General features: G+C 71.0%; 86 protein-coding genes, 1 other RNA gene and 4 pseudogenes. 47 read left to right on the top strand and 44 right to left on the bottom strand.

Features of this window, described 5'->3' with window-relative positions; all coding sequences use genetic code 11:
* From AB0G15_RS24565 to AB0G15_RS24555, 3 genes and pseudogenes are all read right to left on the bottom strand, one after another.
* Window positions 1–203 (bottom strand): annotated as a pseudogene (locus AB0G15_RS24565) (hypothetical protein); the annotation flags it as partial.
* A gap of 34 nt (window positions 204–237) precedes the next feature.
* The gene (locus AB0G15_RS24560; RefSeq protein ID WP_362843895.1) at window positions 238–1,128 is read right to left on the bottom strand and encodes a peptidase inhibitor family I36 protein; all 891 of its coding nucleotides are present in this window, start codon (window positions 1,126–1,128) and stop codon (window positions 238–240) included.
* Between the two features lie 553 nt (window positions 1,129–1,681).
* Window positions 1,682–2,596, bottom strand: coding sequence for a LysR family transcriptional regulator (locus AB0G15_RS24555; RefSeq protein WP_362843892.1), 915 nt, complete (start codon window positions 2,594–2,596; stop codon window positions 1,682–1,684).
* 152 nt (window positions 2,597–2,748) lie between these two features.
* Here AB0G15_RS24555 and AB0G15_RS24550 point away from each other — a divergent pair, with 152 nt between their 5' ends.
* Window positions 2,749–3,987 carry an MFS transporter gene (locus AB0G15_RS24550; protein WP_362843889.1) on the top strand — a complete coding sequence of 413 codons (1,239 nt, stop codon included), beginning with the start codon at window positions 2,749–2,751 and terminating at the stop codon, window positions 3,985–3,987.
* 68 nt (window positions 3,988–4,055) lie between these two features.
* A pseudogene (locus AB0G15_RS24545) lies at window positions 4,056–4,202 on the top strand (IS630 family transposase); the annotation flags it as partial.
* A 29-nt stretch (window positions 4,203–4,231) separates the two neighbouring features.
* On the opposite strand, the gene AB0G15_RS24540 reads toward AB0G15_RS24545, so the two are convergent.
* On the bottom strand, window positions 4,232–4,645 hold the full coding sequence (locus AB0G15_RS24540; protein WP_362843886.1) for a nuclear transport factor 2 family protein: 414 nt from the start codon (window positions 4,643–4,645) through the stop codon (window positions 4,232–4,234).
* A 71-nt stretch (window positions 4,646–4,716) separates the two neighbouring features.
* Entirely contained in the window at window positions 4,717–5,157 is a 441-nt protein-coding gene (locus AB0G15_RS24535; protein WP_362843883.1) for a hypothetical protein, read from the bottom strand.
* Window positions 5,158–5,267: 110 nt separating this feature from the next.
* Here AB0G15_RS24535 and AB0G15_RS24530 point away from each other — a divergent pair, with 110 nt between their 5' ends.
* Together AB0G15_RS24530 and AB0G15_RS24525 are read left to right on the top strand one after the other, a co-directional pair.
* Window positions 5,268–5,765: a MarR family transcriptional regulator gene (locus AB0G15_RS24530; RefSeq protein WP_362843881.1), complete on the top strand. Its 498-nt coding sequence runs from the start codon at window positions 5,268–5,270 to the stop codon at window positions 5,763–5,765.
* 415 nt (window positions 5,766–6,180) lie between these two features.
* The gene (locus AB0G15_RS24525) at window positions 6,181–6,660 is read left to right on the top strand and encodes a lamin tail domain-containing protein (protein ID WP_362843879.1); all 480 of its coding nucleotides are present in this window, start codon (window positions 6,181–6,183) and stop codon (window positions 6,658–6,660) included.
* A gap of 192 nt (window positions 6,661–6,852) precedes the next feature.
* On the opposite strand, the gene AB0G15_RS24520 is transcribed toward AB0G15_RS24525, so the two are convergent.
* Window positions 6,853–7,806, bottom strand: coding sequence for a helix-turn-helix domain-containing protein (locus AB0G15_RS24520; protein ID WP_362843876.1), 954 nt, complete (start codon window positions 7,804–7,806; stop codon window positions 6,853–6,855).
* Between the two features lie 173 nt (window positions 7,807–7,979).
* On the opposite strand from AB0G15_RS24520, the gene AB0G15_RS24515 reads away from it, so the two are divergent.
* The 8 genes from AB0G15_RS24515 (at window position 7,980) to AB0G15_RS24480 (ending at window position 16,278) form a co-directional block, all read left to right on the top strand.
* Window positions 7,980–8,207: an alcohol dehydrogenase catalytic domain-containing protein gene (locus AB0G15_RS24515; protein WP_362843873.1), complete on the top strand. Its 228-nt coding sequence runs from the start codon at window positions 7,980–7,982 to the stop codon at window positions 8,205–8,207.
* A 36-nt stretch (window positions 8,208–8,243) separates the two neighbouring features.
* On the top strand, window positions 8,244–8,738 hold the full coding sequence (locus tag AB0G15_RS24510) for a (2Fe-2S)-binding protein (RefSeq protein WP_362843870.1): 495 nt from the start codon (window positions 8,244–8,246) through the stop codon (window positions 8,736–8,738).
* A 4-nt stretch (window positions 8,739–8,742) separates the two neighbouring features.
* Entirely contained in the window at window positions 8,743–9,744 is a 1,002-nt protein-coding gene (locus AB0G15_RS24505; RefSeq protein ID WP_362843867.1) for a xanthine dehydrogenase family protein subunit M, read from the top strand.
* Window positions 9,741–11,963 carry a xanthine dehydrogenase family protein molybdopterin-binding subunit gene (locus AB0G15_RS24500; RefSeq protein WP_362843864.1) on the top strand — a complete coding sequence of 741 codons (2,223 nt, stop codon included), beginning with the start codon at window positions 9,741–9,743 and terminating at the stop codon, window positions 11,961–11,963. The genes AB0G15_RS24505 and AB0G15_RS24500 overlap by 4 nt, the downstream gene beginning before the upstream one ends.
* On the top strand, window positions 11,953–13,059 hold the full coding sequence (locus tag AB0G15_RS24495) for a hypothetical protein (protein ID WP_362843861.1): 1,107 nt from the start codon (window positions 11,953–11,955) through the stop codon (window positions 13,057–13,059). The genes AB0G15_RS24500 and AB0G15_RS24495 overlap by 11 nt, the downstream gene beginning before the upstream one ends.
* Before the next feature lie 318 nt (window positions 13,060–13,377).
* Window positions 13,378–14,388 (top strand): alcohol dehydrogenase catalytic domain-containing protein, encoded by a 1,011-nt coding sequence (locus AB0G15_RS24490; RefSeq protein WP_362843859.1) that lies wholly within the window; start codon window positions 13,378–13,380, stop codon window positions 14,386–14,388.
* A gap of 225 nt (window positions 14,389–14,613) precedes the next feature.
* Window positions 14,614–15,210, top strand: coding sequence for a TetR/AcrR family transcriptional regulator (locus tag AB0G15_RS24485; protein ID WP_362843856.1), 597 nt, complete (start codon window positions 14,614–14,616; stop codon window positions 15,208–15,210).
* 81 nt (window positions 15,211–15,291) lie between these two features.
* The gene (locus AB0G15_RS24480; protein WP_362843853.1) at window positions 15,292–16,278 is read left to right on the top strand and encodes a zinc-dependent alcohol dehydrogenase family protein; all 987 of its coding nucleotides are present in this window, start codon (window positions 15,292–15,294) and stop codon (window positions 16,276–16,278) included.
* A 107-nt stretch (window positions 16,279–16,385) separates the two neighbouring features.
* Here AB0G15_RS24480 and AB0G15_RS24475 read toward each other — a convergent pair.
* The 3 genes and pseudogenes from AB0G15_RS24475 to AB0G15_RS24465 all read right to left on the bottom strand — a co-directional run.
* Window positions 16,386–16,529 (bottom strand): annotated as a pseudogene (locus tag AB0G15_RS24475) (Imm21 family immunity protein); the annotation flags it as partial.
* 23 nt (window positions 16,530–16,552) lie between these two features.
* Window positions 16,553–17,395 (bottom strand): helix-turn-helix domain-containing protein, encoded by an 843-nt coding sequence (locus tag AB0G15_RS24470; protein ID WP_362843851.1) that lies wholly within the window; start codon window positions 17,393–17,395, stop codon window positions 16,553–16,555.
* Window positions 17,396–17,402: 7 nt separating this feature from the next.
* Window positions 17,403–18,392, bottom strand: a complete 990-nt coding sequence (locus AB0G15_RS24465) for an aldo/keto reductase (RefSeq protein ID WP_362843848.1) — start codon at window positions 18,390–18,392, stop codon at window positions 17,403–17,405.
* Between the two features lie 981 nt (window positions 18,393–19,373).
* On the opposite strand from AB0G15_RS24465, the gene AB0G15_RS24460 reads away from it, so the two are divergent.
* From AB0G15_RS24460 to AB0G15_RS24450, 3 genes are all read left to right on the top strand, one after another.
* A complete protein-coding gene (locus AB0G15_RS24460) occupies window positions 19,374–19,748 on the top strand; it encodes a VOC family protein (protein ID WP_362843845.1) in 375 nt (124 codons plus the stop codon).
* Between the two features lie 266 nt (window positions 19,749–20,014).
* On the top strand, window positions 20,015–20,359 hold the full coding sequence (locus tag AB0G15_RS24455; protein WP_362843843.1) for a hypothetical protein: 345 nt from the start codon (window positions 20,015–20,017) through the stop codon (window positions 20,357–20,359).
* 296 nt (window positions 20,360–20,655) lie between these two features.
* Window positions 20,656–21,291, top strand: a complete 636-nt coding sequence (locus AB0G15_RS24450) for a hypothetical protein (RefSeq protein WP_362843840.1) — start codon at window positions 20,656–20,658, stop codon at window positions 21,289–21,291.
* A gap of 140 nt (window positions 21,292–21,431) precedes the next feature.
* Here AB0G15_RS24450 and rnpB read toward each other — a convergent pair.
* The 4 genes from rnpB to AB0G15_RS24430 form a co-directional block, all read right to left on the bottom strand.
* Window positions 21,432–21,827, bottom strand: an RNA gene (gene rnpB / locus AB0G15_RS24445) — RNase P RNA component class A.
* A gap of 275 nt (window positions 21,828–22,102) precedes the next feature.
* Window positions 22,103–23,554: a bifunctional RNase H/acid phosphatase gene (locus tag AB0G15_RS24440; protein ID WP_362843838.1), complete on the bottom strand. Its 1,452-nt coding sequence runs from the start codon at window positions 23,552–23,554 to the stop codon at window positions 22,103–22,105.
* Window positions 23,555–23,559: 5 nt separating this feature from the next.
* Window positions 23,560–24,300, bottom strand: a complete 741-nt coding sequence (locus AB0G15_RS24435; RefSeq protein WP_362843835.1) for a C4-type zinc ribbon domain-containing protein — start codon at window positions 24,298–24,300, stop codon at window positions 23,560–23,562.
* Window positions 24,297–25,133, bottom strand: a complete 837-nt coding sequence (locus tag AB0G15_RS24430; RefSeq protein ID WP_362843832.1) for a Nif3-like dinuclear metal center hexameric protein — start codon at window positions 25,131–25,133, stop codon at window positions 24,297–24,299. The genes AB0G15_RS24435 and AB0G15_RS24430 overlap by 4 nt, the downstream gene beginning before the upstream one ends.
* 128 nt (window positions 25,134–25,261) lie before the next feature.
* On the opposite strand from AB0G15_RS24430, the gene AB0G15_RS24425 reads away from it, so the two are divergent.
* The 4 genes from AB0G15_RS24425 to AB0G15_RS24410 all read left to right on the top strand — a co-directional run bounded on the left by AB0G15_RS24425 (window position 25,262) and on the right by AB0G15_RS24410 (window position 30,136).
* Window positions 25,262–26,701 carry an NAD(P)/FAD-dependent oxidoreductase gene (locus tag AB0G15_RS24425; protein ID WP_362843829.1) on the top strand — a complete coding sequence of 480 codons (1,440 nt, stop codon included), beginning with the start codon at window positions 25,262–25,264 and terminating at the stop codon, window positions 26,699–26,701.
* Window positions 26,702–26,917: 216 nt separating this feature from the next.
* Complete coding sequence (locus AB0G15_RS24420) at window positions 26,918–27,949, top strand: membrane dipeptidase (RefSeq protein ID WP_362681475.1); 1,032 nt, start codon at window positions 26,918–26,920, stop codon at window positions 27,947–27,949.
* A 228-nt stretch (window positions 27,950–28,177) separates the two neighbouring features.
* The gene (gene menC / locus AB0G15_RS24415) at window positions 28,178–29,278 is read left to right on the top strand and encodes an o-succinylbenzoate synthase (protein ID WP_362843826.1); all 1,101 of its coding nucleotides are present in this window, start codon (window positions 28,178–28,180) and stop codon (window positions 29,276–29,278) included.
* 255 nt (window positions 29,279–29,533) lie between these two features.
* A complete protein-coding gene (locus AB0G15_RS24410) occupies window positions 29,534–30,136 on the top strand; it encodes a TetR family transcriptional regulator C-terminal domain-containing protein (protein ID WP_362843823.1) in 603 nt (200 codons plus the stop codon).
* Here AB0G15_RS24410 and AB0G15_RS24405 read toward each other — a convergent pair.
* From AB0G15_RS24405 to AB0G15_RS24395, 3 genes are all read right to left on the bottom strand, one after another.
* Window positions 30,081–31,010: a DMT family transporter gene (locus AB0G15_RS24405; RefSeq protein ID WP_362843820.1), complete on the bottom strand. Its 930-nt coding sequence runs from the start codon at window positions 31,008–31,010 to the stop codon at window positions 30,081–30,083. The two genes, AB0G15_RS24410 and AB0G15_RS24405, sit on opposite strands and share 56 nt — an antisense overlap.
* A gap of 166 nt (window positions 31,011–31,176) precedes the next feature.
* A complete protein-coding gene (locus AB0G15_RS24400; RefSeq protein WP_362843817.1) occupies window positions 31,177–32,448 on the bottom strand; it encodes an MFS transporter in 1,272 nt (423 codons plus the stop codon).
* Between the two features lie 242 nt (window positions 32,449–32,690).
* Entirely contained in the window at window positions 32,691–34,172 is a 1,482-nt protein-coding gene (locus tag AB0G15_RS24395) for a condensation domain-containing protein (protein WP_362843814.1), read from the bottom strand.
* A 620-nt stretch (window positions 34,173–34,792) separates the two neighbouring features.
* On the opposite strand from AB0G15_RS24395, the gene AB0G15_RS24390 reads away from it, so the two are divergent.
* Together AB0G15_RS24390 and AB0G15_RS24385 are read left to right on the top strand one after the other, a co-directional pair.
* Window positions 34,793–35,389, top strand: coding sequence for a copper resistance CopC family protein (locus AB0G15_RS24390; protein WP_362843811.1), 597 nt, complete (start codon window positions 34,793–34,795; stop codon window positions 35,387–35,389).
* The gene (locus AB0G15_RS24385) at window positions 35,386–36,417 is read left to right on the top strand and encodes a CopD family protein (RefSeq protein ID WP_362843808.1); all 1,032 of its coding nucleotides are present in this window, start codon (window positions 35,386–35,388) and stop codon (window positions 36,415–36,417) included. The genes AB0G15_RS24390 and AB0G15_RS24385 overlap by 4 nt, the downstream gene beginning before the upstream one ends.
* On the opposite strand, the gene AB0G15_RS24380 is transcribed toward AB0G15_RS24385, so the two are convergent.
* Entirely contained in the window at window positions 36,375–37,403 is a 1,029-nt protein-coding gene (locus AB0G15_RS24380) for a hypothetical protein (protein ID WP_362843803.1), read from the bottom strand. The two genes, AB0G15_RS24385 and AB0G15_RS24380, sit on opposite strands and share 43 nt — an antisense overlap.
* A gap of 349 nt (window positions 37,404–37,752) precedes the next feature.
* Between AB0G15_RS24380 and AB0G15_RS24375 the strand changes: the two genes are divergently transcribed.
* Both AB0G15_RS24375 and AB0G15_RS24370 read left to right on the top strand, forming a co-directional pair.
* Entirely contained in the window at window positions 37,753–40,506 is a 2,754-nt protein-coding gene (locus AB0G15_RS24375) for an alpha/beta fold hydrolase (RefSeq protein ID WP_362843800.1), read from the top strand.
* Window positions 40,503–41,477 (top strand): ABC transporter permease subunit, encoded by a 975-nt coding sequence (locus tag AB0G15_RS24370; protein WP_362843798.1) that lies wholly within the window; start codon window positions 40,503–40,505, stop codon window positions 41,475–41,477. Before AB0G15_RS24375 ends, AB0G15_RS24370 begins: the two co-directional genes overlap by 4 nt.
* 100 nt (window positions 41,478–41,577) lie before the next feature.
* Here AB0G15_RS24370 and AB0G15_RS24365 read toward each other — a convergent pair whose 3' ends face one another.
* Entirely contained in the window at window positions 41,578–41,745 is a 168-nt protein-coding gene (locus AB0G15_RS24365; RefSeq protein WP_362682527.1) for a hypothetical protein, read from the bottom strand.
* 211 nt (window positions 41,746–41,956) lie between these two features.
* On the opposite strand from AB0G15_RS24365, the gene AB0G15_RS24360 reads away from it, so the two are divergent.
* A complete protein-coding gene (locus tag AB0G15_RS24360; protein ID WP_362843795.1) occupies window positions 41,957–44,071 on the top strand; it encodes an ATPase in 2,115 nt (704 codons plus the stop codon).
* Between the two features lie 2 nt (window positions 44,072–44,073).
* On the opposite strand, the gene AB0G15_RS24355 is transcribed toward AB0G15_RS24360, so the two are convergent.
* Both AB0G15_RS24355 and AB0G15_RS24350 read right to left on the bottom strand, forming a co-directional pair.
* Entirely contained in the window at window positions 44,074–45,069 is a 996-nt protein-coding gene (locus AB0G15_RS24355; RefSeq protein ID WP_362843792.1) for a 4-epi-cubebol synthase, read from the bottom strand.
* 71 nt (window positions 45,070–45,140) lie between these two features.
* The gene (locus AB0G15_RS24350; protein WP_362843789.1) at window positions 45,141–45,533 is read right to left on the bottom strand and encodes an ankyrin repeat domain-containing protein; all 393 of its coding nucleotides are present in this window, start codon (window positions 45,531–45,533) and stop codon (window positions 45,141–45,143) included.
* A 102-nt stretch (window positions 45,534–45,635) separates the two neighbouring features.
* On the opposite strand from AB0G15_RS24350, the gene AB0G15_RS24345 reads away from it, so the two are divergent.
* Window positions 45,636–46,544: a PAC2 family protein gene (locus AB0G15_RS24345; protein WP_362843786.1), complete on the top strand. Its 909-nt coding sequence runs from the start codon at window positions 45,636–45,638 to the stop codon at window positions 46,542–46,544.
* Window positions 46,545–46,625: 81 nt separating this feature from the next.
* Window positions 46,626–47,708, top strand: a complete 1,083-nt coding sequence (locus AB0G15_RS24340) for a Gfo/Idh/MocA family oxidoreductase (RefSeq protein ID WP_362843784.1) — start codon at window positions 46,626–46,628, stop codon at window positions 47,706–47,708.
* A gap of 138 nt (window positions 47,709–47,846) precedes the next feature.
* On the opposite strand, the gene AB0G15_RS24335 is transcribed toward AB0G15_RS24340, so the two are convergent.
* Window positions 47,847–48,644, bottom strand: coding sequence for a tyrosine-protein phosphatase (locus AB0G15_RS24335; RefSeq protein WP_362843781.1), 798 nt, complete (start codon window positions 48,642–48,644; stop codon window positions 47,847–47,849).
* A gap of 160 nt (window positions 48,645–48,804) precedes the next feature.
* On the opposite strand from AB0G15_RS24335, the gene AB0G15_RS24330 reads away from it, so the two are divergent.
* Complete coding sequence (locus AB0G15_RS24330; protein WP_362843778.1) at window positions 48,805–49,677, top strand: hypothetical protein; 873 nt, start codon at window positions 48,805–48,807, stop codon at window positions 49,675–49,677.
* Between the two features lie 43 nt (window positions 49,678–49,720).
* Here AB0G15_RS24330 and AB0G15_RS24325 read toward each other — a convergent pair whose 3' ends face one another.
* Together AB0G15_RS24325 and AB0G15_RS24320 are read right to left on the bottom strand one after the other, a co-directional pair.
* A complete protein-coding gene (locus AB0G15_RS24325) occupies window positions 49,721–52,198 on the bottom strand; it encodes an NB-ARC domain-containing protein (protein WP_362843775.1) in 2,478 nt (825 codons plus the stop codon).
* Window positions 52,199–52,449: 251 nt separating this feature from the next.
* Window positions 52,450–54,549 (bottom strand): M6 family metalloprotease domain-containing protein, encoded by a 2,100-nt coding sequence (locus tag AB0G15_RS24320; protein WP_362843772.1) that lies wholly within the window; start codon window positions 54,547–54,549, stop codon window positions 52,450–52,452.
* A 142-nt stretch (window positions 54,550–54,691) separates the two neighbouring features.
* On the opposite strand from AB0G15_RS24320, the gene AB0G15_RS24315 reads away from it, so the two are divergent.
* Window positions 54,692–55,792 (top strand): hypothetical protein, encoded by a 1,101-nt coding sequence (locus AB0G15_RS24315; RefSeq protein WP_362843770.1) that lies wholly within the window; start codon window positions 54,692–54,694, stop codon window positions 55,790–55,792.
* A gap of 93 nt (window positions 55,793–55,885) precedes the next feature.
* Window positions 55,886–56,452: a nitroreductase/quinone reductase family protein gene (locus AB0G15_RS24310; protein ID WP_362843767.1), complete on the top strand. Its 567-nt coding sequence runs from the start codon at window positions 55,886–55,888 to the stop codon at window positions 56,450–56,452.
* Here AB0G15_RS24310 and AB0G15_RS24305 read toward each other — a convergent pair.
* On the bottom strand, window positions 56,412–56,828 hold the full coding sequence (locus AB0G15_RS24305; RefSeq protein ID WP_362843765.1) for a MarR family transcriptional regulator: 417 nt from the start codon (window positions 56,826–56,828) through the stop codon (window positions 56,412–56,414). The two genes, AB0G15_RS24310 and AB0G15_RS24305, sit on opposite strands and share 41 nt — an antisense overlap.
* A 123-nt stretch (window positions 56,829–56,951) precedes the next feature.
* On the opposite strand from AB0G15_RS24305, the gene AB0G15_RS24300 reads away from it, so the two are divergent.
* Window positions 56,952–58,685 carry an ABC transporter ATP-binding protein gene (locus AB0G15_RS24300; protein ID WP_362843763.1) on the top strand — a complete coding sequence of 578 codons (1,734 nt, stop codon included), beginning with the start codon at window positions 56,952–56,954 and terminating at the stop codon, window positions 58,683–58,685.
* Window positions 58,686–58,743: 58 nt separating this feature from the next.
* On the opposite strand, the gene AB0G15_RS24295 is transcribed toward AB0G15_RS24300, so the two are convergent.
* Both AB0G15_RS24295 and AB0G15_RS24290 read right to left on the bottom strand, forming a co-directional pair.
* Window positions 58,744–59,523, bottom strand: coding sequence for an arylamine N-acetyltransferase (locus AB0G15_RS24295; RefSeq protein WP_362843760.1), 780 nt, complete (start codon window positions 59,521–59,523; stop codon window positions 58,744–58,746).
* A 167-nt stretch (window positions 59,524–59,690) separates the two neighbouring features.
* A complete protein-coding gene (locus AB0G15_RS24290; protein WP_362843758.1) occupies window positions 59,691–60,560 on the bottom strand; it encodes a helix-turn-helix domain-containing protein in 870 nt (289 codons plus the stop codon).
* Between the two features lie 118 nt (window positions 60,561–60,678).
* Here AB0G15_RS24290 and AB0G15_RS24285 point away from each other — a divergent pair, with 118 nt between their 5' ends.
* The gene (locus AB0G15_RS24285) at window positions 60,679–61,092 is read left to right on the top strand and encodes a hypothetical protein (protein ID WP_362843755.1); all 414 of its coding nucleotides are present in this window, start codon (window positions 60,679–60,681) and stop codon (window positions 61,090–61,092) included.
* Between the two features lie 226 nt (window positions 61,093–61,318).
* Here AB0G15_RS24285 and AB0G15_RS24280 read toward each other — a convergent pair whose 3' ends face one another.
* On the bottom strand, window positions 61,319–61,906 hold the full coding sequence (locus tag AB0G15_RS24280; RefSeq protein ID WP_362843753.1) for a TetR/AcrR family transcriptional regulator C-terminal domain-containing protein: 588 nt from the start codon (window positions 61,904–61,906) through the stop codon (window positions 61,319–61,321).
* A 198-nt stretch (window positions 61,907–62,104) separates the two neighbouring features.
* Here AB0G15_RS24280 and AB0G15_RS24275 point away from each other — a divergent pair, with 198 nt between their 5' ends.
* A complete protein-coding gene (locus tag AB0G15_RS24275) occupies window positions 62,105–63,259 on the top strand; it encodes an alkaline phosphatase PhoX (protein ID WP_362843751.1) in 1,155 nt (384 codons plus the stop codon).
* A gap of 73 nt (window positions 63,260–63,332) precedes the next feature.
* Here AB0G15_RS24275 and AB0G15_RS24270 read toward each other — a convergent pair whose 3' ends face one another.
* Complete coding sequence (locus AB0G15_RS24270; RefSeq protein ID WP_362843748.1) at window positions 63,333–64,334, bottom strand: hypothetical protein; 1,002 nt, start codon at window positions 64,332–64,334, stop codon at window positions 63,333–63,335.
* A gap of 418 nt (window positions 64,335–64,752) precedes the next feature.
* On the opposite strand from AB0G15_RS24270, the gene AB0G15_RS24265 reads away from it, so the two are divergent.
* On the top strand, window positions 64,753–65,685 hold the full coding sequence (locus tag AB0G15_RS24265) for an SDR family oxidoreductase (protein WP_362843745.1): 933 nt from the start codon (window positions 64,753–64,755) through the stop codon (window positions 65,683–65,685).
* Window positions 65,686–65,727: 42 nt separating this feature from the next.
* Window positions 65,728–66,561 (top strand): helix-turn-helix transcriptional regulator, encoded by an 834-nt coding sequence (locus AB0G15_RS24260; RefSeq protein WP_362843743.1) that lies wholly within the window; start codon window positions 65,728–65,730, stop codon window positions 66,559–66,561.
* Window positions 66,562–66,616: 55 nt separating this feature from the next.
* Here AB0G15_RS24260 and AB0G15_RS24255 read toward each other — a convergent pair whose 3' ends face one another.
* A complete protein-coding gene (locus AB0G15_RS24255; RefSeq protein WP_362843741.1) occupies window positions 66,617–67,279 on the bottom strand; it encodes a response regulator transcription factor in 663 nt (220 codons plus the stop codon).
* Window positions 67,280–67,391: 112 nt separating this feature from the next.
* The gene (locus AB0G15_RS24250) at window positions 67,392–68,513 is read right to left on the bottom strand and encodes a histidine kinase (protein WP_362843738.1); all 1,122 of its coding nucleotides are present in this window, start codon (window positions 68,511–68,513) and stop codon (window positions 67,392–67,394) included.
* Window positions 68,514–68,761: 248 nt separating this feature from the next.
* On the opposite strand from AB0G15_RS24250, the gene AB0G15_RS24245 reads away from it, so the two are divergent.
* The gene (locus tag AB0G15_RS24245) at window positions 68,762–70,231 is read left to right on the top strand and encodes a glycosyl hydrolase (RefSeq protein WP_362843735.1); all 1,470 of its coding nucleotides are present in this window, start codon (window positions 68,762–68,764) and stop codon (window positions 70,229–70,231) included.
* Between the two features lie 285 nt (window positions 70,232–70,516).
* Here AB0G15_RS24245 and AB0G15_RS24240 read toward each other — a convergent pair whose 3' ends face one another.
* Complete coding sequence (locus AB0G15_RS24240; RefSeq protein ID WP_362843732.1) at window positions 70,517–71,761, bottom strand: mannosyltransferase family protein; 1,245 nt, start codon at window positions 71,759–71,761, stop codon at window positions 70,517–70,519.
* Between the two features lie 443 nt (window positions 71,762–72,204).
* On the opposite strand from AB0G15_RS24240, the gene AB0G15_RS24235 reads away from it, so the two are divergent.
* From AB0G15_RS24235 to AB0G15_RS24210, 6 genes are all read left to right on the top strand, one after another.
* The gene (locus tag AB0G15_RS24235; protein WP_362843729.1) at window positions 72,205–75,312 is read left to right on the top strand and encodes a CARDB domain-containing protein; all 3,108 of its coding nucleotides are present in this window, start codon (window positions 72,205–72,207) and stop codon (window positions 75,310–75,312) included.
* Between the two features lie 53 nt (window positions 75,313–75,365).
* Window positions 75,366–75,518 carry a hypothetical protein gene (locus tag AB0G15_RS24230; protein WP_362843727.1) on the top strand — a complete coding sequence of 51 codons (153 nt, stop codon included), beginning with the start codon at window positions 75,366–75,368 and terminating at the stop codon, window positions 75,516–75,518.
* Window positions 75,519–75,825: 307 nt separating this feature from the next.
* The gene (locus tag AB0G15_RS24225; protein WP_362843724.1) at window positions 75,826–76,383 is read left to right on the top strand and encodes an RICIN domain-containing protein; all 558 of its coding nucleotides are present in this window, start codon (window positions 75,826–75,828) and stop codon (window positions 76,381–76,383) included.
* Between the two features lie 471 nt (window positions 76,384–76,854).
* Entirely contained in the window at window positions 76,855–77,400 is a 546-nt protein-coding gene (locus AB0G15_RS24220; protein ID WP_362843722.1) for a GNAT family N-acetyltransferase, read from the top strand.
* 211 nt (window positions 77,401–77,611) lie between these two features.
* Window positions 77,612–78,094, top strand: coding sequence for an NUDIX hydrolase (locus AB0G15_RS24215; RefSeq protein ID WP_362843720.1), 483 nt, complete (start codon window positions 77,612–77,614; stop codon window positions 78,092–78,094).
* A gap of 81 nt (window positions 78,095–78,175) precedes the next feature.
* Complete coding sequence (locus tag AB0G15_RS24210) at window positions 78,176–78,505, top strand: DUF5709 domain-containing protein (protein ID WP_362843718.1); 330 nt, start codon at window positions 78,176–78,178, stop codon at window positions 78,503–78,505.
* 289 nt (window positions 78,506–78,794) lie between these two features.
* On the opposite strand, the gene AB0G15_RS24205 is transcribed toward AB0G15_RS24210, so the two are convergent.
* Window positions 78,795–79,442: an HAD family hydrolase gene (locus AB0G15_RS24205; RefSeq protein WP_362843715.1), complete on the bottom strand. Its 648-nt coding sequence runs from the start codon at window positions 79,440–79,442 to the stop codon at window positions 78,795–78,797.
* Between the two features lie 243 nt (window positions 79,443–79,685).
* On the opposite strand from AB0G15_RS24205, the gene AB0G15_RS24200 reads away from it, so the two are divergent.
* Window positions 79,686–80,309 (top strand): Uma2 family endonuclease, encoded by a 624-nt coding sequence (locus tag AB0G15_RS24200; protein WP_362843713.1) that lies wholly within the window; start codon window positions 79,686–79,688, stop codon window positions 80,307–80,309.
* A 9-nt stretch (window positions 80,310–80,318) separates the two neighbouring features.
* On the opposite strand, the gene hrpA is transcribed toward AB0G15_RS24200, so the two are convergent.
* The 4 genes and pseudogenes from hrpA to ppgK all read right to left on the bottom strand — a co-directional run bounded on the left by hrpA (window position 80,319) and on the right by ppgK (window position 87,844).
* On the bottom strand, window positions 80,319–84,215 hold the full coding sequence (gene hrpA, locus AB0G15_RS24195) for an ATP-dependent RNA helicase HrpA (protein ID WP_362843711.1): 3,897 nt from the start codon (window positions 84,213–84,215) through the stop codon (window positions 80,319–80,321).
* A 258-nt stretch (window positions 84,216–84,473) separates the two neighbouring features.
* Entirely contained in the window at window positions 84,474–85,913 is a 1,440-nt protein-coding gene (locus AB0G15_RS24190; protein ID WP_362843898.1) for a glycoside hydrolase family 6 protein, read from the bottom strand.
* 228 nt (window positions 85,914–86,141) lie between these two features.
* Window positions 86,142–86,717: pseudogene (locus tag AB0G15_RS24185) on the bottom strand (cellulose binding domain-containing protein); the annotation flags it as partial.
* Window positions 86,718–87,112: 395 nt separating this feature from the next.
* Complete coding sequence (gene ppgK / locus AB0G15_RS24180; protein WP_362843709.1) at window positions 87,113–87,844, bottom strand: polyphosphate--glucose phosphotransferase; 732 nt, start codon at window positions 87,842–87,844, stop codon at window positions 87,113–87,115.
* Between the two features lie 130 nt (window positions 87,845–87,974).
* On the opposite strand from ppgK, the gene AB0G15_RS24175 reads away from it, so the two are divergent.
* Window positions 87,975–88,490, top strand: a complete 516-nt coding sequence (locus AB0G15_RS24175; RefSeq protein ID WP_362843706.1) for a hypothetical protein — start codon at window positions 87,975–87,977, stop codon at window positions 88,488–88,490.
* A 62-nt stretch (window positions 88,491–88,552) separates the two neighbouring features.
* On the opposite strand, the gene AB0G15_RS24170 is transcribed toward AB0G15_RS24175, so the two are convergent.
* The 4 genes from AB0G15_RS24170 to AB0G15_RS24155 all read right to left on the bottom strand — a co-directional run bounded on the left by AB0G15_RS24170 (window position 88,553) and on the right by AB0G15_RS24155 (window position 93,405).
* Window positions 88,553–89,560, bottom strand: a complete 1,008-nt coding sequence (locus AB0G15_RS24170; RefSeq protein WP_362843703.1) for a hypothetical protein — start codon at window positions 89,558–89,560, stop codon at window positions 88,553–88,555.
* 52 nt (window positions 89,561–89,612) lie between these two features.
* Window positions 89,613–90,164, bottom strand: a complete 552-nt coding sequence (locus tag AB0G15_RS24165) for a hypothetical protein (RefSeq protein ID WP_362843700.1) — start codon at window positions 90,162–90,164, stop codon at window positions 89,613–89,615.
* Window positions 90,165–90,701: 537 nt separating this feature from the next.
* A complete protein-coding gene (locus tag AB0G15_RS24160; RefSeq protein ID WP_362843698.1) occupies window positions 90,702–91,682 on the bottom strand; it encodes a LacI family DNA-binding transcriptional regulator in 981 nt (326 codons plus the stop codon).
* An 85-nt stretch (window positions 91,683–91,767) separates the two neighbouring features.
* Window positions 91,768–93,405, bottom strand: coding sequence for an ABC-F family ATP-binding cassette domain-containing protein (locus tag AB0G15_RS24155; protein ID WP_362843695.1), 1,638 nt, complete (start codon window positions 93,403–93,405; stop codon window positions 91,768–91,770).
* Between the two features lie 336 nt (window positions 93,406–93,741).
* Between AB0G15_RS24155 and AB0G15_RS24150 the strand changes: the two genes are divergently transcribed.
* Entirely contained in the window at window positions 93,742–94,476 is a 735-nt protein-coding gene (locus AB0G15_RS24150) for a hypothetical protein (RefSeq protein WP_362843692.1), read from the top strand.
* Between the two features lie 169 nt (window positions 94,477–94,645).
* Entirely contained in the window at window positions 94,646–95,797 is a 1,152-nt protein-coding gene (locus AB0G15_RS24145; protein ID WP_362843689.1) for an acyl-CoA dehydrogenase family protein, read from the top strand.
* Window positions 95,798–95,999: 202 nt separating this feature from the next.
* On the opposite strand, the gene AB0G15_RS24140 is transcribed toward AB0G15_RS24145, so the two are convergent.
* The 4 genes from AB0G15_RS24140 to AB0G15_RS24125 all read right to left on the bottom strand — a co-directional run bounded on the left by AB0G15_RS24140 (window position 96,000) and on the right by AB0G15_RS24125 (window position 101,074).
* Window positions 96,000–97,040, bottom strand: a complete 1,041-nt coding sequence (locus AB0G15_RS24140; protein ID WP_362843686.1) for a family 2 encapsulin nanocompartment cargo protein polyprenyl transferase — start codon at window positions 97,038–97,040, stop codon at window positions 96,000–96,002.
* A gap of 53 nt (window positions 97,041–97,093) precedes the next feature.
* Window positions 97,094–98,479 carry a family 2B encapsulin nanocompartment shell protein gene (locus AB0G15_RS24135; RefSeq protein ID WP_362843683.1) on the bottom strand — a complete coding sequence of 462 codons (1,386 nt, stop codon included), beginning with the start codon at window positions 98,477–98,479 and terminating at the stop codon, window positions 97,094–97,096.
* A 517-nt stretch (window positions 98,480–98,996) separates the two neighbouring features.
* Window positions 98,997–100,196 carry a glycosyltransferase family 4 protein gene (locus AB0G15_RS24130; RefSeq protein ID WP_362843680.1) on the bottom strand — a complete coding sequence of 400 codons (1,200 nt, stop codon included), beginning with the start codon at window positions 100,194–100,196 and terminating at the stop codon, window positions 98,997–98,999.
* Window positions 100,193–101,074 (bottom strand): sulfotransferase, encoded by an 882-nt coding sequence (locus AB0G15_RS24125; protein ID WP_362843677.1) that lies wholly within the window; start codon window positions 101,072–101,074, stop codon window positions 100,193–100,195. The genes AB0G15_RS24130 and AB0G15_RS24125 overlap by 4 nt, the downstream gene beginning before the upstream one ends.
* Before the next feature lie 245 nt (window positions 101,075–101,319).
* On the opposite strand from AB0G15_RS24125, the gene AB0G15_RS24120 reads away from it, so the two are divergent.
* Entirely contained in the window at window positions 101,320–101,718 is a 399-nt protein-coding gene (locus AB0G15_RS24120; RefSeq protein WP_362843674.1) for a hypothetical protein, read from the top strand.
* Window positions 101,719–101,835: 117 nt separating this feature from the next.
* Window positions 101,836–102,699, top strand: a complete 864-nt coding sequence (locus tag AB0G15_RS24115) for an NAD(+)/NADH kinase (RefSeq protein ID WP_362843671.1) — start codon at window positions 101,836–101,838, stop codon at window positions 102,697–102,699.
* The last annotated feature ends 297 nt before the right edge of the window (window positions 102,700–102,996 follow it).

The raw sequence follows: 102,996 nt of genomic DNA, 5'->3' as shown, positions 1-102,996 counted from the left end.
TAGTCGCCGACCGATGCGGTGAAGTCGGAGACCGACCCCTGGTTGTTGCTGTTGAAGTAGTAGCAGAACTCGCCGCTCTCGCACACGCCGTTGCGGCCGGCCGCCGAGGCGGGCGCCGCGGTGGCGAGCACCGTCCCGCCGAGCGCCGTCGCGGCGGCCACCGCGATGAGCCTCGAGATCAGCCGGACAGTTCGTGAAGGCACAGTCATCTTCCTCTTCGTCAAAGGTCGCGGCGCGTTATCGGATGTTGTAGCCCTGGGAGTTCCAGAACGAGGTCGGGTTCGGGTTCTCCAGGTGCGGGTCGCCGACGCTCTTGGCCGCACGCGTGTGCCGTCCGGGGCGCATCTCGATGTGGGTGTGCGCGGATGAACTGCTCGACACCCCGCGCCACGCCTCGTCGGCGATGACCTGGTTGCGGCTGACCTGCTGGCCCACGCGCAGGGAGGACCGCGGAGCGGAGTGCAGGTAGATCACCGTCTTGTTCAGCGAGGCGTTGTAGATGGCGATCGTGGAGAGTCCCGCCCTGCCGTTGTATCCGCGTGCGACGTTGATGACCTGGCCGCCCACCAGGGCGTGAACGTCCGCGCCCACGCCGCGGACGATGTCGATGCCCTCGTGCCGGCCGGCGGTGGAGGTGTAGCCGTCGAAGCCGCAGCTGATCCGGCCGCTGGCCGTGTACAGCGAGAACGACATGTTGCTGCGCGATGACGACGACGGGCTGAACTGGTGCGAGGCGTTCTGGTTCTTGAGGGTGGCCGTGAGGTTGCCCCGGGCGCCCGCCTTGAAGTCCTGGTAGGTGCCGGTGTGGCCGCTGTTGAAGTAGACGCGGACGGTCTTGCCGCTCCGGTTCCAGACGGAGGCGGCGGCGTTCTTGATGCACTTGCCCTTGCCGGCGCCGGGCCCCTTGAAGTCGTAGCAGGAGGGCTGCGTGGTGGCGTAGTCGCCGACCGATGCGGTGAAGTCGGAGACCGACCCCTGGTTGTTGCTGTTGAAGTAGTAGCAGAACTCGCCGCTCTCGCACACGCCGTTGCGACCGGCCGCCGAGGCGGGCGCCGCGGTGGCGAGCACCGTCCCGCCGAGCACCACCGCGGCGGCCGCCGCGCTGAGGATCTTGTCAAGCGTTCTCATGGGGTTCTCCTTGTGTCTGTGCGGCCCGGGTTTCGGATGGTCGGCGACGCCGGTACTCCGCCGGGTGCGGGACGCCGCCGACGGGCACCCGGGTGCCCGGGTCGATATGTGGATGACCTCGAACCGGCCGGCTCCGGGCCCGGTGGGCGACGTCCTGCCCGGCAGGCCGTCACGCCCCGGTCAGGGAGGCGAGCAGGGCGGCGCATGAGGGCGACGTCATCGTTACTCCTGGTTTCGGACGCTGGGGGGTGTTTTCCGCGGCGGAGCCCACAATTTCGGATCGCGCACGCCGTGCACAAGAAGATCGTGTTGTCAGCCTGTCCGAGAGGTTCCCCGTACGGGCGTACGCGCCGCCTGACAGGTGGTCCGGCGGCGGGCGGGACGCATGGCCCGCAACCGCGTAAGGCGGTGTTGGGGCAGGTCGAGGTGGCCGTCCGGCAGCCGGTCGAGCCGAGCGGGTGAGCGGCCCGCGGCCACGATGTGTACCGGCGTCTCCAGCCGGGTCAGGGATCAGGGGCGGGCCGGCGTCACACGCGGGGGCCCGGCGGGCGGGTCAGGCCGCGCGGCCGGTGACCTTCGACTGCGTGTAGGCGGCGAAGCGGCGGGCGGCCGGAGACGACGCCTGCCCCGCGGGCAGGACGAGCGCGATCTCGCGCACCAGGGGTTCCGCCGCCAGGGGCAGGAGCGCCACGGGACCGCCACCCGGCGAGTCCGTTCCCGCGGCGCGCGCGCAACTGGGCGGGACCAGTGCCACGCCGAGGCCGGCACCCACGAGGTTCATGAGGAGGGTCCAGTCGGCCACCTCGCAGGTGATCCGCCGGCTCAGCCCGGCGGCGGCGAACGCCGAGTCGATCCGTGTCCGGGTGGTCCAGGACGGGTCGGTCTCGATGAACGGTTCCCGGCTCAGGCGCTCCAGCGTGACGTCCCTCTCCGAGGTGAGCGGATGGCCCGCGGGGCAGGCCACCACGAGTGTCTCGGTGGCCAGGGGGAGCACCCGCAGGCCCGGTACCTTTCCGGGCAGTGGATCGAGAAGGGAGCAGTCCAGCTCTCCCCCGGCCACCATGCGGGCCATGGTCAATCCTCCGGCCTGCTTGACCGTGATCTCCAGGCCCGGATGGGCGCGGGAGAAGTCGGCGAGCCAGACGGGAAGCGGCAGCAGTCGCATGTCGACCGGGTAGGTGCCGATCCGGAGCGATCCGGTCAGCAGCCCGCGCACGTCGTGTACCGCCTGCTGTGCCGCGGCCGCCGCTTCGAGGGTGTGCCTGGCCGCGGGCAGCAGGGCCAGCCCCTCCGCCGTCAGGCGTACGGGGCGGATGCCGCGCACGAACAGCTGCGCGCCGACCTCACGCTCCAGCGCGCGCACGGAGGACGAGAGACCGGACTGGACGATCAGCTCCCGGGCGGCGGCCCTGGTGAAGTTCAGCTCCTCGGCGAGGGCGACGAAATGCCGCAGGTGACGCAGTTCCATGAGCGTCATTATCTCCGACGGAGATGGTCACGATCTGATTCAGCTGTGCCGGAGTGGAAATGGCCGGAACAGCTTTCGCGGTTGAGCCAAGGGCGCGGCCGTTCACGAAGGCGACCGCCTGGTTCAGTCCACCCGAGCGGAGATCCATGTCCATGACGCCCTCCACGGCCGTCCGAGAACGCCCGCGGGTCGTGGAACGTGCCACGCGAGCCGCGCACGCCCGGGGCTTCTGGTTCGTCGCGGTCGCGTTCACCGTGCTGATGGCCTTCGGCACCCTTCCGACCCCGCTGTGGCCGCTGTTCGCCGAGCGCGACGACTTCGGCTCCACCGTCGTCACCATCGCCTTCGCGGCGATGGTCGTGGGTGCGGCGGCGGGTTTCCTCCTCTTCGGGCATCTGTCGGACCGCCTGGGCCGCCGGCGCGTCGTCGTCCCGGCGCTGCTGACCCTGGTGGCGGCATCGCTGGTCCTGGTGCTGTGGCCCTCGGTCGCGGGCCTGCTCGCCGGCCGGGTCCTGACCGGGCTGGCCGTGGGGCTCATGGCCTCGACCGCGACGGCCTACCTCGGTGATCTCCACCAGCAGGCCTATCCGGAACGGTCCGGGTCGGCGACGCCCGGACTCGTCGCGGCCGTGGCCAACCTGGGGGGACTGGCGCTCGGGCCGCTGGCAGCCGGCGTGCTCGCCCAATGGGCGCCGTCTCCGCTGGTCACCCCGTTCGCGCTGTTCGCCGCGGCGGCGCTGGTGCTCGTGATCCTGGTGCTCCGCAGCCCCGAGACCGTCGACCGCGACGCCGCCTCCGAGGTCCCTGCCCGCTTCGCCCTGCGACCCGGTGGCGGCAGGCGATTCGCGGCGGCCGCGAGCACCGGCTTCTTCTCGTTCGCCGTGATGGGCTTCTTCTCCTCTCTGGGGGCCGTCGTCGTCCACGACGTCCTGGGCATCTCCTCGCCCCTGGTCGCCGGTCTGGCGCCGTTCTCGGTCTTCGCCGCCTCCGCCGTCGCGCAGATCGCCCTCAGGCACCTGTCGCCCGGGCGGATGCTGGTGAGCGGGGTGGTGCTCTTCCCCGCCGGGCTCGCGCTGACGGCGGTAGCGCTCTTCCACCCCACTCTGTGGCTCTACCTCACCGCGGCCGCGATCGCGGGCGCGGGCGCGGGCCTGCTGTTCAAGGCGTCGGTCGGCCAGAGCGCCGGTGCCGCCCGGCCCACGTCCCGCGCGGGCGTGCTGGCCGTGTTCTTCGTCATCGCCTACCTGGGCATGGGCCTGCCCTCGATCGCCTTCAGCGTCGTCTCGAAGCACCTCGGACTGCATCCCACGATGATCGGCTTCGCCGTCGCACTCTCCGCGGGTGCCATCGCCGCGGTCGTCGCCTCCACGAAGTCGCCGCATTCGCAGTAATCGTCTTCAGCTGTTTCCAGACGTTATCCGGGGGGCGGCATCTCGATCGAGCCGCGCAGGCCCCGATTTCCGGGACGGTCCGGACGCGAGCCCCGCACGCCCACCTGCGCCGGCGCGATGTCCACGCCCGCCACCTCGACGTGCCGGTCGCCCAACGCCGCGAACGCGCCCGCATCCGCATCCGCATCGAGAAAGGCCTCCGATGGGGTGGCCGGGCCCGCGACGTCCGCACCCCCGGAAGAGATCAGTTCTCGCGTGTCCAGGCGGGCGTGATCCGCACCTCGCGCAGACGCCAGCCTGCCGGCGTCCGGGCTGCGGTGAAGTGCTGTCGCAGGCCGCCGGTGAAGTGGGGTGCCTGGCCATCGCGGTAGTAGTACACGGTCGAGTTCGCCGAGACGGCCGCGTGGTCGCCGTCGACGTCCACCAGGAGGTCGGTGGTCGTGTGCTGGGTTTCCTGCCCCTCGACCTCGCTCCGGCGCATGAAGTCGACGACCTTGTCGATGCCGTGGAGTTCGCCCCCGCGGGGCGAGTGCACGGCCACATCGTCGGCGAAGACGGTGCCCGCGTCCGCCCACCGCTTCTCGTCGAGCAGGAGCGCGAAGCGGGTGAGCAGGTCGGCGATCTCGATACGGTCGGCGATCAGAGTGTCCGTGGACATGACTTCCTCTTTCGTTCTGCAGGGCGGCGATGTTGCCTTCGTGCCGGGTGGCGGTTTCGAGGAGTGAGGGTTCAGGGGGCGGCCAGCACGGCGTCGGCCCTGCCCAGGACGGTGCCCAGGACGCGGCCTGCGGCGGCCAGGTCCTCGGCCGGCAGGTCGCCCCACAGTCCCTGGGTGATCGGGCCGATCGCGGCGCGGACCTGCGTCCAGCGCCTCCGCCCTTCGTCGGTGACCTGGACACGGCCATCCTCGCCGTCGCGCAGGAGCCCTGCGGCGGTCAGCTCGGCGATGCGTTCGGTCACCGACGCCTGGCTGAACCGTGTGGCGCCGCCGACGCGGTGGATGAGCTCGGCCCGGTCGACGGTCCCGCCGCCGGCCACGGTCAGCGTGAGGGTCACCCACTGGGGCTCGGTGATGCCGGTCCCGGCGAGCTGCCGGTCCAGGATCGCGTTGAGCGCCTTCTCGGTCTGGCCGATGAGCGCGGTACCGAAGGTCTGGGCTGCGGTCGTCACGATGGCCTTCCAATCCGTTTCCGCAATTAACGTTCGCTTCACTAACGTTTTTGCCACGAACGAAGTTACATCGTTAGTCCGGCTAACGCAACCCGGGTAGGCTCGGTTTCATGACCAGCAGAGCCGAAGCCGCGGACATGCCCGACCACGGCGAGATCAGGGCCCCGGACAGACTGCGCCGACGGGCCAGCCGCCTGCTGTCACAGATGTCCGCGCAGTCGGACCGGCTGATAACCGAGGGGCTGGCCCAGGCCGACGCCCGCAAGTGGCACTACGCCGTGCTCGCCTCGTTGCAGGAGTACGGCCCCGGCAGCCAGGCGACGCTGAGCCGACGCACCGGCATCTACTGCAGCGACATGGTCGGCGTCCTCAACGAACTGGCCGAGCGCGGCCTCGTCGAGCGGACACCCGATCCGGGTGACCGCCGCCGCAACGTCATCACGATCACCGCTCAGGGCCGCCGGCACCTGCGCCGCCTCGACACGGTCCTGGACGATCTCCACGAAGAACTGCTCGCTCCGCTGCTCCCCGCCGAACGCGACCAGTTCGTGCTGCTGCTCGCCCGCCTGCTGGACCACCACACGCGGCAGGCGCCCCAGGTCCCCTGACCCCCGGCATCCACGATGGGCGACAAGCCGGCCGGCCGGGTCGGGGCCCATCGTCACGGATGACGCCTGGTGGTGGCTCCCTCACCGGCAGGCCTCTTCTCATGCGGACGCGACCGCATGTGCCCGGCCTGCGCGGGCACGGCTTTCCAAGATCACCGTCCCCGACAACGGTCGGAGTACCTGTCGGGAAACGGACACCCGCGCCATTCACCTGTCCTGTCCGGGACACCTCGCGCCCCACCGAGGTGGAACCGGCACCCGTGTGAGGCCGTGAACATGACGGCGCCCCCGGCGGAGGACTGGCCCCCTGCCCTCGCGGGGCGCCAAGACCCCCAACAAAACGGTGTTTACCGGCCAACCGCGCACCTGGGCCGGCCGTCTCATCACTGCCCGCTTCTTCCAGCTTGAGGATTCAATGGTGCGTTCCATTCCCTTGGCCCTGTCCGCCGCCGCTTTGGCCGTGGCGCTCGTCCCCGTCGCGCCGGCGCAGGCCGCCGCGCTGCCGGCGATCCAGATCGTGAAGATCTACTACAACTCTCCGGGGTCGCCGGACTTCGGAGCGAACAGCAGCCTGAACGGCGAATGGGCGCAGATCAAGAACACCACCAGGAAAGCCGTCAACCTCAGTGGGTGGACGCTTCGCGACAAAACCAACCGAACGGATCACATCTACAGGTTCGGCGCGTTCACCCTCGGCGCCGGAAAGACCGTCACCGTGCGGACGGGCAAGGGGAAGGACGACGCCAGGAACCGTTACTGGGGGCGCGCCGGAGGGACGTTCGCGTACATCTGGAACCAGACCTCGGACACGGGATACGTCCACAACCCGTCCGGCAAGCTCGTCGACTCCTGCTCGTACAACAGCTCCCGGGTCGAATGGGTCAACTGCCTGTAGCCGTACAGCGCGACGACGCCCTCGCTCTCCGGAGCGAGGGCGTCGTCGTGCCCGGTCCGCGGGCACGACCGCCCTGGCCGGCCTCGACGCCGGCGCCGCCCGGGAAGCCGTCCCACCCGTGGTCGGGAAGTCCGGCGGCGAGGACGGCCAGACCGAAGTGATCCCCGGTGGGGCGCGGCGGAAGGACCGGGGTCAGGCTCGGCCCCGCGCGGCGGCCGGCCGGTCCCGGGAGGCGTCCGCGCCCCAGCTCGCCAGCAGGCGAAGTGCCTCCTCCGACGTCGAGCCGGGCTCGGCGTGGTAGGTCTCCAGCGCCTGGTCCTGATCGCCGGGGAGCGTGAAGGTCTCGTAGCGAAGGGTCAGCTCACCCGCCAGCGGGTGCATCATCCGCATGCTGCCGTGCGATTTCCTCTTGACGTCGTGGGCCGCCCACAGCGTCCGGAAGTCCTCGCTCCTCATGGACAGCTCAGCGATCAGCGCCGCGAGCAGCGGATCGTCCGCGTGCAGGCCGGCGTCCAGCCTCAGGTTCCCCACCACGTCGTAGGCCTTGGACTCCCAGTCGACGAAGAGCCGCCGGGACGCCGGGTCGAGGAAGGCGATCCTGGCCCAGTTCCGCTCCTGCGAGGCACGCGCCGCCCAGTCACCGAAGAGCGCGCAGGCCGTGCGGTTCCACGCCAGCACATCGGTGCGGCGGCCCCACACGTACGCGGGTATGCCCTCCATCGCCGTCAGCAGCTCCAGCAGCGCGGGCCGCACCTGCTGGCGCTGCGGCGCGGGCCGCCGCCTGTGCTGCTCCGGCTTGGCGAGGTGCAGCAGGTGGGCGTGCTCCGCGTCGGACAGCTCGAGCGCACCGGAGATCGCGTCCAGCACCTCGACCGAGACGTTGCGGCCGTTGCCCTGCTCGAGGCGCGTGTAGTAGGCCACGGAGACCCCGGCGAGCTGTGCCAGCTCCTCCCGCCTCAGGCCCGGTACCCGGCGCCGGCGGCCGTGCTCGGCGAGCCCCACGTCGGCGGGCTTCAGCCGGGCCCTGCGGGTGCGCAGGAACTCGCTCAGCTCCGTGCGCGGGTCGAGAGACCGCTCATGGCCGGATCCCGAGCCGGGCCCCGGCACGGCCGCCGAGCCGGTGCGGGGGCCGGGATGAGTACCCATGCTCCCAGTATCGCGCCAGGCATACCGGGTGGGACCCGCCGGCCTGTCCCCGCTGGTGGTAGTCACACGGGACGTAGGCAAAGCGGGTGTCTGGGTAACGCCGCACGACCGGAGCACCCTGAATGGTGCCCGGAGAAACCGCCCGGGGCCACCCGACCGAGGAGCGCCGGCCCATGACGACCTTTGCCGCTACGCCGCACTCGCGGTCAGGCCCCCTGGAGCGCCGGCCGGTGGGCGGGTCCGAGGCGCTGATCGACATCGGGACCGCCGGTATCCGCCGCTCCGGCATCCACCGGGCGCACGCCGGACGGAGCGGCACGTCGCCGATCGCGCCCGGTCACGAGATCGCCGGCACGGTCGCCGAGATCGGCCTCACGGTCACCAGGTTCACTCCCCGGTAAAGCAACTCGTACCGAGGATCTACGAAGGGTTGCGACGTGTCCACGAATGACTCGACAGTGAAGTTCGTCTGCACGGTCAACGGTGAGGATGTCCGGCTCAGGTTGGACCCGAGAGAATCGCTGCTCGACGTGTTACGTGAGCGGCTCGCGCTGACCGGCACGAAGAAGGGCTGTGACCAGGGCCACTGCGGCGCCTGTACGGTGCATGTGGACGGCCGGCGGGTGGTGGCCTGCCTGACGCCCGCACTCCAGGTCACCGGCCGGGCCGTCACCACCATCGAGGGCGTCGCGGGTGAGGACGGCGGCCTGCACCCGTTGCAGCAGGCGTTCGTCGACAACGACGCGTTGCAGTGCGGTTACTGCACGCCCGGCCAGATCATGTCCGGCATCGCCTGTATCGCCGAGGGCCACACCGCGACCGACGACGAGATCCGCGAATACCTCAGCGGCAACATCTGCCGCTGCGGCGCGTACGCGGGCATCGTCGCGGCGGTGCGGCAGACCGCGGGCGCGACGCGGAACGGGGCGTGAGGTCATGCGCGCATTCACCTACCTCGCGCCGGACACCGTGGACGCCGCCCTGGACGCGCTGCGCACGGCCCAGCCCGGCACCAAGATCCTGGCCGGTGGCACCACCCTGTACGACCTGATGAAACTGGGCATCGAGACACCGCCCGCGGTCATCGACGTGCACCGGCTCGCCGAACTGAACACCATCGACGTCGGCGAGCGGGAACTGGTCTTCGGGGCCGGCGCGCGCATGGCCGACGTGGCCGGCCACCCGGCGATCAAGGCCGGCTACCCGGGCCTGTCCGAGTCGCTGTGGCGCGCCGCGTCGCAGCAGCTGCGCAACATGGCGACCGTCGGCGGGAACCTGCTGCAGCGCACCCGCTGCGCCTACTTCCGCGGCGGTCCGGAATTCCCGTGCAACAAGCGCGAACGGGGCAGCGGCTGCGCCGCCATCGGCGGCCACGACCGTGGCCACGCCCTGCTCGGCGGCAGCGACTCGTGCATCGCCACCTACGCCGGTGACCTCGCCGTCGCGCTGGTCGCGTTCGACGCCGTGGTGGACGTCGCCGGACCCCGGGGGGAACGCGGCGTGCCGCTCGCCGGACTCCACGTCGAACCCGGTGACGACCCGGCCCGCGAACACGTGCTCGCCCCGGACGAGCTCATCGTCCGCATCCGGGTGCCCGCGACCGCGGCCGGACGCGGATCCACCTACCTGAAGATCCGCGACCGCGAGTCCTACGCGTTCGCCCTCGCCTCAGCCGCCGTCGGCCTGACCTTCGACGGCGACGGCCTGGTCGACGAATGCCGGATCGCGCTCGGCGGCGTCGCCACCCGCCCGTGGCGGGCCACCGAGGCCGAACGGAGCCTGCTCGGTCAGCGGCTGACCCCGCGGACCGCCCGCCACGCCGGGGAGGTCGCCTTCGCGGCGGCCCGTCCCGGCACCTCCAACGGATTCCGCGTCGAGCTGGGCATTCGCACGGTCGCCGACGCGCTGGGCACCGCAGGAGAGCGAGCCATCGGATGACCGTCACGAACACTCCCGCCGCACCGGCCGGCACGGGTACGCCGCCGCCGGACACCCGCCGTGTCGACGCCTACGAGAAGGTCACCGGCAAGGCCCGTTACAGCGCCGACCGCGTACCGGAGGGCGTCGCGTACGCGACGTTCGCCACCGCGCGGATCGGCAAGGGCCGCGTCGTGCGGATCGACACCTCGGCTGCCACAGCCGTGCCCGGCGTGCTGCTGGTGGAGACCACCTTCGGCCCGGACGAACTGCGCGACGTCGGCTTCGTCATGGCCGGCGGGCACGCGGTGCAGAGCCTGCAGCCACTGCGCGACGACCACGTCGCCTACCGGGGCCAGCCGATCGCCCTGGTCGTCGCCGACGACCTCGTCGCCGCGACCGAGGCGGCGCGGCTGATCACGGCCGAGTACCGGCCGGAACCGTTCGCGGTGAGGATCGACGCCGAGGGCGCCGACACCCTGCTGCAGGAGCGGGCGATCCCGCTGCCGTTCCTGGCCGACATCAAGGTCGGTGACGCGGACGCGGCGTTCGAGGCCAGCCCGGTGCGGATCGCCGGCACCTACGAGCACCCCGCGCAGCACGCGGTGCCGATGGAGCCGCACGCCGGCGTCGTGCGCTGGGACGGCGGCAGGCTCATCGTCGACGACAGCACCCAGAACGCGAACGCGGTGCGGTTCGGCCTGGCCGCCCAGCTCGGCCTGGACCCGGCCGACGTCGAGGTCAGCTCGCCCTACATCGGCGGCGGGTTCGGCAACAAGAACGCCCTGTACGGGTACCTCGGGCCGATCGCCGTCGCGTCCCGCCGGCTCGGCAGGCCGGTCAAGATGGCGCTCCCCAGGTCGCAGACCTTCCACAACGGCAGTTTCCGGCCGAACTCTGTACACACCGTGCGGCTCGGCGCGGACGAGAACGGCAGGCTGCTCGCCGCGATCCACGAGGTCGACCAGCAGACCTCGCGGCACGACCTGTTCCCGTGCCAGGCCACCGAGGTCACCTCCCGGCTCTACGCGGTGCCCGCCTTCCGCGGCCGGCAGCGCCTGGTGCGGACCGACGTGCAGACCCCTGGTTTCATGCGGGCGCCGTGGGAGAGCCCGGCCGCCTTCGCGTTCGAGTCCGCGATGGACGAGCTCGCCTGCGCGACCGGCCGCGACCCGGTGGAGCTGCGGCTGGCGAACGACGCCGCGGTCGACCCGGTCACCGGACTGCCGTTCTCCGGCCGGCACCTGGCCGAGTGCCTGCGCCGCGGCGCGGCCCGGTTCGGCTGGGGCGAACGCGATCCGGAGCCGGGATCGATGATCGCCGAGGACGGTTCGATCCTCGGCTGGGGGGTGGCGGCCGGCTGCTATCCGGGCAGCATCGTGCCCGTCGTCGCGCACGTCTCCGCGGCGGAGGACGGCACCGTCACCGTAGCCGCCGGCGGCCATGAGATGGGCCAGGGCATCCGCTCGGCCATCGCGCTACTCGTCGCACGCGACCTCGGCGTGCCGGTGAGCAAGGTGATCGTGCAGGTCGGCGACACCCGCCTGGTGCCGCAGCATCTCACCGCCGGTTCCTGGGGTACCGCGAGCGCGCTGCCCGCCGTGCGGGCCGCCGTCGACGAGCTGCGCGAGGCCCTGGGCGTCACCGCCCCCGGCGACGTGGACATCCCGGCCGCGGTCCGCGCCACGGGCAGGCCGGTGGTGACGGCCGAGGCCACCACGCTCGCGCCCGGCCAGACCCCGCAGGTCCTCAAGCAGCTCGACGGCGGTTTCCTCGCCTACGCCGGGCCGGTCTACCCGGAGTTCGTCACGTTCAGCTGGGTCGCGCACTTCGTCGAGGTCAGGATCGAACCCACCACGCGGCGCGTCCGGGTGCCTCGAGTGGTCAGCGTCACCGACTGCGGCCGGGTGGCCAGCCCGGTCACCGCGGCCAGCCAGGTCCGTGGCGCCGTGGTGATGGGGATCGGCGCGGCGCTGCGCGAGGAGAGCGACGTGGACGACCGCTTCGGCGGGTTCCTCAACCCCACGTTGGAGGAGTACCCGGTGCCGGTCAACGCCGACGTCCACCGGCTCGAGGTCGAGTTCATCGACGAACCCGATTTGCTGTTCAACCCGCTCGGCGTGAAGGGCGTCGGCGAGGTCGGCATGGTCGGGGTGGCGGCGGCGATCGCCAACGCCGTGCACCACGCGACCGGCCGGCGCATACGCCGGCTGCCGATCCGGCTGGAAAATGTCCTCTGAACCGCTGACGGCCGTGCCGCCCGCCGACGCTCCCGGCAACCGGCCGTCGGTCAGCCGGCCGGACGCGCTCAGCCCGGCCGCGCTGGCCGACGCCAGGCGGCACCAGCCGCTGCGCGGCCTGATCGGCCTGGCCTTCGTCGTCCCCGTGACCGTGCTGCTGTCCGTCGGCGCGGGCGGGGCCTTCCACTCGTTGATCCTGCTCGGGCCGATCATCACGTTCGCGCTGCCGGTCATGGCGATGATCGCGTTCTGGTGGGAGGACTGGCCCGGCACGCTGCTCCCGCGTCCCTGGTCCGGCCTGTACGACACCGTGATCGTCGCGGCCGGCGGCGTAGTGCTGGCCGCGCTCGGCCGGCTCGTGGTCAGCGGGCCCGACCTGATCGGCGTGTTCACGCCGGACCCCGGCGCATATCCGGCCACGGAGCCGCTGGCCGGCGGCATTTTCACGATCATGCTGCACCTGACCCTGGTCTGCGAGCGCCGGCCGCTCGACGGTTTCGGCCGCGTCCCGGCCGGCCTCGCCGCCCTGGTGCTGTGCTGGGCGCTCGGCCTGATCGCCTGGCTGGCCGTCGCGGTGCGCTCGCACGCGGTCCCGCCGGAGAACTACGGTGCCTGGTTCACGTCGATCGGCCTGTGGCAGATGATCTTCTATGTCGCGTTGCGCGGCTGGCCGTTCACGCGGATCGGCCGGAGGTGGTTGCGGCTGCTGCTCGGCAACGTGGTCGTGATCGCCTGCGGGTGGGGCGGTTACCTGCTCGCCGCCGACGGCCTCGCCTGGCCGGGGACCCGGATCACCGCCGTCGCCGGCACCGGTATCGGCTGCGTCCTGCTGGTGTCCATGCTGTTCGAGGGATGGCCGGCGATCCGGATGACCGACCGGCTCGCGCCGGGCCGCGCCATCGTCCTGTCGGTCGCGGCGACGCTCACCGCGCTGCTGGGCTGGTCGCTGCCGATGCTCGCCCACGCCCTCGGCGTGCCGCAGGAGCGCGAATGGGGCTGGAGCACGCAGGTCACGTTGAACGCGCTGAGCACCGCGGTGATCCTGCACGTCGCGGTGTGGCGACGGTGGCCGGCGCGTACCCGGCCACCCGGATGAACGCGCGGGCGCGTCATGTTCGGCGGTAACTCAACGGGTCATGCCCAGGCAGCGCAGCGCGCCGGCCGGCGACGGCGGCGAGGGTCGTCCGGAGCGCCACGGGGCTGCCCGTACGGGCGGAGGGCGGCCGAACCGGCATCCGCTGGTGATCGTCCACGTCGTCCACGTCGTCCACGCCGAGCCTCCGTTCTCCCGGAGTTCGACGGAGAGGTCGCTCATCGAGGTGGCGGTCGTCCAGCCCACCGGCCTCGTGCCGTCCCCGTCCGGGCTTCCAGGACCACGATTATCACAAAAAGATAACAGAATTGAGGTATACTCATGTTTACCGCCGTTGCCACCGCGGTCGACGAGCCGCTCGCGTTCACCGAACGCGAGGTGCCCGAACCCGGGCAGGGCGAGGTGCTCGTCAAGATCATCGCGTGCGGAGTCTGCCACACGGACCTGGACCTGCTTCAGGGCCACTGGCCCATCGCCCGCTTCCCGGTCGTGCCCGGCCACGAGATCACCGGCGTGGTGGCCGCTGCCGGTCCCGGCGTGTCGTGGCCCGAGGTCGGCACGTCCGTGGGCGCCCAGTTCCTCGGCGACTCCTGCCGTCGCTGCGACCACTGCGTGCGCGGCGAGCAGATCCTCTGCCCCAGGAAGCGCATCACGGGCATCGTCATGGACGGCGGTTACGCCGAGTACGCCGTCCTCAAGGCCGACTTCGTGACCCCGCTGCCCCAGGGGCTCGACCCGGTCGCGGCGGCCCCGCTGATGTGCGCGGGCCTGACCGCCTTCAACGGCCTGCGGCAGGGCGGGATCACCGCCACCTCGCGCGTCGCGGTCATCGGCGCCGGCGGCGTCGGCTCGCTGGCGATCCGCTACGCCGTCGCCATGGGAGCCCGCGTAGCCGTCATCGGCCGGTCGGACCGGGGCGAGGCGGCGGCGAGGGAGATGGGCGCCGAACGGTTCATCGCCACCCAGGACTCCGACCCGGCCGAGGCGCTCAAGGCCTGGGACGGCGGCGCGAACCTGATCTTCAACGCCGCCCCGTCCACCTCGGCGGCTGCGGCGGCGTTCACCGGTCTGGCGCCCGACGGCACGCTCGTGCTGGTCGGGTACGGCCCCGAGCCGCTGACCCTGCCCACCCGGCCGATGGCCCTCAACCGGCTGCACGCCATGATCAACCCGTCCGGCTCCCCGCACGACATGCGCGACACCCTCGCGTTCTCGGCGGCGCACGACATCCTGCCCGAGTTCACCTCGATCGGCCTGCGCGACGCCAACGCGGCGCTCGCCGCCATGGCCAGGGGTCACGCCGGCAAGCGGTCCGTCATCACCTTCGGCTGACCGCCGCCGGCGGAGTCAGTGCCGGAGAGTCAGTGCCGGGCCGGCGGAGTCAGTGCCGGACGGTGACCACGATCTTGTGGCGCGCGGTCTGGATGGCGGCGATCCCGACGCTGGAGGACGCGGCGGTGATCAGAACGTGGTCGCCGGGGCGGGAGCGCTGTAAGAGGACCCCGGATCCGCCTCCTTAATCGAACGTACTAGTCTGTTCGATTAAGGAGGCAGGTCATGGTGACGAAGACGAGAAAGACGAACACGGTGGAGAAGATCCTCGCCACGGCGGCCGAGCTGTTCTACGCCCACGGGCTGCGAGGAGTCGGCATCGATCAGGTCATCGCCGAATCGGGTGTCGCGAAGTCCACGCTGTACGTGCACTTCCGCACGAAGGACGACCTCGTCGCGGCCTACCTGCGCAGGACCGACGACTCCTGGATGGCGCAGCTGCAAGCCGCCGCGGAGCGCGCCGGCGACGCGGCCGGCGACCAGCTCGCGGGACTCTTCGACGCGCTCCAGGACGCCTTCGACAGGCACGGCTTCTTCGGCTGCCCGTTCGTCAGCGCCGGCGTCGAAGCCCCGATGGACTCGGAAGCACGAGCGATCACCGTCCAGCACGTGCGACGCCGCCAGGACTGGCTGACCGAGCTCGGCTCGAAGGCCGGAGCCGACGACCCGCGGGCGCTCGCCCGCCACATCGGACTCCTCATCGACGGCGCTCTCGCGTCCGGCCGGCTCCTCCAGGACCGCACGGTCGTGGACGACGCGAAGGACATGGCCGTCCGGCTCGTCGCCGCCCACACCGGCCGCCACGCAGGCGCGGACCAATGACCTGCCTTCGGGCCTGAACGGCACCGACGGCCCGATCACACTCCATCGGCTCATCGAGAACACACGAAACGAGGCGGCACCATGCGCGCGGTAGTACTTGAGCAGTTCGACACCCCCCTGGTCCTGAGCGAGATCGACGAACCCGTCGCCGGCCCGGGCCAGGTGCTGGTGAAGGTCAAGGCGAGCGGGGTCAACCCGCTGGACACCAAGATCCGGGCTGGGAGGGCCGGCCACGCCAAGAGCCGCCTGCCGGCCGTGCTCGGCATGGACCTGGCCGGTGTGGTGGAGGAGGCCGGCGCGGAGGTCACCGGCTTCACCCCCGGCGACGAGGTGTACGGGTTGACCGGCGGGGTGGGCGACCTCCAGGGCTCGCTCGCGGAGTACGTCGCCGTGGACGCCAGGCTGCTCGCGCACAAGCCGCGGTCCCTGAGCATGCGGCAGGCCGCGGCGCTGCCGCTCGTCGTCATCACCGCGTGGGAAGGCCTCGTGGACCGGGCGCGGGTGCGCGCGGGCCAGAAGGTGCTGATCCACGGCGGTGCCGGCGGCATCGGACACGTGGCCGTCCAGATCGCCCGCGCTCGCGGCGCCGAGGTCTACGCGACCGGATCGCCTCGAAGCCTGAAGAGCATCGAGGGTCTCGGCGCCACCGCGATCGACCACACCACCACATCGGTGGACGAGTACGTCGCCCGGCACACCGATGGCGAGGGCTTCGACATCGTCTACGACACCGTCGGCGGAGCGACCCTCGACGCCTCGTTCGCCGCGGTACGCACCTACACCGGCCATGTTCTCAGCGCTCTGGGCTGGGGGAGCCACAGCCTCGCACCCCTGTCGTTCCGGGGCGCCACCTACTCCGGCGTCTTCACCCTGCTGCCGATGCTGACCGGCCGAGGACGAGAGCATCACGGGGAGATCCTTCGCGAAGCGGCCTCCCTGGCCGACTCGGGGGCATTGAAGCCCCTGCTCGACACCCGGCACTTCACCCTCGCCACCGTCCCCGACGCGCACGCCGCGGTGGAGAGCGGCACCGCCAGGGGCAAGGTGGTCATCGACGTCGAGGAGTGAGCCCGGCTCCGGTTTCCCTGAGAGTGTGTCCTCGGGGCGTGGAAGGGCGCCGAGAGCGCCGGGCTCTCGCACAAGAAGATCATCCAGTCGCCCTCGTCCTTCGTACGGGTGGCCCGGACCCTGTACTCCCCAGGATCGAGATCGATGACGAGCCGATCGCCGGGCTCCGACTCAGCGCCGGGAATCGCGGAGTCGAAGAGCACGACCGGCTCTCGCACTTCCCATGACGTGGTGCGTTCGCGACACCGCAGGCGAGATGGCCCGCCAACGGTGGTCAGCCTTCGAAGGACTGCCGGCCGAGGACGTCCAGAAACTCGAAATTCTCCGCGGTGGCCGACCCGGGCTGGGGCCGGAAGATCACCAAGCGGTGCCCGGTGGTGGAGCTGAGCACGAAATCGCACTGCACGTCCAACTGCCCGGCATGCGGGTGGACCAGCGTCTTGAGGGTGGACCGCAGGGGCGCGACCTCCATGTCGTCCCAGTAACGGCGGAACTCCTCGCTGGCCTCGGCCAAATCTGCGATGAGCTGGTCGCTGACGGCGTCCCGGCCCCGGTGAGCGGCGGCGGCGCGCAGGTCCGCCGTGTAGCCACGCCCGATCGCCTCGTACTCTTCGGGAACGTTGAGGGCACGCGACGCCGGATCGGTGAACCAGCGCCAGGTCACGTTGCCCGCGCGGTCGCCGCCGCCGTGTGCCCATGAGCCGATGAGCGCGTGGCTGAGCCGATTCTGCGCGAGCATGTTGGTCAGGTCGTCGATGATGTGCGCGGGCACCGTGGTCAGCGCGTCGAGCAGGAACATCATCGCCGGGTCGACATAGCCGCCGGTCGCGCCCAACCGGGGCGGCGGATAGCCCGCCAGGCGGTAGAGATGATCGCGCTCGTCCACCGACAGCCGCAATGCCCGAGCCAGGCTCGCCAGCAGTGCCCTGGAGGGTTTGGCGTTGCGGGACTGCTCCAGCCGCTCGTAGTAGTCCACGGACACATCGGCCAGCAACGCGACCTCGGAACGGCGCAGGCCGGGCGTGCGCCGGCGTCCGCCGGGCACGAGCCCGACATCCGCCGGCCGCAGGACCTCCCGACGGGCCCTCAGAAAACTACCCACGTCGCCGTGCTTCACGATGCGCTCACTCCTGAATCGCCCTCATCGCGACCGGCGCGTAACGCTCGCCCGCCACGGCGCCGGCCGGAATCGCCTCGTCCAGCGCCGTGAGCGTCTCGGCGTCCAGCACGAGGTCTGCCGCGGCGACGTTGTCTTCCAGGTAGACCCGGCGCTTGGTGCCGGGGATCGCGGTCACACCCTGCGCCAGCACCCACGCCAGCGCCAACTGACCAGGCATGACACCACGATTCTCGGCGATCGCCCGGACCTTGTCGACCAGCCGGAGGTTGTGCTCCAGGCTCTCCCCCAGGAAGCGGGGGGCCGTGCGGCGGAAGTCCCCCTCCGGCAACCCCTCCACCGAACGCAGACCACCGGTGAGGAACCCGCGCCCCAGGGGCGAGTACGCCACGAACCCGATGCCCAGCTCCCGTACGGTGTCCAGCACACCGTTGGACTCCACCGTGCGCGTGAACAGCGAGTACTCCGTCTGCACCGCGGAGAGCGGAGCGGCGGAGTGAGCCGCGCGGATGCTCTCCGCCGACGCCTCACTGATCCCCAGGTAGCGCACCTTCCCCTCGGCGACCAGTTCCCCCAGAGCGCCGAAGGACTCCTCCACCGGCACCTTCGGGTCAACCCGGTGCAGGTAGTACAGATCAATGTGATCCGTGCCCAGGCGGCGGAGCGACCCCTCGATCGACCGGCGCAGGTAGTCGGGCCGGCCGTTCGGACCACCGACGATTTTCCCCGTCTCGTCAAGGGTCACGCCACCGCCCTTGGTGGCCACCACGATCTGGTCACGGTGGGCCGACACCGCCCGTCCCAGTAGTTCCTCGCCGCTGAACGGGCCGTACATGTCCGCCGTGTCGAACATCGACACACCGAGCTCGATCGCCCGGTGCACCGTGGCCACAGCCTCCGCGTCGTCGGGAGTGCCGTACATCGCGGTCATGCCCATCGTGCCGAGTCCCTCGATCGAGGTCACCAAGCCCTGGTTGCCGACCGAATGCGCCTTCATGCCCATGTTTGATCGTCCGTTTCTCCTGTCGGGCCCGCCCCGTCCGGCTGCCATGTGAGAAGCATGCGGCCGGTGTGGAAATCTTTCAGCGTCCTCCCTAGCCCCGTCTTCGCAGGACGACGTTGCCTGCCTCGGTGTTCCCGGGCGCCTGGGCGACCGGGTTCACGGCCTCGACGAGGCCTGTGGCGTATGAGGCTGGCGCCTGCGGCGGTGAGGATGTGTCGCACGCGGGTGATGTACCCCGAATACGGCTCCAGCCTGGGTGAAGAGCGCAAAGGTGAACCGCGCTGAGATCGCTGGAGCTTCGATGCACCCGGGCGGGCCCGGAGGCGTCCGAGCGGGCTCGCCCGGCCCTGGACCACGCCTTCACCGCGGCGGGCTCACGTGGATGTGCCCCCATTGTGCCCTCCGGCTGCTTTGATCTTGCCCAGCGAGGGCTCCACCGCAGGTCAGAGGGGAGGGGTGGACGAGTCGGCCTGTAGGCCGGATAAGTACACCACTCGCTAAACGACCAATATCACTGGCTGCACAGAATCACGAAGGGCCTGGTAGACGCCTATTTTCGGCTCTCCAGGCCCTTCCATTGCATCGGTGCCTGTTCCAGCCCGTTCAGGGGCACTGTGCTGACCCCGTGCCGACCCGCTCCCCCGGGTCTAATCCAGCCACCATGAGGGAAGAGCCCAGCAGGCTCGGCACCGAGAACAGGAGGCCCGCAAGCGGTGACCCCTAGACGAAGTACCGGGCGGGGTTGAAGGTGCCTGAGATTCTTTCCCCTGACACGGGAAGAGGCGCTCTACGCCTCATCTCCTCATGGGGGTTGACCCGGGGGGTTAAGGGCGTCGCGCCCTACACCCCTACTATCCGGCAGGAAATTTCTGCACGATCAGCCTGCTCTCCGAGGGTCGGGATGATTACCGCTCTTCGTCCCGGCTCTGGCTACGGGCGGCAGGGAATCTGTCCTTATTCTGGCATTCTCTATGCATGATCGGACGTCTCGAAAAAACAGTGATCGACTGCCCGGACCCGCGCACTCTCGCGGAGTTCTACTGCCGGGTGCTCGACATGAGGATCAACGAGGACATCGACGGCTGGGTGGTCATCGGCCTGGAACCCGGTCTTCGACAGCTGGCCTTTCAAAGGGCGACCCCATGGGTTCCGCCGCGCTGGCCCGACCCGGCGCATCCCCAGCAGATGCACCTCGATGTTCGTGTGAGTGACCCCGACCAGGCCGAGCGGGAACTCCTTGCTCTGGGTGCCACCCGTGTCCCAGGAGAACGTGAGACAGGCTTTCGCGTCTTCACCGATCCCGTCGGCCACCCGTTCTGCATCGTCTTCGGTGGTCACGGTACAAGCTGAACCGGCCACGGCTTGTCTACCGCCAGAACCCGGACCGATTCTCCTCGAAAGCCGAGCAACCATGCAGTCACCGACCTACCTGCACGACTTTCTGGTCTCGACCCTCTTCACCGAAGGGCTCGACGCCGATCCGGACCTGTGGTCGCCGGAATTCAGCGCCCTCTGAATCAAGGGTGCGGACTCACGACCTGCGACGGAATCTACGATCAGGGCATTGAGCTGCAAGGACGCTCTCGTTGTTTGACGTTACCTGCCACCGCCCGCAGATGCATATTGAGAAGGCGCTGGATCCCGCGACGAACAAGTTGACGTACCCTCCGCCACGCCCGGGAGAAACGACCGCCAACCGGGTGAAGGCCCGTCCTCCCATCAAGGGGCCGCTGGGCGGCGAACTGCCCAAAGCCACTCCGGGTAACCATGCGGTGCCCCGGAACACCGTCCAGCGAACGGCACTGCGGGGAGGGCCGAAGGGCGGCGACGTAAAGAATCGGAATGTCTTCTCGGGATTCCCGTTCACAGTGGAGGCGGACAACAACTACTCATTGCGGACAAGGGCCAACTACTGCAAGCACTACACCGAGGACGTGTACGAGCAGTATGGCTGGAATTGAAATGAAACGCAGTGCGACGAGTATCTTTTCGCCTCCACCAAGAAGGGGTCGGACAAGGACAGGATCAACTACTCGGTCCAGGCGGTTCGCTACAACCACAACAGACTGCACGGCAAGGCGTTGCAGATGTTCTACGGTTACTACCGACTGCTCAACTACGATCCTGTCAATACTCCTACCAAGACCAGCGACAGCCCATTCTGGGTTAAGATCGTCGACTGACGATCAGCAAATGAAGAACGGGGTTGCACGGTCCGGCGCCGTGCAACCCCGTCATCATGAGAAGAGGACACACGGTGACACCTGATTTCAGGCAGGATCTTCCGGCAGAGAACCAGTGGGACCTGCTGGCCGAATACGGGCAGGGACTGGAGAACGCATTTCACGCCCTTTGGGTCGAGGGTGTCGATCCAGAGGAACTGGCCCTGCTGTTCAAGGTCGACCCGGAGTCACGCGTGGAGTGCGGCTTGGACACACTGGAGAGCGTTTACAGCGGGCACCCGGAGGTGGGAATCTGGATCGGCCCGCACGCACCCGGTTGGACACACCTCTTCGCTTTCAACCTGTACTTGCATCCCCTCGGGCTCCCCAGTCTGGGAAAGCGGCGGGTATTCGAAATCGAATACACGGGGGAAGTAGGTCCAGGGCTTTCGCCGCTGCACCTCTACTACGACGGTGAGATGCTCGGCGACGTCACTCCGCCGCAGGAGCCGGGTGAACCCGTGGACCTCCCCGATTACCAGCCTCTGGCGGAAGGGCTGGAGCTCGGTGGACATGAAACGTACGATGATTATCTGCACAGTTATTTCTGCATGATGGGCCGCATCACGGGCCGCTTCACCGACCGGAAATGGTGGACGGCGACCCGCGCCTTCTACCGCATTCCTACGGAGGCCAAGCCATACGACGGCCCGTTCGCGTCTGGCCTGTGATCCGACACGCGCCGAATACCACAGAGAACCAGCGAACTCTTTCCACCCTTGGGTGGTTCGATGGTTTCAAAGGACTGCGCCCTCTGGCCGCTTTGATCTTGCCCAGCGAAGGCTCCATCGCAGGTCGAATGAGGGCAGGGCGGACGAGTCGGCCTGTAGGCCGGGTTTTGTCCTTCACTCGCGTGAAGGGGCGACCATCCATCTAGGGCCGACGTTGCCGGCGGCCTCAAGCGGTCTACCCGCGCGGCATCGGGCGGGCAGCCCTCAAGCGTCGCGCGCGGGACGCTCCGGAGAGCGCCCCTTCTTGACCTTGCTCCGGGTGGGGTTTACCGAGCCGCCCACGTCACCGTGGGCGCTGGTGGTCTCTTACACCACCGTTTCACCCTTACCTCGTCTCGCGACGAGGCGGTCTGTTCTCTGTGGCACTTTCCCGCGGGTCACCCCGGGTCGGCGTTACCGACCACCCTGCCCTGTGGAGCCCGGACCTTCCTCGGCGGGTCTCAGAAGAGACCCGACGCGGCCGCCCGGCCGGCTCGTCCGCCGTGTTCCAAGCCTAACGGCTCCCAAGCGGACTCCAACCGAGCGGCAAGTCGTCCGCGCTGGAATATGGATCAAGCGAGACGGAACGGACGAGCACCGGAGGGACCGATGAGAGCACCGACGACCGGCGGGACGACCGCTTCCGCAGGCCACGAGGACTCCGGCCACAGCGAAGGACTCCGTGGAGGACACGGTAGAGGACGCGGTGGAGGACGGGTGGTGCTCCACCGCCTCCGCGGCCGGGGTCTGTCGTGGACGTGAGACCGCGGGTTCAGCGCAGGTGCGAGGTGTCGTTGAACGCCTTCACCACCGCCGGGCCGTCGGCGTAATACTCGATCAGGGACAGGGCCGACAGGTCGAGATGCATGCGGTACAGCGCGCCGAGGGGAGCGAGCAGCGCGAACCGCAGCAGCATCTTGATCGGCGTGACGTGGGAGACGGCGAGGACCGCCTTGCCCTCGTACCGCTCGATCAGCATGTCCCCGGTCGCCTGGACCCGCCGCGCCGCCTCCCCGAAACTCTCCCCACCCGGCGGCGCGGCGGACGGGTCCGCCAGCCACGCGGCGAGCTCGTCGGGCCAGCGGCGCTGGATCTCCGTGAACGTGTGACCTTCCCAGTCTCCGAAGTCGGTCTCCCGCAGGCCCTCCTCGACGAGGACCTCAAGCCCGGCCCTGGCCGCGATGATCTCCGCGGTGGCGCGGGCGCGCCTGAGCGGCGAGCTGACGACCACCTGGATGTCGTACGGCTTCCCGGCGAGTTTCACCGCGGCGGCCTCGGCCTGGGCGATGCCGTTGGGCGTGAGCTCGGGGTCGCCGAGCCCGGAGAACCTGCGCTCGACGGAGAGGGGCGTCTCACCGTGCCGGAGCAGGTACAGCGAGGTCGCGACGGAGGTGGGCGAACGCCAGCCGGTGCCCGTACCCGTGGGGGTGGCCAGGCGCGCTCGCTCGCTCGTGGTGGTCCCGCCGCCGTCCCCGTCACCGCCGGAGTCACCGGCGCCGGGAGCACCGTTGCCGAGATCACCGGTGTCGAAGAGCAGCAGGTCCCCGGCGGGACCGGCGGGAGCGGTGCGGCCGGCGGGAGAACCGCTTCGGGAAGCGCCTCTTGCCGAGGCGCCGCTCTCGGGAGCACCACTGCCGGAGGTCCGGCCACCGGAGACGCCACCTCCAGAGGCCCGGCCACCGGAGGCACCGCTTTCCGAGGCTCGGCTTCCGGAGGCACCACCGTCGGGGGCGCCTCCTCCGGAGACCCGGCCGCCGGACGCTCCCGCGGCGGCGGAGGAACCCGAGAGGGTCCAGGCGCGGCCCTTGGCGGCGGCGTCCATGGCCTCGTTGGCCAGGCGGTCGGCGTCCTTGTTCTTCTCGCGGGGGATCCAGCGCCAGGTCACCTTGAGGCGCCTGGCGAGGGCCGCGGCCTCCAGGGCGAGCGGGCGCAGGCCCTCGTTCTTGATCTTCCAGCGGCCGGCCATCTGCTCGACGACCAGCTTGGAGTCCATCCTGACCTCGACCTTCGCGCCGTCGCCGGCGAGATCGAGGAGGGAGGTCAGGCCCGCGATGAGCCCGCGGTACTCGGCGACGTTGTTGGTCTGGGTGCCGATCGACGCGGCGGTCTCGACCAGCACCTGGCCGTCGGCGGCGTCCTTGACGACGGCGCCGTAACCCGCCGGGCCCGGGTTGCCCCGCGAGCCGCCGTCGGCCTCGATGACGTACGAGGTCACGGAGCTCACAGGGCTCACAGACCGGACTCGGCGGTACGGACGAGGATCCGGCGGCACTCCTCGCAGCGGATGACCTCGTCGTGGGAGGCGGCCTTGATCCGGTTGATCTCGGCGATGGACAGGCTCGTGCGGCAGCCGAGGCAGCGGGCTCCCTGGAGCATCGCGGCGCCCACCCCGAACTGCTCCTTGAGCTTCCCGTAGAGGGTGAGCAGGTCGGCGGGGATGTCCTCGGCGACCCCGGCGCGCTTGCCCTGGAGCTCGTCCCTCTCCTTGTCGATCTCGGCGAAGGCCGCGTCCCTGCGGTCCTCGGCGGCGCCGCGGGTGCCCGCGAGCTCGTCGCGCTCGGCGACGAACCTGGCGACCTGCCCGTCGGCCGCCTCGCGGCGCTCCATGATCTCCAGCACGACCTCTTCCAGATCGCCCTGCCTGCGCTTCAGGGAGACGATCTCGGACTGGAGGCTGGCCAGGTCCTTGGGAGAGGACACCTGGCCGGAGTCGAGGCGCTTCTGGTCGCGCTCGGCACGGGTGCGGACCGAGTCGACGTCGGCCTCGGCCTTGCTCTGCTCGCGGGCGAGGTCGCCGGACTCGGTCTCGGCGGCGATCACCTGGGTGGCGATGCGGGCGATGCGCCCGGAGAGCTCGTCGATCTGCGCCAGCTCGGGCAGGGTACGGCGGCGATGGGCCAGCCGGTCGATGGCGGAGTCGAGTTCGGCCAGGTCAAGCAGACGCTTCTGGGCCGCAGGGGCTGCTTTCACGTGAAATCCTCGCACTTTGCTGTTGTGTTCCAGGCGTCCGTGACCGTCTCGGATACGCGCGTCTCAACAGTAATCCCCCTGGCGGCCGACGCGGACGCGAGATGGTGTGCCGCGTCGGCGAGCCAGGGCCATTCGGTGGCCCAGTGGGCCGCGTCGATCAACGCGGGACCGCCCGAGGCCTCCATGAACTCGCTGGCCGGGTGGTGGCGCAGATCGGCGGTGAGGAAGACGTCCACCCCGGCGGCGCGGGCCGTGCCGAGGAGGGAGTCTCCCGATCCCCCGCTGACCGCGATCCGCTGGACGGGGCGGCCGGGGTCTCCGGCGACCCGCAGGCCGCCCGCCGTGGCGGGGAGCCCGCGGGCGGCGATCCGGGCGAACTCGGCGAGGGAGACGGGGGCCGGCAACGAGCCGACGCGGCCCAGGCCGCGCCGGGGGTCGTCGGCGGCGGGACTGAGGGGGACGAGCGGGCCGGTCAGGCCGACGGCGCGGGCGAGCGCGTCGGAGACGCCGGGGTCGGCGACGTCGGCGTTGGTGTGGGCGGTGAAGAGCCCGATGTCGTTCTTGATCAGCGTGTGGACCAGCCGGCCCTTGAAGGTGGTGGCCGCGACGCTCGTGGTGCCGCGCAGGTAGAGCGGGTGGTGGGTGACGACGAGGTCGGCGCCCCAGTCGAGGGCCTCCTCGGCGACGACGGCCACCGGGTCGACCGCGAACAGGATCCTGCGCACCTCGGCGGAGGGGTCCCCGCAGACGAGCCCGACCGCGTCCCACGACTCCGCCCACCTCGGGTCGTAACGGGACTCCAGCTCTGTGACGATGTCGGCAAGCGTAGGCACGTGCGCAGACTATCGGCCTCACCCGGAGGGCTCGTCACGGTGGCTTCCGCACCGGCGTCCGCGGCGGCTTTCCCTGCGCCGGTAGATCGCCTAGCGTAAGTGGACACTGACACCCGGAGGGCGTGCGCATGAGGCCTAATGTCGCGATCATCGGTGCCGGATTCGGCGGGCTGTGCATGGCCATCCGGTTGGAGAAGGCCGGCATCCGCTCGTACACGATCTTCGAGAAGGGGCCCGACGTCGGGGGAACCTGGCGCGACAACACCTATCCGGGGGCGGGCTGCGACATCCCCTCGCACCTCTACTCCTTCTCCTTCGAGAGATACTCCAGCTGGACGCGCCGCTATCCCGAGCAGCCGGAGATCCTGCGCTACCTGGAGGGATGCGCCGACAAGTACGGTCTGCGCCCCCGCATCCGGCTGAACAACGCGGTCACCGCCGCCGCCTTCGACGAGTCGCTGGGCAAATGGCGGGTCCGTACGGCGGCCGGGGAGAAGCTGTTCGACGTGGTGGTGTCGGCCGTGGGACAGCTGAACCGGCCCCAACTACCCGATATTCCGGGAATGTCGTCATTCGACGGAGCGGCATTCCACTCCGCGCGCTGGGACCACTCCGTCGACCTGGCGGGCAGGCGGGTGGCCGTGATCGGGAACGGGTCGTCGGCGGCGCAGCTCATCCCGAGGGTGGCCGAGGTGGCCGGGCACCTGGACGTCTTCCAGCGGACCCCCAACTGGGTGATTCCCAAGCCGGACGCCGTCTTCGGCCCCCGTGCGCGGACGGCCTTCCGCCTCGTGCCGTTCCTGCAGCGCGCATACCGCGAGTGGCTCTACCGGTACACGGAGAACACCCTCCACCCGGCCCTGGCCGGAGGCTGGAGCACGGACCTGCTGCGCAAGCGGGCCCTGGGGCACCTGCGCGAGCAGGTCCCCGACCCGCTGCTGCGGGCCAAGCTGACCCCCGGCTACCCGGTCGGCTGCAAGCGGATCGTCATCGACAGCGGTTTCTATCCCGCGCTGGCCCGCCCCGACGTGGACGTCGTCACCGACGGGATCACCCGGATCGTCCCCGGCGGCGTGGAGACCGCCGCCGGACTCCGCGAGGCCGACGTCATCGTCTACGCGACCGGCTTCGAGACCTCCGGCTTCCTGGCCCCCATCCAGGTCACCGGGCGCGGGGGACGGCAGCTGGCCGAGGAGTGGAAGGACGGCGCGGAGGCGTACCTCGGCATCGCCGTGCCGCACTTCCCCAACCTGTTCCTGCTGTACGGCCCCAACACCAACCTCGGCCACAACTCGATCGTCTTCATGATCGAATGCCAGGTCCGGTACGTCATGGGCTGCCTGCCGCACCTGGCCTCGCGCGGGCCGATGGAGGTCCGGCCGGAGGCGATGGCCACCTGGCGGCGGAGCCTCGACCGGGCCATGGAGGGCATGGTCTGGCAGGCGGGCTGCACGAGCTGGTACAAGAACGCGTCCGGCCGGGTGACCAACAACTGGCCGGGAACCGCGACCACCTACCGCCGCATCACCAGGGCCCCGCGCCCGGAGGCCTTCCGTTTCGCGCGCTGACCCCGCCCCCGCCGGAAAGGCGCGAAAGGCGCGCGTGCCGGTCCACGTCCTCGTACGGAAGCCGAGAAACCCTCGCGCGGAAGCCGAGGGCCCCCGTACGGAAACCAGGGAGATCCGGGGAGACCCGGGAGACGAGGCGGCGCGGAGGCACGGGACGGGCCGGGGTGCCGGTACCGTCGTGGCGAACGAGAGCCGTCCGCGCAGAAGGGCCCGCCCGTGTCCGCCGACCTCCACAGCGACTCCGTGGTCGCCGATACCCACAACGACCTGCTGATGGCCGTCACCGCCAGGCCCCCGCACCGGTGGGCGTCCTTCTTCCGCGACCGCTGGCTGCCCCAGCTGCGCGAGGGAGGGGTGAACCTCCAGGTGCTGCCGGTCTTCATCGACGGCCAGTACCGTCCCGAGGGCGCGCTCCGGCAGACCCTTCGCATGATCGAGTGCGCGCACGTGCTGGCCGAGGGCAACGCCGACGCCGTACGCCTCTGCCTGGACGGGACGCAGATCGACGAGGCGCTCGCCGAGGGCCGGATCGCCCTGGTCCTGGCGCTGGAGAGCATGCCGGGCCTGGACGCCGCCGTCGAGCTGGTGCCGACGCTGCACCGGCTCGGCGTCCGGGTCGCCTCGATCGCGCACTGGGGCCGTACGGCGCTGGCCGACGGCAGCGGCGAGGACGCCACCGGCAGCAGGCTCACCGCGGCGGGGGTGGAGACGGTACGGGAGATGGAACGCCTCGGCATGATCTTCGACGTCTCCCACCTGGGCGCCTCCGGGGTGGAGCACGTGCTGGAGCTGGCGACCCGGCCGGTGATGGCCACCCACTCCTCGGCCCGCGCGCTGCGCGACCACCACCGCAACCTCACCGACGACCAGATCCGCGCGGTCACCGCGACCGGGGGCGTGGTGTGCGTCAACTTCCTGGCGGCCTTCCTCTCGGAGGATCCGGCCGAGTACACCGTGGACCGGCTGGTGGACCACATCGCGCACATCGCGAGCGTCGGCGGCATCGACCACGTGGGGCTCGGCCCCGACTTCGTCCGCGAGGTCATGCACGACGTGACTCCCCCGTGCTGCGAGATGGACTACGGCGTCGATCCCTTCGCGGCCCTGCCGGGACTGTCGGGTCCGAGCGGGCTGCCCCTGGTCACCGACGCCCTGCTCAAGCACGGCTTCGCCGACGAGGAGATCGTGAAGATCATCGGAGGGAACGTGCACCGGCTGTTCCGCGCCCAGCTGGGCAGGCCCGCTTGAACGAGCCCGGCGAGGGGCACCACCGGAGGGGGACCGGACGACGACCCCGGCCGGTACGGACGGCCCGGGCGCCGGGCGGCGCCTCCCGGAGGGGAACGGAACGGTGAACGACAGGTGGCCCCGGCACCGAGCCGCGCACCCCGGAGGCGGAACCCCCTACGACCACCGCGACCGGCGTGACGGGTCCCGCCGCGGCGGGACATCGCACGGCGAAGGAAAGAGAGACGCGTGAGGATCACCGGTATCGAGTTGCGGCGGGTGGCGATGCCGCTGGTCGTCCCGTTTCGCACCTCCTTCGGCACCCAGACCGAACGCGACGTGCTGCTGGTGCGCGTCGTCACCCCCGACGCCGAGGGCTGGGGCGAGTGCGTGGCCATGTCCGACCCCCTCTACTCCCCCGAGTACGTCGACGCCGCCGCCGACGTGTTGCGCCGCTTCCTCATCCCCGCCCTGCCCACCCGCACCGACGCCCACGGCGTGAACCGCGCCCTGCATCCCTTCAAAGGCCACCGCATGGCCAAAGCCGCCCTGGAAGCCGCCGTCCTGGACGCCCAGCTGCGCACCGGCGGCCAGTCCCTGGCCGCCTACCTCGGCGCCGCCGCCGACCGCGTCCCCGCCGGCGTCTCGATCGGCATCATGCCCACCATCGACCACCTCCTCGAGACCGTCACCGGGTACCTGCACGAGGGCTACCGGCGCGTCAAACTCAAAATCGCCCCCGGCTGGGACCTGGCCCCCACCCGCGCCGTCCGCGAGCACTTCGGCCCCGACCTGGCCCTGCAGGTCGACGCCAACGCCGCCTACACCCTCACCGACGCCCCCCACCTGGCCAAACTCGACCCCCTGGACCTGCTGCTCATCGAACAGCCCCTCGCCCACGACGACCTCCTGCAGCACGCCCACCTCGCCAAGAAGATCACCACCCCCATCTGCCTGGACGAATCCATCGAATCGGCCTCCCACGCCGCCGCCGCCATCACCCTGGGCGCCTGCTCCATCATCAACATCAAGCCCGGCCGCGTCGGCGGCTACCTCGAAGCACGCCGCATCCACGACCTCGCCCGCGCCCACGGCCTGGCCGTCTGGTGCGGCGGCATGCTCGAGACCGGCATCGGCCGCGCCGCCAACCTCGCCCTCGCCGCCCTGCCCGGCTTCACCCTGCCCGGCGACACCTCCGCCTCCCGCCGCTACTACACCACCGACCTCACCCCGCCCTTCGAACTCGACGACGGCCACCTCACCGTTCCCACCGCCCCCGGCATCGGCGTCGACCCCCTCCCCGCCGTCCTCGACGAGGTCACCACCTCCACCGAATGGATCAGCCTCTAGGACCCGGTGGCGGAGACGGGCCGGGGGCGGCGGGCGCCGCGCCGCGCCGCGCCGCAGAGCGTCCATCAGGCCGGACGCGGGCGGCCGCCTTCGGCGGTGCCGCCGGGAGAAACCGGCGGCGCGCGACCGCCGGACGCGAGGAGCGAGATCATCGCGTCGGCCCCCGGCCCGGTCGGCGGGCGCAGGGCCTCCAGCGCGGTCGCCGGCCCCGCCCCCTGCCCCGGACGGCAAATCGTGAACCGCTAGTGTTCCCTTGTGGCAAGGGGATTTGGGCGATTACGTCGTGAAGATCTGCTCCGGACCGCCTGCGATGTCATCGCGGCTCAAGGGTTCGGTCACACGCGGACCGCTGACATCGCCCAGGCGGCCGGTGTCAGCCAGGCGCTGCTCTTCTACCACTTCGAGACCAAGGAGAAGCTGTTCGCCCAGGCCTTCTCCTACGCCGCCCAGCTCGACCTGGACGCGCTCGTCAAGGTGGAGGAGTCGGGCGGCTCCCCGCTCGAACGGCTGCGAGCTCTGCTCAGGTTCTACCCGCCCAGCGGGAAGTCCAAGTCATGGGCCCTGTGGATCGACGCCTGGGCGGAGTCGATGCGCAACGCCGAGCTCGAGGAGATGTCCCGCAGGATCGACCTGCGATGGAAGGACACACTCCGCGCGATCATCGACGACGGCGTGGCGGCGGGGATCTTCACCTGCGCGGATTCCGAGGGCGCCACCTGGCGGGTCATGTCCCTCATCGACGGCCTGTCCACGCAGGTGACGGTGCATCGGCGGGTGCTCTCGCGGGCGCGGATGATCGAGTTCATCCGGACGGCCGCGGCGGCGGAACTGGGTCTCTCCCCCGCCGAACTGAGCTGAACAGCCCCTTGGGCAGCACGACCAGGAGCATGGCGAGGGCGATCAGCCCACCGCCGAGGTACACGCCCATGGTGAGCGGCTCCCCGTACAGCGCCACGGCGAGCGCGGTCACCCATAGCGGCTGGGCCGACAGGATCACCGCGGCGGACACCGGCGAGACGTGGACCTGACCCCAGGAGCGGGCCAGGAAACCCAGGGCGCAGGCCACGATCGACAGGTGGCCGAGAATCGCCCAGTCACCCGGCGTCGAGGGCGGGGTCAGGCCGTCCGGCGCGGCGAGGACCCCCGTCATGACGGCGATGGTGCCCAGCTGGATCACCGTGACCGCGTAGGCGTTCTGCCGCGCCTCGGCGGAGTTGCCGAGCACCAGCGTGTGGACCGCGTACAGGACCGCCGACAGCAGGGTGGCGGCCAGCGCGGGCAGGGCGATGTCACCCTCCGCCCCCCTCATCAGGGTGAACGCGGTCATCGCGGCCATGGCCAGCGCCACCGCCGCCCAGACGCGGACCGAGGTCCTGGCCCCGAGCAGGAGCAGCCCGAGAACCGGGGTGATGACCACGTACGAGCCGACCGTGAACCCCGAGACCGACGAGGGCAGATCGTGCAGCGAGACCGCCTGGGCCGTCTGGCCCACGCCGAACAGCAGACCGAGCAGGATGCCGGTCATCCAGGTGCTCTCCGACAGCCCCCGCAGGCTTTTCGGGCGGAGAACGAGCAGCACGAGGGTGGCGATGCCGTACCGCTCGGTGAGAAGGTCCGCCACGGGCATACGGACGATGAGGTCCTTCATCAGCGGGAAAGCCGATCCCCATGCGGCGCTGACGAAGATCAGGAGCACGATTCCCAGGACGGGCCGGGGAGCTACCACTGCCATACCCGAAGGGTTCCATCACCCGCAGCGACCGGAAGGTCACCGATCGGATCGGGAGTGGCATGGATACAACGCTGAGTGAAGGACGCCACACCGGCACGAGGGACCTCATACCCTCACCGGCTCTTCCCCCGGCCCTTCCGCGGGGTGAACGCCGGGAACCGGACGCTCAGGGGACCGAGCGGATCTTCCAGACGAGGCCGGCGCCCAGGAGGGCGAGGGCCGCCGAGGTCATGTAGAGGACGGGGTAGCCGCCGAGACCGGCCACGATGGGACCGGCGACGACGGGGCCGAGCACCTGGGGGCCGGAGTTGGCGATGTTGATGACGCCGAGGTCCTTGGCACGCCCCTCGGCGGCGGGCAGGACCTGGGTGACCAGGGCGTTGTCGACCGAGAGGTAGATGCCGAAGCCGACCCCCATGATCGCGGCGCCGGCCGTCGCCACCGGCCACTGGGGCCAGAACGCGAGCATCACCGCGGGGATCACGCTGATCAGGCCGGAGACCGTGACGAGCGCCTTGCGACGGCCGAGCCTGTCGGAGACCACACCCGCGACGACGGTGGTGAGCACGACGGCCGCGGTGTAGATCAGGATCAGCACGAGCAGGCCGTCCTCGGCCTTCTCGCCGGGGAAGAGCCGCTCGTAGCCGACCGCGTCGGAGAGGAAGTACAGCAGGTAGAGCGTGGCGACGGCGTTGCCCAGCTGCATCAGGAAGCGTGTCAGCCAGGCCCAGAAGAAGTCGGGGTGGCTGCGAGGGCTGATCCAGAACCCCCTCAGGAAGGCCCGGAGCTCGAAGGGCGGCCTGACCGCCAGGCGGGGGTCGTGGGTGGTGAGGACGAAGGGGAGCACGCAGAGCGGGACCAGCACCGCTATCAGGAAATATCCAGATTCGGTGGTGGTGGCGACCATGGTGACCAGGACCACGGCGAGCACCACCCCGAGCGACTGGGGAATCCCGATCCAGCCCGAGACCTCACCCCGCTGGCCGACCGGAACGTGGTCGGGCACCCCGGCGCCGAGCGCGGCCTGCATCGCGTTGAGCCCGGCCTGCGCGAGACACCATCCGGCCGCCACGCCGAGGATCGAACCCTGGCCCGCCAGCAGGACCAGTGCCCCGGCACCGACCAGCGCCCCGCCCAGCGACCACGGATGCCTGCGCCCGAACCGCCCGGCCGTACGGTCGGACAACGCTCCGGCGACCGGGTTGAGGAGCATCGCGACGGCGGCCCCCACCCCGGTCACCAGCGCCAGCGACCCCTCCTTGCCCACCGGGTCGATCGACGCCACCTGCGAGGGCAGCAGCACCTGGAGCGGCCCGAAATAGGCCATCCAGAGCGCCAGGTTGGCCAGCGAGATGCCGGCCACCCACCAGGGCCCCACCTTGCGTGTCGGCTCGGCGAGCGCCGCCCGCGGGTCGGGAACGGGCTGGGCGACGCTCATGGGACCTCGCATCTCCACGGTTCGGAATCCTCACGACTCGACGTCTCCGCGACTCGGCGCCATCGCGACTCGGCGTCCTCACGACTCCGCGTCCTCACGACTCCGCGTTCCCGCGACCCCGCGTTCCCGCGACTCCGCGTCCTCGCGCCCACGGTTCCGAACAAGCGCCCGACCGTGTGAGACGTGCCCGGATGTTACGCCGTTCCCCTCCCCGCCGACAGCCCCCGGCCGTCACCGGATCATCACAGTCGGGGGGCCGCCGGACGCACGCCGGGAGCGCCGGCGGAGGACCCGTCCCCGCCGCCGGGCCGGGTGGCGGGGCGCTCGACCGGGACGATGCCGCACAGTGCGGCGACCTCGTCGAGCGGGACGTCCCCGGCCACGGAGGCGACCAGCAGGGTCTCCAGCCCGCGCAGCAGCGCGTAGGCCGTGGGACGCGGCAGGTAGGCGGTGTCGGCCATCAGGTACAGCTCGCAGGTGCCGGTGGCGGTGCCGGTGGCGAACAGGGCCGTGGCGTCCACCTCCGGCCAGGATCCGACGTGGAAGGTCCTGGTCCGCCCGGTGAGGGCGGCGATCGCGGCGGGGTCGCCCGGTGGCTCGACCGCGGGCAGGTGGGGCCAGTGTCCGGCGGCCCTCGTGTCGTTGAAGTAGGCCGACAGGTCCACGGGCCGCCCGCGCTCGCGGCCGATCTCCTCGCGCAGCGCCATCATCCGGTACGGGTCGTAGTGCGCGTTCCGGTAGGCGGTCAGCGCCTGCCGGTGCCCGGCGCGGGCGGCGTCCGCGAACGTTCCACCCGGCAGGCCGAGGAGGAAGATCCCGTCCTGTACGGCGCTGCCCGCCATGGCGGCGACCCGGGGGTCGTGCCGGTTGGCCACGATGAGCTGCATGACCACCTCGCGGTGGCCGGTGAGCGCGCCCAGCAGCACCGCGCTCGCCGCGGTCAGCACGCTGGCCGTGCTGACCGACCACCGCGCCGCCAGCACCTCGGCCGCCGCCGCGGTGGCGGCCGACTCCATGCCGACCTTGACGAACCGCGGCTCCTCCGGCGTCGTACGGGGGAAGTCGAACATGCTCAGGGGCGCCCGCTCCAGGACCGCGCGCCAGTGACGCAGCGCCCGCTCGCCGCGGGCGGCGCCCGCCCCCTCGCGCTCGAAGGCGGCCTGGTCCATCGGCTGCCAGGCGGGAGCGGCCATCTCGCCACCGGTGAGCAGGTCCCGCCAGTCGCGCGCCAGCACCTCCAGCGCCCCGCCGTCCACGGCCAGGTGGGACAGGGTGAGGGCCACCGTCCTGGGACGGCCGTCGGCGGTCACGACGGCGCAGCGGAACGGCAGGTCGGCCGCGTAGTCGAACGCGGTGGCGGCCAGCCGGACGGAGAGCTCCCTGGCTGCGGCGAGCGGCCTGGCCTCCCCGGCGTCGTACGTCTCGACGGTGAACCGGCCCTGGCGCGCCACGCGCTGGACCAGCCCGCCGGGCGTCTCCTCGTACGTCGTCCGCAGCGTCTCGTGCCGCTCGACGAGCCCGCGCAGCGCCCGCAGGACGGCGTCGAGGTCGCGCCTGCCGTAGACGGGCAGCACCCAGGGCATGTTGAAGTACGGGTCGTCGTCGTCCAGCCACCGGGTGAGCCGCCAGATGGCCAGCTGACCCCAGCTGAGCGGCGACTCGCCGCCCCGTGACCCGGTGAACTCCACGGATGTCGCGCCGAGCCGCGCGGGACCGGCCGTCATCGGGTCCGGCCGATCTCTTCGACGGCGCCCGCGCGGGACGCCCTTTCCCATCCGTTCACCAGCGACATCGACATTTCAGGCGCCTTCCGTCCGGCCTGCCGCGGCGGCCTCGAAATGGCCCCGCGGCTCCCTTGTGCTGACTTTTCCCGACCGGTTCCCGAGCAGGGCGTCGACGACGAGCATCCGTCCAGGGATCTCGTGCCCGGCGCGGCGTTTCCATCGGGAAGGCCCGCGACCCGACACCGGCGCGGGCGAATGGCGCCTTCTCTGCCGCCTCTGCCACGCGCGAGCGCGGCGAATCGGTGCCGCCGCTCGAAGCGAGGCTAAGGATCACGTGCCGAATTCGTCAAGGTTTCACGGTTGTTTTCCAGCCCGATAAATCCAAACAAACTATCCCTCAAGGGCTTTTACCAGATAAGTCTCCATATTCTTCATTTTTTGAATGTTTGTCATCCTCTTAGTCATTGACTTCACCGGGCTCCCGCCCTCCGCGGAAAAGTCCCCGGGCCCCCTGCCCGGGGCGGGGACGCGGGTGACCCGCGCGAGCGCGATTCCCGGGCGGGAGGCCGGGGTGGGAGCATGTCCTTCGTCATGACGATCCCAAAGGAAGGCCACGACCGGTGAGGCGGCTACTCACGGTCCTGCTGCTCGCGTCCGCCGCGCTGCTCGGCGCGGTCGCCCCGGCGCAGGCCCACAACGTGCTGATCAGCAGCGACCCCAAGGACGGTACCGAGCTGGCCACCGGGCCCGAGAAGATCACACTCACCTTCGACCAGCCCGTCCGGCAGGGCTTCGCGCAGATCAGCGTGATCGGCCCGGACGGCACGCGGTGGGAGGAGGGGAAGACCACCGTCGACAGGGCGAAGGTCAGCGTCGCGGTGAAGCCCCTCGGCCCCGCCGGGGTGTACGCGGTGGGCTACCGGATCCTCTCCTCCGACGGCCACCCGGTCTCCAGCAAGATCACCTTCACCCTGACCGCCCCCGGCCAGGGCGGCTCCGGCGGCCCCGGCGGCTCTGCTCAGGCGCCCGCCACCTCCGCCCCGGTCGTCTCCGCCGCCGCGCCACAGGAGCCCGATCTGGGTGCCCAGGCCGCCGAGGCCGCGCAGAACGGCGGGGCCGGGATGGCCGTGCTGTGGATCGCGGGCTCCATCGTCCTGCTGGGCGGGGCCACCGTCGTGGCGATGCGCCGTACGAGGGAGCAGGGGGGCACGGGATGACCGTGACCGTCGAGCGGGCCGCCGAGGCCGGCACCGCCAGGAGGCTGGTGGCCGGCGGGCTCGTGTCCGCGGCCGTGCTGGCCGTGCTGGTCGCGACGGCGCTCGCCCCCCAGGAGGCGGTGCCGGGGATCGCCATCCCCGGACCGCTGGTGGAGTACGGGCTGCCGGTGCTGCGGGTGCTGCTGGACCTGGCGGCGGTGGCGGTGGTCGGGCTGAGCCTGCTGCCGAAGCTGCTCGGGTTCGACGACCCCGACCGCACCGAGCCGGTGATGCGCCGGGCCCGGCCGATGGCCGTGACCTTCGCCTGGGCGTGGGCGCTGCTGGCGCTGGTCGTCATCGTGTTCCAGACGGCCGAGCTGAACCCCGGGCGGCTCCCCACCCCGGGCATGATCGCCGAGTACGTCGACAGCGTCGGAGCCGGGCAGGGCATGCTCTTCAGCGCCGCCTGCGCGCTGTCCTACGCCGGGATCGGGCTGCTGGCCGTGCGCTACGGCGAGAAGGTGCCGGCCGAGCTGCGGATCGTGATCGCCCTCTTCGGGCTGCTGCCGATCCCGGTCACCGGCCACGCGGTCGACTCGGTCTGGCACGACCCCATCATGATCTCGATGGAGCTGCACGTGATGGGCGCGGCGGCGTGGACCGGCGGCCTGCTCACGGTCGTCCTGCTGGTCGCCGCGGACCGGGAGCTGCTGGCCCGGGTGCTTCCGGCGTTCTCCAGGCTGGCGACCCTGGCGCTGGTCGTGGTCGGCCTCTCCGGCCTGGTGAACGGCCTGGCCACGATGGCCCTCACCCCGGGCGTGGAACTGCCCGGGGCCCTGCTGACCAACGAGTACGGCCTGCTGGTCGTGGCCAAGGTCGCGTGCGTGGCGCTGCTGATCCCGTTCGCCGCCCACATCCGCTTCCGCCTGCTGCCGCACATCGCGGAGCGGCGGGCGACGGCGGTCGTCGCGTGGGCGGCGGCCGAGATCACCGTGATGGGACTGGCCTACGGGGTCGCGGTCGCGCTGACCAGCGCCTCCCTGTCCTGAGCCCGCAGCGTGTGACGGCTGAACGACCATTCGGCGGCCAGCCACAGGACGGCGAGCCCGGCCCCCCCGACCAGCATGGTCGTGGGGGGCACCAGCGGCGGCGCCATGAACATCGAGTGCTGGAAGCGCAGTGCCTGGTCGATGAGGAGGGTGGCGCCGGCGGAGCCGGCCAGCGCCCTCACCACGGGCATCCTGATCAGGAACGCCAGGTCGACGGCGAGCGCCCCGGCGATCAGGAAGACCGGGATCGCCGAGCGCGGGAAGTCGGCCACGGCCAGGAGCGGCCAGATCAGGGTGCGGAAGACGATGTAGGCGCCGATCACGGCGGTGGCGGAGAACATCCGGCCGATCATCGCGCGGGCGTAGACGGCCACCATGACGGCGGCCATCGCCGCGTAGAGCGGGTAGAGCTGGTCGGGGACGGGCAGCGCGAAGTGGAGCGCCACGGCCCTGTCGCTCACGGGCAGCCCGATCTGCTCGGCGGCGAACTGGATCAGGATCGGCTCGGCCTCCGGCGCCCCCCGGTCCCAGGCGGCGATGGCGTACACGCCGTACTCCTGGTGCTGGGCCGGGAACCAGACGTTCTCGAAGAGGAACACGAAGAGCCCGCCGAGGACCAGCGTTCGCGTCCGCCCCGGGACCGCCCGGACGAACCAGCCCCGGATCACGCCGCAGACCATGAAGAGCGTGCCGATGTAGAGCATCAGGTGCGACGGGCTCCACGAGGTGATGTCGAGCCCGTTGATCCGGTGGTTGATCAGGTCCAGCGGGACCGCGACCAGGAAGACGCCCGTGCCCCAGGTGATGAGGCGCTGCGCGAGCTTGTCCACGCCGTAGCCGGTGTAGACGTGGATGATCGTGAGGGCGAGGACGAGGGCGGTGCCGACGCTGTTGAGCAGGTGCGGCGGGGCCAGGTCGTCGCGGAGCCACTTGAAGTGCCAGGAGACGTCCCAGGACGCCCCGAGCACCTTGAACGAGAAAGCCACCAGCCACCCGAGGTAGAGGAGCCTGAACAGATCCTCCGGGGTGTCCCTGCCGGCCTTCCCACGCGTCCAATACGGCAGAGCCCACTCAAGGACGGGAGTGGCTCTTCTTCGAAGGCTCTCTACTGGCTTCACGCGTCGAAATGATGCCGCTCCTTTACCTCGCTCCGCAATCGGGGACAACCCTGAGCATCGGGACCGCTCTCTCCCTCCCGCCCCGCGGGTGATCACCCGCGCCCGGTTCCGCCGCCGGCCGCGGCGGCCGGCCGGCGGTTGACCCGCGCCTGACCGGCGGGAACGCTCCTGAGAGCGGTCTCAGGAGGCTCTCAGCTCCGATCAGTAGGCTCTCGTCATGCAACGTGGGGGAAAACGGGCCGCCCGGGTCCCGGGGATCGCCGTGATCACTGTGATCGCCGTGCTGGTCGCCGGTGTCGCGGTCTGGCTGGTGTGGTCGTCCGAGCCGGACGTACGGGCCCGCAACCAGATGATCACGGTGGTCGACGGGCCGGGTGACGACCAGCGGGTCACGCTGGACACGAGCTTCTTTTCTCCGGCCGGAGGAGGCAGGGCTCCCGCCGTGCTGCTCGCGCACGGCTTCGGCGGCAGCAAGCAGAGCGTCAGGGACGCCGCCGTACGGCTGGCGCAGGACGGCTACGCCGTGCTGACCTGGTCCGCGCGGGGCTTCGGCCGCTCCTCGGGGCAGATCGCGCTGAACTCCCCCGACTACGAGGTCAAGGACGTGCGCCAGCTGGTCGACTGGGTCGCCAGGCGGCCCGAGGTCCGGCTCGACGCGGCGGGCGACCCGCGGGTGGGCGTCGCGGGCGGCTCCTACGGCGGGGCCATCGCGCTGATGGCCGCCGCCCACGACCCCAGGATCGACGCGATCGTCCCGCAGATCACCTGGTACGACCTGGCCGACGCGCTGTTCCCGAACGCCACCGGGCAGGGCCCGGAGAGCGGGGTGTTCAAACGCATGTGGGCCGGGCTGTTCTTCAGCCGCGGCGGTCCCGCGCCGGGCGCGGCCGGCCTGGCCGCCCTCGGCGGCGGAAGCGGCGCGGGCCGCGAGGAGGACGCGGAGGGCGGGGAGGACGGGGAGGACGGGGCCGGGGCGCCGTCCGCGCCGCCCCGGCCGCTCACCGCGGAGGAGGTCCGGTGCGGCCGGTTCCTGCCGGAGATCTGTGGCATGTACCAGAAGGTGGCCGAGAGCGGCCGGGCGACGGCGGACGCGGTGGCGACGCTGCGCAGGTCCAGCCCGATCTCGGTGCCCGGCAGGATCAAGGTTCCGACGCTGCTGCTCCAGGGACAGCGCGACTCGCTGTTCACCCTGGGCCAGGCGGACGCCAACGCCAGGGCGATCGCCGCGACCGGCGCCCCGGTGGAGGTCGCCTGGTTCGACGGCGGCCACGACGGCGGCAACGGCGAGGTCGACTGGCTGCACGACAGGACGCTCGGCTGGTTCGACCGCCACCTGAGGGGGGACGGAGGTGCCGGCCGGGAGGGCGGCGCCTTCACCGTCACCCGCGACGGCGGACGCGACCCCGGCACCCGGCGCCCGGTCCAGCTGCACGCCGTCGCCGGCGGCTATCCGGGGCTGTCCGGCACCGGCCAGACCTCCGTGCCGCTCGGCGGGCCCGAGCAGCGGGTGGCCAACCCGCCCGGCGGATCCCCCGCCTCGATCTCCGCGGTCCCCGGCTTCGGCGGTCTCGGCGGAGGTGCCACCGCGAACCTGTCGATCGACATGGCGGGCCAGAGCGCCGCCTTCGACTCCGTCCCGCTGGCCGCCCCGCTCCAGGTCACCGGCAGCTCGACCGTACGGGTGCGGGTGACGCCCGAACCGTCCGCCCCCGCGGGAGGCGACGCCGCGGCGGGCGACGCCGCGGGGAGCGGCCCGGACACCGGCGAGGCGGAAGCGGGGGCCGCCGAGACGCCGGCCGGAAGCGGCGGGACGCGTGCGGCGGGCGAGGTGACGCTGTTCGCCAAGCTCTACGACGTCGCGGGCGCGGCGCAGGCACCGATCCTGCCCGAGGGGCTCGTCGCCCCGGTCAGGATCGCGATCCCCGAGGGCGGCTCCGGCGAGGCCACCGTGACCCTGCCGGCCATCGACCACAGGTTCGAGGTCGGGCACCGGCTGCGCGTCGCGTTCACCACCACCGACCTCGGCTACAGCACCCCCGCGTCCCCGGCCGTCTACAGGGTCGCCCTGGCCTCACCGGCCGTGACCGTCCCCACCCACGCCACCCTGCGCACCCCCTCGACCGGCCCCGCCTGGTGGATCTGGGCGCTGCCGCTGCTCTCCCTCGCCGTCGCGGCGGCCCTGCTGCTCGCCGGACGCCGCCGGGCCGCCGACGAGCACGACCCGGAGCTGGACTCCGTACCGCTGCGGATCCACGGCCTGACCAAGGCGTACCGCAACGGCGAGCTCGCGGTGGACGACCTGTCGTTCACCGTCGAGCACGGCCAGGTGCTCGGCCTGCTCGGCCCCAACGGGGCCGGCAAGACCACCACCCTGCGCATGCTGATGGGCCTGATCAAACCCGACGGCGGCGAGGTGCGGATCTTCGGGCACCGGGTGGCGCCCGGCGCCCCGGTCCTGTCCAGGCTCGGCTCGTTCGTCGAGGGCCCGGGTTTCCTGCCGCACCTCAACGGCCGCGACAACCTGGAGCTGTACTGGAAGGCGACCGGCCGGCCCGCCGAGGACGCCCGGTTCGCCGAGGCCCTGGAGATCGCCGATCTCGGCAAGGCCCTGGACCGCGCCGTCCGCACCTACTCGCAGGGCATGCGCCAGCGCCTGGCCATCGCGCAGGCCATGCTCGGCCTGCCCGACCTGCTCGTCCTGGACGAACCCACCAACGGTCTCGACCCGCCCCAGATCCGCGAGATGCGCGAGGTCCTGATCCGCTACGCCAGGGGGGGCCGCACGGTCATCGTCTCCAGCCACCTGCTCGCCGAGGTGGAACAGACCTGCAGTCACGTGGTGGTCATGCACCGCGGGCGCCTCGTCACGGCCGGGACCGTGGCCGAGCTGCTGAGCAGCCGCACCCCGGTCAACGGCTCCGGCACCCGCCTGGAAGACGTCTTCCTGGACCTGATCGGAGAGAAGGCGTGAGCGACACCGACGGTACCCGCGGCACCATGACCGGCGCGACGGGCGACGGCCCCGGGCCGGGCCGGGGCACGGAGCACACGGAGAGCACAGGGACCCCGGGGAGCCCGGGGAGCGGGGCCGCGGAGAACGGTTCGGCGCGCGGATACGCGCCGGGCCGCACGCTGCCGCTCGCCGTGGAGGTCGTCCGGCAGTTCAAGCGGCGCCGCACGCTGGTGATGTTCGGCCTGCTGCTCGCGCTGCCGTGGATCCTGGTGATCGCCTTCAAGGTCGGTGCCGGATCCGGGCAGCCCACCACCACGCTGCGCATCTCCGACCTGGCCACCGAGGGCGGGCTGAACTTCGCGGCCTTCGCCCTGTCGGTGTCGGCGAGCTTCCTGCTGGTCGTCGCGGTGGCGCTGTTCTGCGGCGACACCGTGGCCAGTGAGGCCAGCTGGTCGTCGCTGCGCTACCTGCTGGCCGCCCCGATCCCGCGCGACCGCCTGCTGCGGCAGAAGCTGGTCGCCGCGATGGGCTACTCGGCGGCGGCGGTGATCTGCCTGCCGGTGATGGCCCTGCTGGCCGGGACCCTCGCCTTCGGATGGAACGACGTCCGGGTGCCGGGGACCGGAGAGACGATCGCCGCCCTGGACGTGCTGCCCCGGTTCGGGGTGGTGATCGGCTACGCCCTGGTCAGCCAGTTCGTGGTCGCGGCCCTGGCCTTCCTGCTCTCCGTCAGCACCGACTCCCCGCTGGGAGCGGTCGGAGGGGCGGTCGGCCTGGTGATCGTCAGCAACATCCTGCAGGCGGTCGAGGCGCTCGGCCGGCTCAGGGAGTTTCTGCCGACGTTCTGGAACACCGCGTGGCTGGACGCCCTGGCCCCGCAGCCGGAGTACGACGGCATGCTCAAGGGGGTGGCCGTCTCCGTCACCTACTCGGCGATCCTGATCGCGTTCGCCTTCCGCCGCTTCCGCGTCAAGGACGTCGTCTCCTAGCCCGGCTCCCGGCCGCCTCCTGGCCCGGCTCCCGGCGAGGGCGGCTCACGGCGGGGTTCCCACGGTGGGGCCCCGCCCTCGGGGCCGTCCCCGGCCGGGGTCACCCCCAGTGGGGAGGGCGATCCTCGATCAGGCGGGCGTCGTCGTCGGCCTCGCGCCACTCGCTCCAGCCGAGATCGGTGTCGTCGGCGGTCTGGTCGGGCAGGATCGGCAGCCCGTCGTCGGCGAGATCGACGGGACGCAGGTCATCGGGTTCGCGCACTGTCACGCGCTCCATGCTAGCCACCCGCGCGGCCCGCGCCCTCCCTCCCGCGGAAAGGCCGCCCTTCGCCCTCGGAGAAAGCCCGGTCCCGGGAGAAGGCCCGTTCCCTCCCCGGCCGTCCTGAAAGCCCTGCCCCGTACCCGTGACGCCGGGGACAGGCGGGATCCCAGACGGTACGATGCGGGGGCAGGTTCCGGCTATCCCCCCGTGAGGCGCCATGACAACGCCAGCAGGATGGCGGCGAGACGGCAATCTGCCCAACGAGCTGACCAGCTTCGTGGGGCGCACCAGGTTGCTCACCACACTCCGGCAGCGGCTGGGCGAGCACCGCCTGGTCACGGTGACCGGCATCGGGGGCGTCGGCAAGTCCCGCACCGCCCTGCGGATCGCGCACCAGATGCGGAGCGACTTCAAGGACGGCGTCTGGTTCGCCGACCTGGCCCGCCTCCAGGACTCGGGGATGGTCCGTCACACGATCACCTCGGCCCTCGGGATCGCCGACCAGTCCGCCCGCTCGGCGGACGAGACGCTGGTCGAGTGGCTGGGCGACCGCGAGATCCTCCTGATCATCGACACGTGCGAGCACCTGGTCGACGCGTGCGCGGCCCTCTTCGAGGACCTGCTCGGCAACGCCGCGGGGCTGACCATCCTGGCGACCAGCCGCCAGTCGCTGAACGCCAGGGGCGAGCACACGGTCACCATCCCGCCGCTGGCCGTTCCCGGCGACTTCCCGGGCGAGGACGTCTTCACCAACGAGGCGGTGCAGCTCTTCGTCGCGCGGGCCAGCGCGGTGGTGCCCAACTTCATGCTGGACGAGCACAACGTCGGCCCGGTGGCCGAGCTCTGCCGCCGCCTCGACGGCATCCCGCTCGCCATCGAGCTGGCCGCGGTCCGGATGCGCGCCCTGTCGGTGGAGCAGATCCTCGGCCTGCTGGCCGACCGGTTCAGCCTGCTCGCGGGGGCCAGCCGCACGGCGCTGCCCAGGCACCAGACACTGCGGGCCGCGATCGGCTGGAGCCACGAGCTGTGCGAGCCGGCCGAGCGGCTGCTGTGGGCGCGGCTGTCGGTCTTCGCCGGAGACTTCGAGCTCGACGCCGCCCGCTACGTCTGCTCGGGCGACAGCCTCCCGTCCGAGGACATCATGGAGCTCATCTCCAGCCTGGTGGAGAAGTCGATCCTGCTGAGCGACGGCACCCCCTCGGGGCACCGCTACCGGCTGATCGACACCCTGCGGCAGTACGGCGAGGAGTGGCTGGACAAGCTCGGCGAGACGGCCGCGATCAGGGAGAAGCACCGCGACTACTACCTGCAGCTGGCCAAGCGGAGCGAGGACGCCTGGTCGGGCGCCCGCCAGGTCTACTGGTACGTCAGGATGCGCCACGAGCACGACAACATCCGCGTCGCGCTCGACCACTGCCTGAGCACCCCCGGCGAGGTGCAGGCGGGGCTGAAGCTCCTGTCCTCCCTGTGGTTCATGTGGGTGGCCTGCGGGCTGGCCCGCGAGGGCAGGCTCTACCTGGAGAAGACCCTGGAGCTGGCGCGCCAGCCGAGCCCCGACCGGTGCAAGGCGCTGTGGGTGCTGTCCTACATCAACAGCGCGCAGGGAAACATCACCGGTGCCATCGAGGCGGCGGAGCAGTGCAGTTCCGACGCCGTCAGGGTCGGCGACTCGGGCGCGGTCATCCTGGCCACCAAGATGCTCGGCACGGCCGCGTTCCTGCAGAACGACCTGCAGAAGGCGAGCGCGCTGCTGGGCGTGGCGATCGAGTTCCACAAGAGCGGCCGCGAGCTCAACCCGGGCCTGCTGCCCTCGATCGTCGAGCTGTCCATGGTGCTGCTCATCCAGAACGAGCCGGCCGAGGCCGAGGTGCTGCTGCGCGACTGCATCGCGGTCTGCACCCAGCGTGGCGAGCTGTGGCTGCGCTCGTACGCCATCTACGCCCTCGCCAGCGTCTACCAGGCGATGGGCCGCTCCCCCGAGGCCATGTCGAACGCGCGCGAGGCGCTGCGGCTCAAGCGCTACTTCCACGACGTGCTCGGGATCGGCCTGGCGATCGAGGTGGTGGCCAAGCAGGCGCTGGAGGACGGACAGGCGGAGCTCGCCGCCCGGCTGATGGGCGGCGGCCAGGCCAACTGGCGGACCTTCGGGATGCCGCAGCTGGGCTCCCCGTTCTTCAACTCCGAGCACGAACGCTGCGTCAAGGAGTGCAGGCGCGTCCTCGGTGAGGAGGCTCACGAGAAGGCCTTCGCCCAGGGCAGGAAGCTGAACCTGGAGGAGCTGATCGTCCTCGCGCTCGGAGACCACGAGGACGGCCAGGTCCTCCAGGGGTGAGTTCATCCCGCGGGGGGCTTCGGCGCCTCCTGCTGCCAGGCGCCCGTGTAGCGGGAGCTGGTCAGTGAGTAGTCGACGCTGCCGCTGATCCAGAACTCCAGGCCGCGCACGTAGGCGAGCACCGCCTCGGAGCCGAGCGCCTCCAGCGAGGGGCGCAGCGCCACCATGTCGGCGATGGCCCGGTTGCGCATGGCGCCGATCGCCTCCATGGCCTGCTGCCGCGAGTAGCCCCGGTGCCTGGCGAGCACGCTCACCAGGTTGTTGCGGGAGTTGGCGCTGTCGCTCTCCTTGGCGTACGAGATGAGGTCGTTGTCCCAGACGACGACGTCGTTGGCGCTCTCGGTGATCGCCTTGACGTCGGGGTGGCGCCACTCCTCGGGGGTGAGGCTGCATCCGCTGGCGAGGTCGATGAGGGCGAAGACGGTGAGCATGGCGCCGGTGCGCCGCCGCATGAAGATGTAGTCGTCCACCTTCGGCACGACGTCGGCCTCGCGGTTGGCGGCCTCCCACACCTGGGCGAAGAGGTAGTCCTTGGTGACGGCGCGCCAGCGGTCGAGCTGGTCGTCGTCGCCGTACGTGGAGATCCTGGTCTTGATCTCCAGGAGTGCGCCGGCGAAGACGTCGTCGACCTCCTGGCCGGCCTCCAGGTCGTCGAGGACGGTGAAGAGCCGGGGCAGGGCGCGGGTTATCTCACCGGCGCCGCGGCCCGACTCGCAGAAGGCGTCGTCGAAGGCGAACAGCCACACGCACCAGTCGGTCGCCAGGCGGAGCGTGTGGTGTTCGGCATAGGGGTACGTGCGGGCTCCCAGCCAGCCGTACTTGGCCTGGCGGTAGCGCTCGACGGTCTCGGCGTCCTCCAGGATGCCCCTGTCGACGAGCCAGTCGAGGGTCTCGGTGTTGACCCTCTCGACATGGGGGTTGACCTCACTGGGGAAGGGACAGGGTAACGGAGGGATGCGGAGAGATAGTCCTGACCTACGCTTAGTAGTAGTTCCCACTCCCCCAGGATGGCTGAAGGCAGCCCGTTTTCCTATACGTCAGGAAACACCTGGATATCGTGGTTTCTGAGTTATTGCGCGAACCATTCCAGGTATTCGTGCCGGCCGAACATGCGGGCCGCGTCCGCCGCGGAGGGGGTCCCGGCGTGCGGATCGGCCCCGGCCTCCAGAAGTGCCCTGATCACATCGGGTTCCTTCTTGAACACCGCGCCCGCCAGCGGCGTCTGCCCGCGGTCGTTGGCCCTGCCGGGGTCGGCGCCCAGCTCGGTCAGCGCCCGGACCGTGCCGGCGTGGCCGTGGTAGGCGGCGAGCATCAGCAGGGTGTCGCCCCTGTCGTTGGTGAGATCGACCGGGACCCCTGCTCCGACATAGGCTCGGAGTCGCTCCGTCTCGCCGGTCCTCGCCAGGTTGAACAGACGGGTCGCGAACTCCTCGAGCTCAGGGTCGGACTGCATGTGACCCATTGTGCCCCGGTAGGGTGCCGTGTGATCGCCGAGGGTAGGCGGAATTCAGCGGACCCCCCGCGGGTTGAGCTGAAGAGACGACCGACGAAAGGCTGGAAAACGGTGTTCGACCCGACGGATCTCTACCGGCTCAGCGGAGACGTCCCTGAGCTGACCGATCCGGTGCTGCTCTACCACTTCGACGGGTTCGTGGACGCGGGCGGTGCCGGGCGGCTCGCCATCACCCACCTGCTCGACGAGCTGGAGCACCGGGTCGTGGCGACCTTTGACGTGGACCGTCTGCTGGACTACCGCTCCCGGCGGCCCACCATGACCTTCGACACCGACCACTGGGTGGACCTGGAGAGCCCCGAGCTGTCGCTGCACCTCCTGCACGACACCACCGGAACCCCGTTCCTGCTGCTCAGCGGCCCCGAGCCGGACCGGGAGTGGGAGCTGTTCACCGCCGCCGTCGACACGCTGGTCACCCGGCTGAACGTCGGCAGGCTGGTGACCGTCCACGGCATCCCGATGGCCGTCCCGCACACCCGCCCGCTGGGCGTCACCGGCCACGCCAGCCGCCCCGAGCTGGTCACCGGCCAGACCAGCGCCTTCGGCAAGGTCCAGGTGCCCGGCAGCGTGGCCTCGCTGATCGAGTTCCGGCTCGGCGCCAAGGGGCGCGACGCCCTCGGCTACGCCGTGCACGTGCCGCACTACCTGGCCCAGGCCGAATACCCGTCGGCCGCGGTGACCGCGCTGGAGGCGGTCACCAGGAGCACCGGGCTGGTGTTCCCGCTGGAGGGCCTGCGCGAGGCCGCGGAGAAGACCGACGCCGAGATCGCCGAGCAGATCCAGGCCTCCCAGGAGCTGTCCACCGCCATCACCGGCCTGGAGCAGCAGTACGACGCGTTCGCGGCGGGCTCCGAGCGCGAGAGCCTGATGGCCGAGTCCTCGGAGATGCCGACCGGCGACGAGCTCGCCGCCCAGTTCGAGGCGTTCCTGGCCGAGCGTGACGAGCAGCGCGGTGACTGACCTCCACACCGGGGACGGGACCGGGCACCCGTACGAGACCCTGGCCGGCGGCGCCCAGGCCACCGGCTCCCTGGCCGCGCGATGACCGACCTGCGCGTGGGCCTCGTCGGGTACGGGGTGGCGGGGGCGTTCTTCCACGCCCCGCTGATCTCCGCGACGCCCGGCCTGAGACTGTCCGCGGTGGTCACCGGTGACCCGGAGCGGGCCGCCGAGGTGTCGGGGAAGTACGGCGCGCGAGCGGTCCGGGACGCGGCCGAGCTGTGGGACTCCGTCGACCTGGTCGTGATCGCCTCCCCCAACCGCACGCACGTCCCGCTGGCGGAGGCCGCGCTGAAGGCGGGCCTGCCGGTGGTGGTGGACAAGCCGCTGGCCGCGACCGCCGCGGAGGCGCGCGCCCTGGCGGAGCTGGCGCGCGATCTGGGCCTGATGCTGACCGTGTTCCAGAACCGGCGCTGGGACGGCGACTTCCTCACGCTCGGGCGCCTGGTCGCGGCGGGCGAGCTGGGCGAGGTCACCCGGTTCGAGTCGCGCTTCGAGCGCTGGCGGCCGGTGCCGAAGGGCGGCTGGCGCGAGACGGGCGGGACCGAGGAGGTCGCCGGGCTGCTGTACGACCTCGGCAGCCACCTGGTCGACCAGGCCCTGCGGTTGCTCGGCCCGGCCGTCGACGTCTACGCCGAGTCGGACGTGCGCCGCTCCGGGGTGAACGCCGACGACGACACCTTCATCGCCCTCTCCCACGCGGGCGGGGCCCGCTCGCACCTGTGGGTCAGCGCGGTCACCCCCCGGCTGGGACCCCGCTTCCGGGTGCTCGGCTCGCGGGCGGGCTACCTGAAGTACGGCCTGGACGTGCAGGAGGAGCAGCTGCGCGCCGGTCTGACCCCCGCCTCCCCCGGCTTCGGCGAGGAGCCGGCCGAGCGGTGGGGCGCCCTCGGCGCGGACGGCGGCGCGGGTTCCGGCGGCTCCGGTGGCTCCGGTGGCGAGGTACGTGCCGTCCCCACGGAGCCCGGCGCCTACGCCGGCTTCTACCGGGCCGTGCTGGAGTGCCTGCGCGACGGCGCCCCGCCGCCGGTCGCCCCCGAAGAGGTCGTCGAGGCCCTCACCGTGCTGGAGGCCGCCCGGCGCTCGGCCGCCGAGCGCCGGGTCGTCGTCCTGGAGAACCGCTGACCGGACAGGCGGGCCCGTCCTGAAGAACCGTCGGCCCGAGCGGGCGGGCTCGTCCCGGAGAACCCCCGGTTCGCGCGGGCGGGCCCGTCCCGCCGGTGAACCGCCACGCGCGGGCGGGCCCGTCCCGCGGGAGAACCGCTAGTCGCGCAGGCGGGCGCGGAGGGTCCGCGAGTCGGCCTCGGTCCAGCCGTGCGAGGCGAGCCACTCCAGCGGGCCGCCGAAGCGGTCGTCGAGGACGTTCAGGAACTGCTCCATGTACTCCGACCTCGGGCGGTGGTCGTCGGCCGGGCGGGTGTCGAGGTCGGCGCGGTAGGTGTCGCTGGAGCGCAGCCGCACCAGGATGCCCTCGATGCGGTCGGCCGTGGCGACGTAGTCGGCGACGATCGCCTCGCGGGTGGCGCCGGCGACCTCGAGCGCGAGGGCGCAGAGGACACCGGTGCGGTCCTTGCCCGCGGCGCAGTGGACGAGGGCGGCCCCCTCGTCGAGGGTCATGGCGCGCAGCGCGGCCAGCACCGAGTCGGGGCGGTCGCGGAGGTAGCCGTAGTAGAACCCGGTCACCCGGAGCTCGGCGAGATCCTCCTCGCCCCGCTCGGTCCAGGGCAGCACCTTGTCGCCCTCGATGGTGTCGGCCTCGACGTCGGTGTACACGCCGCCCTCGGCGAACAGGGTGTGGTGGTGGATGTTCACCTCCGGCACCTCGGTGAGCGGCCCCGGTCCCTCCAGGCGCACCTCGGCGCCCGAGCGCAGGTCGACGACGTTGCGGAGTTTCAGGTCGGTGACGAGTTGCCGGACGTCCCGCCCGGTCAGCCCCTGCAGGTTGTCCGACCGGTAGATCCGGCCGAAGCGTGTGGTCCCGCCGTCCACCGTGTCGAGCCCGCCCAGGTCGCGGACGTTGGCGGCACCTTCAAGATCGATCCAACGCGTGAAGTCGTTCATCGCCTTCGAGTTTATACGTCGCTTTACGCCCGGACAGTTAACACCCGGAGCCGGTTTCCGTAATTACCGATGTCCTCATATGCCATCCGTAAATGCGTCGTATCTCTGTCTATGGGGGACAGTGGAAGGACCCGCCTGTACCCCGTCACGAGGAGGTCGCGTGGATCCGAGGAGACGCCCCCCGCACCTGCTGATCGACCCGGCCCTGCCCGAACCGGTCTCCTCGGTCTTACGTGCCAGCCCGCAGGCGCTGCGCGCGGCCCGGCTGGGACAGGTCCCCCGCCGCCGCGGGCCCGACCCCGTCAAACTCATCGCGATCGCCGGGCTCCTGCTGCTCATGGCGAGCCTGAGCGTCACGGGAGGCTTCATCGCCGCCCTCGTCCTGATCTCCTTCTCCGCGCTGCGCGGCCTGAGCGACGACCCCGAGAACCGGCGGGAGCGGCGGCGCGTCCGGGTGGCCATGGAGCACAAGGACCGGTTCATCCTGCCGGAGGACCTCGACAACGACTGCGGTGACCTGCTGCGCCGCACGCAGGACGCCACCGAGTCGGTCCTCGCCTCCGAGATCAACCGGGCCCGCCTGCTCGACACGATCGACAACGCGGTGACCCTGCCCGACCAGACCTGGCAGATCGCCAGGAAACTGGTGCGGCTGTCGGACATGAAGGCAGAGCACGGCCGGCTCGTACCGGGCGCGCCCCCGCCCGAGGTGGCCGAGGCCTTCACCCCCTACGTCAAGGCCCTGGAGACCGCCGAGACCTCGCTGACCAGGCGGGTCCGCGCGCTGGAGGAGTACGCCAGGCAGGTCCGCAAGGCCGACGGCGTCTACCGCGCCTACCAGCAGCTCCAGGTGCTCGCCGAGCGGACCCCGCAGTACGAGGCGCTGGTCGCCGAGACCGCGGAGGACGCGCTCGCCCTCCCCGGGCTGGAACACCTGACCGAGCAGGCCCAGCAGGTCAGGAAGCTGTTCCACGAGAGCATCGACGAGGCGCGCGACGCCGCCCGGCACCTGCTGACGGCCGCCGAGTCCTGACGCCCCGGCCCACCCCCGGGCCCGGCCCGGCCGGCGTACGCCCTCAGCCGTCCGCGCGGCGCAGGAGCTCCAGGGTGCTGTCCATCCCCGCCTGGTTCCCGAGGCTGCGGTAGATGCTCCGCGCCTGCCGCAGGACGGAGACCGAGGCCTCCCGGTCCCCCGCCTCCAGGTGGGCCTCCCCCAGGTAGCGCAGGCTCCTCGCCATCCACCAGCGGTCGCCCAGCTCCCCGAAGTCGTGCACCGCCCGCAGGAGCGACTCCTGCGCCTCGCGCGTGCGGCCGAGCCGCCCATGGGCGCGCCCCGCCGACAGCTCGGACCTGGCGACGCCCCAGGAGTCGCCGAGCGCGGTGAGCATCTCGGTGGCCCGGCGCACGTAGGTGAGCTCGCGCAGCGCGTTGGCCGGGTTGCCGACCTCCCCGGCCGCGCGCAGGCACCTGGCCTCCTCCCACAGCTCCCCGCGCAGCCGGAACATCTCGGCGGCCCGGTCCAGGCTGAACCCGGCCCTCGCGAAGTCCTCGCCCGCGGCGCGGACGTCGCCGGCGGCGTGCAGCTCCCTGGCCGTCGCGCCGAGCACCTCGCCGTACGCGCGCAGCGTCTGCGCCTCGGAGTAGCGGTTGCGGTCGCGCTCGAACACCGCCAGGGCGTCCTCCAGCAGCTCCCGTGCCTCCTTGGGCCTGCGCTGGGCGAGCCGGAGCTCGGCGAGGTTGCGCTGGGTCCTGGCCACCCACCAGCGGTCGTCCTCACCCTTGAAGGCGGTGATGGCGCCGATCAGGTGGCCCTGCCCGCGGTCGAGGTGGCCGTCGTTGAACAGGGCCATGCCGACCGCGCGCATCGCCCGCGCCGCCCACCAGGTCTCGCCGAGATCGACGAAGATCTCCAGTGCCCGTTCCGCGTCCTTCATGGCGCTGTGGTGAGCGCCCTGCCCGCCCGCCACCGCCGACCGGTCCAGCAGCGCGATGCCCACCGCCCGCGGGTCGCCCATGTGGTCCGCGGCCTCGCACAGGATCTCGGCGACCGCCCGCCAGTCGGACCAGTAGGCCCGCAGGGAGTGGCAGAGCGAGCAGAAGGCCCGGCCGAGTCCCCAGGCCAGCTCCCACATCTCCATGCTCCTGGCCTGGCCGATCGCGGCGACCAGGGTGAGCCGCTCGGCGTTGAGCCAGTCGGCCGCCGAGGTCTGCTCGCGCGTCGCCGCCGGGGCGGGCTCCGCGCCGGTGGGCCTGGCCCTGCGCCCCCAGTCCTGGGGCCAGCGGGCCACGGCCGCGGCCTCCGCGCGGCGGCGGTAGCCGGACAGGACCCGCTCGACGGCCGCCCTGCGGTGGCTCTCGTCGTCGTCGGAGAGCGCCAGCTCCCGGGCGAAGATCTTGACGAGGTCGTGCAGCCGGTAGCGCATCACCCCGGACAGGTCGATGCCCGAGCACTCGGCGAGCTGGGCGTCGATGAGCGCCTCCAGCTGGTCGGCGCCCTCGGGTTCGGAGGTGGCGAGCAGTTCCCCCGCCACCCAGCCGGGCACGTCGGGGGCGCTGACCATGCTGAGCAGCCGCAGCAGGCGGCGCTGGAGCCCGGTGCAGTCGTCGTAGCTCAGCTGCAGGGAGGCGCGCACGCTCTTGTCCAGCCTGCGGCCGATCTCCAGCTGGCCGAGGCGGCTGCGCTCGTCCCTCAGCCGGTCGGCGAGGCGGCGCAGGGTCCAGTTCTCCCGGGTGGCCAGGCGTCCCCCGCAGATGCTGATGGCCAGCGGCAGGTGGTCGCACATCCGTACGATCTCCTGGGCCGACTCCAGGTCGGCGGCGACCCTGTCGTCCCCGGCCAGCCGCGCCAGCAGCTCGACGCCCTGCGCCTCGCTGAACACCGACAGCCGCTTGTCGTAGGTGTTGAGCAGGAACAGCGGCTGCCTCGACGTGACCATCACCACGCAGCCGGCCTCGGCCGGGATCAGGTCCTTGACCTGGTCGCCGTCGTGGGCGTTGTCCAGGCAGATCAGGATGCGCCTGCCCTTGGTCCAGGTCAGCCAGAGCGTGCGCAGCTCGGCCAGGCCGCCCGGGTCGGTGGTGAGCCGCACGCCGAGCGCGCGCAGGAAGCCGATCAGCACCTCCTCGGGAACGACCGGGGCCTCCACCTCGCCGCGCAGGTCGGCGTAGAGACGCCCGTCGGGGAAGCTGCCGGCGATCTCGTGCCCGAACCTCGCGATGAGCATGGACTTGCCCACCCCGCCCCTGCCGTACACCGAGACGACCAGCGGCGAGGCGCTCCCCGCCTGGCCCCGGGCGCGGCGGCGCTCGGCGAAGACCTCGCGCAGCTCGGCCAGCGACTCGGTACGGCCGGTGAAGTGCGCGGAGACCGGCGGCCACTGGTCGGGCGGGCGCCACGGCGTCCCGGCGGCACCGGCGTCCCGCTCCCCGGACCGCGAGCCGGCCGTCGCCCAGGTGAGCAGGCCGACCAGGAGACCGGCGACCGCGGTGACGCCGACCTTGGCCTCGGTGGGCAGGTCCCACACGTCCAGCGAGGTCGCCAGGACGCTGGCCACGGCCGCGGTGAGGCCGGCCGCGGCGGGCGCCGCCAGCGGGATCCTGCGTCTCGGCGGCCTCGGCGGTTTCGGACCACGCTGGTCAGGTACGTTCGACGGCCCGGCCATCCACACCCCTCGGCGAAGACCACGGCACGCCGCGGTCCCCGTACCGGCCGGCGCGTTCTCTCATGATTGATTCAACCAGACGCAATGCCGGTGGCCGCGTGCCTCCACGGCCACCGGCGGGTGAACTCGTCTCTCCGGACGCCCTAGCGCCCCACGGCGAGGCAGGTCGTCCTGGCGGTCTTGGACGGGTCGCTCTCCGAGGTGGCGGTCAGGGTCACCTTGGCGAGGTGGGCGCCTCCCGCCCCGCGCCGGGCGTTGACGGTGACCACGGTGTTCTTGCCGGAGTCGGCGGTCGCGAGCTCGTTGGGCAGCGAGGCCGTCCAGCCGCGACCGTCGACGGTCGCCGAGAGCCGGTAGACGTCGCCCTTGAGGTAGGCGCTCACGTCCTCGGGGTGCTGCCCTTGTGCCTGGGCGGCCTTGCCGGTGTTGAACAGCGGGAAGCGGCAGGAGGTCAGGTCCTTGCCCGACGGGACGCCGACGGACGGGAGCAGCTTCACGCCGCGCTTGTTGGGCCCGGCGCCGTCCAGGGAGCGGATCGCCACCGTGTACGACAGGACGCCCTTGCGGTCGCGCTTGAGGTCGAGGACGTAGAAGTGGAGCCGGTTGGCCTGGTCCACGTACTCGAACTCCGAGCCCGAGCCGGTGCCCGCGTGGAACAGCGCGTCCGACAGCTGGCGGTAGTCGCCGACCGTGATGGGCACGGCGGTGCCGTCCGGCAGCACGTAGTCGGTCATGCCGATGTCCTGCGGGTTGGCGTCGACGACCCACTCGAACGGTGCCCGGTCCTCGTTCTTGGTCTTGGCCAGCAGCACGCCGGAGTCGGGGGTGAAGGAATCGGCGCCCATCCTGTCCACGACCTCGACGGTGTAGTTGTCGTAGCCGCCGCCGTCGCAGAACGGGTCGGTGTTCGTATCACAGGCCGGGCTGCGGTCGCCGTTCCCGAAGGCGATGTTGACCCCCGACAGGCCGGTGGGTCCCGGCTGGGCCACCCGGGCCGTCACCTTGGCCACGACGAGCCCCGACTCGGCCAGCGCCTCCCTGGACAGGCGCAGCACGTTGGCCTCGTCCACCATCTCCAGCTTGATCTTGTTGCGGAGCATGTGCTGGGCGCCCATCGAGCCGCCCGAGGTGGGCGGGATCAGCCAGCGGCTGTGCGGGCCGCCGGGGCCGTTGAAGCTGCCCCGGCTGAGCATCTCCCAGACGCCGGTGTACGCCCGGCGCGCCGGCACCCCGAACGGGTTGTTGTAGTTGTCGCCGATGCCGAGGATGTGGCTGAGCTCGTGGGCGTAGACGCCCTGCCCGGAGCTCTCGGCCTGGGTGGAGGAGCCGCCCCCGGCGTTGGGCCAGATGGACGAGGCCGAGGCCCAGGACGTCCACTCCACGTAGCGGGTCCTGGCCCAGTTGGGCAGGGCCGGGTCGGGCGGGCCGAAGTCGTCGGTCACCGCCTCCTTGGTCGGGAACTTGATCGGGCCGAACTCCTGCCAGGTGGCCGACTCGTCCTGGCCCGCGCTCAGGTAGAAGACGAAGTCGAAGCCGGCCGGGATCTCCTGGCCGACGGAGCCGACCCACGCCGCCCGCGCGTCGGTCCTGATGTTCCGGTTGCAGGTGTCGCCGGCCGGGCAGGCGGTGCCGCCCTGGAACTCCATGGCGTACTCGTGCGACTTGCCCGGCATCCGGTACGGGCCGAACGCGGTCAGCTCCACGCCGTAGCGGCCTCCCGAGTCCTCCATCCAGTACTCGTGGATGGTGTGCCCCCGGTTGAGCTCGTTGGGGGTGTTGAGGAAGTCCCGGTAGAAGGTGGCGACCTGGTCGCGGGGGATGTCGTGGGCCTCGGCGCTGGGGTTCCTGAAGACGGTCGAGCCCTGGGGCTGGGTGACCACGAACGGCTGGTTGGGATAGTCGGCCAGCACGAGCGCGCCGCGGAAGGTGCGCTTGGACCCCTTGACCGCGGGGTCGGCCCAGTTGGTGCCGGGGGGCTTGCGGTAGTCGGCCCACGTCATGTGGTCCGGGTTCTTCCAGTTCTGCGGGTCGATCGGTGCCGGGCCGGCGGGGTCGGCGCGCCGCGCGGCCCCGGCCTCGGGGGCGTCCTGCTGCCAGGGCTGGGTCCGGGGCCAGTGGTCCAGGCGCCAGGGGTGTTCGGGCTCGGGGGCGGGGTCGGCGGAGGCGGGAACGGAGGTGAGACCGATGGGGATCAGCACGATCGCGGCGAGCAGCACTTTCAGCAACCTGGGGGGTCGTATCACGTTAAAAGACGGTATAGACCGTTTTCAGATAGATCAACAATCTTCTGTCAGGAAAGCGGGGAGTCCTTTGCCGGAGATGCATTTGAGATCTACGGTCACTCCCCTTAACCTCTCCAAAGGGGACAAACTCACGGGAGTGCCTATGTCGACGCGTGCCGGGCGGGTCATCGGCACGCGCCCCCGGGGAATCGTCTCCGTTCACTGCGCCCCCCTCGTCCTGCCCGTCGCGAGCCCTCCCGTCAGGGACGGGGCGATCGTCGTCAGGGGCGACCGGATCGTCCGGGTCGGGCCGCGCGCCGAGATCGAGGCCGCCCACCCCCTCCTGACCCCGGTCCGCTGGCCGGGCATGATCGTGCCAGGGCTGATCGACGCGCATCTCCGGCTCGACAGGGCCTCCGCCGCGCCGGCGGTCCACGGCGTCACCGCGGTGGGGGGCGTCGCCGCGGACCTCGACGCAGCCTCCACCCTCGGCGAGGCCGGGCTGGGCGGCGTGACCTACCTGGAGACCCGCTGCGAGGACGAGGATCGCTGGGAGGACGAGGGGCGCGACCGGCTGATCACCGCGATCCGCGAGGTCGACCACCCGGGCGTGATCGGCATCGCCGCCCACTCCCCCGACCCCCACGTCATGGAGGACCTGGCCGTCCTGTCACGGACGTTCGGGCTCCGGCTGCACGCCGAGCCCGGCCGCCACCCGATCGGGTTCCTCGACGAGGTGGGAGTGCTCGGCGCGGGCTGCCACATCGCGATCTCCGGCCCGCTGGACGAGGCCGACCGCAAGCTCCTCGAAGCCCGCGGCACGGTGATCGCCATCTCGTCGCCGTTCGCCGCCGAGGGCCTCCTCGACGGCGAGAGCGCGATCGCCGTCGGCACCCGTACGGGCGGCGACCCGCTGTCGGTCGCCCGCGCGCTCTCCCACGCGCCGGGCCACGACCGGCTCCTGGTCGAGGCGGTGACGCTGGGCGGCGCGCGGGCGCTGGGCATGGCCGAGGGCCCCGGCCGCCTGGGCTCCCTGGACCGGGGCGGCCGCGCGGACTTCGCCGTCTTCGCCGTGGAGGCCGGCGAGCGGGACGCCTACACCCTCCTGCTGCACGAGGGGCCGGGCCGGTGCGTGGCCACGTTCGTGGGCGGCCGGCCGCGCTGGCGCCTCGACGAGACCGCGGACGGCGGGGACGCCGATGACGCCGACGACGTCGGTGGCGCCGTGAACGCCGGTGACGCGAAGAGCAGACGTCCGGCCTGACCGCCGCCCGCCCTTGCCGTTCGCGGTTCGCGCACCGCTCGCCGGGCGCCGTCCGACGAATCCGCCGCGGCCCCTCTTCGAATCCCCGCGAGGATGAAACAGTGGGTCATGGCGGAAAACACGTCTCACGCGGTGACCATCAAGGAAACACCCGTCGTGATGAAACTCATGATGCGCCTCTTCAACCCTCTGATGCGCAGGCAGGTGCGCAGGGGAAAAGCACAATCCGTCACCGGCGTGATACTTCTCCACTTCACCGGAAGGAAGACCGGTAGAAGGTATGAGATTCCCGTCATGAAGCGGAGCGAGAACGGCAGGCTGTGCGTCTACACCGAGGCCGGGTGGAAGGCGAACCTGCGCGGTGGCGCCGATGTCGAGGTGACGGACATGGGGGTGCGCACCCCCATGCGCGCCGAGCTGATGGACGATCCCGGCACCATGGCCGCCGAGGTTGAGGGCCTGATCGAGAGGATCGGGCTCAAGGAGGCACGGCAGCGGCTGGGCGTCGTCGTCCACGTCGACCGCCCGCCGACCCGCGAGGAGCTCGCGGAGGCGATCCGGCGGCGCGGCCTCGGGATCGTCTACCTGACGCCGAGGGCGGACAGGACGGCGGCGGCGGTCAGGCGGACTGGGCGTCCACCGTGCCCAGCAGCTCCCTGAGCCGATCCTGCTGCTCGGGGGTGAGCACCGAGAACAGCTCCTCGGCCACCCGCCTGCGCGCCTCGCGCACCCGCTCGTACCGCTCGCGGCCCTCGCCGGTGACCACGAGCAGGGTGGAGCGGCGGTTGGCGGGATCGACCTCGCGGCGCACCAGCCCGGCCTCCTCCAGGGCGTCGACCACCGGGGTCACCGAGCGCGGCACGATCCGCAGCCTCTCGGCGAGCTGCACCATCTTCAGCGGCGGCTCGGAGTCGACGATGACCCGAAGCGCCCGCGCCTGGCCGGGGCTCAGGCCGAGCGGGCCGAGCCGCTCACCGTACCCCCGCCGCAGTCGATGCCCGACGCCGTGCACCAGGTCGGCCAGTTCCGTCTCCACAGCGCCGAACTTATCCCAGTACCGCCGGGAATGAATGTGAGTTAACCTCTGTTTGAGCAAACATCACAAAGGAGTTCCATGATCAAACAAACCGGAAGTGCCGTACGGCACGAAACACCCGATATGAACGACGAACCCCGCGCGCCCCTGCGGCGCGTCGTCGGCCTGTTCCGCCCCTACCGGGGCCGCCTCGCCGTCGTGGGCGCCCTCATCGGACTGTCCTCGCTCGTCTCGCTCGCCTCGCCGTTCATGCTCCGCTCCGTGCTCGACGACGCCATCCCGCACGGCAGGACCGGCCTGCTGACGCTGCTCGCGCTCGGCATGGTCGCGGTCGCCGTCGTCACCAGCGTGCTCGACGTCGTCCAGACGCTGATCTCCACCGGGGTCGGCCAGCGCGTCATGCACGACCTGCGCACCGGCGTCTACGGCCACCTGCAGCGCATGTCCATGGCCTTCTTCACCCGCACCCGGACCGGCGAGGTGCAGTCGCGCATCGCCAGCGACATCGGCGGCATGCAGCTGGTGGTCACCTCCACCGCGGCCTCGATGGTCTCCAACCTGACCACCGTGATCGCGACGATCGTCGCGATGCTCGTGCTGGACTGGCGGCTGACCGTCGTGTCGCTGCTGCTGCTCCCCGTCTTCGTCGCGATCAGCCGCAGGGTCGGCCGGGAACGCAGGAAGATCACCTCCGAGCGGCAGCGGAAGATGGCCGCCCTGTCGTCGATGGTCCAGGAGTCGCTGTCGATCAGCGGCATCCTGCTGGGCCGGACGATGGGCCGCGGCCCCGAGCTCACCGGCCGGTTCTCCGCCGCCTCGGACGAGCTGGCCGACCTGGAGGTCCGTTCCAGCATGGCCGGGCGCTGGCGGCAGTCCACCATCCAGATCATCATGGCGGCCATGCCCGCGGTGATCTACTGGGCCACCGGGCTGACCTCGGCCGTCTCCATCGGCACCGTCGTCGCCTTCACCACCCTCCAGATGAACCTGTTCCGCCCCGCCGTGTCACTGCTGCGGCTCGGCGTCGACGTGCAGAGCTCCCTGGCACTGTTCGGCCGGATCTTCGAGTATCTGGACCTGCCGGTGGACATCCACCCCGGCACCCGCACGCCGGAGACCGTACGCGGCGAGATCCGCTTCGAGCACGTCGACTTCTCCTACGACGAGGCCCCGACCCTCTCGGACGTCGACCTGACCGTCCCCGCGGGCACCACCCTGGCCGTGGTCGGCGAGACCGGCTCGGGCAAGACCACGCTGAGCTACCTGCTGCCCCGCCTGTACGACGTGACGAGCGGCCGGGTCACGATCGACGGGGTGGACGTGCGCGACCTCACCTTCGAGGCCCTGGCCGAGACGGTCGGCGTCGTCTCGCAGGAGACCTACCTGTTCCACTCCTCGATCGCCGACAACCTCCGGTTCGCCAGACCCTCCGCCACCGACGAGGAGATCGTCGCCGCCGCGCGGGCCGCCCGGATCCACGACCACATCGCGTCACTGCCCGACGGGTACGACACCGTGGTCGGCGAGCGCGGCTACCGCTTCTCCGGCGGCGAGAAGCAGCGCCTGGCCATCGCCAGGACCCTGCTGCGCGACCCGCCCGTGCTCATCCTCGACGAGGCCACCAGCGCCCTGGACACCCAGACCGAGCGCGCCGTCCAGGAGGCCCTGGACACGCTGTCGCACGGCCGTACCACCATCACGATCGCCCACCGCCTGTCGACGATCCGCGACGCCGACCAGATCGTGGTCCTCGACCACGGCCGCGTCGTCGAACGCGGCACCCACGACGAGCTTCTCGCGGCCGAGGGCCCCTACGCCGCCCTCGTCAACCGCGACCGCTCCCTCGCCTCCGCCTGACCGAGGTCACGTCCCGCGCCCGTCCTGTCCCCGTCATCACGCGGGCCGGGGACGGAAATCAAACTCCGGCGGACGGGATCCGGCCGAGCGTGATCCCGAAATGGTCGAGGTAGGCGGGAAGGAGCTCGGTCTCCTCCAGGACGCGTTCGGTGCGCTCGCCGTCCACGGCCTGGATCAGCCTGCGGTCGCGGAGCGTGATCCTGCCCCGGGCCGTACGCATCGAGCAGACCGGCGCCGTGGTGAAGTGCGACCGCGGGGAGGTCGCCTGCCACCAGCACATCGGGACGAAGTCCGTCAGCTCGTAGGGCCGGGCGGTCAGCCGGTAGGCCGGGTCGCCGTTGTGCGTGATGTCGAGATCGCCGCGGTCGCCGTGGTCACCGGGAGCGGGCGCGATCCGGAACACGCCACCGCCGTCCTTCTGCTCCGCGCGCTCGTCGAGCCGCAGCGGCTCGTCGGCGAAGTCGCCGAACCCGACGTCGACCAGCCACGGCTCGTCGAGATCGACGCGGAGCGCCAGGTGGTCGAAGAGCGGCCCCGGCACGCTGCCGCTGAAGCCCCTGGCGGCCAGCAGCGTCACCCGGTAACCGAGGCCGGTCAGCAACTCGGCGAACAACCCGTTCAACTCGTAGCAGAAGCCCCCGCGACGACGGCCGACGACCTTGTCGAACAGCGCGTCGGATTCGAGGGAGATCGCCTCACCGAGATGGATGCTCAGATTCTCGAACGGCACCGTCCTCAGGTGCGCGAGCTGCAGGGCTCGCAGGCTCCCGACATCCGGCTCCGCGGGCCGGGCGATGCCTAATCTGTCCAGATAATGAGTGATCTGCGACTCGTCCATGGGGCAAGCAAACCACGCGCCGCTCATGGATGACGCGGGGGATGTCTCGCCATCGGAAGGGTCCCCGGCCCCCTCCCGGCGGAAGGTCTCGACGCGGCGCCGGCGGCACGGACAGCTCGCAGGCGCAGGCGCCTGCCGGTGCGCCGATTCGGCGGCGGAGGCCGCGTTCACCGCCGGTGTCCGCCGCCGTGCCTCTCTTGATGCCTCTTGTCTTGATGCCTCTTGTCCGAGGCGCGGCCGGGCGCGGCCCGCCCGAGTTCGGCGAGGGCGGAAGCCGTCGCCGCGTCGGCCGGCAGGAAGGCCTCCATCCGCAGCTCGGCGACGGTGACGTCGACCGCGGTTCCGAAGTGGGTGAGAGTGGTCAGGAGCCGAAGCTCGCCGTCGCCGGAGCGAAGCCGCAGCGGGACCGCGAAGCCGAGATGATCCGGCCCCGGTTTCCGGAGGCGATCGGGCACCAGTTTCGTGAGCTCGGTGACCAGCGCCTCAAGCCGGTCGTCGGGATTGCGGGCCGCCTCCAGCCGGAGATGGTCGATCACATGCCAGGCCCATACGTCCAGGTTGATGATCCGCGGCGCCATTCCTTGCGGATCCAGCAACAATCGCGGGACGTTGACGGGCGGCGCGAGGAGATGGGACGCCACGCCCTCGGCCAGCGCCCAGAACGCGTTGTTGGCCGAGACGAGATCTCCGTGCCGGGCGACGATCACCGCGGGATACGGGTGATGCCCTCGCAGAACGCCTTCCAGCGCGATGCGGACCGGTTCGAGCTCGGGGTCGCCGAACCGGGTCTCCGGGTAGGCGGGGGCGTGGCCCGCGGCCAGCAACAGCGCGTTTCGCTCCCGAAGCGGCATCTCGAGCGACTCGGCGAGCCGTACGACCATGGCCCTGCCGGGGGCCGATCGGCCGCTCTCGATGAAGCTGACGTGCCGCTGCGTGGTTCCGGCGCGTAGAGCGAGGTCCAGCTGGCTGACGCCGCGGCGCCCGCGCCACTCGCGCAGGGCACCGGCGAACCCGCCGCGTTCCGAAGTGCTGGTCACCGGACCTTGTCTAACGCAGTGAACGGCGTGCGGCCATTCCTTCGAGGGAATTGCCGGGCCACGGCGCGGCGGTCAGGATCGGCGGCGTTCACGAACACGTCACGACGGAGGAAAAGCCGTGATCGATATCAAGGAGCTGGTCGGCCGCTACGTGGCGGTCTGGAACGAGCCGGACGCCGAGCTGCGCCGCAAGGCCGTCGCCGAGCTGTGGACCGAGGACGGTGTCCAGATACTCCAGCCACCTCAGGAGATCCGGGAGACCGCCGCGGCACTGGGCCTCACCCCCGTCCTCGAGGCGCGCGGACATGAGGCACTCGAGGTCAGGGTGGCCCGCTCGTACGAGGAGTTCATCGCGCCCGGGGAGTTCTTCTTCAGGATGCGGGACAACGTCGATCGTCTCGCCGATGTCGTCAAGTTCAACTGGGAGATGGTGCCCACGGGCGGCGGTGAGCCGGCAGGCGTCGGTCTCGAGATTCTCGTCCTCGGCGAGGACGGCCGGATTCGGACCGACTACCAGTTCATCGAGGGATGAGCGTGCGGACGGCAGGCGAATCGAACAACCGTGGGGCGGCCACCGCCGGGGTGACCGCCCGGGGGTCCGGCGGCCGGCGGAGCGCCGGCAGCGCCGCGTGCCGGCTCCGCTCCGATCTCGTCCGGCTCGGAGAAGCCGGCAACCGATCAGCCACATCCCTGTACGGCGACGGTCCAGCCGCGCCAGGTGATCGCCCGGCTCCGCGGGGGCCCGAACGGGGACCGCGTCAGCGGACCTCACCGTCCGGGCTCGCGCGAACACCGTCCAGGCTCGCGCGCAGACCCGCCAGGATCGCGTTCAGCCCGTACTCGAAGTCGGCGTCGGCCGCCTCGCGGGACTCCCCCGGTGCCGGGCGGTCGGCGCCCGCCTGCTCCTCGACGGCCCACCCGACGGTGTAGCGGCTGATGGCCAGGACGGCCCGCCGGGCGTCCGCCGGAGGGAAGCCCGCCTCGCCGAGCACGTCGATCACGAGGTTGGAGATCGCGACCTGGTTCCCGACGGGCCGGGTGCCGATGTGCAGCCGCGCGCCGTCGCGGTAGGTCAGCAGGCTCCGGCGCAGCGCCCGCGCCCGTTCGGCGAGCCAGCCGGCCCAGTCCTGGCCCGGTCCCGGGCGGGCCAGGTGCGCGAACGCGTCCTCGACCATGGCCGCGGCCATGTGGTCGAGCAGCTCCCGCTTGCCGCCGAAGTGGCGGTACAGGGCCGGTGACTGCACGTCGAGCTCCTGCGCCAGCCGCCTGGTGGTCAGCCCGTCGAGCCCGACCTCGTCGAGCAGCCGCAGAGCCGTACGCATCACCGTGGCGCGCGTGTGTCGCATCCGTTGCCTCCCCACGTCCCGTTATCGACGATAACTTCACCTGGCCAGAGGCGCTCGGACCGCGGATCCGCACGAGCCGGGCTCCAGAAGATCACCTCGTGTTCACGCCAAGGGGTGGCGAAGGTCGCCTGGGCGATTTACGTTCCGGCTGATGACCATGTATCGGCCAACCCGGAGGCAACGATGGATCGTCGGACCGTGTTACGCGCTGCTGTCATCGGAGGCGGAGGCGCGGCGTTCTCCGGAGCGCTGTGGGGGCAGGCCTTCGGCGCCGTCGCCCAGCCGGGCCCCGGCCCCTACGGCGGCCTGCTCGCCGCGGACGCGAACGGCATCCAGCTCCCGCCGGGGTTCACCAGCCGGGTGATCGCCCGATCCGGGCAGCGGGTCGCCGGCCACACCTGGCACTGGGCGCCGGACGGCGGGGCGTGCTTCCCCGACGGCGCCGGCTGGATCTACGTGTCCAACTCCGAGATCCCGCTCGCCGGAGGGGCCTCCGCGGTCCGCTTCGCCGCCGACGGCTCCATCACGTCGGCGTACCGCATCCTGTCCGGCACCAACCTCAACTGCGCCGGCGGCGCGACCCCGTGGGGCACCTGGCTGTCGTGCGAGGAGATCGCGCTCGGCCGGGTCTTCGAGACCTGGCCCGCGGGCGGGCGCTCCGGCGAGGAGCGCACCCGGATGGGCCGTTTCAAGCACGAGGCCGCCGCCTGCGATCCCGTACGGCAGGTCGTCTACCTGACCGAGGACGAGGACGACGGGTGCTTCTACCGCTTCGTGCCCGACACCTGGGGCGACCTGCGCACCGGAAGGCTCCAGGTGCTCTGCGCCCCGGCCGCCCAGGTCACCGGCCCGGTGACCTGGCAGGACATCCCCGACCGCGACGGCTTCCCCGTCGCGACGCGGCTCCAGGTCGGCGCGGCCAAGCACTTCGACGGCGGCGAGGGCTGCTGGTACGACCGCGGCGTCTGTTACTTCACCACCAAGGGCGACAACCGGGTCTGGGCGTACGACACTGCCGCCTCCACCCTCGACCTGGCCTACGACGACTCTCTGGTGACCGGGGGCGCCGCCCCGCTGACCGGCGTGGACAACATCACCGGAGCGCCCAACAGCCGCGATCTGTTCGTCGCCGAGGACGGCGGCGACATGGAGATCAACGTCATCACCTCCGACGGCGTCGTGGCGCCGTTCCTGCGGATCCTCGGCCAGTCCTCCTCCGAGGTCACCGGCCCCGCGTTCTCGCCGGACGGTTCGCGCCTGTACTTCTCCTCCCAGCGCGGCACCTCGGGATCGTCGACCGGCAGCGGCGGCATCACCTACGAGGTGACCGGCCCCTTCCGCGCCCAGTCCTGACGCGGCCCTGACGGTTCCTCCCCGGGCGGCGTCCGGGCCGGGCACCGGGCGCCGCTCGCGGAACCCGCCGGGGTCACCCCACCTCGGCCGTTCCCCCCGCGCCGGACGTCCCGCGCACGGTCCGGCGGGCCACGAGGAAGAGGGCGAGCGCGCCGAGGACGAGGATCACCTGGCCGATCAGGTTGGCGGCGGTCGCGGTGCCGTGAAGGAGCAGCAGAAGGAAGCCGATGCACGCTTGGGTCAGCAACGCGCCGCCCGCCAGCGCGAGCCGGTGCGCGGCGCCCCAGCCGTCACCCCGCGACCACCGGCTGATCACGACCGCCATCACAGCGATCAGCGCGATGCCCGCGGCGGTCCCCCACCAGTCCTCGGGACGGGCGACGAACGCCGCGGACGCGACGAACGCCGCCACGCCCACCAGCCAGGGTTTCCGCGACCGCCCACCCCTCACCGGCCGGGAGCGCCGCCCGACGAGGAACGCGGCGACGACCAGGAGCGCGACCACGGCGGCGGCGCCGGCCCGCTGCGGCGGCGAGGCCATGAATCCGCTGTCGTCGTGGATGCCGCCGAAGAGAACGAGGGAACCGAGGACGAACACCACGCAGGTGACGATCAGGCCGGGTACGCCCAGCCAAGGGGTGGTGGCGCGACGGGGCACCAGGATCTCGGCGAGGGCGATCGGGACGCCGATGCTCCAGATGGCGTGTCCGGCGGTGAATCCCACGGCGTTCACCGCGCTGAACCCCAGTGCCGGGATGAGGGTGGAATCGCGGGAGACGTCCCCCTCGAACAGCGGGGCGGGGTTGAAGAGGGTCTGGTCGATCAGGGCCGCCTCCAGCACGCCGTACGCGCACCCCAGCAGGATGATCGTCGGCCAGCCGCGCCCGGCACGGCGCGCGACCTCGCGGATGATGATCGCGCCACCGCCGTACATCGGCGCGAGGATGACCAGGCCCCAGATTTCGGACGAGGGGACGTTGCCGAGCAGGTACTCGGCGACCAGCGGGGAGAGAAGGAACAGGCCGAGGGCGGGCGCGATGCGCCGTAACGTCCTGGGACGTTCGCCGGGAGTCACCTGAGTCGTTCGAGCCGCCTGGGCCGCTTGAGCTGTTCGAGCCGCCTGGCCCGTCCGGGGCGCCTGAGGCGTCCGGGCCGTCTCGGACATCCGGAACATCCGGGATATTCGGGTCATCCGGTTCGCCCGGGTCGCGGGCCGTCGGTCGTCGGGAGGGTTTCCGGTCATGGCGGTGACGCTAGGTCCGGACGGCCCCCGCGCACATCGAACGCGGGAGCGGCCTTCGTCCCCTCCTCCGGACCGAGCCCGGCCGCGCCTCTCCCTCCTGGGACGGAGACGGCGGCACGCGCCGGGCCGCTCCTCCGCTTGTCCACTCATCCAGGGACAGGTGATCCGTGGATAAGCGCGACATGGACCCGCCCCGTGGCGTTTGCGACGCTTGCTTCGACCGGAAACAGCCTCTGACCAGGGAGTTATCATGAAAGACGTGTCCGTGCCCGATCTGACCGGGAAGCTCGCCGTGGTGACCGGTGCGAGCGACGGCGTCGGCCTCGGCCTGGCCGTACGCCTGGCCCGGGCGGGCGCCGAGCTCGTGCTGCCGGTCCGCAACCCCGTCAAGGGCGAGGCGGCCGTCGCGCGTGTCCGCGCGGTGGCTCCCGGAGCCGCAGTCTCCCTTCGTGAGCTCGATCTGGCCTCGCTGGACTCCGTGGCGGCGCTCGCGAAGAGGCTGAACGCCGAGGGCCGGCCGGTCGACATCCTGATCAACAACGCGGGCGTGATGTCGCCCGCCACCCGGCACACCACGGCCGACGGTCTGGAGCTGCAGTTCGGCACGAACCACATCGGCCACGTCGCGCTGGCCGGCGGGATCCTGCCGCTGCTGCGCGCCGGCCGGGCCCGCGTCACCACCATGTCGAGCAGTGCCGCCCGCACCGCCAAGATCGACTGGGACGACCTGCAGAGCGAGCGGAAATACTCCCCGATACGTTCGTACGGGCTGTCGAAGCTGGCCAATCTGATGTTCGGCCTGGAGCTCGACCGGCGCAGCCGGGCCGGCGGCTGGGGTGTCGTCAGCAACGTCGCGCACCCCGGTACGACCCTGACGAACCTCTACGCGTCCGGCCCCAACCTGGGCCGCGAGCGTCCCTCGCCGCTTGAGGCGATCATGACGCGGCTCTCCCGAGCGGGCCTGTTCGTGCAGACCGTCGACAAGGGCGCGCTCCCCGCCCTGTACGCGGCCACCGACCCGCGGGCGCAGGGGGGCCGCCTCTACGGCCCCGACGGCTTCGGCCAGTTCACCGGGGGCCCGACCGAGCTGGCCGTCTACAGGCCGGCCCGTGACGAGGCCGCCGCGGCTCGGCTCTGGGACGTCTCCGAGCGGCTGGCCAGGATCGAATTCGCCGCCGTCTGAGATCTTCACGGCGGCCGTTCCCGGAAAGGGGAGACTCATCTCATGGACAGGGCCCAGCTGGCCGAGTTCCTGCGCACCCGGCGGGAGGCGCTGCAGCCCGAGGACGTCGGGCTGCCTCGCGGGCGGCGGCGGCGCACCGGCGGGCTGCGGCGCGAGGAGGTCGCCGCGCTGTGCGGCATGTCCGCCGACTACTACAGCCGGATCGAGCAGCGGCGCGGGCCCAACCCGTCCGAGCAGATGCTCGCCGCGATCGCCCGGGGCCTGCACCTCTCCCTCGAGGAGCGCGACCACCTGTTCCGCCTCGCCGGCCACGCCACCCCGCGGCGGGTCTTTCGCGGCGACCACATCAACCCCGGGATGATGCGCATCTTCGACCGGCTGGAGGACACCCCCGCCCAGGTGATGAGCCATCTCGGCGAGACGCTCAGGCAGACCCCGCTCGCGGTGGCGCTGATGGGCGACGAGAGCGTCCACACCGGGATGGCGCGCAGCATGCACTACCGCTGGTTCACCGACCCGGCCTCGCGGCTGATCTATCCCGAGGACGACCACCCGACGCACGACCGCCTCTTCACGGCCAGCCTGCGCGACGCGTACACGCGGGACGGCAAGGGCTCGCGCGCGGCCGCGCTGGTCGACGCGCTGCTGGCGGCGAGCCCGGAGTTCGCCGCGCTCTGGCACGAGCACCCCGTCCTGGGCCCGTTCTGCGGGACGAAGCGCATCCTGCATCCGCGGCTCGGCCTGCTGGAGCTGCACTGCCAGACCCTGGTCGACCCCGACCAGTCCCAGATGCTGCTGGTCTTCACCGCCGTGCCGGGCAGCGAGAGCCAGGAGAAGCTCCAGCTGCTCCCGGCCCTCGGTGACCTGCGCGTCTGAATCCGCACCCGCCGAGGCCGTCCGGAGCGCGGCTCCCGCAGGACCGGGTCCTCGTTCAGGTGGAGCGCGGGCGCACGAGTCCCACGTCGTAGGCGAGTACGACGGCCTGGACCCGGTCGCGCAGGCCGAGCTTGCGCAGCACCGAGGAGACGTGCGTCTTGACCGTGGCCTCGGTGAGCACGAGCCGCTCGGCGATCTCGGCGTTGGACAGCGCGAGCGCGACCAGCCGCAGCACCTCGACCTCCCGCCCGGTCAGCGAGCCGAGATCGGGCGGCGAGCCGCCGGGATCAGGCAGAACGGTGACGAAACGGTCGAGCAACCTGCGGGTGACCGACGGCGCGAGCAGCGCGTCGCCGCGTGCCACCACGCGGATCGCCTCCACCAGCTCGGCGGGCCGCACGTCCTTGAGCAGGAACGCGCTCGCCCCGGCGCGCAGGGCGGCGAACACGGACTCGTCGACGTCGTAGGTGGTCAGGACGATGACCCGGGCCGGACTTCCCGAAGCGACGATCCTCCGGGTCGCCTCCAGCCCGTCGACGCCGGGCATCCGCACGTCCATCAGGACGACGTCGGGCCTCAGCCGCTCGACCAGGATCGCGGCCTCGCCGCCGTCCCCGGCCTCACCGACCACCTCGAGATCCGCCCTGGCCTCCAGGATCATCCGGAAGCCGCCGCGGACCAGCGCCTGGTCGTCGGCGAGCACCACCCGGATGCTCATCGCACCGCCCGCAGCGGCAGGCGGGCGCGGGCACGGACGTTCGTCGCGGCACCTACGGCGGGCGAGCACGAAAGAGGACGGTCACCACGGCTCCGGCAGCGGGCACGAAGGTTCATCGCGCCGCCCCCAACGGCAGGCGGGCGCGGACGCGGAACCCGCCGCCGGGCAGCGGGCCCGCGTCAAGGGTGCCGCCGAGCATCGTGGCGCGCTCGCGCATCCCCGCGATCCCGTGACCGGTGCCGCCGTCCCCACCCCCCTCATCACCCATGCCGATCCCGCGCCCGTCGTCGAGGATGTCCAGTTCGAGCATCCCCGCGGCGGCCCTCACGGTCACCTCCGCGCGGACGGCGCCCGCGTGACGCAGCGTGTTGGTGAGCGCCTCCTGGACGATCCGGTAGGCGGAGAGGTCGACCCCGGCCGGCAGCGCACCACCGGTACCGGCGCCGGTTCCCTCCCTGCGCACCGCGACCTCCAGACCGGCGGCGCGGAACGGCTCCACGAGCTCCCCGAGCCGGTCGAGTCCCGGCCGAGGGAGCGACTCCTCGCCCGCGTCCGGCCGTACCACGGCCAGCAGCCGGCGCAGTTCCCCGAGCGCGTCGCGCCCCGCCGCCTCGATCGAGCGCAGCGCGGCGCGCGCCTGGTCGGGGCGCTCGTCGAAGACGTCGTCGGCGGCCGCCGCCTGCACGACGATGACCGAGACGCTGTGCGCGATCACGTCGTGCACCTCCCGGGCGATCCGCGCCTGCTCCTCGCCGACCGCCCTGCGCATCTCCTGGTCGATCGCCACGCGCCGGTTGCGCACGACCTCGCCGAGCGCCCAGGCGACGACCGGGAACGCCATCGCGAACTGCGCCTCCTCGCTGGAGGCGGTGAGGAAGTTGGACGCGGTCAGCGCGAGCAGCGCCGCCAGCGCGGGCAGCGACACGCGGGGCGGCCGGACGGCGGCCAGCGAGCCGAGCGCGACAAGGCCCGCGAACGGAAAGATCCCCTGCGGCGCGAGGAAGTGGACGAGGGCCCCTCCGGCGAGCGCGATCACCATCACCGGCACCGGATGGGAGCGCCGCCACCACAGCGCCACGCCCTGCGCCGCACCCGCGATCATCCCGAGGATCACCAGCGGCCCGGCGCGCGGCACCACCTCGTCCATCACCAGGGCGACCAGATACAGCCCTACGACGAGCGGGACGGCGACGTCGGCGACCAGTCGGAGCGGGCTGCGGGACGAACGGCGCACTTCAGGAGTATCGCAGATCGGTCATCGCCCCATCGCGGGCCCGACCGGTACGGGCGACGGGGAAGGACGCGGAATCCTTTTCCGGATTTCCGTTGTCCTCGGCCCGCCCGCCGGTCTCCTGTACAGGAGCGAACACGTCCGGCACCGGACACGACCGACAGGAAATCCGCGGTCCGGCCCATCCGGCACGCCTCCCGATACGCCGACAATGTCCGACCCCTACTCCCCGTACGAAGGACCTCATCCATATGAGTGAGACTGTTCCGCGTGGTATCGCAGCAGGTCGCACGGCTGTTCGTCAGGTACGCCGCGCCACGCTCGTAGGCGCGCTCGTGGCCGTCGTGGGCGCCTCCGCGGTGAACGGCGCCCTCCCCGCGGGCGCGGCCGAGACCCCCCTGTCGCAGGGCCGGGCGGCCGTCGCCTCCTCGGTCGAGCGAGGCGACCTGTCCGCCGCGGCCGCGGTCGACGGCGACAGCGCCACCCGCTGGTCCAGCGAGTTCACCGACCCTCAGTGGCTGCAGGTGGACCTGGGCAGGTCCACCGCGATCAACAAGATCGTGCTGAACTGGGAGCGCGCCCACGCCACCGCGTTCCGGATCCAGACGTCCTCCGGCGGCGGCCGGTGGAAGACGATCCACAGCACGACCGCGGGCAAGGGCGGCACGCAGACCCTCGACGTGTCGGCCACGGGCCGGTACGTGCGGCTCCACGCCACCAAGCGGTCCAGCCAGTACGGCGTCTCGCTCTGGGAGTTCCAGGTCTTCGGCAAGGGCTCGGCCACCCCCGTCCCCAGCGCCACCCCGACCAGGCCGACGCCGAGCTCGAGCCCGAGCCGCACCCCGAGTCCCACCCCCAGCGCCACCCCGACCAGACCGGCCCCCAGCGCCACCCCGACCAGGCCGACGCCGAGCGCCACCCCGAGTTCCACTCCCAGCAAGACCCCGACCACGCCGGTCCCCGAGGTCCCCCCCACGGGAACCTCCGGCAAGAAGGGCGTGGGCGTGTGGCAGGCGCCCAACGTCAGCGCGGCCCTCGAAGCCTCCGGCGCGAGCTGGTACTACACGTGGTCCACGAACCACAACAACATCACCACCCCCAAGGGGGCGGAGTTCGTCCCGATGATCTGGGGGGCCGACAGCGTCACCGATCAGAGCCTCGCCCAGGCGAAGAACGCCGGCTCCCCCTACCTGCTCGGTTTCAACGAGCCGGACTTCGCCGAGCAGTCCGACATGACCGTGGAGAAGGCGCTGTCGCTGTGGCCGAGGCTCACCGCGACCGGCCTGAAGGTCGGCAGCCCCGCCGTCGCCTGGGGCGGCGACAGGGCGGGCGGCTGGCTGGACCGGTTCATGACCGGGGCGGCCCAGAAGAACTACCGCGTCGACTTCATCACGCTGCACTGGTACGGCGGCGACTTCCGCGCCGAGGCGGCGGCCGGCCAGCTCAAGTCGTACATCCAGGCCGTGTACGAGCGCTACCGCAAGCCGATCTGGCTCACCGAGTACGCCCTGATCGACTTCTCGAACGGCGTCCGCTTCCCCACGGACGCGCAGCAGGCCGCCTTCGTCACCGCGTCCACCAAGATGCTGGCCTCCCTGCCGTACGTGCAGCGCTACGCCTGGTTCGGCCTGCCCTCCTCGGACACCGAGCCCAACAGCGGCCTGTTCCGCAGCAACGGCGTCGCCACCCCGGCGGGCCGCGCCTTCCAGGCGGCCGAGTGACCTGGTAGTGCTTTGTCAGGTCTGCCGGTGGCGGTTGCGGCATGACGGTTTCAGCCTTCGACGGCAGGTAGGACATGCGCCGGTCCAGGTCGCGAGTGACGGTTGCAACTCGCGGATGACCTCGTGGAGGGTCAGACCGGCGCATCCGCTTGTGGGGCGAGCCGCAGCACGGTGATGAACAGACGCGCGGCGGTGACAAGAGTGGCGTGGCGGTGCCGGCGGCCCGGACGTGTTCGGCCAAGCCGGCCCTGACGCCCGCCGGTGGACCGCCGGGCGCGGGCGGTGTCAGCCGATCCACGCGCCGGTGGTGAAGTTCCCGGTGTTGATCGCCATGACCGGGATCATGATGGCCATGCTCACCAGCCACACCCAGGGTCTTCGCACCCCCGCGACGCCGATGGCGATCCACAGGGGGAACCAGGTCAGCGACCCCCGGCCGATCGACATGTAGAACGACGACAGGGTGAGGAAGGACAGCGCCTGGGGGGCGATGTACGCGAACTCCGGCCACTTGCGCCGTACCGCGAGGCAGCAGGCCAGCACCAGCAGCACCGCGGCCGAGATGATCTCCTCGTAGTAGGACGTGGTGAGCGAGGCGACGTCGTCGGACATGCTCCAGGTGTTGGCGAGCGCCTCCCACGGCCAGACGGCGTGCCGGCCCCAGAACCGGTCCTGCACCGAGTTGTAGGCCAGCCAGTCGCCGGTGCGGGTCCACTGGTAGACGCTGTACAGCACGAGCGGCACACCGGGGAGCGCGAGCCAGGGCAGCAGGCGCCACCCGCCCGGGCGTTTGCGGCCGTTCTCCGCCACCAGGAACATGACGAGCAGCCCGAAGGCCAGGAACAGGCCGGAGATGCGCACCGTGGCGGCTCCGGTGGCGCACAGCGCGGCGTCCTCCCAGCGGCCGTTCCTGGCGAGCAGCCATGCCGAGACGGCCAGGGCGAGGAACAGCGCCTCCGAGTAGCCGGAGTACAGGAACACGGCGAACGGGCTGAGGAACAGCGCCGCCACCGCGTACCGGCCGCTGCCTGCCGCGTACGTCTCGGCGAGCCGCGACAGCGCCACCGCGAGCACCGCGCTGGCCACCAGCGAGATGATCATCGTGGCCAGCCGGCCGTCCTCGACGACCGGCCGCATCATCTTGATCAGTATCGCCATGCCGGGGAAGAACGCCGGCAGCTTCCCGGCGTCCTGCATGCCCGGGGGGCCGTCGTAGCCGAACTGGGCGATGGCGATGAAGTTCTCGGCGTCCCAGCGGGTGAACCGGTTGAGAAAGGGGTCGGTGGTCCGGCCAGGGCCGGCCAGGTAGGCGTAGATCAGCACACCGACGTGCGACAGCGCCCAGAGGAGCAGGGCCAGCCGGTCGCCGGGGTCGGCCAGGAACCCGGGCACCCACCGCCGCCCGGCCACCTCACCGGTCGTCTCGGCGGAAGTCTCGGCGGTCGTCTCGCCGGGACGTGCGCCGGGCTCCGCGTCGGCCGGTTCCGGCTCCGTGATCTCCACTGGCCCGGCGGGCGCGCGATCAGTCACGCGAGAATCCTTATACAGCCGCAAAGTCCGGGCAACCGGTTGCCCACAACATGATCCTTCCGTGCCGGCCCGTCCCCGCTCGTCTCCTGCGAAGACCACTTCCGCCCGGTGGCGGGACGCCCCGCCCCGCCGTGAAACTTCCACGCGGTGCCGGCCGCCGTGCCCGCCGTGGAAGGGGGATGTCACGCCCTCGTACCGCAGACGCAGGGCCATCCCCTGGTCGGCGTGCGCGAGGTTGTGGCAGTGGTTCATCCAAAGGCGCCCGGCAACCCGCCCGGCACGCAGAAGGCCACGGATCGTCTTCGGCATCGACACCGAGCGCTTCTGGCACCTCTACGTGGACATCATGCGCAACCAGTGAGATTTGGGTACGGGGGTACTCAGGCACCGGACCAGCCCGCGACGGACGATGCTCTTCTGGCAGCACTCCAGGGGAGGACATCATGGGCTTGAGAACGAAGGCTGGTCTGTCATTCGCGGCGATGCTGGCGCTGTTCCTGGCCTCCATACCGCTCATCGCCACTCCTGCGGCGGCGGCGCCCCCCGGCATCAAGATCATCTTCGAGATCGAGTACCTCTTCCAGGTCGAGGACCCGGACAGCGGAGGGGTGGGCGACGGCGACTACTTCCCCAGGGTGAAGATCGCCGATGGCCCGCTGGTGACGGGCCCACGCATCGAGGACGACGAGTTCGAGCCCCGCGGCCTGCCCGAGGCGCCCGGCGGCTGGACCTTCACCTACGAGAACTGGCCCGGCGACAGGCCCACCGTGGACATCACGGTCGCGATGTGGGACTACGACAGCGATTTCAACACCAACTCCGACCGGATGGACATCAGCCCCAACGACGAGGACTGGGAGCTGAACCTCACCTACGACCTGCGCTCGGGCACACTCTCGGGCGACCAGCTCGTCTTCGGCACCCCGTGCGTCCGGTCCGACGGCCAGACGGCCAAGGGTCAATCCTGCATCCAGGGTGACGGCGACCATGGCATCCCCCGCAACAACGACGGCCGGATCACCAAGATCGGTATCACCGCCGGCGCCGAGATGCCGGACACCGACCTCGACGGCATCCCGGACCTCATCGAGCTGTCCGGCATCAGGAACGCGGCCGGTGACGTGCTCGTCGATCTGCCCGCGCTCGGCGCCGACCCGTGCCGCAAGACGGTCATCCTGCAGCTCGACCACATGGAGGACACCGCCCCCGCCACCAGGCACTCGCACGAGCCCAAGGCGGGCGCGATCACCCTGGTCAAGAACGCCCTGGAGGACGCGCCCATCGCGGCCACGAGTCCCTGCCCCTACCCGGGGACGCGTCAGGACGGCATCGACTTCATCTACCGGGAGGGCGCGCAACTGGCCGAACAGGCCCAGCTGGGCCTGGACACCAATGCCTTCCGCAACGCGCGCGCCGCCGGCTTCCCGGCCGAGCTCGCCCCCTACGCGCACTACGGGATCTTCGCGCACCGCCTGCTGAACGCCCTCGGAACCTCCGGCCAGTGCTGCGAACCCGTCCGTGACAACAACAAGGACTTCATCGTCACTCTCGGCGACTGGCGGACCATGTGCGTGGCCGACTTCACCGCCGACCACGGCGGCGACGGCATGCTGCAGACGACCGCGGCCGGAGACGACGTCACCACCGGAACCCAGATCCACGTCGGCGCCAACCGCAGGTGCGACACCACCAGCGCCCACACGACGGACGTGCAGGTGCTCGCCCCGGGCACGGGCGACGCCGACGCCAATGTCGGCACCGAACAGGACCAGGCCGGCACCATCCTGCACGAGCTCTTCCACGCCATGGCCCTGCGGCACGGCGGCGACGAGAACGTCAACAACAAGCCCAACTACCTCAGCGTCATGAACTACTTCTTCCAGACGGGCATCCCCAACAGCGCGCCACCGCTGCTGGTCGACGAGTTCCGCGACTGGAAGGTGGGCGCGGTGCGGCTGGACCTGTCCGACGGCGGGCTGCCCCCGCTGGTCGAAGGCGGGCTGAACGAGACGGCGGGCATCGGCGACGGCACGGACTGGACGTTCTGGTGGGCCCCCAACGTCGCCAACCCGGGCGGCGACCCCGTGATCCGAGCCGGCGCCGGCAACGGGCCGCTCAACTGGAACGACAACCGCACGGCCGGCACCAACGTCCCGATCATCGACACGGCGAACCAGCCGGTGAACATCAACGACGCGGGCGGCCTGACCACGCTCACGGACCACAACGACTGGCCCGCGATCAGGTTCAGGGCACAGTCCCCCGACCGCGTCGGCTGGGCCTGCAGCGCCTGGCCCGCGGGCGCGCCCGCCTGCGGAGGCGCCGGGGGCGACGTGGAGCCGGAACTGACCTTCGACACCGCGATCCGGCAGGAGATGTCCTTCTTCAACCTCTACAACCCCGACCTGGCCATCGAGAAGACCGTCGACAAGGCCGACGCCGAGCCCGGCGACACCCTCACCTATCACGTCAAGCTGGACAACATCGGCACAGGCGCAGCGACCCAGACAAGCGTGAAGGACACCCCGCCGACCGGCGACGTCCAGACACGTCAGGTCGGGCAGCTCGGCGCAGGCGGCACGAAGACCGAGGCATTCACCTATGAGATCCCCTGCGACACCGAGGACGCGAAGGTCCTGACCAACAAGGCCGAGGTGACCGCGAAGGACCTCGCCGGTGGAGCCGAGGCCAACACGGCGAACAACTCCGCGACCGCCTCGACCAAGGTCCACGCGCCCAAGCTCACCCTGGACAAGCGCGCGACCGCCACGGTCAACGCGGGCGAGGCGATCACGGTCGACCTGAAGGTCGCCAACGTCGGCAGTGGCAAGGCCGCCGGCGTCGTCCTGACCGACACGCTCCCCAAGGAGGTCTACTACAGCCAGGCCCTCGACCAGGGCGCGGGCCCCAAGCCGACCGGGGTCACCCGCAACGCCGACGGGACGACGACGCTGACGTGGTCGCTGGGCGAGCTGGCCGCGAGCGGTGACCGGTCGGTGCAGTTCACGGCCAGGCCCAGCCTGCTGTTCGTCGCCGGGGACAAGCTGACCGACCACGCCTCCGTGGCGTACGGCAACGCCAACGGCTGCACCTACGAGCCGGTGGCCGCGTCGGCCACCACGACGATCACCGAGGTCACGCCGACCCGTGACCCGCGCTCGCACGGCTACTGGAAGACCCACCCCGAGGCCCGCACAGCCGAGTTGCTGGCCCGGGTCCAGGCCAGCTACCAGCGGTTCGACAGCTCCGCGAACGGGGCGCTCGACAACGCCGAGGCCGACGCGGTGCTCTCGGCCGGCGGTCCACAGCCTGGTCCCGCCAGGTTCCAGCTGCTGGCGACTCTGTTCGACCTGGCCGCACGGCAGATCAACGCCTCGACGAAGATCGACAGCAAGCTCACCCGCGCGCTCGGGACGACCACGGTCGGACAGGCCGTCCGGTACGGCTTCGCCACACTGGACCTGCCGGTCAACAGCTCGACGGCCCAGCGCTACGCCGACACCACCGCCCTGCTCGACGAGATCGTCAACAACAGGAGCGAGGTCTACTAGGCCTGTTTCAGAAGTGGATCATATGAATGATCCACTTCTGAAATGATCTCCGGGTGAGTCGTGGGGATCCGACCGCCGCACGGTGGGCGGCCCTGGAGCCGTTGCTGCCGGTCGGCAAGAAGTCGGGCAGGCCGCCGACGTGGACGAAACGGCAGCTCATCGATGAGATCCCATGGCGCACGCGCATCGGTGCCGTCGAAGGCTGAAACCGTCACGCCGCAACAGCCACCGACAGACCTAACAAAGCACTACCAGATCATCGCCAAGGACCCGGGCACGGGTCCGCGGCCCTCCCACGTCCGGCCCGCGCGAGTCCTGTCTCGCGCGGGCCAGACCCGTTTCGCCCACCGGCCGAAGCCTCACCGGCCGAAGTCCCGGCGAACGCGTATTTCTCCATGGTGAGCGCGGCCGGCAGAGCGCTACCTTGCCGGTTGTACGGACGCCGCCGAACGGACGGGGCGTTCCGATCGTCAGGTGCGGCCTTCGCCCGCCACTCAGAAAACGGAGCATCTCATGTCGTCTGTCCATCGTCGTTCCGGCACCCCCGGGCGTAGATCCTCGATCGCCGCCTCGGCGCTCGCCGCGGCGGCGGTCGTCGCCGGGGTCCTGGCCACCTCACCCGCCGCGTCCGCGAGCGCGGGCACGCTGGTGAACATCTCACCGCAGAACGCCCCGCAGACCGCGCTGGCCAAGAGCCCGGCCACCGCCGCCCTCGGCATCGCGGTCCTGCAGAACGACGGCCCCTTCCTCAACCAGCGGTGGACCATGGAGCAGGTCCAGGCCCTGGGAGGCGGCAAGATCGCCTTCACCTTCACCAACCAGCAGGGGGGCTGCCTGGACGTCAACGGCAAGTCCAAGAACAGCGGCGCGGCCGTGATCACCAGGGCGTGTGACGGCAGCCTCAGCCAGCAGTGGATCCGTGACTTCAGCGTCAACGCGACCTTCCTGAAGCTGGAGAACCGCAACAGTGGCCTGGTCGCCACCGCCGACGGGAGCGGCAGTGGAGCCAGGATCACCCAGCGGGCCGACAACGGCGACTTCAACCAGCGCTGGTCGATCTTCGGGGTCTGAGCGAGACGTCCGAGCGGGCCGTCTCAGCAGATCGCCTGAACGGACAGTTCGAGTGAGACACCCCGGCCGGGGTCCGGGGAAAGGCTTCGGGGGAAGCCGAGGCACCCCGGCGGAAGGGAACGGGCAGAAGGTGGCGAGCGGCAGGGGAGACGCCACCTTCCCGGGGGCCCGGACGCCTTCCCGGGGCGGGCCTTCCCGGGGGCACGGACACCTTCCCCGGGGCACGCGGACGCCGGGAGCGCGGGACACCTCCTGCGCTCCCGGCGTCCGGGCCGTTTCCCGGCGGCCCGATCAGGGGTGACACGGCCGCCACGCTCTCCGCTCGGCACCCCCCGCTCGACACAAAGGACCCTCCACACGAGAAACTCTCAACACGAAAAACAAGGACAAAAACCCTATTTGTGTATTATTCGCGGGATCAGGCGAATCAATGGTCGCATACCTCCCATATCTGTTGAGAGGATCATCCGCATGGACAGCCCCTCCCGGACCGCGCGGCCGACGTTCCGCGCGGCCACCGTCGCGGACGTGCCCGCCCTGGTGCTCCTGGTCGATTCGGCGTACCGGGGCGAGTCGAGCCGCGCCGGATGGACGACCGAGGCGAACCTGCTGAGCGGGCAGCGGACGAACGCCGAGAGCGTGACCGCCGAGCTGGGCAAGCCGGAAAACCACATGATCGTCATGGAGGTGGGAGACGAGATCGTCGCCTGCTGCCAGGTGGAGCACCGGGGCGGGTACGCGTACTTCGGGATGTTCGCCGTACGCCCCACCCTGCAGGGCGGCGGCTTCGGCAAGACGGTCCTCGCCGAGGCCGAGCGCTTCGCCCGCGACACCTGGGGCGTGGGCGAGATGCGTATGACGGTGATCTCGGCGCGCGAGGAGCTCCTGGCCTGGTACGTGCGCCGCGGATACACCCGCACCGGCGAGATGATCCCCTTCCCCTACGACGACGAGAGCGTCGGCGTGCCGACCCGGGACGACCTGGAAATGGAACTCCTGGTCAAGAAACTCGGCTGAGCGAGAGGCGGCGATCTCCAGCGCCGGCTCCGCGTACGCCGGGGAACGCCCCCGGACGCCCTGACCGCGAATCTCCGGTACGGCTCCGCCGCGTCCACCCCCTCCCCCTCGCCGGGATCGTCTCAAGCGCCCGGCGGGAAGAGCTCCCTCGCGGCGGACGGATCGGCGGGTCCACCCGTGACCGGCCGGTCTCGGAGGTAGCGTGGCAAGGATGAGCGAGCCCTACCCCGACCCCGCCGACTGGTACGCCACCCTGCCCAGTGTGTTCGTCTCGGCCTGCATGCTGCTCACCGACGCGGAAGACCGTGTCCTGCTGGTCAAGCCCAACTACCGGCCTGGCTGGAACTTCCCCGGCGGGATCGTCGAGGAGGGCGAGGCACCCCACGACGGCGCCACGCGCGAGGTGGCCGAGGAGCTCGGCGTGTCCGTCAAGGCGGGCGAGTTGCTCGTGGTCCAGTGGATTCCGCCGGAGAGGGACCGCCCTCGCGCGATGATCAACTTCATGTTCGACGGCGGTGTCCTGGACGACCCCGCCCGCATACGGCTGCAGGCCGAGGAGCTCGACGAGGCGGCGTTCCTCCCCTGGGACACCGCCGCCCCCCTGCTGCCGCCGCACATCGCGCCCCGCCTCGCCGCCGGGCGCCTGGCCCGCGAGAACCAGCACCCCGTCTACCTGCCGGCCGCCGACGGCTGAGAAAGCCGCTCACGGGCCCGGCGGAGGCGCGACGGAGAGCTGACCTGGGATTTAAGGCGATAAAACGGGTAGGGCCGCGGTATGACCGAAACACCCCCAGACCGCGAGGGTCTGAGCGACGAGCAGGCGATCGAGGTCGAGGAGTGGACCGACGACCTCGGCCTCAACCACGAGATCGTCGAACACGACGACGAGCACCAGGACACCCTCGACGAGCGCCTCCGGCGCGAGGCGCCGGACCGCGAGCGGAGCCCGCGCGACGGGACCCGCCTGGTGGCGCCGGACGAGGGGCTGAGTCCCGACGAGACCTCCGAGGAGTACGCCTCGGAGGTGGGTCTCGACGACGGCGACCTGTCCGCGGAGGAGCGCGCCGTCCATATCGAGCCCGACATCGAGTACCGCGACACCTGAGAGTCACCCCGGAGATCCCGGAACTCGCGAACCGGGCACGGATCGCCGGAGGCGCGCCGCGCGGCCTCACCCCATGGGCGGCCGGCACCGTCGTCGAGCCGCGCACGTATTACCAGTACACCGTCGCCGCCCGCCGGACTCCCCCCACCGGCGGGCGGCCCCCTTTCCTGGAACCTCCCCGGGACCTCCCCCAGGACGCCCGGCCCGAGACGCCCGCGAAAGCCCCCGAGGCCCCGCGAAGACGCGTTCCGGAATCGCCGTGAAGGCCCTCCGGAATCACCGCGAACGCTCAGCGGGCGAGGGCGGCGACCAGGGCGTGCAGGTCGTCGACGACGTGGTCCGCCTCGGCGGCCTGGGGGCGCTCCGCGTGCAGGTGCCCCCAGGGACCCCGCCGGATCAGGGCGGTCCGCATGCCCGCCGCCCGCGCGGGGAGCACGTCGTTGTCCAGCCGGTCGCCCACGTAGAGGATCTCGCCGGGCTCGCGTCCCGACACCGCGACGACCCTGGCGAAGAACTCCGGGGCCGGTTTGGAGACGCCCCAGCCGTCGGAGGTGTGTACCGCGTCGACGGGCAGGTCCATCGCGACGAGCGCGTCGCGCGCCTGCGGCGGCTGGTTGCCCGCGATGATCAGCTCGTGGCCGAGGTCGCGCAGCGCCGCCAGGGCGGGCCGCACGTCCGGGTAGAGGTCGTCGGCGTCGAAGTCGACCCGCAGCCCGTCCGGATCGTCGCGCTTCCACGCCTCCTGCTCGGCCTCGACGTCGAAGCCGGGCCGCAGGAGCCGGAAGGCGTCCTCGAACGACCTGTCGAGCGCGGCCATGCCGCCGAGCACGCCGAGCATGGTGAACCGGGTGACGCCCAGCCGGTCGGCCCAGCGCGACCAGATGCGCGTCTCGTCGATCAGCGTCTCACCCACATCGAACACCAGCGCCCGGACCACGGTGTCTCCCCTTTTCCTCAGAACCCGTCGATCGTAGTCCGGCCGATCGGGACGACACCGGCCGGGACCGCGCGTGCGCACCCGGCCCTCACGGAGCATGACCCGGCGCTTACGAGAGGAGCCGCACACATCCGGATGGCGCACCGTCCCATAACCACAGGGCATGCGCTTCGCCTACGGGACACGCTCGCGTGCAACACTCAGAGTGCCTGCACGGACACGAAGGGATACAGGTCCATGGTGATGACAGCGTCTCAGCGATCCGCCCAGCGCACCACGCCCCAGCCGCCCGCCCAGCCCGCCGCTCCGGAGGACCGGCCACCCCCTCGTACCCCGAGGGAGATCTTCGAGTCTTTTCCCCCAGACCTGTGCCTTCGCGCCGAGATCATCGACGGGAACCTCATGGTGAGCCCATCCGGCATTCCACAGCACGGCCGAATCGCCATGCGCCTCGCCTTCGCCCTCCAGCCGATCCTGGAGAAGAACGGCTGGGAGAGTTTCGCGGGAAACGTCGACGTCTGCATCGAGGGACCACGTGACACTCTCGTCCCCGACTACTGCCTGGTCCCCGTGGACGCGCCGCTCTGGGGCGAGCGCGAGATCCTCTCCTCGGGGCTCGTCCTGGTGGCGGAGATCGTCTCACCCGGGAGCATGGAGATCGACCGCGCCACGAAGCCCAGGATCTACGCGGGCTGCGGCGTCCCGATCATGCTGATCGTCGACCCGGTGGCATCCCCGCCGGCGGTCACGGTCCTCAGCGACCCGGAGGAGGGCAGCTACCGGACCATGACCCACACCGAGATGGGCAAGCCGCTCCGGATCCCCTCCCCCGTCGACTTCGACCTCGACACCTCGATCTTCCTGTAGTCCCGGAGCTCAGAGCTTCTCCATCGCCTTGCGGATGCGCTTGTCGGAGATCGAGTACGGGGTGCCGAGGGTCTGGGCGAAGTAGCTGACCCTGAGCTCCTCGATCATCCAGCGGATCTGGCGTACGTCGTCGTCGGAGCGGCGGGCCGGAGAGAGCTTCTCGACCAGCTCGTGATAGTCGTCCTCGATGTCGTGCACCCTGTCCATCCGCTCCCTGTCGCGGAACGCGTCCTCGTGGACCTTCTCCAGCCGCCGTTCGGCCCCCTTGAGATAGCGGAGCAGGTCGGGCAGGCGCTTGTAGCCGGTCTCGGTGACGAAACCCGGGTAGACGAGGTTGGCCACCTGGTCGCGGATGTCCTCGATCGCGGGTGTGGAGCGAGACTCCGGCAGCAGGTTCGAGACGGTGTGCCAGACCTTGAGGGTGCTCTCGACCCTGGAGACCACCTCGGCGGTGGTGTCGAACAACTCGGCCCGGACCCTGTCGTGGAGCGCGGCGAAGGCCGACTCCTCCCAGACCGGACCGCCGTGCTCGGTCATGAGGTGGTCGGCGGCGCAGGCGATGCAGTCGTCGAACAGCGCGGTGGCCCCGGCGTGCGGGCTGCGGCTCAGGGCGAGCTTGGACTGGTTGCCGAGGCGGCCGAGCACCCATTTGGCCGGTGACGGGGTGTTGAGCAGCAGCAGCCTGCGAGTGCCCTCCCACATCGCCCGGCGCTGCTCGGCCTCGGTCTCGAACATCCGTACGGCCACGGTGGCGCCCTCGTCGGCGAGCGCCGGGTAGGCCTTCATCCTGCGCTGCTCGAACGTCTTGGGCAGCGCGCCCACGGTCCATCCCGTCAGGCCGGTCCTCTCCAGGCCGTCGGCGGCCTTGGACAGGGTCTGGCGGAGCTTGGGGGCGAGCCGCCGTTTCAGGTCGGCCAGGTCCTTGCTCTCGGCCAGCTTCTGCTTGCGGCCGTCGATCACCCGGAAGGTGATCTTGAGGTGGTCGGGGACCAGGTCGGGCTGCCAGGCCTCGCGCGGCACCTGGACGCCGGTGAGGTTCAGCAGCTCGCGTTCCAGCACCGCGAGCAGCGGCTCCTGGGTGGGTTCGGCCCGCTCCAGGGCCTTCTTGGCGTAGTTGGGAGCGGGGACGAAGTTGCGCCGGATCTGCTTGGGCAGGCTCCGGATGAGCGCGGTGAGCAGTTCCTCGCGCAATCCGGGGATCTGCCAGTCGAAGCCCTCGACGTTGACCTGGTTGAGCAGCGCGAGCGGGATGTGCGCGGTGACGCCGTCGGCGTCGGTGCCGGGCTCGAACTGGTACGTCAGGGGGAAGCGCAGGCCGCCCTGACGCCACACGTCGGGGTAGTCGCGCCGGCTGACGTCGCCCGCCGTCTCGCTGATCAGCATCGACTTCTCGAAACTGAGCAGGTCGGGCTGGTCGGTCCTGGCCTTCTTCCACCAGGAGTCGAAGTGGCGCCCGGAGACGACGTCGGCGGGGACGCGCTGGTCGTAGAAGTCGAACAGCGTCTCGTCGTCGACGAGGATGTCGCGGCGCCGGGCCCGCTCCTCCAGCTCCTCGACCTCTTCGAGCAGCCTGCGGTTCTCCCTGAAGAAGGCGTGGTGGGTCTCCCAGTCGCCCTCGACCAGGGCGTGCCGGATGAACAGCTCCCGGCTCAGCTCGGGGTCGATGCGGCCGTAGTTGACCTTGCGCTGGACCACGATCGGGACGCCGTACAGCGTGACCTTCTCGTAGGCCATCACCGAGCCCTGCTTCTTCTCCCAGTGCGGCTCGGAGTAGGTGCGCTTGATCAGGTGCTGGGCGAGCGGCTCGACCCACTCGGGTTCGATCTTGGCGTTGACCCGGGCCCAGAGCCTGGAGGTCTCCACCAGCTCGGCGGACATCACCCACAGCGGCTGCTTCTTGGCGAGCGCGGAGCCCGGGAAGATCGCGAACCGCGCGTTGCGCGCGCCGACGTACTCCGTCATGGGCCTGCGCGGCTCGTTCGGGGGACGGCGGCCGCCGCCGGCGTCGGCGGTCTTCTTGTCGATGTCCTTGACGCCGACGTGGGAGAGCAGGCCCGACAGCAGGGAGACGTGGATCTTCTGCTCGTCGCCGGGGGCGGTGTTGAGGGCGACGCCCAGGCTCTTCGACATCTGGCGGAGCTGGCTGTAGACGTCCTGCCACTCGCGGACGCGCAGGTAGTTGAGGAACTCGGCCTTGCACAGTCGCCGGAACGCGCTGGACGACAGCTCCTTCTGCTGCTCCTGCAGGTATTCCCACAGGTTCAGGTACGAGACGAAGTCGGACTCCTTGTCCGCGAAGCGGCGGTGTTTCTCGTCGGCGGCCTGCTGCTTGTCGGCCGGCCGCTCGCGCGGGTCCTGGATCGACAGCGCGGAGGCGATGACCATGACCTCGCGCACGCAGCCGTTGTGGTCGGCCTCCAGCACCATGCGGGCCAGGCGCGGGTCGACCGGGAGCCCGGCCAGCTTGCGGCCGAGCGGGGTCATCTGCCTGGCCTGGTCGAAGGCGCCCAGCTCCAGCAGCAGGTCGTAGCCGTCCCTGACCTGGCGCTGGTCGGGCGGCTCGACGAACGGGAAGGCCCCGATGTCGCCCAGGCCGATCGAGGTCATCTGCAGGATGACCGAGGCGAGGTTGGTGCGCAGGATCTCCGGGTCGGTGAACTCCGGCCGGGTGACGAAGTCGTCCTCCTCGTACAGCCGGATGCAGATGCCCTCGGAGACGCGGCCGCAGCGGCCCTTGCGCTGGTTGGCCGAGGCCTGGGAGATCGCCTCGATGGGCAGGCGCTGGACCTTGGTGCGGTGGCTGTAGCGGGAGATCCTGGCGAAGCCGGGGTCGACCACGTACTTGATGCCAGGCACGGTCAGCGAGGTCTCGGCCACGTTGGTGGCCAGCACGACCCGGCGGCCGGTGTGCCGCTGGAAGACCCGGTGCTGCTCGGCGGCGGACAGCCTGGCGTACAGCGGCAGGATCTCGGCGTCCTTGCGCTTCGACAGTGCCTCGGCGGTGTCGCGGATCTCCCGCTCGCCGCTGAGGAAGACCAGGATGTCGCCGGGTCCCTCCGCGCACAGCTCGTCGACGGCGTTGCCGATCGCCTGGATCTGGTCGTCGTCCTCGGCGATCGGCCGGTAACGCACCTCGACGGGGTAGGTCCGGCCGGAGACCTCCACGATCGGCGCGTCGCCGAAGTGCTTGGAGAAGCGCTCGGGGTCGATGGTCGCCGAGGTGATGATCACTTTCAGGTCGGGGCGGCGCGGGAGCAGCTGCTTGAGGTAGCCCAGGATGAAGTCGATGTTGAGGCTGCGCTCGTGCGCCTCGTCGACGATCAGCGTGTCGTACTGGTCGAGGTCGCGGTCGTTCTGCAGCTCGGCCAGCAGGATGCCGTCCGTCATGACCTTGACGAGGGTGCCGTCGCTCACCTGGTCGGTGAAGCGCACCTTGTAGCCCACGGCGTCGCCGAGCGGGGTGTCGAGCTCCTCGGCGACGCGCTCGGCCACGGTACGGGCGGCGATGCGCCGGGGCTGGGTGTGCCCGATCAGGCCCTTGACGCCCCGGCCCAGCTCGAGGCAGATCTTCGGCAGCTGGGTCGTCTTGCCGGAACCGGTCTCCCCGGCGACGATCACGACCTGGTTGTCGCGGATCGCCTCCAGGATGTCGTCCCTGCGCTGGCTGACCGGCAGCGCCTCCGGATAGGTGATCGCGGGGACGCCGGCGCGGCGCTGGGCGACGCGCCGCTCGGCCCGCTCGATGTCGGAGGTGATCTCCGTGGCGATCTTCTGCTGCGCGGCGCGGTTTCTGACCCTGCGGGCCCCGTCGAGCCTGCGGCGAAGTCGCCGCTGGTCACGCAGCGTGAGCTCGGGCAGGCGCGCGTGCAGGTCGGAGAGAGGCGATGTCAAAGGAGGCGTTCCCATACTGAACCCAGGATACTTTCGGCCCACGTGTGAAGGCTCACCCGCGGCCGTGAAGGCGCGTGTGAGGCTGCACACCTGAAGGCCCCTGTGTGAAGGCCCGACCGACCATGCTGCCCGAGCCGCCGCTCCGCCGCATCCCAATAAAAGCAGGCGGCCCCTTACAGGGAGACGGCCCCGCCTCCCCGGGGCCGGGGTGACGGGGCCGTCGTGTTCGGGACCCGCCCGGGCCCCGCGGGAGCGGGACCCGGGGTCAGCGGGTTACGGGAGCGGCGGGTAGGCGTTCTGGAGCAGCTGGCGGAACTGGGCGGAGAACCACTGGCCGGAGATCGGCGCGTCGGGCAGGGCACCGCTCCTGTTGTGGCCGTTGCGCTCGTTGCCCTCGTAGGCCGGGTCGCACATCTCGTCGAAGCCCTTGCCCTCGTTGTTCGGGATCGGCTTGCTGGAGCCGTCGGACTCGCCCGGAGGCTTGATCCAGACGTAGGCGTCCAGACCGGTGGCGGGGTTGGCCCGCGGGCGCTCGCCCAGTCCGGCACCGCTCTGGTTGCACCAGTTGCCGGCGTGGTACCTGCGGTCGACGCGCGACTGGTCGACGAAGGTGTTCAGGTCCGTCGAGGTGCTGGGAGCGGCCGGGCGGGCCGCGCCTCCCCAGCCGTTGCGGGAGGTGTCGACCAGCATGCCGATGTTGGACTTGAAGCCCTTCTGGATCAGCGTGTTCCTGAACGCCTGGGCGAAGGAGAGCTCGTCGACGTAGAAGTTCCAGTCGACCCACTCGGACTGGCGGATGTTCTGGTTGTTGACGGTGGTGTTGATGGTGAAGTGCGGCTCGCGCAGCGGCGAGTAGTTGGCGGTGTTGGTGATGAAGCCGTCCACGCTGTCGAAGCCCGCGGCGGTGCCGGCGACGGTGCTCGCGAACAGGTCGGCGGACGGACCGAAGTTAGAGTCCCAGCCGAGCCAGCCGTGGTGCCCGGCGTCGATGTAGGTGTAGACGTTCTTGATCGCGTGCAGCTTGTCCAGGGCGTAGCGGACGCCGTTGACGTAGGCGCCGCTGTCCTTGGCCTCCTGGCACTTCGCCAGGTTGAGGTTGGTGACCAGGTTCGGCAGCGAGTCGATCTCGATGATCGTCGAGATCCGCAGGCCGGCGTACTTCGACTCGCCCATGATCGCGGCGATCGGGTCGATGTACTCGGTCTTGTAGCGGTTCAGGCCGTTCTCGGCGATGAGCAGCTCACCGTTGGAGGAGAGCGCCGAGCAGTCGCGGTTGGGCAGGTTGTAGATGACGACCTGGATCGTCAGCGGCCTGCTGCCGTTGGCGGCGTCCTGCACCAGGGCCTCGTCCAGGTGGGCGCGCAGGCCCCTGGCCGAGGAGGAGCCCGCGATGGCGGCGATGCGGTCCAGCCACACGCCGGTGGAGATGTCGGCGATCGCGTCGCCACCGGGCTCGGCGGCGGCCTTGGTCGACCAGTCGGGGTTCACGTAGCCGTCGGCCCCGTCGTAGGGGTTGTCGACGTGCGTGATCGGCGGCGTGTCGCCGTCGTCGTCGGCCTCGGTCACGGCGACGGAGGCACCGGTGTGGCCGGTGGCGGCGGCCGCGACGGTGGCGGTGCCGTTCGCCTCGTCGGCGTCCTGGGCCGCCGAGACCGTCACGTTCTGCGCCGTGTTCCAGTTGGCGGTGGTGAAGGTCAGCGTGGAGGGCGAGATGGTGAGGTCCGCGTCACCCGTCTTGGTCAGGTTGACCGTGACGTTGCCGCTCGGCGCCTGGCTGAGCCTGAAGCCGGTCGTCCTGGAGGCGCCCTCGGGAACGCTGAGGGAGGCCGGGGAGGCGACGATCGACGGCGTCGGGGTGCCACCCACGGTGAAGGGGACCGCGGCGGTCTGGGTGGACAGCGCCGGGGAGGCGTTGTCGAAGGCCTTGGCGCTGGCCGTGTGGGAACCCGCCGACAGGCTGGTGGCGGAGTAGGAGTAGGGGGCGCTGGTGTCGGTGTTGACCAACGCGCCGTCGACGTAGAACTCCACCTTGCTGACGGAGCCGTCGTCGCTCGCGGTCGCCGCGAGCGGCACCGCGGCACCGGCCTGGTGGGAGGAGCCGGAGGCGGGGCTGGTCAGGCTGACCGTGGGGGGCTGGTTGACCGGGTTCTGCCCGCCGCAGGTCACGCCGTTGACCGTGAAGGCGGCGGGTTTGGGGTTGCTCCCGTTCCACGACCCGTTGAAGCCGATGCTGGTGGAGGCGCCGGTGGCGAGGGCGCCGTTCCAGGCGAGGTTCTTCGCGGTGACCTGGGTGCCCGACTGGGCCCAGGTCGCCGACCAGCCCTGCTGGAGGGTCTGCCCGGCGGTGAAGGCGAAGCCCAGGGTCCAGCTGGTAAGCGGGTCACCGAGGTTCTTGAGGGTGACGCTGGCGGTGAATCCGCCCTGCCAGTCAGTGGTGGTGTAGGCGACGTCGCAGGCGACTGCGGCGTGCGCCGTGGCGGCTTGCCCGGTGGCGAGGCCGGCGGCGGCCACGAGCATGGCCGCCGTGGCCGCAAACCGGTTGCGCCAGGTTTGGCGGCGCGGATTGACTGTCATTCGTGATCATCTCCAGGAGGATGGTGGGAGCGCTCCCATATTCCGGATGTTTCACGGATGTGTACAGCTTGTTGCACGTCGGAGACCCTCGAATGGGGCCGTCCCAGCCTCTGACCTCACCGAACGGATTTCGGGCGCGATGAAAGTTTCAGAGTCCTCTTCGGAGCCTCTCCCGGACGGTGCGCGGCAGGCCGCCGAACCCTCCGCCAGGCGCCTGAGGTCCCGGAGACTCCCCGGCCTTCTCCGGGTGCACGCCGCCCCCCTCCGCAGCTCGCCTCCGGTACACGCCGGCCTCCCCGGGCCGCCTGCGTGAAGCGCGCACCCGGGTGGGGCCGCCGCTACCTCACGGCCGCCATGGCGGCGCCCACGATGCCCGCCTCGTTCTGAAGACCCGCCGGGACGATCGGGGTGCGCAGCTTGATGTGGGGCAGGAACTTGTCGGCTTTCTTGCTGACCCCTCCACCGATGATGAACAGCGACGGGGAGAACAGCGCCTCGACGTGTTCCAGATACTCCTGCACCCTCTCGGCCCACTCACCCCAGTCGAGATCGTGCGCCTCGCGGGCGTGGTCGGAGGCGCGCTTCTCGGCCTCCTTGCCCCTGATCTCCAGGTGGCCGAGCTCGGTGTTGGGCACCAGGCGGCCGTCGATGAGCAGGGCGCTGCCGATCCCGGTGCCGAAGGTCAGCAGCATCACCACGCCCGTCCTGCCCTTGGCGGCGCCCGCCGCCACCTCGGCCAGGCCGGCCGCGTCGGCGTCGTTGAGCACGGCCGTCGACAGCCCCGTCGCCTTGGTGAACAGCTGCCGCGCGTCCGTGCCGATCCAGTCCTTGTCCACGTTGGCGGCCGACCTGGCGACCCCGTCGACCACGATCCCCGGGAAGGTCACTCCCACCGGCCCGTCCCAGGCGAAGTGCTCGACGATCTCCGTCACCACCGCGGCCACGGCCTCGGGCTTGGCGGGGTCCGGCGTGGGGATGCGCAGCCGCTCCCGCGTCAGCCGCCCCTTCGCGACGTCCACCGGCGCGCCCTTGATCCCCGACCCACCGATGTCGATTCCCAGCGCTTCCATGTCCTTACCTCCTGTTGACTCCCCCTTCCCCCCGATAGGCGGCTGATACTCGTTTGCAGTGAGCGGTCAACCCGGCTGAAAGCGGTCCGTCACACACTGTGGGCACAGCAGCCGGAAAGGAACTCCTCCCATGACGATCAGACGCCTCCTCGCAGGACTCGCCCTCGCCACCGCCCTCGTCTCCATCGCCCCGGCCGCCGCCCAGGCGGCGACCGCCCAGGCGCCGACCGGCCCGGCCACCGCCGGCACGACGGCGGCGCAGGGCGCCGGCCCGTGGGGCACCTACTACGCCCCCGGCAGGAGGGCGAAGGCGAACGGCTCGCTGACCGTCTCCGGCGAGGACCACGCGGACATCCCCGCCGCCGAGAGGGGCAGGATCTCCGGCAAGGTCTACGACCTGACGAGGGGCCCCTCCTGCGGCTGGGCGGTCTTCCGCCTCACCTACCGGAGCGCCGACGGAAGGAACCTGCCGTTCAAGCACCGCAGCATCGTCGACTGCTCGTACGGCACCCCGAAGCCGTTCACGTTCACCCAGCGCGACCTCTACCAGGTCGAGCTCAAGGTCTGCTCCGGGGCCAAGGCCTCCAAGCCCTCCCTGAACTGCCTGTACGCGGGCACCTGGAAGGTCCTCTACGTCTCGAAGTGAGCGACGGGCGGGTCTCCCCGCCCGTCCGGCACGGCCACCGGGCCGCCGTCCCGACGGGAGCGTCAGCTCGTCGGGACGGCGTCCCGGCGCCTGCCACGATGCCGAGGGCTGTGACGGGCACGACCGGCCCGGCGCCTGCGGCGCACCATGAGGCCGAGGGCCGTGACGGGAACGATCACCCCGGCCACCAGCCCCACCAGGGGCAGGTGGTTCTCGTCGGGCTCGACGGAAAAGCCCTGGCCCGACGCCGGGAAGGTGAAGGTGGCGGTGACCGCCCGTTTCACCATGCCGCTCGTCAGGGTGACCCTGCCCTTCCACGGGCCCTCGGGCATGCGCCGGTCCATGGTCACGGTCACCGGGGCGACCGCGCCGGGAAGCAGCGTGACCCCCAGGTCGGCGGGGAAAGGCCCGGCTTGCAGGCCACCGGGACCGTCCGTCAGCGACAGCGCCCCGTTCATGTCCAGGGTCCGCCCTCCGGTGTTACGGATCACTGCCGACAGTTGCGGGCTGCCGTCCGCGGCACGCATGGGCGTCAGTTTCTCGATGCGGAAGTCCGACGGCGGTTCGCCGCCCGGCCCGACATCGAGGTAGACGCGGATCCCGACCCGGTTGACGACGCGCACGGGGTGGGAGTCGTCGGCCTCGGCGGCGACCTCCGCCCAGACCACGGCGAACCGCTCGCCTCGCGAGGCGACGGGCGGCACCTTGATCGTCACCTGGGCGGTCGCCGTGCCCCCCGGCGGCAGGTCGACCGAGTCGCGGTCGAGCGAGATCCAGCTCACCAGCTCGTTCCTGGGGCGGCCCGCCGGTGCGTGGAAACCGTTCCGCACGATGTCGGCGGAGGCCGGATACAGGCTGACGTGCTGCGGTTTCCTGGACGTGTTGGAGATCTCCACCTTCCGCTGGATGGTGGTGCCCGGGTGGAGATGGTCGACGATGTAGGAGAGCGCGCGAGGATCGCCGCGACGGCTGACCGGTGCTTCGAGAAGACGGATGCCGATCGTGCCCCGGGGGTCGGCGGCGACCAGGCCCGTCCCGGCCGACACGCCCCCGGCCGACACGCCGGCCATGCTGGAACACAGCACGGCCAGCAGCGCCAGCGTGAACGGTCCAGCGATCCGGCTACGCCACCTGATGTGTCACCGTCCCGGTGTAGTCGCCGATCTGAGCCGTGATGGGAATGTTCACGATCAGCGTGGGGTTCCACGTCGCCGTACTGCCTCCGGTGCCTCCCGTGTGGGCCATGGCGGGGATGGCGGTCAGCGTCGTTCCCGTCAGGGGGACCGCGTCGTCCGCCGTGGGCTGTCCGGGGATGAAGGTGCCGCCGCCGGTGGTGGCGGTCTCCGGCCCGGACCAGTACTCCACGGAGGCGAAGGGAATCGTCAGCGCGGCGTCGGTGAAGTCCGTCGCGAACACCGTCGCGGTCCAGACCGAGGTGGCCCCACCACGGGTGTCGGAGACCGACACGGGGCCGATCTGCCCGGTGAGCGTGCCACCGGGGGGAGCGGAACCGAGATCGATCGGGCCGGCGGGCGCGACGATGTCCAGGCTTCCCGCCTCCACGGAGAAGGTGACGATGGTGTCGGCGGTGGGGGCCGCCACCGCCGGTGCCGCCAGGATGACCATCAAAGCGCCTACGCCCGCCGAGGTGAGCACGGCAAATCTCTTACGCAAGATCTCTTCCTTCCGAATGACGAAGCATGTCTTCGGGGGGCGGCAAGCGATGGATCTTCCATACTTGTCGCGATAACTGTAAGAGATCAACAACTACCCAGCGTGACGAAAACGGCAAACGGGAGGCCCCGAGATGTTCCGGTGAGAGCCAAAGCTCCGGACCGCGGCGAAAGGGACGCGCGGTGCCCCACCGGCGAACCCGCGGAAGGTCCGGACCAGCCCGCAAACCACCCCGGACCGGTCACGCAAACCACCCCGGACCGGTCACGCAAACCACCCCGGACCGGTCACGTGAACCACCCCGGGCCGGCCGGGGAGCACGCGGGCCGCCTCGGGGTCACCCGGTGCCGCCTCCAGCCACGGAAGGACCCTTCCCGGGAAACACGAACATTTCACCTTCTTGTTGACGACATATGTTCGTAACAGGCGAATGTAGATCCGGAAAATGACGACATCCGCATGCCGGACCGCCCGTGAAGAGGATCAGAGGCGGGCGACCGGGCGTGGGACGCGTCTCCCGCCTCCCGGCGGGGTTCCTCAGCGCCTGACCGGGCCGGTCGAGGCCCTGACCACCAGCTCGGGCTCGAAGAGCAGCTCGTCGGCCGGCACCAGGGCCTTGTCGATCTGGGCGGCGAGCAGGTCGACGACCGCGCGGCCCATCGCGTCGATCGGCTGGCGCAGCGTCGTCAGCGGCGGGTCGGTGCAGTTCATCAGCGCGGAGTCGTCGTAGCCGATCACCGAGACGTCGTCGGGCACGGAGAGCCCCGCCCTGCGGGCCGCCCTTATCGCGCCCAGGGCCATCACGTCGCTGGCGCAGATGACGCCGGTCACCCCCCTGCGTATCAGCCGCGCGGCCGCCGCGTGCCCCCCTTCCAGGGAGAACATGGTGTGCTCCACGAACTCGGGGTCGAGGTCCGCCGCGTCCAGCTTGCGCCGGGAGGGCACGTGGTCGGGAGGGCCGAGCACCATGCCGATCCGCTCGTGGCCCAGCGACCGCAGGTGGCCGAGCGCCATCTCGGCGGCGGCCACGTCGTCGCAGGAGACCTGGGGGAAGGCGAGGTGCGCGACCGCGGCGTTCACCAGCACGGTCGGCAGCCGCCGCTCCCGCAGCAGCTCGTAGTGCTCGTGGGAAGCGTCCGCCTGGGCGAACAGGCCCCCGGCGAAGACCACGCCGGACACCTGCTGCTGGAGCAGCAGATCGACGTACTCCGCCTCGGAGACGCCGCCCAGGGTGCGGGTGCACAACACGGAGGTGAACCCCTGCTGGGCCAGCGCACCCCCGACGACCTCGGCGAAAGCGGGGAAGATGGGGTTCTGCAGCTCGGGCAGGACGAGCCCGACCAGCCGCGCCCTGTCGCCGCGCAGCTGGGTCGGCCGCTCGTAGCCGAGCACGTCGAGCGCCGTGAGGACGGCCTCACGGGTCGCCTCGGACACCCCGGGCTTCCCGTTGAGCACGCGACTGACCGTCGCCTCGCTCATCCCGACCTTCTTGGCCACTTCTGCAAGCCGTCGCGTCATGATGAAACTATAAGGCAAGAGAAGTAATTACTTGCGGCTGCTTGCGAAAGTTACGTCAACAGTCAGGTCCGGCGGACCGTCCCGGTCAGTTTTCGGCGATCCTGCCGCCGTCGACGTGGACCCGCCGGGTGGTGTGCACCGCGTCCAGCATCCGGCGGTCGTGAGTGACCAGCAGCAGCGTACCGGGATAGGAGGCGAGCGCGGACTCCAGTTGCTCGATCGCGGCCAGGTCCAGATGGTTGGTCGGCTCGTCGAGCACGAGGAGGTTCACCCCGCGCGCCTGGAGCAGCGCCAGCGCGGCCCGGGTCCGCTCCCCCGGCGACAGGGTGGCGGCCGGGCGCGGCACGTGCGCCGCCCGGAGCCCGAACTTGGCGAGCAGCGTGCGGACCTCCGCGGGAACCATGTCGGGCACGGCCGCGCCGAAGGCCTCGACCAGGGGTTCGTCGCCGAGGAACAGCCCCCGCGCCTGGTCCACCTCGCCGACGACCACCCCGGGGCCCAGCGAGGCGTTGCCCTCGTCCAGCGGGAGCCGGCCCAGGAGCGCGGCCAGCAGGGTCGACTTGCCGGAGCCGTTGGCGCCGGTGAGCGCCACCCGCTCGGCCCAGCCGACCTCCAGGTTCACCGGGCCGAGGGTGAACGCGCCGCGCCGGACCACGGCATCGCGCAGCGTCGCCACGACGGCCCCCGATCTCGGGGCCACCGCGATCTCCATGCGCAGCTCCCACTCCTTGCGGGGCTCCTCGACCTCCTCCATCCGCTCGATCAGCCGCTCGGTCTGGCGGGCCTTCGCGGCCTGCTTCTCGGTCGCCTCGGTACGGAAGTTGCGGCCGATCTTGTCGTTGTCGGACGCCTTGCGCCGCGCGTTCTTGACGCCCTTCTCCATCCAGGCGCGCTGCATGCCCGCGCGCTGCTTGAGGGAGGCGACGGTGCCCGCGTACTCCTCGTACTCGTCGCGGGCGTGCCGGCGGGCGACCTCGCGCTCGGCGAGATAGGCCTCGTAGCCGCCGCCGTGCACCCTGACCAGCTGCTGGGCGAGGTCGAGCTCGACGACCCGGTTCACGGTCCTGGCCAGGAACTCGCGGTCGTGGCTGACCAGGACGGTCCCGGCCCGCAGGCCGGTGACGAAGCGTTCGAGCCGCTCCAGCCCCTCCAGGTCGAGGTCGTTGGTGGGCTCGTCGAGCAGGAAGACGTCGTAGCGGCTGAGCAGCAGGGAGGCCATGCCCGCCCGCGCGGCCTGGCCGCCGGAGAGCGCCGTCATCGGCCGGTCGAGCTCCACGGCGAGGCCGAGCTCGGCGACGACCTCGGCGGCCCGGTCCTCCAGGTCGGCACCGCCCAGGGCGAGCCAGCGCTCCAGGCCGGTGGCGTAGGCGTCGTCCGCCCCCGGGGTTCCCTCCACCAGTCCCTGGGTCGCGGCGTCCAGCGCGCGCTGCGCGGCGGCCACCCCGGTACGGCGGGCCAGGAAGTCCGCGATCGTCTCGTCCGCGCGGCGCTCGCGCTCCTGGGGCAGGTAGCCGACCGACGCCGAAGGCGGGCTGAGCCGCACGGAGCCGTGCTCCGGCGGGAGCAGCCCCGCGAGGATCCGCATCAGGGTGGACTTGCCCGCGCCGTTCACTCCGACCAGGCCGACGACGTCGCCGGGGGCGACCACCAGGTCGAGCCCGGTGAAAAGCGCTCGGTCGCCGTGTCCGGCGGCCAGGTCCTTGGCGACGATGGTGGCACTCATACGCAAACGCTATCCGCCCACCGGCACCGCGGCGCCATGTCCGATATGTCTGTTATGACCGCTTAAGGGCCTGGAATCCCCCAGCCGCGCACTCCCGCCCCATCCGCCGAACCCTATTCCCGACAAATCAGACATATCGCGCTTATTGCAGAAAAATTTCTGGGGCCCGGCAACCGGCGGTTGACCTGGTCGTCCTTGCCGGGAAACGTTACCTTACGGAGATCTAAACCCTCTTTTTTCGACACTTCAGGCAACATCAGCCGCTTCTGTGCCGTCTTATGGGACGGGGACGGTCAACAGATCGCCCCCGAAACGGGGAGAAGAGGAAGCATCTTGATGAAACGAATCGCCGTCGGTCTGCTGTCAACGGCAGTGGGCAGCTCGCTGCTCCTGTCCGCCGGAACGGCCTCCGCGGAACGAGTCGCTCTCGGCGTGCGCATCGACAACGTGAACCCGAACCCGGTCGTCGTGAAGGGAGACGACGACACGAGGGTCAGCATCGAGGTCCGCACCACCGAGGCCACCCGCGTCGAACTTCGCCTCAGGCCGGTCTCCGACCAGGCCCGCACCATGGCGGCGCCGGAGCCCAGGCTCCTGCACCAGGGTGACCTGTGGCGCTTCACGACCAGCTTCGACGAGAACGACTTCGAGGGTCGCTGGGTCGCGATCGCCGACGCGTACGACAAGGACGGCAAGAAGGTGACCGACGAGGTCAACTTCTCCGTCGTACACGAGGAGGCCAAGAAGGCCGACACCCGCATCTACCGGTTCTCCGCGAACCCCGGGACCGTCCGCAAGGGCCGCTCGGTCTACTTCACCGGCCGTCTCCAGGTCGACGACGACTACTGGAAGGGCGTGCGCGGCGAGGAGGTGGAGATCTACTTCCGCAAGCGCGGTACCAACACGTGGAAGTTCGTGACCTCCCCCGACACCGGCTGGAAGGGCACCTTCCGCGCCAAGGCCCGCGCGTACAGCAGCGGCGAGTACCGCGCGGTCTTCGACGGCAACGACGAGCTCTCCGGGAGCCGCAGCCGGTCCGACTGGGTGCGCGTTTACACCCGCCGCTGGTAGTCCCGCCTGACGGTCGCGCCGCGACCGTTCGGCAGTCGACGCGGAAGCCCGGGGCGACCCGGGCTTCTGTCTTTTCCGGCGTCTCCCGCGGTTCCCGGTGAGGTCCTCCGCTTGATTCCCCCGCTTTCGGGCATCGGAGGGGGACGACGACCGGAGGGAAGCCGCGCCGATGACGACGGGTGATTTCTACGACTACTCCGAGCTGCTGGAGGAGCACGAGAAGGAGATCGTGCTCCGGGTACGGGAGTTCATGGCGCGCGAGGTCGCGCCCATCGCGAACGAGGCGTGGACCAACGCGCGCTTCCCCCACCAGCTGATTCCCGAGTTCGCCAAGCTCGACATCGCGGGCCTGGCCTACCGGGGGGCACGGAGCCTGCTGACCGGGTTCGTGGTCCTGGAGATGAACCGGGTGGACCCGTCCATGGGCACGTTCTTCGGTGTCCACAACGGTCTGGCGATGGGCAGCGTCGACCGGCTGGGCTCGGAGGAGCAGCGGGAGCGATGGCTGCCGCCGATGGCGGCGATGGAGAAGATCGGGGCGTTCGCCCTGACGGAGCCCGAGGGGGGATCCGACGTCGCGGCGGGGCTGCGCACGACGGCCCGGCGCGAGGGCGACGTGTGGGTGCTCAACGGGGCCAAGCGCTGGATCGGCAACGCGACCTTCGCCGACCTGATCGTGGTGTGGGCCAAGGACGAGGCCGACGGCCAGGTCAAGGGGTTCGTGGTGGAGAAGGGCACTCCCGGCTTCGCCGCCACGAGGATCGAGAACAAGATAGCCCTGCGGACGGTCCAGAACGCCGACATCACGCTCACCAACTGCCTGGTGCCGGAGATCAACCGGCTGCAGAAGGCCAACGGCTTCCGCGACACCGGCACCATCCTGCGGCAGACCCGGGGAGGCGTGGCCTGGCAGGCGGTGGGCTGCATGACGGGCGCCTACGAGCTCGCGCTGGAGTACGCCAAGACGCGCGAGCAGTTCGGGCGGCCGATCGCGGGCTTCCAGCTCGTGCAGGACCTGCTCGTGCGGATGCTGGGCAACGTCACCTGCTCGCTGGGCATGGTGGTGCGGCTGGCACAGCTCCAGGACGCGGGCGTCTACAAGGACGAGCACTCGGCCATGGCCAAGGCCTTCTGCACGGCGCGGATGCGCGAGGCCGTGGGATGGGCCAGGGAGATCCTGGGTGGCAACGGCATCGTCCTCGACTACGACGTCGGCCGTTTCGTGGCCGACTCCGAGGCGATCTACTCCTACGAGGGGACGCGCGAGATCAACACCCTGATCGTGGGACGGGCGATCACCGGTACGAGCGCCTTCGTCTGAACACGTCGTCCCCCGGCCCCCTCGCCCGGGAGCTCTGTTCCCAGGCGTTCCCAGACGTTCCCAGGATTCCAGGCGTTCCGGGGCGCCCTCGTCAGAGTTCCCAGGCGTTCCCAGGCGCCCCGCCGGAACGCCGTCGCCCGAACGTCGTCGTCTGAAACTCCCTCGCCGGAGCGTCGTCGACGACAGGCGTACGACGCTCCGATCAGTGGTCGCGGCGGGTGACGAGACGGGCGAGGGTGGTCAGCTCGGCGGCGGGCCGGGACAGCGCGCCCGCCGCCGCCAGGTGGCGCAGGGCCCGCGCGAGCAGCTCGTCGGCCTCCACCTGGGTCCAGGCCCGCCCGCCCGCGGCCTCGACGAGCTCGGCCGCGCGGACCAGCTCGGCGTCGGAGAGCGGCCGCTCCCGGTGGTAGAGGCCGGCCAGCTCCTGTCCGGCCGGGGTGCCGGAGGTCAGGGCGGCGACGACCGGGATGGACTTCTTGCGGCTGCGCAGATCCGAGTGGACCGGCTTGCCGGTCGCCTCGGGGTCTCCCCAGATGCCCAGCAGGTCGTCGACGAGCTGGAAGGCCAGCCCCAGGTCCCGGCCGAAGGCGACGAAGTGCTCGACCTGCTCGGGGCCCCCACCGCCGAACAGGGCGCCGAGCCCGCAGGCGCAGCCCAGCAGGGCACCGGTCTTGCCGACCGCCATGCTCATGCACTCGGCCGGCCCGACGTCCTGGCGTTCCTCGAAGGCGACGTCCGCGCTCTGGCCGTCCAGCAGCTCCTGGACCGCGGTGCTGAAGATCCGGGTCGCCTCGGCGGTGCCCGGGTGTCCTCCGGTCGCGAGCACGTCGAAGGCGAGCGTCAGCAGCGCGTCACCGGCCAGGATGGCCGGGCTGACCCCGAAGACGGCCCAGGCCGTGGGGCGGTGGCGGCGGGTCCGGTCACCGTCCATCACGTCGTCGTGCAGGAGGGAGAAGTCGTGCACCAGCTCGACGGCGGCCGCCGGCCGGAGCGCCGAGACCGCGGTGCCGCCGACGGCCTCCGCCGACAGCAGGGCCAGCGCGGGGCGGATCGCCTTGCCCCCACCGGTCGTGGACGGCCGGCCCCGCTCGTCCCACCAGCCGAAGTGGTATCCGGCGATGCGCCTCATCGACGCGGGCAGCGTGTCGGCCGCCGGGCGCAGGGTCGCCTCGACCATGTCCCGGCTCCAGGCCAGCACCTCACCCGCGGACCGCCCGTCCGTCGACGTCTCGATGGTCGTCACACTCGCTCTCCCTCGCTCGGCGGCCGGCCGGAAACCCTGTCCCCCACCTGTCGTCAGTGGCCGATCTCGACGTCTTCCAGGATGCCGAGCGCGTCGGGCACCAGGACGGCGGCGGAGTAGTAGGCGCTGACCAGGTAGGAGATGATCGCCTTCTCGCTGATGCCCATGAAGCGGACCGACAGGCTGGGCTGGTACTCGTCGGGGATGCCGGTCTGGTGCAGGCCGATGACCCCCTGGTTGTCCTCGCCGACGCGCATGGCCAGGATCGAGGTGGTGCGGGTCTCGGTGATGGGGATCTTGCTGCAGGAGAAGATGGGGACGCCACGCCAGGCGGGCACCCCGCTGCCGCCGATGTCGACGCCCTGCGGGTAGAGGCCGCGCGCGTTGCACTCGCGGCCGAAGGCGGCGATGGCGTGCGGGTGGGCGAGGAAGAAGCTCGTGCTCCTGCGGCGGCTGAGCAGCTCGTCGAGGTCGTCGGGGGTGGGCGGGCCGGTGCGGGTGTGGATCCGCTGCTTGAGGTCGGCGTTGTGCAGCAGCCCGAACTCGCGGTTGTTGATCAGCTCGTGCTCCTGCCGCTCGCGCAGCACCTCGATCGTGAGCCGGAGCTGCTGCTCGATCTGGTCCATCGGGTCGTTGTAGAGGTCGGCCACCCGGCTGTGCACCCGCAGGACCGTCTGCGCGACGCTCAGCTGGTACTCGCGCGGGGAGAGCTCGTAGTCGACGAACGTGCCCGGCAGGTCGGCCTCCCCCTCGTGGCCGGCGGCCACCTCGACGGCGGCCTCGCCGTACTTGTTCTGCGGCCCGCGAGAGGCCGTCTCCCGCTGCCGCAGATGGGCCTGGAGCGGCTCCGCCTGCTCGGTCAGCTCCAGGAAGGCCTGCCGGGGCAGGACCATCGCCGTGCCGCTGGTGACCGCCTTGGCGGTGAACGGCCACTCGCCCCCGTCGCCGACCAGGGTGTCGTCGCCGAAGTGGTCGCCCGCGGCCAGCACGGTCAGCACGATCTCGTCACCGTACGGTCCGGTGCCGACCTTGTTGACCTTGCCGTGCGCGATGAGCACGACCTCGTCGGCCGGTCGTCCCGCCTCCACGAGCACGTCACCGGCCTGGAACTCCCGCTGGACGAACCGGCCCGCCAGGGCGTCGAGGACGTCGGAGTCGTCGAACCCGCGCAGCAGGGGCAGCTCGCACAGCTCGGCCGGGATGACCGCGACCTGCGACCCGGAGTTGGTGAAGCTCACCCGCCCGTCGCCGATCGTGTAGGTCAGCCGCCGGTTGACGCGGTAGGTGCCGCCCGAGACCTGTGTCCAGGGGAGCATCCGCAGCAGCCACCGTGAGGTGATCTCCTGCATCTGGGGAGTCGACTTGGTCGTCGTCGCCAGGTTACGCGCGGCGTCCGTACTCAGACTCAGCTGCGACCGGCCAGCCTCGAACTCCGTCACAACACACCACCGATCCGTACTCGTACCGACAAGGGAAAGAAGACATGAATCAACCAGGGGGGAACGCCAATTACCCGCGACAGAAACGGCAGAATCGTTGACCCCCCGATGCGCGGAGCCGGATATGGCCCGCCACCGTGGACGCCTCAATTTTGGGTTGCCCTTAAATATCTTGTCAAGCATTGGATACGATCCGGCCAACAATTAACAAAGTTGCTATCGCCAAATGCCCGAAAAAGATTGAATGTCTTATTCATATCAGCGGTCCGGCTCATATGAAGGGCTTTGTGAGCTGGCAATATCCGTCATGCCAGACATCACGCCGCGTATCCCCGGCGGCCGGCGCGGCGCAGCGGACACCCCTTTTCGTACGGCACCGGGAATTCCGCGAACCACCCCGCCGACACCCCGGGACCCCTGGGAGGACGCGGCGCGACAACAGCGAGAAAGACGAATCACCGCCCGGGATGGCATCTTCCGCAAAAGATGAAAATCAGGTATTACCAGTCAGTACCGGTCAGCGTGGCCGTTCCGGTGCGCGGCCCAGGAGTTCGGCGAAGAGGTTCTCCCAGAGCGGCATGATCACTTCGGGCGTGTAGTCACGCGCGGTGACGGCGGCGGCGGCCCCCATCCGCTCCCGCAGCCCCCGGTCCTCGATGAGCTGGATCATCGCCGCCGCCAGCGCGTCGACGTCCCGGGGAGGGACAAGCAGCCCGTCGACCCCGGGGGTGAGCACGTCGGCCGGGCCGGTCGGGCAGTCGAAGGCGACGACGGGCAGCGCCTGGGTCATCGCCTCGATCATCACCATCGGCAGGCCCTCGAACCGCGAGCTGAGCACGTAGAAGGAGGCCTTGGCCAGTTCCTCGTCGAGATGGTCGGTCCGCCCCATCAGGGTGACGTTGTCACGCAGTCCGAGCTCCTTCAGGAGCCCGCGCAGCGCGTCCTTCTTCGGGCCGGTGCCGTAGATGCGCAGCCGCCAGTCGGGGTGGTGGTCGACGACCTGCCGGAACGCGGGGATCAGCAGGTCGAAGCCCTTCTGCCCGACGAGCCGCCCGGCCGCGACCACGAGCCTGTCCTCCTGCCAGGAGAGCGGCCGCCGCACGGGGCCGACCGCGTTGGGGATGCGCACGACGGGGGTGCCGGGCAGGAGTTCCTGGTACTCCCTCCTGTCGGTCCCGGTGAGCACGGCCACCGCGTCCAGGCCGCCGTAGTGGCGGGCGATCGCCGTCCGGACCGCCTCGGGGTGGGTGGCCAGGTTCATGTGCTCCTGGGCGATCCTGACGACGCTCGCGGGAGCGCGCCGGGCGGAGATGAGGTTCAGCGCGGGACGGGTGGTGACCAGGATGCCGTCCTGGAGCGCGGAGACGTAGTCGATGACGGCCCGTTCCACGCGCTCGGTGAAGTAGGAGGCCGCGAACTCCCCGGCGGGCACGATCTTGCCGCGGATCCGCCGCCAGGCCCTGCGCCCCACCGAGTCCGAGGGCCTGCCGTCCCGCTGGTCCGACAGCGCCAGCAGACGGACGCGGGCGTCGATCGGGAACTGGGGCCTCTCCCTGCGGCGCACCACGCTGACGATCTCGACCTCGTGCCCGGCGGCGGCCATCGCGTTCGCCTGGTTGATCACCGTGCGGATCGTCCCGCCCATGCCGTACGCGTGCAGGAGCATGTAGCGGATCTTCATGGCCGCGGGGGTCCCGGGCGCTCCGGGCGCCGTCACGTGGGCTCCGCTGCGCGCGGCAGGTATCCCCAGCTCTCGCACATCGGCCTGAGCGACTCGGGGACCTCCTCGGCCCTCGGCAGGTCGCGCGCGGGCTGCACGCTCCCGGAGCGGATCTTGTCCTTCCAGTCGCCGAGCCCCTTCTGCAGCACGGCCTGCTCGCCGTACGCCAGCATCTCCGGCTCCCAGGGGATGCCGAGGAAGTCGCAGAGGCGGCGCGCCTCGGCCGCGGGATCGGCGGTCAGGTCCTCGTACCGCACGGTGCACCCGCTGAGCGCCTTCCGCGCCCGCTGCACGGCCTTCATGTAGCGCAGGGCGTCGAGCGCCGCCTCCTCGGGCGTCCTCTTGCCGGCGCCGGCCTCGTACCACGAACTCGCGACGGACGCCGGGTGGCGCAGCAGGAAGACGAACCGGGCGTCCGGCCAGCACGCGGCGATGCGCCGGTGGGCGAAGGCGTTGGCCGGCGTCTTGTCCACGACGAACGTCTTGCCGCTCTTGACCAGCTCGCGGTGGAGCACGCGATCCCACAGCAGGTGTTCCAGGTCGGCCCGATCGTGCCCGAGGGCCTCCATCGCCCTCTCCGCCAGCGAGGTGCCGAACTCCACCCGGAGCCTGCGCACGTGCAGCTCGTGCGGGGCGTGCAGCATGGAGTGGGCGTTGAGCAGGGCCCTCAGGAGCGTGGAACCGGACCTGACCGGCGAGAGGATGAAGATCGGGGCGACCAGCAGCCGGTCGACCTTCGGGTCCGCGGGCGGCCTGAACGACTCCTCCGCCGCCGGGGTCCCCACGGCGGCCGCCGGACCGACTTTCCCTACTCGGTTGATCTGGAATCCGGTTAGCCTGACAAGGGCGTCGTTGGCCTTACGCTGCCAGTCCATGCCCAGGGAGGGTAGTCACCTTTCCTGGCATTTAACTGTGTGTTCACTCAAGAACACCTCTCTGTCCGCCGGGCGCGCCCGCGCCTTTGCCCGCCCTTGGGGGAAGGGCGGAACGGACCGGCGATTCACCCTCCCCATGCGGGGTAGTGACACGTTCCCACGGCCCAGGCGGCATGCGGCCGGTCGGCGACCACGCTCCGGCGCGCCGCCCCCGGGCCTGCCGCGCCCCTCGAGGAGGAGATCGAGTGACCCACGACGTACGGCCGGATCCGGCCTCGTCCCACGACGTCGACGACGCCACCGCCGAGGCCCTGGGAAAGCTCTCCGAGGCACTGGAGACGACCGAGCGGGCCCGCGGGCACCTCTACTCCTTCCACCAGCTGACCGGTCACGCCGACCTGCAGCTCGACGAGGCGGTGGAGCTGCTGCGCGCCGCGGGCCACCCCGAGATGGCCGACCTGGTGACCCGCGAGCTGATCGGCCTCGACGTCATCCCCGGCCGGTGGACCTTCCAGGTCGTGGAGGAGTACGAGGACGGCTACCACAGCGTCTTCACCGGCGTGGAGAGGCGGATCAGGGAACGGCTGGCGGGCGGGCGCCGCCACCTCCACGAGGCGCGGATGAAGGAACGGCGCCAGAGCTGATCCGTCCCGCGCCCCCGGCCCCCGGACTCCCGCTCCCGTCCCCGGCGGCGGGCCCCGGTCCGCCCCGCCGGGGATCGAGGCGACCGGACGGGCGGCGGGCCCCGTACAGTGTGGGGCATGGGGATGGTCAAGACCGTGGGGCTGGTTCTGCACCCGCAGCGCGATTCGAAGGTGGCCATCGACACGATCGTGGAGTGGGCCCGCGCCCGCAACGTCACGGTGCTGGGATTGCCCGACGAGGTCGGGCGCATCGACTGCAGCGCGGTGTCGGTCGACGGCGCCACCCTGGTCGACCGCGCCGACCTGCTCGTCAGCCTCGGCGGCGACGGCACGATGCTGCGCACCATGCGCCTCATCTCGGGGCGCAAGACCCCCGTCCTCGGCGTCAACCTCGGCAAGCTGGGGTTCCTCGCGGAGATCGACGTCGACGAGCTGCCCCCGGCCCTGTCGGCCATCGACAACCACGACTACACGGTCGAGCCGCGCATGGCGGTACGGGCGGCCCTGCCCGACGGCACGGCGGTGACCGCGTTCAACGACATCGCCCTGGTGCGGATACCGGGGGACGGGCTGTCGGCGGTGTCGATCACCGTGGAGGGGCACCCCTTCGTGCGCTACGCGGCCGACGCGGTCATCGTGGCCACCCCCACCGGGTCGACCGCCTACAGCTTCTCCGCGGGCGGTCCCATCGTGTCGCCGACGGTCGAGGGGTTCCTCGTGGTCCCCGCGGCGGCGCACTCGTCGTTCAACCGGGCCATCGTGCTGTCGGCCGACGAGCGGGTCGTGCTCGACCTGCTGCCGACGAGCGGCCGGCTCGCCGTGGAGGTGGACGGCACGGTGGCCGCGCACCTCACGTCCGGGGACGCGCTCGGCGTCACCGCGATCCGCGCCGCCGCCTGGGTGGTCCGGCTCGGCCCGAAGAGCTTCTACGACCGCGCCCGCCGCAAGCTCCGCGTCAACGGCAGCGCCGAGGTCGACTAGACCTCCCGAGAACTCCGGCAGCGGCCAGGCCGGCGGCAGCGTGGCCTCCATCCCCTCCTCCCTCGACACCGCCTCCAGCGTCAAGTCGATCGTGACCGGCGGCGCCGGCCGGATCTCCGTCTGACGTGGACTCCGCCCCACGTCCGGCCCGTACCTGACCCGGGTCCGGCGAGGCGCCGTTCCCGAGTGGCCGGGCTCCCCCCACGGAGCCCGGTCGAAGGTCTTCCCGGGCCCGCAGGCCCGAATCCGTTCTCCCGGGCCCGCGCGGGTCCGCTTTCCCGTGCCCGCGGACCCCGG

Source organism: Streptosporangium sp. NPDC023825 (assembly GCF_040639575.1).
In the GTDB taxonomy this organism is placed as follows: Bacteria; Actinomycetota; Actinomycetes; order Streptosporangiales; family Streptosporangiaceae; genus Streptosporangium.
The sequence above is the reverse complement of the archived record's forward strand: the minus strand, read 5'-3'. Positions and strand labels throughout refer to the sequence as shown.

Coding starts and splice junctions, on each gene's coding strand:
- AB0G15_RS24560 (WP_362843895.1), bottom strand. CDS start 1,128: ATGAGAACGCTTGACAAGATCCTCAGCGCGGCGGCCGCCGCGGTGGTG.
- AB0G15_RS24555 (WP_362843892.1), bottom strand. CDS start 2,596: ATGGAACTGCGTCACCTGCGGCATTTCGTCGCCCTCGCCGAGGAGCTG.
- AB0G15_RS24550 (WP_362843889.1), top strand. CDS start 2,749: ATGACGCCCTCCACGGCCGTCCGAGAACGCCCGCGGGTCGTGGAACGT.
- AB0G15_RS24540 (WP_362843886.1), bottom strand. CDS start 4,645: ATGTCCACGGACACTCTGATCGCCGACCGTATCGAGATCGCCGACCTG.
- AB0G15_RS24530 (WP_362843881.1), top strand. CDS start 5,268: ATGACCAGCAGAGCCGAAGCCGCGGACATGCCCGACCACGGCGAGATC.
- AB0G15_RS24525 (WP_362843879.1), top strand. CDS start 6,181: ATGGTGCGTTCCATTCCCTTGGCCCTGTCCGCCGCCGCTTTGGCCGTG.
- AB0G15_RS24520 (WP_362843876.1), bottom strand. CDS start 7,806: ATGGGTACTCATCCCGGCCCCCGCACCGGCTCGGCGGCCGTGCCGGGG.
- AB0G15_RS24515 (WP_362843873.1), top strand. CDS start 7,980: ATGACGACCTTTGCCGCTACGCCGCACTCGCGGTCAGGCCCCCTGGAG.
- AB0G15_RS24505 (WP_362843867.1), top strand. CDS start 8,743: ATGCGCGCATTCACCTACCTCGCGCCGGACACCGTGGACGCCGCCCTG.
- AB0G15_RS24500 (WP_362843864.1), top strand. CDS start 9,741: ATGACCGTCACGAACACTCCCGCCGCACCGGCCGGCACGGGTACGCCG.
- AB0G15_RS24495 (WP_362843861.1), top strand. CDS start 11,953: ATGTCCTCTGAACCGCTGACGGCCGTGCCGCCCGCCGACGCTCCCGGC.
- AB0G15_RS24490 (WP_362843859.1), top strand. CDS start 13,378: ATGTTTACCGCCGTTGCCACCGCGGTCGACGAGCCGCTCGCGTTCACC.
- AB0G15_RS24485 (WP_362843856.1), top strand. CDS start 14,614: ATGGTGACGAAGACGAGAAAGACGAACACGGTGGAGAAGATCCTCGCC.
- AB0G15_RS24480 (WP_362843853.1), top strand. CDS start 15,292: ATGCGCGCGGTAGTACTTGAGCAGTTCGACACCCCCCTGGTCCTGAGC.
- AB0G15_RS24465 (WP_362843848.1), bottom strand. CDS start 18,392: ATGAAGGCGCATTCGGTCGGCAACCAGGGCTTGGTGACCTCGATCGAG.
- AB0G15_RS24460 (WP_362843845.1), top strand. CDS start 19,374: ATGATCGGACGTCTCGAAAAAACAGTGATCGACTGCCCGGACCCGCGC.
- AB0G15_RS24455 (WP_362843843.1), top strand. CDS start 20,015: ATGCATATTGAGAAGGCGCTGGATCCCGCGACGAACAAGTTGACGTAC.
- AB0G15_RS24425 (WP_362843829.1), top strand. CDS start 25,262: ATGAGGCCTAATGTCGCGATCATCGGTGCCGGATTCGGCGGGCTGTGC.
- AB0G15_RS24405 (WP_362843820.1), bottom strand. CDS start 31,010: ATGGCAGTGGTAGCTCCCCGGCCCGTCCTGGGAATCGTGCTCCTGATC.
- AB0G15_RS24400 (WP_362843817.1), bottom strand. CDS start 32,448: ATGAGCGTCGCCCAGCCCGTTCCCGACCCGCGGGCGGCGCTCGCCGAG.
- AB0G15_RS24395 (WP_362843814.1), bottom strand. CDS start 34,172: ATGACGGCCGGTCCCGCGCGGCTCGGCGCGACATCCGTGGAGTTCACC.
- AB0G15_RS24385 (WP_362843808.1), top strand. CDS start 35,386: ATGACCGTGACCGTCGAGCGGGCCGCCGAGGCCGGCACCGCCAGGAGG.
- AB0G15_RS24375 (WP_362843800.1), top strand. CDS start 37,753: ATGCAACGTGGGGGAAAACGGGCCGCCCGGGTCCCGGGGATCGCCGTG.
- AB0G15_RS24360 (WP_362843795.1), top strand. CDS start 41,957: ATGACAACGCCAGCAGGATGGCGGCGAGACGGCAATCTGCCCAACGAG.
- AB0G15_RS24350 (WP_362843789.1), bottom strand. CDS start 45,533: ATGGGTCACATGCAGTCCGACCCTGAGCTCGAGGAGTTCGCGACCCGT.
- AB0G15_RS24340 (WP_362843784.1), top strand. CDS start 46,626: ATGACCGACCTGCGCGTGGGCCTCGTCGGGTACGGGGTGGCGGGGGCG.
- AB0G15_RS24335 (WP_362843781.1), bottom strand. CDS start 48,644: ATGAACGACTTCACGCGTTGGATCGATCTTGAAGGTGCCGCCAACGTC.
- AB0G15_RS24315 (WP_362843770.1), top strand. CDS start 54,692: ATGTCGACGCGTGCCGGGCGGGTCATCGGCACGCGCCCCCGGGGAATC.
- AB0G15_RS24310 (WP_362843767.1), top strand. CDS start 55,886: ATGAAACAGTGGGTCATGGCGGAAAACACGTCTCACGCGGTGACCATC.
- AB0G15_RS24300 (WP_362843763.1), top strand. CDS start 56,952: ATGAACGACGAACCCCGCGCGCCCCTGCGGCGCGTCGTCGGCCTGTTC.
- AB0G15_RS24295 (WP_362843760.1), bottom strand. CDS start 59,523: ATGGACGAGTCGCAGATCACTCATTATCTGGACAGATTAGGCATCGCC.
- AB0G15_RS24280 (WP_362843753.1), bottom strand. CDS start 61,906: ATGCGACACACGCGCGCCACGGTGATGCGTACGGCTCTGCGGCTGCTC.
- AB0G15_RS24265 (WP_362843745.1), top strand. CDS start 64,753: ATGAAAGACGTGTCCGTGCCCGATCTGACCGGGAAGCTCGCCGTGGTG.
- AB0G15_RS24260 (WP_362843743.1), top strand. CDS start 65,728: ATGGACAGGGCCCAGCTGGCCGAGTTCCTGCGCACCCGGCGGGAGGCG.
- AB0G15_RS24255 (WP_362843741.1), bottom strand. CDS start 67,279: ATGAGCATCCGGGTGGTGCTCGCCGACGACCAGGCGCTGGTCCGCGGC.
- AB0G15_RS24245 (WP_362843735.1), top strand. CDS start 68,762: ATGAGTGAGACTGTTCCGCGTGGTATCGCAGCAGGTCGCACGGCTGTT.
- AB0G15_RS24235 (WP_362843729.1), top strand. CDS start 72,205: ATGGGCTTGAGAACGAAGGCTGGTCTGTCATTCGCGGCGATGCTGGCG.
- AB0G15_RS24225 (WP_362843724.1), top strand. CDS start 75,826: ATGTCGTCTGTCCATCGTCGTTCCGGCACCCCCGGGCGTAGATCCTCG.
- AB0G15_RS24220 (WP_362843722.1), top strand. CDS start 76,855: ATGGACAGCCCCTCCCGGACCGCGCGGCCGACGTTCCGCGCGGCCACC.
- AB0G15_RS24215 (WP_362843720.1), top strand. CDS start 77,612: ATGAGCGAGCCCTACCCCGACCCCGCCGACTGGTACGCCACCCTGCCC.
- AB0G15_RS24210 (WP_362843718.1), top strand. CDS start 78,176: ATGACCGAAACACCCCCAGACCGCGAGGGTCTGAGCGACGAGCAGGCG.
- AB0G15_RS24200 (WP_362843713.1), top strand. CDS start 79,686: ATGACAGCGTCTCAGCGATCCGCCCAGCGCACCACGCCCCAGCCGCCC.
- hrpA (WP_362843711.1), bottom strand. CDS start 84,215: ATGGGAACGCCTCCTTTGACATCGCCTCTCTCCGACCTGCACGCGCGC.
- ppgK (WP_362843709.1), bottom strand. CDS start 87,844: ATGGAAGCGCTGGGAATCGACATCGGTGGGTCGGGGATCAAGGGCGCG.
- AB0G15_RS24175 (WP_362843706.1), top strand. CDS start 87,975: ATGACGATCAGACGCCTCCTCGCAGGACTCGCCCTCGCCACCGCCCTC.
- AB0G15_RS24170 (WP_362843703.1), bottom strand. CDS start 89,560: ATGGCCGGCGTGTCGGCCGGGGGCGTGTCGGCCGGGACGGGCCTGGTC.
- AB0G15_RS24160 (WP_362843698.1), bottom strand. CDS start 91,682: ATGACGCGACGGCTTGCAGAAGTGGCCAAGAAGGTCGGGATGAGCGAG.
- AB0G15_RS24155 (WP_362843695.1), bottom strand. CDS start 93,405: ATGAGTGCCACCATCGTCGCCAAGGACCTGGCCGCCGGACACGGCGAC.
- AB0G15_RS24150 (WP_362843692.1), top strand. CDS start 93,742: ATGAAACGAATCGCCGTCGGTCTGCTGTCAACGGCAGTGGGCAGCTCG.
- AB0G15_RS24145 (WP_362843689.1), top strand. CDS start 94,646: ATGACGACGGGTGATTTCTACGACTACTCCGAGCTGCTGGAGGAGCAC.
- AB0G15_RS24125 (WP_362843677.1), bottom strand. CDS start 101,074: ATGGACTGGCAGCGTAAGGCCAACGACGCCCTTGTCAGGCTAACCGGA.
- AB0G15_RS24115 (WP_362843671.1), top strand. CDS start 101,836: ATGGGGATGGTCAAGACCGTGGGGCTGGTTCTGCACCCGCAGCGCGAT.